General features: G+C 49.2%; 74 protein-coding genes, 1 tRNA gene and 2 riboswitches. Of the genes, 49 read left to right on the forward strand and 26 right to left on the reverse strand.

What is annotated here, in order from left to right; genetic code table 11:
- Positions 1–258 precede the first annotated feature (258 nt).
- The 5 genes from AC14M5_RS17090 (at position 259) to AC14M5_RS17110 (ending at position 5,208) form a co-directional block, all read left to right on the forward strand.
- Complete coding sequence (locus AC14M5_RS17090; protein ID WP_484030905.1) at positions 259–711, forward strand: SRPBCC family protein; 453 nt, start codon at positions 259–261, stop codon at positions 709–711.
- Positions 712–984: 273 nt separating this feature from the next.
- A complete protein-coding gene (locus AC14M5_RS17095) occupies positions 985–2,001 on the forward strand; it encodes a prenyltransferase/squalene oxidase repeat-containing protein (RefSeq protein ID WP_484030906.1) in 1,017 nt (338 codons plus the stop codon).
- 129 nt (positions 2,002–2,130) lie between these two features.
- On the forward strand, positions 2,131–2,760 hold the full coding sequence (locus AC14M5_RS17100) for a hypothetical protein (RefSeq protein WP_484030907.1): 630 nt from the start codon (positions 2,131–2,133) through the stop codon (positions 2,758–2,760).
- A gap of 16 nt (positions 2,761–2,776) precedes the next feature.
- Entirely contained in the window at positions 2,777–3,916 is a 1,140-nt protein-coding gene (locus AC14M5_RS17105) for a glycosyltransferase family 4 protein (RefSeq protein ID WP_484030908.1), read from the forward strand.
- A gap of 380 nt (positions 3,917–4,296) precedes the next feature.
- A complete protein-coding gene (locus tag AC14M5_RS17110; RefSeq protein ID WP_484030909.1) occupies positions 4,297–5,208 on the forward strand; it encodes a DUF6414 family protein in 912 nt (303 codons plus the stop codon).
- A gap of 196 nt (positions 5,209–5,404) precedes the next feature.
- Here the strand turns inward: AC14M5_RS17110 and AC14M5_RS17115 are convergent, their stop codons facing one another.
- The 4 genes from AC14M5_RS17115 to AC14M5_RS17130 form a co-directional block, all read right to left on the reverse strand.
- Entirely contained in the window at positions 5,405–6,217 is an 813-nt protein-coding gene (locus tag AC14M5_RS17115) for a class I SAM-dependent methyltransferase (protein WP_484030910.1), read from the reverse strand.
- A 482-nt stretch (positions 6,218–6,699) separates the two neighbouring features.
- Positions 6,700–8,139: an aminotransferase-like domain-containing protein gene (locus AC14M5_RS17120; protein WP_484030911.1), complete on the reverse strand. Its 1,440-nt coding sequence runs from the start codon at positions 8,137–8,139 to the stop codon at positions 6,700–6,702.
- Between the two features lie 19 nt (positions 8,140–8,158).
- Positions 8,159–8,776, reverse strand: coding sequence for a hypothetical protein (locus tag AC14M5_RS17125; protein WP_484030912.1), 618 nt, complete (start codon positions 8,774–8,776; stop codon positions 8,159–8,161).
- Between the two features lie 124 nt (positions 8,777–8,900).
- A complete protein-coding gene (locus AC14M5_RS17130) occupies positions 8,901–9,437 on the reverse strand; it encodes a carboxypeptidase-like regulatory domain-containing protein (RefSeq protein ID WP_484030913.1) in 537 nt (178 codons plus the stop codon).
- 228 nt (positions 9,438–9,665) lie between these two features.
- Here AC14M5_RS17130 and AC14M5_RS17135 point away from each other — a divergent pair, with 228 nt between their 5' ends.
- The 12 genes from AC14M5_RS17135 (at position 9,666) to AC14M5_RS17190 (ending at position 25,232) form a co-directional block, all read left to right on the forward strand.
- Positions 9,666–10,913 (forward strand): class I SAM-dependent rRNA methyltransferase, encoded by a 1,248-nt coding sequence (locus AC14M5_RS17135; protein WP_484030914.1) that lies wholly within the window; start codon positions 9,666–9,668, stop codon positions 10,911–10,913.
- A 113-nt stretch (positions 10,914–11,026) separates the two neighbouring features.
- Positions 11,027–12,148 (forward strand): tRNA guanosine(34) transglycosylase Tgt, encoded by a 1,122-nt coding sequence (tgt, locus tag AC14M5_RS17140; protein WP_484030915.1) that lies wholly within the window; start codon positions 11,027–11,029, stop codon positions 12,146–12,148.
- Between the two features lie 76 nt (positions 12,149–12,224).
- A complete protein-coding gene (gene uppP / locus AC14M5_RS17145) occupies positions 12,225–13,043 on the forward strand; it encodes an undecaprenyl-diphosphatase UppP (protein ID WP_484030916.1) in 819 nt (272 codons plus the stop codon).
- 16 nt (positions 13,044–13,059) lie between these two features.
- Positions 13,060–14,154 (forward strand): M20 family metallopeptidase, encoded by a 1,095-nt coding sequence (locus AC14M5_RS17150; RefSeq protein WP_484030917.1) that lies wholly within the window; start codon positions 13,060–13,062, stop codon positions 14,152–14,154.
- A gap of 2 nt (positions 14,155–14,156) precedes the next feature.
- Entirely contained in the window at positions 14,157–14,888 is a 732-nt protein-coding gene (locus tag AC14M5_RS17155; RefSeq protein WP_484030918.1) for a type 2 periplasmic-binding domain-containing protein, read from the forward strand.
- A 124-nt stretch (positions 14,889–15,012) separates the two neighbouring features.
- The gene (locus AC14M5_RS17160) at positions 15,013–15,759 is read left to right on the forward strand and encodes an ABC transporter ATP-binding protein (RefSeq protein ID WP_484030919.1); all 747 of its coding nucleotides are present in this window, start codon (positions 15,013–15,015) and stop codon (positions 15,757–15,759) included.
- Positions 15,756–16,913 (forward strand): ATP-binding cassette domain-containing protein, encoded by a 1,158-nt coding sequence (locus tag AC14M5_RS17165; protein ID WP_484030920.1) that lies wholly within the window; start codon positions 15,756–15,758, stop codon positions 16,911–16,913. The genes AC14M5_RS17160 and AC14M5_RS17165 overlap by 4 nt, the downstream gene beginning before the upstream one ends.
- A gap of 2 nt (positions 16,914–16,915) precedes the next feature.
- Positions 16,916–18,808 (forward strand): ATP-binding protein, encoded by a 1,893-nt coding sequence (locus AC14M5_RS17170; protein WP_484030921.1) that lies wholly within the window; start codon positions 16,916–16,918, stop codon positions 18,806–18,808.
- Positions 18,809–18,868: 60 nt separating this feature from the next.
- Positions 18,869–19,252 (forward strand): response regulator, encoded by a 384-nt coding sequence (locus tag AC14M5_RS17175; protein WP_484030922.1) that lies wholly within the window; start codon positions 18,869–18,871, stop codon positions 19,250–19,252.
- Positions 19,253–19,377: 125 nt separating this feature from the next.
- Complete coding sequence (locus AC14M5_RS17180) at positions 19,378–21,447, forward strand: GAF domain-containing protein (protein ID WP_484030923.1); 2,070 nt, start codon at positions 19,378–19,380, stop codon at positions 21,445–21,447.
- Positions 21,448–21,563: 116 nt separating this feature from the next.
- The gene (locus AC14M5_RS17185) at positions 21,564–23,993 is read left to right on the forward strand and encodes an FtsX-like permease family protein (RefSeq protein WP_484030924.1); all 2,430 of its coding nucleotides are present in this window, start codon (positions 21,564–21,566) and stop codon (positions 23,991–23,993) included.
- 114 nt (positions 23,994–24,107) lie between these two features.
- Positions 24,108–25,232: an HlyD family secretion protein gene (locus AC14M5_RS17190; protein WP_484030925.1), complete on the forward strand. Its 1,125-nt coding sequence runs from the start codon at positions 24,108–24,110 to the stop codon at positions 25,230–25,232.
- A gap of 34 nt (positions 25,233–25,266) precedes the next feature.
- A riboswitch (cyclic di-GMP riboswitch) is annotated at positions 25,267–25,355 on the forward strand.
- Positions 25,356–25,434: 79 nt separating this feature from the next.
- A riboswitch (cyclic di-GMP riboswitch) is annotated at positions 25,435–25,529 on the forward strand.
- 106 nt (positions 25,530–25,635) lie between these two features.
- On the opposite strand, the gene AC14M5_RS17195 is transcribed toward AC14M5_RS17190, so the two are convergent.
- Complete coding sequence (locus AC14M5_RS17195; RefSeq protein WP_484030926.1) at positions 25,636–26,214, reverse strand: hypothetical protein; 579 nt, start codon at positions 26,212–26,214, stop codon at positions 25,636–25,638.
- A gap of 95 nt (positions 26,215–26,309) precedes the next feature.
- Here AC14M5_RS17195 and ruvB point away from each other — a divergent pair, with 95 nt between their 5' ends.
- The 13 genes from ruvB (at position 26,310) to ndk (ending at position 39,497) form a co-directional block, all read left to right on the forward strand.
- Positions 26,310–27,332: a Holliday junction branch migration DNA helicase RuvB gene (gene ruvB, locus AC14M5_RS17200; protein WP_484030927.1), complete on the forward strand. Its 1,023-nt coding sequence runs from the start codon at positions 26,310–26,312 to the stop codon at positions 27,330–27,332.
- 131 nt (positions 27,333–27,463) lie between these two features.
- Positions 27,464–27,691: a DUF2905 domain-containing protein gene (locus AC14M5_RS17205; RefSeq protein WP_484030928.1), complete on the forward strand. Its 228-nt coding sequence runs from the start codon at positions 27,464–27,466 to the stop codon at positions 27,689–27,691.
- A gap of 1 nt (position 27,692) precedes the next feature.
- Positions 27,693–28,415: a hypothetical protein gene (locus AC14M5_RS17210; RefSeq protein WP_484030929.1), complete on the forward strand. Its 723-nt coding sequence runs from the start codon at positions 27,693–27,695 to the stop codon at positions 28,413–28,415.
- Between the two features lie 24 nt (positions 28,416–28,439).
- On the forward strand, positions 28,440–29,339 hold the full coding sequence (locus AC14M5_RS17215; protein ID WP_484030930.1) for a DKNYY domain-containing protein: 900 nt from the start codon (positions 28,440–28,442) through the stop codon (positions 29,337–29,339).
- A complete protein-coding gene (queA, locus tag AC14M5_RS17220; RefSeq protein WP_484030931.1) occupies positions 29,336–30,445 on the forward strand; it encodes a tRNA preQ1(34) S-adenosylmethionine ribosyltransferase-isomerase QueA in 1,110 nt (369 codons plus the stop codon). The genes AC14M5_RS17215 and queA overlap by 4 nt, the downstream gene beginning before the upstream one ends.
- A 137-nt stretch (positions 30,446–30,582) precedes the next feature.
- Positions 30,583–31,248: a uracil-DNA glycosylase gene (locus tag AC14M5_RS17225; RefSeq protein ID WP_484030932.1), complete on the forward strand. Its 666-nt coding sequence runs from the start codon at positions 30,583–30,585 to the stop codon at positions 31,246–31,248.
- A 3-nt stretch (positions 31,249–31,251) separates the two neighbouring features.
- Entirely contained in the window at positions 31,252–31,995 is a 744-nt protein-coding gene (locus tag AC14M5_RS17230) for an alpha/beta hydrolase (RefSeq protein WP_484030933.1), read from the forward strand.
- Positions 31,996–32,024: 29 nt separating this feature from the next.
- Complete coding sequence (locus AC14M5_RS17235) at positions 32,025–32,990, forward strand: alpha/beta fold hydrolase (protein WP_484030934.1); 966 nt, start codon at positions 32,025–32,027, stop codon at positions 32,988–32,990.
- The gene (locus AC14M5_RS17240) at positions 32,991–33,473 is read left to right on the forward strand and encodes a peroxiredoxin family protein (RefSeq protein WP_484030935.1); all 483 of its coding nucleotides are present in this window, start codon (positions 32,991–32,993) and stop codon (positions 33,471–33,473) included.
- Between the two features lies 1 nt (position 33,474).
- On the forward strand, positions 33,475–34,509 hold the full coding sequence (locus AC14M5_RS17245) for a CysS/YqeB C-terminal domain-containing protein (RefSeq protein WP_484030936.1): 1,035 nt from the start codon (positions 33,475–33,477) through the stop codon (positions 34,507–34,509).
- An 85-nt stretch (positions 34,510–34,594) separates the two neighbouring features.
- Positions 34,595–35,890, forward strand: coding sequence for a thymidine phosphorylase (locus AC14M5_RS17250; protein ID WP_484030937.1), 1,296 nt, complete (start codon positions 34,595–34,597; stop codon positions 35,888–35,890).
- Positions 35,891–35,953: 63 nt separating this feature from the next.
- Positions 35,954–38,890: a tetratricopeptide repeat protein gene (locus tag AC14M5_RS17255; protein WP_484030938.1), complete on the forward strand. Its 2,937-nt coding sequence runs from the start codon at positions 35,954–35,956 to the stop codon at positions 38,888–38,890.
- Positions 38,891–39,044: 154 nt separating this feature from the next.
- Positions 39,045–39,497: a nucleoside-diphosphate kinase gene (gene ndk, locus AC14M5_RS17260; protein WP_484030939.1), complete on the forward strand. Its 453-nt coding sequence runs from the start codon at positions 39,045–39,047 to the stop codon at positions 39,495–39,497.
- A gap of 53 nt (positions 39,498–39,550) precedes the next feature.
- Here ndk and rsfS read toward each other — a convergent pair whose 3' ends face one another.
- Genes rsfS through AC14M5_RS17275 form a run of 3 tightly spaced genes read right to left on the reverse strand, consistent with a single transcriptional unit; the run spans position 39,551 to position 40,881 of the window.
- Entirely contained in the window at positions 39,551–39,895 is a 345-nt protein-coding gene (rsfS, locus tag AC14M5_RS17265; protein WP_484030977.1) for a ribosome silencing factor, read from the reverse strand.
- Between the two features lie 14 nt (positions 39,896–39,909).
- Positions 39,910–40,494: an RNA 2',3'-cyclic phosphodiesterase gene (gene thpR, locus AC14M5_RS17270; protein WP_484030940.1), complete on the reverse strand. Its 585-nt coding sequence runs from the start codon at positions 40,492–40,494 to the stop codon at positions 39,910–39,912.
- 15 nt (positions 40,495–40,509) lie between these two features.
- Positions 40,510–40,881, reverse strand: a complete 372-nt coding sequence (locus tag AC14M5_RS17275; protein WP_484030941.1) for a response regulator transcription factor — start codon at positions 40,879–40,881, stop codon at positions 40,510–40,512.
- Positions 40,882–41,213: 332 nt separating this feature from the next.
- Here AC14M5_RS17275 and AC14M5_RS17280 point away from each other — a divergent pair, with 332 nt between their 5' ends.
- Entirely contained in the window at positions 41,214–41,720 is a 507-nt protein-coding gene (locus AC14M5_RS17280) for a DUF1684 domain-containing protein (protein WP_484030942.1), read from the forward strand.
- 175 nt (positions 41,721–41,895) lie between these two features.
- Here AC14M5_RS17280 and AC14M5_RS17285 read toward each other — a convergent pair whose 3' ends face one another.
- The 12 genes from AC14M5_RS17285 to AC14M5_RS17340 form a co-directional block, all read right to left on the reverse strand.
- A complete protein-coding gene (locus tag AC14M5_RS17285) occupies positions 41,896–42,195 on the reverse strand; it encodes a hypothetical protein (protein WP_484030943.1) in 300 nt (99 codons plus the stop codon).
- Between the two features lie 34 nt (positions 42,196–42,229).
- Entirely contained in the window at positions 42,230–42,895 is a 666-nt protein-coding gene (locus AC14M5_RS17290) for an RNA polymerase sigma factor (protein ID WP_484030944.1), read from the reverse strand.
- A gap of 121 nt (positions 42,896–43,016) precedes the next feature.
- A tRNA-Val gene (locus AC14M5_RS17295) sits at positions 43,017–43,090 on the reverse strand.
- 49 nt (positions 43,091–43,139) lie between these two features.
- A complete protein-coding gene (locus tag AC14M5_RS17300; RefSeq protein ID WP_484030945.1) occupies positions 43,140–44,354 on the reverse strand; it encodes a peptidoglycan DD-metalloendopeptidase family protein in 1,215 nt (404 codons plus the stop codon).
- A gap of 62 nt (positions 44,355–44,416) precedes the next feature.
- Positions 44,417–45,676: an MFS transporter gene (locus AC14M5_RS17305; RefSeq protein WP_484030946.1), complete on the reverse strand. Its 1,260-nt coding sequence runs from the start codon at positions 45,674–45,676 to the stop codon at positions 44,417–44,419.
- Positions 45,677–45,679: 3 nt separating this feature from the next.
- Positions 45,680–46,351 carry an SOS response-associated peptidase gene (locus tag AC14M5_RS17310; RefSeq protein WP_484030947.1) on the reverse strand — a complete coding sequence of 224 codons (672 nt, stop codon included), beginning with the start codon at positions 46,349–46,351 and terminating at the stop codon, positions 45,680–45,682.
- A gap of 279 nt (positions 46,352–46,630) precedes the next feature.
- Positions 46,631–48,676: a sensor histidine kinase gene (locus tag AC14M5_RS17315; RefSeq protein ID WP_484030948.1), complete on the reverse strand. Its 2,046-nt coding sequence runs from the start codon at positions 48,674–48,676 to the stop codon at positions 46,631–46,633.
- Between the two features lie 7 nt (positions 48,677–48,683).
- Positions 48,684–50,579 (reverse strand): selenocysteine-specific translation elongation factor, encoded by a 1,896-nt coding sequence (gene selB / locus AC14M5_RS17320; protein ID WP_484030949.1) that lies wholly within the window; start codon positions 50,577–50,579, stop codon positions 48,684–48,686.
- A 105-nt stretch (positions 50,580–50,684) separates the two neighbouring features.
- Positions 50,685–51,872 carry a hypothetical protein gene (locus AC14M5_RS17325; RefSeq protein WP_484030950.1) on the reverse strand — a complete coding sequence of 396 codons (1,188 nt, stop codon included), beginning with the start codon at positions 51,870–51,872 and terminating at the stop codon, positions 50,685–50,687.
- Between the two features lie 60 nt (positions 51,873–51,932).
- Complete coding sequence (locus tag AC14M5_RS17330) at positions 51,933–53,330, reverse strand: proton-conducting transporter transmembrane domain-containing protein (RefSeq protein ID WP_484030951.1); 1,398 nt, start codon at positions 53,328–53,330, stop codon at positions 51,933–51,935.
- A complete protein-coding gene (locus AC14M5_RS17335) occupies positions 53,327–53,938 on the reverse strand; it encodes a hypothetical protein (RefSeq protein WP_484030952.1) in 612 nt (203 codons plus the stop codon). The genes AC14M5_RS17330 and AC14M5_RS17335 overlap by 4 nt, the downstream gene beginning before the upstream one ends.
- The gene (locus AC14M5_RS17340; protein WP_484030953.1) at positions 53,938–55,488 is read right to left on the reverse strand and encodes a hypothetical protein; all 1,551 of its coding nucleotides are present in this window, start codon (positions 55,486–55,488) and stop codon (positions 53,938–53,940) included. Before AC14M5_RS17340 ends, AC14M5_RS17335 begins: the two co-directional genes overlap by 1 nt.
- 12 nt (positions 55,489–55,500) lie before the next feature.
- Between AC14M5_RS17340 and AC14M5_RS17345 the strand changes: the two genes are divergently transcribed.
- The 15 genes from AC14M5_RS17345 (at position 55,501) to AC14M5_RS17415 (ending at position 72,480) form a co-directional block, all read left to right on the forward strand.
- Positions 55,501–56,853 carry a DUF3048 domain-containing protein gene (locus AC14M5_RS17345; protein ID WP_484030954.1) on the forward strand — a complete coding sequence of 451 codons (1,353 nt, stop codon included), beginning with the start codon at positions 55,501–55,503 and terminating at the stop codon, positions 56,851–56,853.
- 97 nt (positions 56,854–56,950) lie between these two features.
- Positions 56,951–57,472 (forward strand): zinc ribbon domain-containing protein, encoded by a 522-nt coding sequence (locus AC14M5_RS17350; protein WP_484030955.1) that lies wholly within the window; start codon positions 56,951–56,953, stop codon positions 57,470–57,472.
- 8 nt (positions 57,473–57,480) lie between these two features.
- Positions 57,481–58,584 (forward strand): o-succinylbenzoate synthase, encoded by a 1,104-nt coding sequence (gene menC / locus AC14M5_RS17355; RefSeq protein WP_484030956.1) that lies wholly within the window; start codon positions 57,481–57,483, stop codon positions 58,582–58,584.
- A 102-nt stretch (positions 58,585–58,686) separates the two neighbouring features.
- Positions 58,687–60,348, forward strand: a complete 1,662-nt coding sequence (locus AC14M5_RS17360; RefSeq protein WP_484030957.1) for a CapA family protein — start codon at positions 58,687–58,689, stop codon at positions 60,346–60,348.
- A 162-nt stretch (positions 60,349–60,510) separates the two neighbouring features.
- On the forward strand, positions 60,511–61,044 hold the full coding sequence (locus AC14M5_RS17365) for a hypothetical protein (protein ID WP_484030958.1): 534 nt from the start codon (positions 60,511–60,513) through the stop codon (positions 61,042–61,044).
- A 232-nt stretch (positions 61,045–61,276) separates the two neighbouring features.
- A complete protein-coding gene (locus AC14M5_RS17370) occupies positions 61,277–61,660 on the forward strand; it encodes a RidA family protein (protein ID WP_484030959.1) in 384 nt (127 codons plus the stop codon).
- A gap of 3 nt (positions 61,661–61,663) precedes the next feature.
- A complete protein-coding gene (locus tag AC14M5_RS17375; RefSeq protein ID WP_484030960.1) occupies positions 61,664–62,341 on the forward strand; it encodes a response regulator transcription factor in 678 nt (225 codons plus the stop codon).
- 105 nt (positions 62,342–62,446) lie between these two features.
- Positions 62,447–63,841, forward strand: a complete 1,395-nt coding sequence (locus AC14M5_RS17380; RefSeq protein WP_484030961.1) for a sensor histidine kinase — start codon at positions 62,447–62,449, stop codon at positions 63,839–63,841.
- A 60-nt stretch (positions 63,842–63,901) separates the two neighbouring features.
- On the forward strand, positions 63,902–64,906 hold the full coding sequence (locus tag AC14M5_RS17385) for a glycosyltransferase family 2 protein (protein WP_484030962.1): 1,005 nt from the start codon (positions 63,902–63,904) through the stop codon (positions 64,904–64,906).
- Entirely contained in the window at positions 64,899–66,341 is a 1,443-nt protein-coding gene (locus tag AC14M5_RS17390; protein ID WP_484030963.1) for a sugar transferase, read from the forward strand. The genes AC14M5_RS17385 and AC14M5_RS17390 overlap by 8 nt, the downstream gene beginning before the upstream one ends.
- Positions 66,341–67,264 carry an NAD-dependent epimerase/dehydratase family protein gene (locus tag AC14M5_RS17395; protein ID WP_484030964.1) on the forward strand — a complete coding sequence of 308 codons (924 nt, stop codon included), beginning with the start codon at positions 66,341–66,343 and terminating at the stop codon, positions 67,262–67,264. The genes AC14M5_RS17390 and AC14M5_RS17395 overlap by 1 nt, the downstream gene beginning before the upstream one ends.
- 78 nt (positions 67,265–67,342) lie before the next feature.
- Complete coding sequence (locus tag AC14M5_RS17400) at positions 67,343–69,223, forward strand: polysaccharide biosynthesis protein (protein WP_484030965.1); 1,881 nt, start codon at positions 67,343–67,345, stop codon at positions 69,221–69,223.
- A gap of 30 nt (positions 69,224–69,253) precedes the next feature.
- Entirely contained in the window at positions 69,254–70,243 is a 990-nt protein-coding gene (locus AC14M5_RS17405; RefSeq protein ID WP_484030966.1) for a lipid II:glycine glycyltransferase FemX, read from the forward strand.
- Positions 70,243–71,412, forward strand: coding sequence for a lipid II:glycine glycyltransferase FemX (locus AC14M5_RS17410; RefSeq protein WP_484030967.1), 1,170 nt, complete (start codon positions 70,243–70,245; stop codon positions 71,410–71,412). Before AC14M5_RS17405 ends, AC14M5_RS17410 begins: the two co-directional genes overlap by 1 nt.
- A gap of 87 nt (positions 71,413–71,499) precedes the next feature.
- Entirely contained in the window at positions 71,500–72,480 is a 981-nt protein-coding gene (locus tag AC14M5_RS17415; protein ID WP_484030968.1) for a D-cysteine desulfhydrase family protein, read from the forward strand.
- A 75-nt stretch (positions 72,481–72,555) separates the two neighbouring features.
- Here AC14M5_RS17415 and AC14M5_RS17420 read toward each other — a convergent pair whose 3' ends face one another.
- The 4 genes from AC14M5_RS17420 to AC14M5_RS17435 all read right to left on the reverse strand — a co-directional run bounded on the left by AC14M5_RS17420 (position 72,556) and on the right by AC14M5_RS17435 (position 77,072).
- Complete coding sequence (locus AC14M5_RS17420; protein WP_484030969.1) at positions 72,556–73,455, reverse strand: MOSC domain-containing protein; 900 nt, start codon at positions 73,453–73,455, stop codon at positions 72,556–72,558.
- Positions 73,456–73,626: 171 nt separating this feature from the next.
- Positions 73,627–74,439 carry a serine hydrolase gene (locus tag AC14M5_RS17425; RefSeq protein ID WP_484030970.1) on the reverse strand — a complete coding sequence of 271 codons (813 nt, stop codon included), beginning with the start codon at positions 74,437–74,439 and terminating at the stop codon, positions 73,627–73,629.
- A gap of 276 nt (positions 74,440–74,715) precedes the next feature.
- Positions 74,716–74,931 carry a dodecin family protein gene (locus tag AC14M5_RS17430; protein WP_484030971.1) on the reverse strand — a complete coding sequence of 72 codons (216 nt, stop codon included), beginning with the start codon at positions 74,929–74,931 and terminating at the stop codon, positions 74,716–74,718.
- 56 nt (positions 74,932–74,987) lie between these two features.
- The gene (locus AC14M5_RS17435; protein WP_484030972.1) at positions 74,988–77,072 is read right to left on the reverse strand and encodes an acetate--CoA ligase family protein; all 2,085 of its coding nucleotides are present in this window, start codon (positions 77,070–77,072) and stop codon (positions 74,988–74,990) included.
- A 186-nt stretch (positions 77,073–77,258) separates the two neighbouring features.
- On the opposite strand from AC14M5_RS17435, the gene AC14M5_RS17440 reads away from it, so the two are divergent.
- Entirely contained in the window at positions 77,259–78,137 is an 879-nt protein-coding gene (locus tag AC14M5_RS17440) for a hypothetical protein (RefSeq protein ID WP_484030973.1), read from the forward strand.
- 319 nt (positions 78,138–78,456) lie between these two features.
- Complete coding sequence (locus tag AC14M5_RS17445; protein ID WP_484030974.1) at positions 78,457–80,394, forward strand: gluzincin family metallopeptidase; 1,938 nt, start codon at positions 78,457–78,459, stop codon at positions 80,392–80,394.
- Between the two features lie 64 nt (positions 80,395–80,458).
- On the opposite strand, the gene AC14M5_RS17450 is transcribed toward AC14M5_RS17445, so the two are convergent.
- Positions 80,459–80,719: a hypothetical protein gene (locus tag AC14M5_RS17450; protein ID WP_484030975.1), complete on the reverse strand. Its 261-nt coding sequence runs from the start codon at positions 80,717–80,719 to the stop codon at positions 80,459–80,461.
- 275 nt (positions 80,720–80,994) lie between these two features.
- Positions 80,995–81,717, reverse strand: a complete 723-nt coding sequence (locus AC14M5_RS17455; protein ID WP_484030976.1) for a tetratricopeptide repeat protein — start codon at positions 81,715–81,717, stop codon at positions 80,995–80,997.
- An 81-nt stretch (positions 81,718–81,798) separates the two neighbouring features.
- Between AC14M5_RS17455 and AC14M5_RS17460 the strand changes: the two genes are divergently transcribed.
- The coding region (locus tag AC14M5_RS17460) for a helix-turn-helix domain-containing protein (protein ID WP_484030978.1) at positions 81,799–81,929 on the forward strand (131 nt) is incomplete at its 3' end.

Raw genomic sequence — 81,929 nt, forward strand, 5'->3', positions numbered from 1 at the left:
GAGGCCAAGCGCTTGAAGCTGCCGAGCGCTGCTGGAGGAAACGGTACATTTGTGCGCTGAGCCGTTGACCGGCGTTGCACCGAGCAAGGCTCCTTGCGCCCGGTCAGGAGTCGCTCCCAGCTTAAGCGCCATCCGTTGAGCGCTTCACCAAGTTCGAAAAAAGCGGTTTTCTCGTCTTGACAAAATAGAAAATATGTTCTATAATCAATCATCTTTCAGTTCGATGTTCTTACAGAAAGGAATGGTAAGGAGACTATTATGCAAAAACTACATTTTTCAATGCTGATCAATGCGCCAAAAGATAAAGTCTGGCATGCGATGCTAGATGATCAGCCCTATCGAGAGTGGACGAAGGCATTTAATGAAGGGTCGTATTACAAAGGGAGCTGGGAGAAAGGGTCCAAAATACTTTTTCTTGGCCCTGACCCAAACACGGGTGAGGAAGGCGGCATGGTCAGTCGGATCGCTGAAAACAAACCGTATGAGTTTATTTCCATAGAACATCTGGGTATCGTGCAAAACGGGGTTGAGGATACCACGAGCGAAGCGGCCAGAAAGTGGGCGCCGGCCTTTGAAAATTACACGTTTAATGACAAGGACGGAGCCACCGAAGTGCTCGTGGATATGGACGTAGAAGATGAGCATGTCCAAATGTTCAACGAAATGTGGCCGAAAGGTTTGCGAAAACTCAAGGAACTGGCCGAGAAATAGAAAGCATTTGTCGCCAAAGAAAAGTTTGAAATTGTCCTTTCCGCTCCGGTTCAAGGCGAGGCGGGCGGAAGGGGGGGTATGGATATTCGTGTCGAATGTGTAACCCCTGATGGTCTCTCTGGCAAGAAAAGAGTTTGGTTTCGTGGTATTTTTCATTTGACTGGCATTCTTGGGGAGAGTCCATTTGTGAGTAAATTGCGAAAGGCAGAAAGCGCCCAACACAGCGTTAGGCCACCTACAGCGTCTTTTATTTGTAGTAAGGAGAACCAGCAGATGACAACCAATCCACTCAAACGACAAGTCCCCAAGCCTAAGAAATCGGTTATAGAGTGGCTGCTAGATTCTGATCCTTCGATTCGCTGGCAGGTGATGCAGGACTTGATCGGTGCGCCTGCGGACGAGGTCGCGGCCGAGCGTGCGAAGGTCGCCACCGAGGGCTGGGGCGCGCAACTGCTCGCGCTACAGGGAACCGACGGGTCGTGGGCTGACACGGCGTGGAACCACGGGTGGGACTCCACCATGCACGTTCTGTCGTTGCTTCGAGAATTTGGTCTCGATCCTGCAAGCAACGAGGCACGTCATGCGGTGGGCATGGTCCGCGACCACGTGAGGTGGCAGGGATGGGATTGGGACGGCACATGGCGGGGAAAAGATTTTGTTGGCAATCCATTCTTCGCGGGCGAAGTTGAGCCGTGCATCAACGGTCAGGTGGGGGCGAGCGGAGCCTACTTCGGCCAGGACATTCAGCGGATCATCGACCGGTTGCTGGCCGAGCAGCTGCTTGATGGCGGCTGGAATTGCGAAGCTGAGAACGGCTCCACGCGGTCATCGTTCAACACCACGATCTGCGTGTTGGAAGCCCTGCTTGAATATGAACGAGCCAGTGGGAGCAACACAGTGACAGAGGCGCGGCTCCGCGGACAGGAGTACCTGCTCGAGCGCCGCCTCTTCCGCCGCTTGTCCACCGGCGAAGTGATCGAGCATGATCGCAAAGGCGAATCTGCATTTACGCGCTTCGCCTTCCCAACCTGGTGGCACTACGATGTGCTGAGGGGACTTGAGTACCTGCGCCGCGCCGATGTCACCCCCGATGAACGTGTAGCTGAGGCGATCGATCTCGTCGAGTCCAAGCGTGACGACGACGGTAGGTGGCCGCTCGAGACCAAATACCCCGGCAAGATGCCGGTCGAGATGGACGAGGGCGAGGGCCAACCCAGCCGCTGGAATACGCTGCGCGCCTTAAGGGTGTTGGATTGGTATTCAACTCTTAAGAAAAAGAGCAGAGATTAGATCCTTCGGCGACATGGGCATGCAATTGCGAAGGTTCGCGCCATCGAACCAAAGAGACACGACTTGCAATGACCAGTCTCATTTATGAATAGCTTGGTATGATAGAATGCCATCAGGAGTTCTTTGGCTATGAGATCGCTCTGCAATCCAATAGAACTTAATATTTACATAATAGTCTCTTCCCTTGTTGTATGGGTAGGCGTGTTCAATACCGGAAACGCAGTCCTATATCTGCAAGGCGACGTATGCTACGATCCGCAAACACAGCAGCCAATCCCATGCCCGCCTTCAAATGATGAGGATGAGCAGGAAGATGAGAATAAAGAAAAGAATTGTAAAAAGAACAATACTTGTAATGAGAACCAGGTCATACCCACATTTACGGCAACCGTTACCCTTACGCTAACACCCTCGCCTACTTTTACTTCTACATCTACTTCTACTCCCACCCTTACGCTTACCCCTGAGATCATCAATACAAATACATACACACCTGTGCCAGTGAGTCAGTCGCAGGATCCTTCAGGCGTCAATCCTATTATGATAACGATTTTTGGCCTAGGCGTCCTGGGTTTGTTGGGGATATTAATTGGCTTATGGCGTGCGTTTAGGATGCCACTCGAAATACCCGAAGGTGGGCAGATCGGTCAAATGGGCGGAGATTCCGGATATACCACCTTCGAAACTATTGGGGAGATACCAGATGTTGGAGAAGTAACCGGCGGAGCCGGATTATATAAGAGCGAAGAATTGGAATAATCTTCGGTCTTTATACATGTTGTGGAATTGGAGTCGCGAGAAGCTGGCTGTCCGTTGGGAGGGACCTTTCGAGGGCAGTTTCTCGTTTTCTGTCATCAACCGTGAGTTATGTCGTGTGCTGGCACGCCATCCTTCCATTGACCTATCTGTAATCCCATCACCTCTTTCAGAATATAGCGGCAGGCAGGACGTTCTGCGAGAACGCGAATTCCGAAATGTCGCCAGCGGCATCGATCGGCAGTTTGGCCGCCCAATAGATGCTCACATCCGGCATCTGGTGCGAGATAAATTCCGAAAGCCGGATGAAGGCAGATGGATCGTTATCCAACCCTGGGATTATGCCTCCCTGCCCGCCGCCTGGATGGATTGGCTGAAGCGTGTGGATGAAATTTGGGTCCCCAGCAGTTTGATGCGCGAAGGATATTTGGAATGCAGCATTTCACCTGAGCGCGTCCATGTGATCCCCAATGGTGTGAATACCCGCCTTTTTCATCCCTGGGCACGGCGGTTAAACATAAAAACCGATAAAAGATTCAAATTTCTTTTTGTAGGTGGAGGTTTATGGCGTAAGGGTTTTGATATTTTAATAAAAGCGTATGGTCACGCATTTACATCCAAAGATGATGTATGTCTGGTTGTGAAATGCACTCCAGAGTTTTGGCGAAGCGAGGCCATCAAAGCCGTAAAAGAGAATTTACCACGGCACAATATACCTGAAGTTCAATTCATCATCCAATCGCTCGACCCATCGTATCTGGCGGCGCTGTATGCCTCTTGTGATTGTCTGATCCATCCATACCGAGCGGAGGGATTTGCTCTCCCAGTGGCGGAGGCGATGGCGTGTGGCCTGCCGGTGATCGTCACCGAACAGGGAGCAACGCGCGATTTTTGTACGGAGGAAAACTCAAGCTTGATCGGAGCGGAATGGAAATCCATGCAGGTGAAGCATGTCGAGGGAAAGGACACGTTGGACTATCCGCGTTATCTTGAGCCGCACCTTGAATCAGTCATCGAAAAAATGCGCTGGGTATATTCACACCCCGCGGAGGCATTACGTAAAGCCAAACTTGGACGCACTACCATTCGATCATCGTTTACATGGGATCATGCCGCAGATAAAGTGGTTGCCCGTTTACGCGATCTTTGTCAACGGTGATACGGATCACCGCCTGCGCTTCCGCGTTAGCAGGTAAGAAAACCGTTAAGCTGTTGGCTGATGGGCTGAGATCAGGTCAGAGTGGAGGGGAGAGCATGAAGCAGTCGCACGAACGTGGATATTTGTTTGACCTTCTGTCGTATAATTCGTAATAATTCAAGGAGGACTATATGAAACTATTAAGTGACCCAACATCCAGCAAACTACAACGGGATACGACCACGGAGTTGGCGGTGGTTTAGGATAAGTTGACGTTACCGAAAACAATGATGTTATAAAAGGCTGTGATTCGTAATGCTGCGCAAATACTGTTATACAGCATGTTGCTGTATGACACATAGCTGGGCGCTTGGAAAATAAATGATAAGAGGTTAGGAAAAATGCAACTAATTCACCCAATATATCTTGACGTACCAATGCTTGTGTCATTCGCAGCCGCAATTCAAGGTGGAATATCCCTTGAGTCAGAAGTGACACACGAAAAGGAAGCAAACAAGTCTGGCTCAGCAGACGCAACTGGAAAGTTTGGATTAAGTAATTTGTTTAGCAACTTATTTGAAGTTGCGGCAGAGGCAAACATATCTGGTGCTGCATCTGGAAGAAACCAAGAAACGCGTCATGAACTTAAGTCGCATACAGAAGCTTCTATTGCAATTCTCCTTTATGATGAGTTTCGCAAGAACAAGGGATACTTGATGCAGCCTAAGAATACTGTTGAATTAACAAAGGTTACTCCAGGTGCATTAGTTGAAGTAGCGGGTATTCTAGAGAAGAATGCCGTAGATTCTGTTATTGATTATATTGACGCGATCAACATTCTATCTGGACTTGCAGACCCGACACAACCAACGCTGTCAACAGGAGCGCAGCACTCATCAGGCAAACAGCTTAGCAAAAGGATGCAGCCGACTCAACAGAATACACTTGTAAAAATCCGAGAGATTTTGGATAAAGATCGTAAACGAACACCTATATCGAATGTAATTCTTCGATGTTCAGAACCCGCTAATGTTAACGTTGTAATTACATTGCGTACCGCTAACCTTCGTGATTTGACACTTACAGAACTACATAAAAATAATGTACGAGTAATTGGAAAAGTCACTCGTATAGTAGAAGAAGGGCAAGCCATGAGCGCCTTCGAGAATTATGGATTGGCATTGCTTAAACCTGATATGCTTGAAGGTATCTTTGCTCAAATGACAAATTCGGAAGATGTTGTTGCGGAATTTAGTGAAGTAGAAGTTAAGGGCCCTGCCGTACAGATCCTTCCTCTTATGATTTTTGTTTAGTCTCACAAACTGCATACCGCGCCTATCATTGCGTGCAGTGTTAAGTATGAACTACATAACCAAAAATGTACGCCAATATGACTAAAACCTAAGCCCGCTAGGTTAACGGCTCAGTTCCTATAGCAAGAACTGGGCCGCATATCAATAAGACCTCGGAGATTTTCAAATCTCCGAGGTCTTATTGATCATAACCTGTTCAGTGTATCCCCTTCACCGCCCAAACTCTGGCCACCAATGGAATTGAACCATCTGAGGCAAAAGGCAAGCCTGCTCTTATTCGTTCTCTGAGCGCGGTTCGACCTTCCTCACTTAGCGACATCAGATAACTTGGAGCAGGTCCCTGCCCGCCGAGGAAGGGTGACCAGTAATCGTCGAAGTCTCGAAAGTGGGTTGAAATTTCAATGGGACTCACTTCCACATTGTGAAGTCCCGCTCCCTCGAAAAGCCGTTTGAGGGCTTCAGGATTACAAATTGAAAAGCGGCGGCCCTCGTCAAGTTCCATTGCTTTTGGATCGAGCGCCACGGCCGCATCGAAAAAATGTCGTATCATCTGCATCCCCTCGGCATAATCCCAGACATATGCGGCTGCCACGCCATCCTGTTTTGCCACGCGGGCAAATTCTGAAACTGCGAGTTCAGCCTTGGGGACAAAGTTAAGCATGAGGCCCGATACCACCGCATCAAAACTACCTGAGTTGAATGTTAAAGCTTGAGCGTCACCGACTTCAAATTCCGCCCGTTTATCTTTTATATGTGATTGGGCAAAGGTTATAAAACCTTCCGAGCTATCCACTCCCCTCACTTTGGCTGGCTCTGCCGTTAGAAGGATGGTTTCGCTGAGGGCCCCCGTTCCACAGCCAACATCCAGCCATTGGCTTCCCGCTGGAATTGCCAGCCACTCTAAAAACTTGGGAGCCACCAGGCGGCTCCAACGGCCAACGTACGGTTCATACTTATCGCCAACGACAAAATTGTCTTTTGGTTTTGCAGAACTGGAATCTTCGGTCATGTTGTACTCCTAAAGTAAATGCTTCTTTAAAGTTGTAGGCTAATACCAATAAGAATATTATCTGCCGAATAATTATAAATGCTTTAATTAATCCGAGTTGCTACTTGAAATAGAAGAAACGTGTCACCCTCCCGAAGGACACACCGTACTTGCGTTCGGTGCAAGTGTCGGGACGATGTGAAGGAGCGTGTTTTCCGCGACTGAAGGGTCTCCGTTCATGGTGTCAGAGATGCTCACCGCACTGGCGTACGGCGCAAGTGTCGGGGGAAAGAACGCCCCTCAGCATGACACAACGAGAGACCCGCACGGGGATAAACCCCCGTGCTATGAATACGAAGCCGACTCAAGTCGGCTAGTCCGCTTGAGCGGACTTTGTAGGAATAGCCCGACGATTTACCGTCGGGCGGGCTTCAAGTTAAGGATGAGGCGTGTAATTAAAGACCTCGGAGGTCTGCTTCGCGAAAACCTCCGAGGTCTTTTGTCTATCTGCTATTCAACAGATGCCCAATTTCCATCACCGCCCGCGTCAGCACATCTTCAGGATAATGTGAGAACGCAAGTCGGAAGGCATTTTGGGGGCAGGGGCCCGGATAAAAAATATTCGCGGGGGCAATGGTGATGCCTTTCTTCAGCGCGCGATAAAACAAATCTATCGCTGAAATATTTTCGGGCAGCCAGATCCAAACGAAAAATCCGCCGCTGGGATATGTCCAATGCAGATCGGCGGGAAAGTAATCTTGCATGGCTTTTAGCAAAGCATCACGACGCGAACGATAAATGGGGATGATGCGTTCGAGATGGCGTTCATATTCGCCCGTGGAAAGGAAATCAGCCAGCGCGCGTTGATTGAGCGTTTCACCCGGGCCGCTGGAGATGGCTTTGAGGCGCTCGATGTGATCGCGCAAACGTCCATTGCACAATACAAATCCGATGCGCAAACCTGGCATCAGCGAATGTGAAAAGGTGCCGATGTAAATCACGTCAGTGTCGAGCGCGCGCAGGGGTGTATGAGGCAGGCCATCATACGTGAGATCGCGATAGGTCGCATCTTCCACAACTGGCAGGTCATGCTGATTCAATATCTTTAAAAATTGATGACGGGCTGGCATACTCCAACAAGTGCCCAGCGGATTTTGATGATCGGCTGTGACGAATACAAAACGCGGGCGTTTCTCGGGGTCTTGCAACTGCGCTTCCAGTGAATGCCAATCTGGTCCGCTCTCCAATAGATCAAATCCCCGCACCTTCAAACCGAGATAAGAAAAGTTCGTCCAATTGCCAAAGTACTGTGGCAATTCGGTCAGGATGCTGTCGCCGGGTGCAGCCAGAGCGCGGCTTACCAACGATACACCTTCCAAGGCTCCTGCCGTGATCACGATATCTTCAGGGTCGGCTTGAATGCCTTGTTTGATCAAGTCCGCGCAGATGGCCTGCCGCAGTGGATAATATCCCTGCGGATGTTCGTAATTCGCGGTCTTTTTTCCATCCCGCCTCAACACGCGCTGACGGCTGCGGTCAAAGTCCTCAACTGGCATGAGTTCATCCGACGGCGGTCCGTAACCAAGCGAGATCACGCCCTCAGCCCAATGCATGCGGCGGATCTCTCCGATCAATTCATCCGTTTGAATGATGCCCTGCTTTGGCAATTTTTGAATGGCCACTGTATTTTCGCTTAGCCCTTTTTCAATATAACTGCCGCTGCCCGGTCTGGATGCGAGCACGCCGCGCGCCTTGAGTTCCTGATAGGCATTGATGATCGTGGAGCGGTGCACTTTGTTCTGGTCTGCAAGCGCGCGCGAAGGAGGCAGTTTTTGATCGGGCTTCAATTGTCCGCTGCGGGCGGCTTCGGTGATGTAATCCGCAACCTGCAAATAGAGCGGCTTGGTTGCATTAATATCCAGTGGGATGAGCAGAGTTTTCACACCACGATTCTATCATTTGTTAAGGAGTCAATTTGACCCACGGAACTGTTACCGGCAAGCCGCGTTTGTCATTGTCTGGCAGCAGTGCTTTGCGGTCCGCTATATAAACCGTGTAGTGTTCACCCGGCAGCACATCCAGCGCGATGAGCGGACTGCCAACACATTCTGTTGGGACTCTGCATTCGGTAAAGCCATAATGATATTCAGTGGGGGCATTGCTCAGGCGGGCATAAAAGACATAGGTGCCCGGCGCCTGAATCGCCATATCCAGCGGCGGAGAGGTGGGCAGAAGCGGAGCGGTGTGCATCCCGGCTGACATGAAGAGCGTAAAGGTCTGCCCTGTGTAAACTTCCTGGGCATAAAGGTTGGCCGAGAAACCAGCACCTCCGCTGCCCATATTCAATGCCACATTGACAATGGCTGGAAGCCCGATGACTGTTGGCGTGGGAACCTGAGTTAAAAAGGGAACAAGGGTGGCAGTTAGGAAATAATTTGGGTCCGCAGTGGGAGGCGGCTTGGTTATACTGACCGAGCTTGAAGTCGGCAAGATGGGAGCAGCCTCAGTATTCACATCCGCTACACAAGCGAATAGCCCAAGGACACCTGCGCATACAACTATTAAAAATATCTTCTTCATGGTAATTCCTTTCTTCATCGCCTTCGTTTTATGTACACGGACTGCACGGAAAACCCATTAAAGAGACGTTCTTGTCCGTGAAATCCGCGTAATCCGTGTACAACAGATCTTTAGGACTTACTCTCTACGGACATTTCAGTACAAAATCCAGAACAACAACATCCCCAAGGTTAACCGTCACATCCACGCTTGAAAAAAGAACGTCGTACCATACTGTAACCTTGGACCATGTGGCATAGTGTATCCATTTCAAATCCGTACCATACACATATTCAGGAGCATCACACTTCCTTTCGCTTATCTGCAAATTTAAGTAAATCCCGAATCCATAATCCGCTGGTTCGATATTGGAAAACTTAAAATGGCCGTTTTCATCGGTCCTGGTTGTGTATCTTGGCAAGTCTCCCGTATGTCCATTAATTTCCAGGTTTACGCCGGGGATCGGATAAGTATCGGAGGTGGATGAAATCAACCAGGTAACATCGCCCTCAATACTTCCCATCGCGGGGTCGGGGGTTACTGTCAGCGTGGGCGTACCACCATAAATCGGCGTGCTTGTTGACGGCACTAGTGTAAAAGTTTGCGTGGGAGCCACAGTCCCAGGCGTGGCACAAGAAGCCAGTAAAAGAGCAGCAAGTGTGAATAAATTTATGTGTTTCATTACGAGTCCATATACGAAAGTATTATCCTAGCATTTAAATCGTTTTCATTATTATAGTAACCATATAGGCTTCAAGGAAGCACCAATTATGCATGAGTTAACCTACCACTTGCGATGGATAGCGATCCAAAAGATTGCCACAGAAATTTTTAAGCAGTTTTCTCCGTGCTCTCCGTGGCTCTGTGGCAAAGGGCTTTTTTTCACCCCTACTGTATAATCCTTCACACAATGGACTTCAACAACTCCCTCTCTCAACTTCCCAGCCCTTCCGCAAAACGAATTGCGTTGCATGTCAGCGCACCCGCAGAACGTGCCTTGCGTCAGGGACATCCCTGGGTATTCGATCAATCCATCACCGAGCAAAGTCATGAGGGTGTGCCCGGCGACCTGGCCGTCATCTTCGATAACAAGCGTCGTTTCCTCGCCATTGGCTTGTATGATCCAACATCCGCCATCCGCGTGCGCGTTCTGCAAAGTCGTCAGCCCGCCACGATCAACGCGGATTGGTTTCAAAACAAACTTAACACTGCGTTTCAAATACGCACATCCTTGGAACAAACAGATACCAATGGCTATCGTCTTGTCCACGGCGAGAATGATGGCTTTCCCGGTTTGGTGCTTGACCGTTACGCCGATATCCTCGTTCTCAAACTTTACACCCCGGCTTGGATTCCCCATCTCAAAGAATTTTGTGATGCGCTGGCGCAGGTCAGCCCTGCGACTCATTTGATTTTGCGACTCAACCGCATCCTTCAAAAGCAGACCGATTTCCTGCATGGCCTCAGTGATGGGATGACGCTATCGCTTCAGACTCCCCCGGGCCTGATCCTATTTAAAGAAAACGGTCTCGCCTTTGAGTCTGACCCCATTCACGGACAAAAGACAGGCTTCTTCCTTGACCAGCGTGATAACCGAGCAAGGGTCGAAAAATTATCCAAGGATAAATCTGTGTTAAATGTATTCGCCTACACTGGCGGATTCTCTGTCTATGCAGCGCGTGGTGGTGCAAAAGAGATCGTCAGTGTGGATATCAGTCCACATGCCATCGACGGCGCGATTCGCAACATGGCACATAATCAACATTTTCCTATAGTGGCCGCAGCATCCCATGAAACGATAGCTGAAGATGCTTTCGATGTCCTCGCCCGCATGGAGTCACAAAAACGTCTCTTTGACATGGTCATCATCGACCCACCGATGTTCGCTCAAAATGAAAAGCAGATCGCATCAGCACTGGCAGCCTATCGCAAGTTGACTCGCCTGGGGTTAGCTGTCCTGCGAAAAGGCGGCACGCTTGTGCAAGCCTCCTGCTCCAGCCGCGTGAATGCCGAATCGTTTTTCGAATCCATTCACCAGTCTGCAAGAGAAGCGGGGCGCAGGTTGATAGAGATTGAACGGACCGGTCATCCGATCGATCATCCTATTGGCTTTGAAGAAGGCGCTTATCTCAAGTGCCTGTTTGCTACAGCTTTATAAAATCAATTAACCGCGAAGAGCGCGAAGTTCGCTAAGAAAACCTTTAAATCTTTTCTTTGCGTTCTTTGCGTGCTTAGCGGTAAAACGATTCTCGAATATCGTATAATCATCCCATGTTCTCATTCAAAACTACAGCCAAAAACAACCGTGCCCGCACGGGAATTTTCTCCACGCCACATGGCGACCTCATCACACCAGTCTTCGCGCCAGTGGGGACGCAAGCCACGGTCAAGACCCTTACGCCTGAACATCTAAAAGATATCAACGCCTCACTCGTGTTGAGCAATACCTATCATTTATATTTGCGCCCCGGCGATGAACTCGTGCGCGACATGGGCGGCCTGCACAAGTTCATGCAGTGGCGGCGTCCCATGCTGACGGACTCAGGGGGCTTTCAAGTTTTTTCTCTGGCGAAAACCCGCAAAATTGACGATGATGGCGTGACCTTCAAGAGTCATATCGACGGTTCAACGCATCGCTTCACGCCTGAAAGTTCCATTGCCATTCAGGAGAATCTCGGCGCGGATATCATCATGGCCTTTGACGAATGCTCCGACCCGAATGATCTGGCTTATTCCAAGATCGCCATGGAGCGGACTCATCGCTGGGCCGAACGTTCTGCCCAGGCCAAGACTCGCACTGACCAGGCTTTATTTGGCATTGTGCAAGGGGGGATCAATGCCGATTTGCGAGCTGAGTCAGCGAAATTTATTTCTTCTCTCGATACTCCTGGCATTGCCATAGGTGGGTTGTCGGTAGGTGAGACTAAGCAGGAAATGCACGATACACTGGATGTAGTCACGCCTCTGCTCTCCGAAAACAAACCGCGCTATCTGATGGGCGTTGGCACTCCCGAGGACTTGATCAACGGGGTCTTGCGTGGCATTGACATCTTCGATTGTGTCCTACCGACTCGTTTGGCTCGCCATCACTCTGCCTTTGCTCCTGAGGGACGCCTGAACATGATGAACGCAACCTTCGCCAGGGACGAACGTCCACTAGATGAAACTTGTGATTGTTATACCTGTAAGACTTTCACACGCGCATATATTCGCCATTTGATTATTGCCAAAGAACTGCTGGCTGGGACGTTGTTGTCGATTCATAATCTGCGCGCTTTGATAAGACTGATGGAACAAATCCGACTTTATATTGCTGACGGTTCGTTTGAATCGCGTGTGCCTGAGTTATTGAAACAATGGGATAACAACGCAAAACGTAATGGATCAACGTAGGGGCACAGCGAAACCATTCGGGATTTTGACCATCAATCGTCCCGCTGTGCCCCTACCACAATCTTAGAAGGAACATATGACCCTCGTCCATGCCTTTCTCCTCGGTCTCATTCAGGGACTGACTGAATTCATTCCTGTTTCATCTACCGCACATTTACTTATCGCAAGTAACCTACTTGGGCTTCCCTCTGATGCAAAAACATTTTCATTTAACGTTATTGTTCAACTAGGGACAGTCGCTGCCCTGCTCGCCTTCTTTTGGAAGGACATTTGGCAGATTACGCAGGCATTTTTCCTTGGCATAAAACATAGAATGCCATTCGAGAGCCTAAATGCAAAGCTTGGCTGGCTGGTGATTGTGGCAACTATTCCTGCGTTGATCGCAGGATTTATCCTGAAGGATGTAGTCCAGACCATGTTTGAAGATCCGCTAATATTGGCAGGGGTTCGCTTGCTCGTCACAGCTGGTTTGTTAACTGCGGTGGAATATTTTGATAAGAAAAGCCGAAAGCTCGAATCTGCTACATGGGTGGATGCGCTGTCTGTGGGATTATTCCAAGTGCTGGCGATCTTCCCCGGTGCATCGCGTTCAGGTTCCACGATAGCTGGCGGCATGATTCGCGGCTTTGACCGTCCCTCGGCGGCCCGTTTCGCCTTCCTGATGTCCGCGCCGATCTTGCTTGCGGCGGGCGCATACGAATCCGTTAAAGTCATCATCCTGCCGAACACAACAGAGTTCATGCCTTACTTGATTACAGGGTTTGTTACCGCCGCAATGGTGGGCTGGGTGACCATCAAGTGGTTATTATCTTATTTAGGAAAACATTCGTTATATGTGTTTGCATTATATTGCGCCGTCGTTGGCGCTTTTCTATTGATCTCCCAATTGTTGTAATGGATGATGAAGAATCATGAATATGAAATCCCTGCTCAAAAAACTTATAGAAACTGAATCTCCCTCGCATGATAAAGCTGCCGTGGACCGGGTTGGCGCTATTGTTGCAGAAGAAGCCCGCAGGCTTGGTGCTCAGGTTGAAATTATTCCAAACCAGCAAACTGGCGATCATGTTTTGACCCGCTTCTCCTCAACGCAATCTTCCAAACCGATTCTTTTGCTTTGCCACATGGACACAGTCTTCCCGCTTGGGACACTTCCCAAAATGCCATATCGTGAAGCCGATGGAAAGATCTTCGGTCCCGGTACTTTGGACATGAAAGCAGGTATTGTCATCTGTCTTGCAGCATTGGAGGAGGCACAAAAAACCGGGGCGTTTCAACGCCCCGTTACATTGCTGTGTACATCCGATGAAGAGATCGGCAGTCATACATCGCGTGAATTGATCGAGCGGCTGGCAAAGGAATCTGAGGTGGTGTTTGTATTTGAATCTGCCTTGGTGGATGGCTCGCTAAAAGTATGGCGCAAGGGTGGGGGCAGCTTTCAAGTCAAGGTGAAAGGACGTGCCGCACATGCAGGTGGCGATCACGAAAAAGGACGCAATGCCATCGAAGAAATCGCACATCAGGTTATTGCCATTCAAAAGATGACCGATTATGAAAGACAGACCACGCTCAATGTCGGTGTGATTCACGGTGGCACAGTTTCAAATGTTGTTCCTGAAGAGGCTGAGATCAAAGTGGATGTGCGCGTGATGCAGCCCGGCGAATGGGAACGCATTGAATCTGAGATGAATAAGCTGAAACCTGTGCTGGATGGAACTTCGCTTCATATTTCGGGTAACCTGAATCGTCCACCCATGCCTTTCGACGAAACGATGAAAGCGACCTTCGAAAAAGCTAGGTTCATTGCGGCTGGCATAGGCATGGAACTAAAATCAGGCGGCACTGGCGGTGCATCTGACGCAAACTTCATTGCTCCATTGGGCATTCCCGTGCTAGATGGAATGGGCGCCATCGGTGAAGGCTATCACTCAGATCGCGAATTCATCTTTGCAGACAGCCTCGAAGAAAGAAAAAATCTCCTCGTGGCGCTGTTGAAGAATTGGTAGATATGAAATTAATTTTCGTCATTGCGAGGGCGGTGCATTTCCGCCCGAAGCAATCTCCTACACAACCAGGAGATTGCTTCGTCACGAAGAACAAGAGCGTTCCTCGCAATGACATTATCCTCTTTCTCCTCTCCTCTTTCCTCCTCTTCTCCTGTACTCCAACAACACCAACAGCCTCCCAAACAGAAGCCGTCACTGTATACGCCACCACCGCCGCCGAGCCATGGATGAGCGAATTGTTTGCTTGTGCAAATGATCGAGCTGTCGTGTTGAGGGTCGACGCGGAATCGCCTGATATTTATTTGCTTGTGGGCGAGCCAGAGATGCTCGCTTCACCTGCCTATCAGATCGATGAAGAGGAAATATTGATCGTCACACATCGTGAAAGCCCTGTGCAGAATTTATCTTTACAGCAGGCGCAAGATTTATTTGCCGGGCAGGGAGATGCCTCGGTGCAGGTTTGGGTATATGCGTCAGAGGCGGATGTGCAAATTTTGTTTGACCAGCTTGTGATGAACGGAAGAAGCGTCACTTCGTTTGCAAGGGTGGCTGTCAACCCGCAGGAAATGTCAGATGTGGTGAATTCAGAATCCAATGCTGTCGGAATCCTGCCGAGGCATTGGGTGGCGGGTAATGTCCGCGATGTGTATTCTGCGGGAGTGGTTCCAGTATTGGCGATTACAAAAGAAGAGCCACAAGGGGTGGTTAGCGAATTGATTGGTTGTCTGCAATAAGACTGAAAACCGTTTGCAGGCCCACTTTTTGCAACGAATTACACAATGGCGGTAAAATCAGTTCATGTCATTGCGAGACGGTGTTCGTGCGTCGAAGTACGCTCGCAATGACAAGTGATAAAACATGCCCACACCTCTCATCGAATTACTTAACGTATCAAAAACCTATTCCACTGCGGCGGGGGATTTCACAGCGTTAAAGAATATCAATCTCAAGGTTAACGCGGGCGAATTTGTTGGAATTGTTGGAAAGTCTGGGGCGGGCAAATCCACTTTGCTGAACATGATCAATGGTGTAGATCAACTCACCGAAGGCGAAGTGGTCGTGCGCGAGGGCGGTGAAAATATTTCTGTGCATGAGATGAGCGAAGATCAACGCGCGCTCTGGCGTGGCAGGAACATGGGCGTGGTGTATCAGTCGTTTCAACTTTTGCCCATGCTCACACTGGTTGAAAATATCACTCTCCCAATGGATCTTTCAGATAATTTCAAGCCGCGCGAATCCAAGGACCGCGCCATGCAGTTGCTGCAACTGGTTGAGTTGGAGGAGCACGCCAATAAACTGCCTGCCTTCATTTCGGGCGGGCAGCAGCAACGCGTTGCCATTGCGCGTGCACTTGCTAATGATCCGTCCATCCTGGTTGCGGATGAGCCGACGGGCAGCCTTGATTCCATCACAGCCGATCATATCTTCGAAGTCTTTGAACATCTCGTTACCTCTCAAGGCAAAACCATCATCATGGTTACGCATGATTCCAGTCTGACGGGTCGTTTCTCGCGCAGTATAAATATCATCGATGGGGAGTTGGCGAACGAAGATGATTCTGTTGAATCAAAATTTAATAAGACCATTCGGAGGCGCAGGAAATGAACCCTTCTTCTACGCTCAGGGCGAACCTGTCAACTGATCCCCTCCGAAATACATCATCCGAATCTGACGCTATGATCCAACTACATGGCGTCGTCAAACGTTTCTCCAACGCAGCGGGCGAGTTCACCGTCCTCAAGGGTGTGGATCTGAAGATCAAACGCGGCGAGTTCGTTTCCATTGTTGGCAAATCTGGCAGCGGAAAATCCACTTTGTTGAATATGGTCACAGGCATTGACCACCCCAGCGACGGACAGGTGGTGGTGAACGGCAAGGATATTTATACGAACTTCACCGAAAGCCAGCGCTCTAAATGGCGCGGCATGAATTTAGGCATCGTCTTCCAATTTTTCCAATTACTGCCCATGCTTACTCTGCTCGAAAATGTGATGCTCCCCATGGATTACGTCGATATGTACGATTTCGATAAGCGCCCCGAACGAGCCATGGATCTGCTGGAACTGGTGGGCCTGGAGAAATTTGCGAATAAATTGCCTGTCCTTGTATCCACGGGTCAACAGCAGCTCGCAGCGATCGCGCGTGCCATGGCTTGTGACCCTCCCTTGCTGGTGGCTGATGAACCGACGGGCAACCTCGATACGCGTTCCGCCGATACGATCATTGGGCTCTTTGAACATTTTGTTTCACAAGGGAAAACCATCGTCATGGTGACGCACGACCCATCCCTGACTGCGCGCACGGATCGCAATATCATCATCTCCGACGGTGAGTTGATAGATGAAACCATCGCAAAGTCCCTGCCTCAATTAAGACACCGCCACATGCTTGAGTTCACCAAACTGGTGGAAGAGCGCCTTTATCAGCCGCATGAGACCATCATCCCTCGCGATCAACATGTGGATTATTTCTTCATGATCCGCAAAGGTGAGGTGGAAGTGATCTTGCAGGAGAGGAAGAAGGATTATATAGCTTCACGTTTGGGCGAGACTGAGTTCTTTGGCGAGATGGAATTATTGCGCGGGGGCAAGTCTATTGCAAATGTGCGGGCAGCCAGCAAGCCCGTGGAAGTGCTGGCTCTGCCGCGTGCCGACTTTATTCGCGTGATGAACGAATCCCCTATTACTGCTGAAGCTGTGGGGAAGATCGTACAAAGGCGGCTTGTTGCCCATAAGATCGTTGATTATAGAAGCAGATGAAGATGCCCGCATCCGATCCACGTACCATTCCGCAAGTGCTTTATATTGAAACCAGTGACGAGTCCCGGGCGCTCGTTCGCCGCTTGCTTTCAGATAAGTATGTGGTGTTGGAGGCGGCTGATCCATTGAATGGGTTACAGCTCGCAGAAGAAACCAATCCCAACCTGATCCTGCTGGATCATAACCTTCAGCATATGACGGGTAGTGAAGCAGCCACTCGTTTAAAGAAGATGCTGCCCAATACACCCATTGTTATTATCTCGGCAGATACATCCCCCGGCGCGCGGGAACGTGCACTTGCAGCAGGCGCAGTGGGGTTTATTTCAAAGCCGATTGATGGTAGTTTTGCGAAGCTGGTGGATGAATATCTGCATGGCAGGGTTGAGAAACTGGAGCATGCAGAAAAACATTTGCAGGCCTATCAACAGGAATTGGTGGAACGCCTTGAAGATAATATCCGCCAGTTGAGCAGTGCGCTGGAGAAAAACAAACATTTACTTCAGCAGAACGAGCGCATGTTCTCCATGCTTGAACGCAGACATAAATTATTGGAGACTGCCGCACGTGTTGGGCAAATGGTCACCTCGATATTGGATATGGATGAGCTGTTGAAGCATACGGTCAATATCATTTGTAGTGAATTCAACTTTTATTATTCGGGAATTTTCCTCGTTTCCGATGATGGGAAATGGGCTGTCTTGCGCGCAGGTTATGCCGCCGCAGGACGCAAGATGATGGCGGATAATTATCGCCTGCCTGTGGATGACAAATCCATGATCGGCCTTTCAATTTCGACTCAAAAGGCCCAGATCGCATTGGATGCAGAAGGGGAGGAATCGCGCTTCAAGAATCCGTTTTTGCCTGCCACCCGTTCTGAGATGGCACTGCCTCTGGTAGTGGACTCTGTGGCACTTGGAGCGTTAACCGTGCAAAGCGATCAGTTGAATGCCTTTTCAGAAGACGATATCAATTCACTGCAAGCCATGGCCGAACAAGTTGCCATTGCCATCAATAACGCGCAACTGATGAATAAACTCGAAGATGCGAATGCTGAGATTCTGCGCACGAAAACATTTGAAGCCATAGCTACCGCCACTGGCGAAGCCATTCACTGGGTGGGTAATAAAGCTGCGCCGATCCCGGGCAGTATCCAACGTGTGCGGGATGATCTGCAATACCTGCTGGCTCTGGTAGCGCAGGTCGATGCATCAGATTTGAAAAATGATTCTTTGCGAGCAGCAGTTCAAACGGTCAAAGAAGAGGCGCAGGCGCTGGAAATTGATCTAAACAAAATCCTGGTTGAGATGTCTGCCATGAAGCCGAATCGATTGCAGGCTTTGGTCAGCGTTGAGTCGTTGATGGAAGACTTGGATATTGCTGAGAATAGCGCTGTTACGATTTTGAATATCAAAGAAGGATTGATCGGCCCTGCGCGTCAACGTAACGACGAGGTTGTTTCTTTGAGCGAAATGATCACGAACACAGTTGAGAATATGGGCCTGCCCGACGACGTAGTGGAAATGAACTGGGCCGATGATATGCCCGCCGCTCATGTGGATGCAAGACAAGTGGAACAAGTTTTCAATAATTTAATTAAGAACGCGTGGGAGGCATTGTCCTCCACTTCTGCGCCGAAAATTTCCATTCACGGACGCCGCGATGATGACCCGAAATTTGTTTTGGTCACTGTAAAAGATAATGGGCCTGGGATTCCAAAAGAGATTCAAGAGAAGATCTGGGTTTCGTTTTTCACCACCAAAGGTGGAAGCGGCGGCACAGGGTTGGGGCTTTCATCCGTGATGCAAATTGTGAATCAACACGGTGGAAGAATTACATTGGAAAGCAAAGAAGGCGAGGGCACAACCTTTTTTGTGCGCCTGCCTGTGGAAAAGTAATTACTAGACCTGACAGGTTTCTTAAAACCTGTCAGGTCTACATAAAACCTTGGAGGATGAATGACAACAGTTCTTTTAGTGGATGATGAGAAGTTGATTCAACGCAGTCTTGAGAAAACATTATTGCGGGCAGGCTTCGATGTGTTAACAGCCTCAGATTGTAAAACTGGAAGTGAGGTCTTCGCACAGAATGCGAGTGAAGTCAATATTGCTGTGCTGGATCTGAACATGCCTGGTTTTGACGGCACACCAAAATCTGGCGCAGGGTTTGATTTATTGGATGACTTAAAAAGGCAGAAAGCAGGCTTGCCCATCATCATCCTCACGGCTTATGATGAAGTGAACAAGGCCAAAGATTCAGTCTCGCATGGCGCAAACGCATTTTTTGTGAAAGGCCGGGAGCAAGGGCTGGTGGAGTTGATTCAGAAGATATTGAGTAAGTAACATACTCCGATGGTCGGGTCGAGTAAGGCGAGTGATTTTCGAGCCTGTACCGAGACCATCCCTTTAATAGTGATATGTGGCCTCGACCACCATAACAAATTGAAGATTATATAAAGGAAATTATTATGACAAACGATATTCACCGACATGCAACTTTATTGAAAGCCGCGGCACGTGCTGCAAAGAACATCACCACCATTCTCGACCCGTACGAATTATTTCAACGCACCGTGGATATCATCTGCGATGAATTCGGGTTTTATTATGCAGGCGTGTTCCTGCTCGATGATAAAAAACAATACGCGGTTTTAAGAGCGGGCCGCGGTGAAGCGGGCAGGGCCATGATAACCGAGGGACATAAACTTGCAGTGGGCGGGAACTCGATGATTGGCGCGTCTATTGCAAATCGGCAGGGACGTATCGCTCTGGATGTTGGGCATGAGGCGGTTTTCTTTGAGAATCCACACCTGCCAAAGACACGCTCCGAAATGGCGCTTCCATTAATTGTAGGGGATGATGTCATCGGCGCGTTGACGGTTCAATCCACTGAAGAAGCGGCTTTCCATGATGAAGATATCGCCGCTCTGCAGACCATGGCCGACCAGCTTGCGATTGCAATTCAAAATTCCAATTTGCATCGCCAGGCTGAACGCCGCTCGCGTTTGTTGAAGGCTGCAAATCGCGTGGGCAAAGAGGTCACTTCCATTCTTGACCTTGAAAAACTTCTCCCGCAAACTGTGAACATCATTTGCGAAGCCTACGGTTTGTATTATGCAGGCGTCTTCCTGCTGGATGAAACAGGTGAATATGCCGTTCTGCGTGCGGGTTATGGCAAGGCAGGTAAAGCCATGGTGGCGGATGGTCACAAGCTCAAAGTTGGCACAGACTCTATGATCGGTGCATGTATTGCAATGGGAGAAGCGCGCATCGCCCTTGACGTCGGCGAGGAACGTGTGCATTTCAAGAATCCGCATTTGCCGCATACTCGTTCCGAAATGGCGTTGCCTCTCATTTATGGCGGCCAGGCATTGGGCGCGGTTACCATTCAAAGCTCCGAAGAACGTGCCTTCAGCGAAGATGACATCACCACTTTGCTGACCATGGCGGAGCATCTGGCCGTTGCGATCAATAACGCGCATCTGATTGATGAACTTAAGGAAGCGCACAACGAAATTTTGCGTAACAAGGTTTTTGAAGCGCTCACCACCGCTTCCACCGAAGCCATTCATTGGATTGGCAACAAAACGCTCCCTATCTCGCTGACAGTTTCCCGTCTTCGCGAAGAGATCGCCGATGGAAAAGTGGACATCGAATCTCTGAAGGAAGACCTTGACATGATCTCCGAAAGCGCCGCGCAGATCATTCAGGTGAAAGAACAGTTGATCGGTGCAATACGTGAGATGAAGCCGCGTCCCGTTCTCTTTGCGGATGTATTGCAGACCGCTGCCCATCAGCGCGGTATTTCAGAAAAAATGCTCAAGGTCAAAATTGATCCTCTCGCGGCCTATGTCATTGCTGATAGCACCCAGCTCACTCGCGCACTCGGAAATGTTTTGCAGAACGCTGTAGAGGCGGGAGCCAAGTCTGTAAAGGTCAGTGTGCATCCTACCGAAGAGCGCGGCATTCTCGAAATTGACATTGATGATAATGGCGCTGGTATGAGCGAAGAAATTATGCAAAAAGCATGGTCGCCATTCTTTACAACGCGCGGTGTTGCGCATCATGGGCTTGGCCTGCCCGCCGCCATGCATGTCGTTTCGCAATCACAGGGACGCATCGCCCTTGTCAGCGGGCCAGGCAAGGGTACAACTGTCGCCATGTTCATGCCGCAGGGGCGCGCATCCATTGACCTGGTCCAGACAGGAAGCGTGAAGGAAATCCTGTTGATCGACGATAACGATGATTGGTCAAAACTCTTTACAGAATTGCTCAAGGGCACGAAAGTCAAATTGACTCAATCCACCGACTTGAAGAAGTTGCCACCTACTGACTTGATCCTTGTGGATGAAAACATCGCCTCTCTTTCCATGATGGATATCCTGTCTGCGCTTTCAGAGGCAGGTCTCACAGCGAAGACCGTGATCCTCACATCTGCGATCAACCCCGAGCGTGTGACACAATTCCTGCGCGGCGGCGTGAAGGACGTAACTGTGAAGCCGTATTCTGCGAATGAAGTCAGTGAGTTGTTGAAGTAGGAGTTTAAGACCTGACAGGTTTCAACAGAACTTCGATCATTTGTGACCTCCGTTCATTCACAAGTTATGATTGGCGGCGGCGCGAATGAAACCTGTCAGGTCTCTGAAAGTAATTTATGAGACCTCGATGGCGTAAAGTATTTCACGATCTAATAGATAACAAGGCACGCACCCTGTTGGTGGTTTTTTCCATTGCTGTGGGTGTATTTTCCATTGGAGTGATCTCGGGCGCGTATCAGATCATTTCCAATGACATGAGTGTTTCGTATGCGGCCAATAAGCCTGCCAATGTTGAACTTCGTACCGTAAACTTCGATGATGATGTTCTCGCCTCCATTCAAAACCAACACGGCGTGCTGGATGCTGAGGGCCGCCGTGTATTCAATACTCGCGTACGCGTGGCTGGAACAGAGAAGTGGACAACGTTCGACATGGTGGCTTTTGAAGATTTTGAAGCCAACACTGTTAACTTGCTTACTCCACTTCAAGGGGAAGCCGTCCCCGATAAACGTGAAGTGGTACTTGAACGTGATGCGCTAAACCGCCTCAATGTACAAGTGGGTGATGTGCTGGAATTCCAATTGCAGGATGGTTCCACCAAAACAATGCCCGTTGTTGGCGTGGTGCAGGATATTGCCATGGGCGCTGGCGATTTTCTGGCATCTCCGTATGCCTATATCGATATGAATACCTTACAGTATCTTCGTCAGCCTGAGCTGTATAACCGCGCTTATATCACTGTGGAAGCTGGCGGCGATGATATCTTCCATATCCGCGAGGTTGGCGCAGAGTTAAAGGATAAGCTCGAAAAGAACGATACACGGGTGATCCGCACACGCTTCGCTGAAACGCATGAGCATCCACTGGCGAGCACGGTCAACGCGATTCTTGGCATTCTGATGGCGCTGGGAATCCTGATCGTATTTCTCTCCAGTTCGTTAATTGCGAATACCTTGAGTGCTTTGTTAAACCAGCACTTGCGTCATATCGGTGTCATCAAACTGGTGGGCGGACGCAGGCGCCAGGTCTTCCAGATGTACCTTGTATTGATCATGTCCTTTGCGGCGCTGGCCTTGCTGATCGCCGTGCCATTAGGCGGACAGGGTGCATATGGGCTTGCCCTCTTCATTTCCAGTGAGTTGAATTTCAACATCCTTGGTTATCGCATTGTGCCGATGGCTTTGTTGATCCAGATCGCAGTCGGCTTGCTGGTCCCTCTCGTTGCGGGGTTATCGCCTGTCATTGGCGGGTCGCGTATCACGGTCTTGCGCGCTCTCAGCGGGGACTTGACCGGGGATGAGAGTCAGCCTCAGGCTGGTCAGACGCGCGTCTCATGGTTCGACTGGATGATGATCAAGCTTACGAGAATCCTGGCTTCACGCGGAATCCATTTCCCGCGTCCGTTTATTATTTCCTTGAGAAACACATTCCGCCGCCGAGGGCGATTGATCCTGACCCTGTTTACATTGACAATGGGTGGCGCGATTTTTATCGCGGTCTTCAACGTCCGCACCACTTTGCACGAGTATATCGGCTCGATCGGAAAATATTTTGTTGCCGATATATCTCTTGATTTTGACGAGCCGTATCGCTTACGTGAGATCGAGCAAATGGTCATGCAGGTGGATGGCGTTGTGGGCATGGAAGGCTGGCAATTCGTAAGCGGCGAATTGCTGGATGCAAACGATGAGGTGCTGGAGAACATCAATATCTTTGGTCCGCCTTCGGATAGTGTGCTGATCGAACCGTTGCTTGTGAAAGGACGCTGGATCCGTGCCGATGATGTGCGAAAGTTGGCATTGAGTGAGGCGGCCTATCAATATTTTCCGAATATCAAGCCTGGAGATCATGTTAAGTTAAAGATAGAGGGGCGCAATGAATATTGGGAAGTGGTGGGTATTTTCAAATTTGTAGACCGCGAAGGTGTGCTGGCATATGCTCCTTACGAATATATTTCGCAAATGAACAACCTGGCGAACCGCTCCTATTCCTATCGTTTAGTCACTGAAAGCCACGAAAGATCTTATCAGAATGTGAAAGCGGAGGAGTTGGATAAATTCTTCCGCGAACGTGGTTTCAAGGTGCGTGTGGCACAGGCAGGGCGTGCTTCGCTGGATACGGCAGTGGAGAGTCTGGATACGCTGGTGGTGTTCCTGCTCATCATGGCGATCTTAACCGCGATTGTGGGCGCGATGGGGTTGACTGGCACAATGGGTATGAACGTGCTGGAACGGACCCGCGAAATTGGCATCACTCGTGCCATCGGTGCAGATGACCGCGCCGTAATGCGGACCGTGATCAGCGAGGGATTTGTGATCGGCGCGATCTCATTCGTGCTGGCGATCATATTATCCATTCCATTTACTTATTTACTTTCAACCATCGTAAGTTTGGCGGTGTTTGAGACTCCTATTGATGTTATTTTCACTTTTACGGGATATGCCATCTGGTTTGGCCTGGTGTTGGTGCTCTCGGTGGTCGCATCCATCTTGCCTGCACGTAACGCAGCCCGGCTGACCATCCGTGAAGTATTGGCATATGAATAAATTAAAAATATGGTGGTTGAGTAGTCTTGAGTGACAGCGAAAGCATATCGAGACCATCGGTTAAAAGTAATTTATAAGACATGAATTGTCATTCGAAAATTAAAGAAGGATTCCATGAAAAAGATTATCTTGAAACTGATTACCTTGACCGCAATCCTCGCGCTGTTTCTTGCAGCGTGTGGAAATGCGCCGCAGGCAACCCCTGTGCCCGAGGAAGTTGTCGCATCAAATGAAGTGGTTGCAGAGGGGCGGCTTGAACCTATTCGTGCAACAAACCTGTCCTTTCAGGTGCGCGGGGTGGTGGAGGAAGTGTTGGTGAAAGCGGGCGACACTGTCAGCGAGGGAGATGTGCTCGCGCGCCTCGCAAATGCGGGCGGGGCTGAGGCGCAGGTTGTCATCGCTCAAAATGCCTATGATCTTCTACTCCGCAATGAAGGCGGTGACCGTGCCAAACTTTGGCAGGTTTATATGGATGCACAAATTGCGCGTGCAACTGCCGAGGAAGAGTGGGAAGACTTGAATGTGGACGATATCGATAACCGCATTGAAGATGCCGAGGCTGAAGTGGAGGACCTGAAAGCGGATCTTGAAGATGCGCAGGACGAATTCGATAAATATAAGGACCTTGATGAAGATAATTCCAAGCGCAAAATTGCAGAGGATGACCTGGAGCAGGCACAGGACGATCTGAATCAGGCGATCCGTGATCTTGAAGCTGATGTTCGTGAACGCGACACGATCCGTGCTGCCTACGATACCGCTCTTGCCGCAGAAGCCGAAGCAAAACATCAATATGAAATAAGCCTGGACGGACCAAACGCCGACCAGCTCACAGTAGCCAAAGCCAATCTGGATGCGGCGAAAGATGCGCTTGCAAACTATGTCCTCACTGCGCCTTTCAATGGTACCGTTGCTGATGTGAGTGTAAAAGTGGGCGAACAAGTTAGCGCAGAAACCCGCGCGGTGAGCATTGCAGATTTCAGCATATGGCTGGTGGAAACGACCGATATCACCGAACTTGAGGTTGTGAAATTAAGTGAGGGCCAGCAGGTGAGTTTAATCCCGGATGCCCTGCCAGACCTTGAACTCAAAGGCAAGGTCATTGAGATAAGCAACGCCTTTACTCAGCAAGGTGGCGACATCCTTTATACTGTTCGCATTCGTGTAGACGAGGCGGATTCGCGTCTACGCTGGGGTATGACGGTTGAAGCCGTATTTTTAGAACAATTGAGTGATTGAAATTGACGATAAAAAATGTAATAATAGATATAGCTCCGATAAAGAGCAAAACCGGGGAAACCCCGGCGGCGCAAAGCCCTGAACCTAAAGCTGAACTGAGCCAGGGTTGTCAGGGTTACCGAAAAAAGCAAAACCGTCAAAAGACGGCGGCGCAAAGTCAGAGCGTCTAAAATCAGCCAACTGTGCTGATCAGGACCGACCGACTGCCGAAAGGCAAAATCAGGGAAACCTGATGACGCAAAGTCATGGGTCTAAAATCCGTTTATTTTTTGGGATCAAGACTGCCAGACTGCCGAAGAGCAAACCCATTTGCAGGGATGACTTATTTTTTAGGTCATCCCTGCTTTGATTTAAAACCGCATTTCTCTCTAACTGAAAGTTGGGAGGCGGTTTGTTGATTTCTTCACTGTTGTACAGTCAGTTCACAGATTTCTGCTTCCTGCAACCCGGCAGATGTTGTCCCATCGCTATCCGTAAAACCCCGCGAAAATATCCTGATAAGTCTGATTTCATGGATGCCCGGTGTCAATATGCCAATAGACAACCTCCAGAATAGGGAGGTTGAAGACTTAAGTGTTCGTTGCGCATTGCCGATATTCTGTGCTTTGCCATCCACCTCAATAATGAAACTAGATATGGAGATGATTTCATCCCTTTTCTTCTCGTCATCTGTACTCCATCCCCACACGAGAACGACGGGAGTCTTGGAATTGACTATCCCAGTATTTGGATCGTTCTGGCAGGCCAAAATACTAACCTCCTGCTGGTTACCTCCGTTCACGTAGCTTGGTAACACAAAAAGGATTGCAAAGCCCAAAAGAATAAGGACCAATCCACTTCCCCAGGACTTTACCCCTTCAGCGGTGGTATATTTTTCAATTTTCAAAATCCCAAACCCTGAAAGTGTTAGATAAACCCCAAGAGTGATGAGCAGAACTCCAAAATATGTCAATGGAGAATCGAAACTTGGAGTACCAAACATATTATCCTCCTTGCCTGAATACGTGGTTGAAATAAGAATACAACAAAACCATCCTTGTTACAAGTGTGATACCTGCTTACGGTATAATCGAAAATATGGCCGATAAAAAACGTCCCCTTGACCCCGAAGCGAGACCCGATGATCGCGTGGACAATGCCCTTCGTCCGCAAAAATTAAATGACCTCATTGGGCAGGATCAGGTAAAAGAGAATCTGTCCATATTGATCGACGCGGCAAGGCATCGCACTGAGGCATTGGATCACGTTTTGTTTTACGGCCCGCCGGGCTTGGGAAAAACGACCCTTGCTCATGTACTTGGCAATGAAATGGGTGTTAACGTGAAAGTAACAGCAGGCCCTGCTATTGAACGCGCAGGTGACCTGGCTGCCATTCTCACCAATTTGCGCGCAGGGGATGTGATTTTTATTGATGAAATTCATCGTCTTGGCAGGGCAGTAGAAGAGGTTTTATACCCCGCCATGGAAGACTTTGCATTAGACATTGTGATCGGCAAGGGCCCTTCAGCCCGCTCGATCCGATTGAAATTGCCTCATTTCACGGTGGTGGGTGCAACGACGAGGTTGGCTTTAGTCACAGCTCCATTACGTGCGCGGTTTGGTGCGGTCTATCGCTTGGATTATTACGAGCTTGAAGCCATGCAGAAGATCGTGCGGCGTGCCGCGGGCATGTTGAAGGTCAGTGCTGATGAAACAGGTATTGATGAGGTGGCCCGCCGTGCGCGTGGGACTCCGCGTATTGCTTTACGCCTCTTACGCCGTGTGCGGGATTATGCTCAAGTCCGCGCGGATGGGCTGATCAACCAAAAGGTTGCGAAAGAAGCGTTGGATCTTTTGCAGGTCGATCCGCTTGGTTTGGATGATGTTGATCGCCGTGTCCTTAAAACCATCATCGAAAAATACAGTGGCGGCCCCGTTGGCTTGAATACTATCGCCGCTTCCATCAGTGAAGAGCAGGATACGATCATGGATGTGGTCGAGCCGTATCTCTTGCAACTTGGCTTTCTCGATAGAACTCCGCAGGGACGCATCGCTACCAAGTCTGCTTATGAGCATTTAGGGTATGCATATACGGAGGAAGGCCAGCCGAGGTTACTTTAGCGTCATTGCGAGGATGCGTTCTTTGCCGACGAAGCAATCTCTCATTGAATTGGAGATTGCTCACCGCACTGGCGCGCGGTGCAAGTGTCGGGCGAACGAGCATCGCCCTCGCAAAGACGGGATAATGAACTATGGAAACTTTTGCTCGTTACATAATGATCGGCGGAATTGTCATTTTCCTCGTAGGTGGAGGAATTTATCTTGCATCGAAATTTGGAATCCCACTTGGACGCCTGCCTGGAGATATTCGCATTGAAGGAGAGAATGGTTCGTTTTATTTACCACTCACAACTTCTATTTTGATTTCTGTCATTTTGACGATTGTCTTGAATCTAATCGCGAGGTTTTGGAATAAGTAGGATGGCTGAAGATAGAAATGTCGTTTGTAAACTTTGTTTAAAGCAATCCATCTTAAGAAACTCGCATATCTTGCCCGAATTCTTATATCATGATGTTTACGATAAGTTACATCGCACGATGCTTATTTCATCAAGCGACAAAGAAAAACTAATACAGAGGGGGATACGAGAATATTTACTTTGCCAAGAATGCGAAACCAGATTGAGTCAATATGAAGGATATGCAAGAAATGTAATTAAAAGCATAAACAGTTTTCAAAGGGACTCTGGCGGGAAATTTTTATTTTCAAATAATGTAAATTACAGGTTATTTAAGCTTTTTCAACTTTCCGTACTTTGGCGTAGTAGTGTATCTACGAGTCAAATGTTTGCAAATGTAAACTTGAGAAAACATGAAGAAATTATTCGTAATATGTTGTATGAAGAAAACCCGGGTAAAACAGAAGATTATGGTTGTTTTATCGTTATCATTCCAGATGCTAAAAAAATTGATAGAATAATCATGCCTCCTATGCCAGTAAGGCAATTTGGACATAATGGTTTCAGGTTTATGCTTGGGAATTTGTTCTGGTACTTTATCGTTTCAAGTCATGCCGTTCCAACATCTGTTAAGAACCTATTGCTTCAAGAAACTGGCATTCTTACGATATGGACAGCCCCTTGGAGCGAGCAAGCAGTTTATGCTAATATTCAGAAACTATTTCGAACACGAAGAGGAAGATAGCCATTACGAAATATTTGGTATCTTATGAAAACAAATCGCACGCTCATCATCTCTATAATCACCTTTCTCTGTCTCATCTGCCTTGTTATCAGCGGGATTGGATATTTTTATTTAGTCAACCAACCGCCCAGCCGATTAAGTGACAGCGGATATTACATTCGTATCACCAAAGTTTATTATTACCCCGGCTTCGGGCTTTCTGAGCCATTTGAAATTGAAGGCGCACATATCAGCACGTTTGAAATTCTTGATGAAACTGGACAATATGCAAAAGATAAAAATCATGTTTATTTAGATGGAGTTCCAATCCCCGAAGCAGACCCTGTAACGTTTGAATTGTTAGAAGACCCATATTCACGTGACGCAAATCATGTTTACTTGCAAGATAGAATTTTCAGTAACGACCCTGATCACTTTGAATTTTTACAAGGTTATCTGATGCGCGATAATGAGCATATTTACTGGAGTGACAAAATTATTTCAGATGACCCGTCTAATTTCACTATCATTGACGATTCAGGTTCTACTACATACTGGAAAGACTCAAAAAATATATTTTTCAATGGTAGTCCAATTGATGCCGCAAATATGGACTCATTTGAGGTCATTGACGATTCATATTCGCATGACGATACATACGTCTTTTATCGTACTGAAATCATTTCTCAAGCCGATATCGCCGCATTTGAAGTTCTTGAATCCCCTTACGCAAAAGATAATGTCTCTGTTTTTTGGATGGAACAAATTCTCCCTAATGCAGACCCGCAAACATTTCGCATCCTAAATGTAAAATTTCAATGTTCTGCTGATTCGCAAACTGCCTTTTATCAAGACCAGCCTGTTCCAAATTTTGATCCTAACTCGATCCCCACTGATTCCCAGGTCACCAATTGTGATGCCGCTGGAATGTATTTTTCTCCATGAAAACAGCGGACTTTGATTATGAATTGCCTGAATCTTCCATCGCGCAAACGCCCGTCGAGCCGCGTGATTCTTCGCGCTTGCTTGTCTTGCACCGTGAAATGGGTGAATTGGAACATAAAATTTTCCGCGATATAAAAGATTATCTCAAAGCAGGCGATTTGCTTGTATTAAATCAAACGCGAGTCATTCCTGCGCGCATCTTTGCGAATAAAGAGACAGGTGGGAAAGTTGAACTACTCCTTCTACGACGCCGCGATGAATTGACTTGGGAAGCTTTGGTAGGTGGTAAAGGCTTAAGCGTAGGCAAGAAGATAATAGTGGACTCCGACGACTCCAGTCGTCGGAGTGAAATGCCGAAGGTAGGTCCCACAGGGATGCTTCGCGAAAACTTTGGGCTCCATGCTGAGATCATAGAAATACTTGAAGGTTCTGAACGCCTAATTAGATTCTCTGAGCCCATTGAGCCGTATTTGCCTAAAGTGGGGCATGTCCCATTGCCGCCGTATATTCATGAAAAATTGAACGACCCGGACCGCTATCAAACCGTCTTCGCAAAGGAAATGGGTTCCGCCGCCGCACCCACAGCAGGGTTACACTTCACACCGCAATTGCTGGAGGAGATCAAAGCCAGGGGCGTCAAGATTGCTTATGTCACACTGCATGTTGGCTTGGATACGTTTGCACCCGTAAACGAGGAAAATCCTGAAGAACATAAAATTCACACTGAATGGTGTGAACTCTCGCAGGCAACCGCAAATGCAATTAACGAAACGAAGAGCAATGGTGGACGAGTTATCGCGGTTGGCACGACATCAGTCAGGACGCTTGAATCAGCCGCTTTTCACGCATCACGCATCACGGTACAGAACACTGATGATTGGACGTCCGTCACTGCCTTTACTGGCCCCACCTCTATCTTCATCCTGCCTGGTTATCAATTCAAAGTTGTAGATGCGATGATCACGAATTTTCATTTGCCCAAGTCTACGCTGATTATGCTGGTCAGTGCGTTTGCAGGGCGCGAAAAAACCCTCGAAGTATACAAACTTGCCATTCAGGAAGGCTATCGCTTTTACTCTTTTGGGGATGCAATGTTAATAGTTTGAAGCTTGGAAAGTTCGAATGTTTATACCGCACTCGGTCACAAATTGCGCTTTTGTTAGAAAGTGGAAAGCGCAATTTGTGACCGTGGGTATTATAGAAGTTAAAACCTGCAAACCTGTAAACATGCTAACATAGACGTATGCAACCTCAACTTGATGAACTAAACGACGAAATTATTCAATGCCGTAAATGTCCACGCCTTGTCGAATGGCGGGAGGAAGTTGCTCGGGTTAAACGCAAGGCTTATAAAGATCATGAATATTGGGGCAGACCTGTCCCTGGGTTTGGTGATCCTCAAGCGCGCATTCTTGTGGTGGGCCTTGCTCCGGGCGCGCATGGTTCCAACCGCACAGGCCGTCAATTCACGGGTGACGCCTCGGGGAATTTTTTGTTCCCAGCGTTGCAGAGGGCTGGGTTTGCGAATCAGGCTTGGGCGGAGTCGCGAAGCGACGGTCTCGTTCTAAAGGACATGTATATCACCGCATCAGGTCGTTGTGCTCCACCGGATAATAAACCCACTCCAGAAGAATTAACTAGTTGTCAACCGTTTTTGGAAAGGGAAATTCAGCTCATTCGGCCTAAAGTGATCGTGTGTTTGGGTAAGATTGCCTTTGACCGAATCCTCAAAATATTCGCGGTGCGCAACCTGAAATTTTCTCACGGCGCCTCTTATCGGCTGGTAAATGGTGCCTGGGTATTATGTTCATATCACCCAAGCCAGCAAAATACATCAACGGGGAAATTAAATGCAAAGATGTTCGATGCGATCTGGCTGCAAGCAAAACAGCTCGCAGAGAAAGATTGATCATTGACGAAAATAAATTGGAGAAAACTGTCCGCAGCCATTGCTGTCTTTTCGGTTATTGCCGCGGCGACTTTTGTGATCTGGGCGAGTGATGCATTCCCTGCCACCGAAGTTGCATTGCAAGCCATGCGATCAGATTCGCGAGCGCATGTGAACGCTGAAAATGGCTGGATCATTTTCACTCCTGCGGCGGATTTACACCCTGAAACGGGAATGGTTTTTTACCCGGGCACCTTCGTGGATTATCGTGCATATGCGCCAGTGTTGAAACTGATCGCAGAGCAGGGATACTTTGTTGCGCTTGTGACCGTGCCCTTGAGTTTGGCTTTCTTTGATGTTGATGCCGCCGATCGTGTGCAGGCGCAATATCCTGAAGTTAGGAATTGGGCCGTAGGCGGACATTCGCTTGGGGGTATGGTGGCTGCAAGTTATGCGGCCAATCATGTTGAAATAAAAGGCGTTATATTTTGGGCATCGTATCCTGCAAATGACGCATTGGGATCGATGAATACAAAAGTGATCTCCATTTATGGAACAGATGATAGGATCGCAACAGGCGATAAAATAGAGGAATCACGGGCGATGCTTCCAGTTGATGCGCAGTTCATCCCCATCGAAGGCGGAAACCATTCCCAGTTCGGTTCATACCGACTTCAACCTGGCGATAGCGACGCGGGCATTTCTCCTGAAGAGCAGTGGGCACAGATCGCGCAGGCAACGGTTGAGTTTTTGAAGGAGTTGAAATAATTCAGGCGATAGCCACTTCATAATAAATCATGAAACATTGGAAGAAGATAGTTTCTGCATCCTTGATTTTTGTGTGCCTCACTACGGCGCTCGGCCCATTTTTCATCCCCGTGGCAGAGTTGGATGGGTTGGTTGATGAGCAGGAATTTGTGGAAGCCGATAGCAAATTCATTGAAGTGAATAACGTCAATGTGCATTATAAGGAAGCGGGAACTGGTGAAACGGTTTTCATCCTCTTGCATGGGTTTGTCGGCAGTACTTTTTCGTGGCGCGAAGTGATGAATGATTTTGCCCAGCGTGGCCGCGTCATTGCCTATGACCGCCCTGCCTTTGGGTTGACTGAACGCCCCATGCCCGAAGATTGGGCCGAGAATCCATATGGCATGAAAGCCAATATCGAACTCCTGCGTGAATTGATGGATGTGATGGGAATTGAGAAAGCAGTTCTGGTCGGCAATTCTGCGGGTGGCGGAGTTGCTGTGGCGTTTGCGTTGGAATATCCTAAAAGGGTTGAGTCGCTCATTTTGGTTGACCCAGGTGTGGGCGGAGGGCGAGGCCCACAATTCCCTGAGTGGGCCTCGCCGCTGATGTGGACTCCGCAAATGCGTCATATTGGCCCATTGATGATGCGCGATTATCAGGAGGCGCTTCCCAACACGATCCAACGTGAATGGCATGATCAAACCAAACTTACTGATGAGATCAGGCAGGAATATTTAAAGTTGTTGAAAATAAAAAATTGGGATCGTGCCTTTTATGAATTAACATTTGCGCCTGCATACCCTGAACTTCGTCCGTTATTGCCTCAATTGAATGTGCCGGTCTTCATCGTTGCGGGGCAGGAAGATCGTTTGATCCGCGCTTTTTATTTCGAAGCGATTGCAGAAGAAATTCCTGGAGCGCAACTCACTTTGATCCCGCAATGCGGGCATGTCCCTCAAGAGGAATGTCCCACTCAATTTATGGAAGCCGTAATGAATTATTTGGAAAATTAATTGACAACATATTTAATCACCCCCGGCGAACTCGCGCCAGATTTCGAGCTTGAAGATACAAATGGAAATCGTGTGCGCCTCTCAAGTTTTCGTGGAGGCAAACCCATTGTGCTTTCGTTCCTGCGTGGCTTCATGTGACCGTACTGCCGCGCGCAGTTGGCACGCATGGGCAATCACTATGAAGAATTCACCTCACGCGGTGCAGAGATACTGGCCGTTGGTCCCAATGACGTGGAAACTTTTAAAAAATATTGGAAGAAAGAACATATCCCATTTATCGGCCTGCCCGACCCCGATCATAAGGTTGCAAAGGAATATCGTCAGGAAGTGAATCTTTTCAAGTTTGGGCGCATGCCTCTCAACTGCATCGTGGATATTGAAGGCCGCATCCGATATGTACATTACGGTTCCTCCATGGCTGATATCCCTGATAATGAAACATTTTTAAACGTAATAGAAAAACTTAACGCGTCATCCAGTTAACATGACTTTTGGACACATCGCCTTTCTTGGCTCCGGTGAGACGTCTCTCGCGGGCGGACGCATCTTCGAGACACTTGCCCGCCTCATCCCTGACCCGTTGCGGGTTGCCATACTGGAAACGCCAGCTGGCTTTGAGTTAAATGCATCACTTGTTGCTGGGCGTGTGGGAGAGTTTCTCAAGACCCGTTTACAAAACTACAAACCGACGATTGATCTAATCCCTGCTCGTAGAAGGGACACAGAGTTCAGCCCCGATAACCTTGAAATCCTAAAACCGTTGTTGCAAGCCAACATGATCTTTATGGGTCCAGGCAGCCCCAGCTATGTGGTTCGTCAATTGCAAGGCTCACTCGCGTGGGACATCGTTCGCGCGCGGCATCGACTTGGTGCGACTTTGGTCTTCGCCTCCGCCGCAACCATATCCGTTGGTGAATGGGTTTTGCCTGTTTATGAAATTTACAAGGTGGGTGAGGATGTACATGTAAAAGATGGCTTGAAATTCTTCTCCGACTTTGGAATGCATGTTTCCATCATTCCGCATTGGAACAATGCCGAAGGCGGCGTTGATCTGGATACCAGCCGCTGTTTCATGGGCATCGAGCGTTTTGAGCAATGGCGAAAACTCACACCTAAACAAAACATCATCGTGGGTTTGGATGAGCACTCAGGCATCATTATGGATTGTGAAAAAGGTATCTGCGATGTGCATGGAGTCAGTTCGGTCTCTGTCTTAAAGAGTGACAGCGCAGAAATATACCCATCTGGTGCAAGTTTTTCATTAAGTGAGCTTGGAACCTGCACTTTTCCTGAGCCTATTGAAAGAGGAATCAAGCCTGAAGTATGGGAACTGGTTCTCAATGCAACCAAATCCAATGAAGAAGCACCACCGTCTGAAGTATTGGCCCTGCTGGAACAGCGCAAACAAGTCCGCGCGGATAAAAACTTTGCCGAGTCAGACCGTTTGAGAGATGAGATTGCCGCGCTCGGCTGGACCGTGAATGATACAAAAGAGGGTCAGCAATTAGCGAAATCGTAAGCGCGCAGCGCCGCTGCGCGCCCCTACATGTTTTGTCTGACAAAATGCGATAAAATATCCGCGCAAGATTTCTCAAGGAGAACTTATGCGCGCGGTAGACATCATCATCAAAAAACGCGATAAACAGCCATTAACCTCACAGGAAATCGATTTCTTTGTGCAGGGATTTACCAATGGGGATATTCCAGATTATCAAGCCTCAGCTTTTGCAATGGCAATCATGCTGAACGGTATGACATCCTTTGAAACTGCCGATCTCACCCTCGCCATGGCGCGTTCCGGGCAAGTGCTCGATCTTTCCAAAGTTGTGGATATTGCCGTCGATAAACATTCCTCCGGTGGCGTGGGCGATAAAACCAGCATCGCGGTCATGCCGATGGTGGCTGCTTGCGGTTTGCCCGTTGGAAAAATGTCTGGTCGCGGACTTGGCTTCAGCGGCGGTACACTCGATAAATTGGAATCCATCCCAGGCTATCGCGTGGATCTGACTACCGATGAATTCATAAAGCAATTAAAAGAAAAAGGTATTGTGCTCACAGGCCAATCCTTGGACCTCGCACCGGCAGACGGCAAAATGTATGCACTGCGCGATGTAACCGGGACTGTGCCTTCAACTCCTCTCATTGCTTCATCCATCATGTGTAAGAAGATCGCGGCTGGCGCGCAGGCAATCGTGTTGGATGTGAAGACTGGCCTCGGTGCATTTATGCAAACATTGGGTGAAGCCCGCGAACTCGCAAGTTTAATGGTGGATATCGGTCACCTGGCGGGGCGTAAAACTGTTGCCTTGCTCTCGGATATGAATCAACCTTTGGGTGCGGCGGTTGGAAATGCCCTTGAAGTCATTGAAGCAATTGCCACTCTGCGCGGCGGCGGCCCAGCCGATTTCCGCGAGCATTGTTTGCATGTAGCCGCGCATGTGCTGCTTTTGGGTCGGCGCGCGAAAGACCTTAGTGAAGGCCGCGCTATGGCAGAGCAGTCCATTGTAGATGGCAGTGCGCTGGAGAAATTACGCGTGCTGGTGCAGGCCCAGGGTGGCGACGTTTCGTATGTGGATGATGTCTCAAAATTTGAGCATGCAAACCACGTCGAGTTGGTACCGGCTCCTCGAAACGGATTCATCTCCCAGGTCCATGCAAGGATCGTAGGCGAAGCGTCAGTGGTGCTGGGGGCTGGGCGGGCGAAAAAAGGCGACCCCGTGGATCATGCGGTTGGCATCGTCATCCGCAAAAAAGTGGGGGACAGAATCGAAGAAGGCGAGCCCTTATTTGAGATCCATGCAAATGATGAAGCAAAATTGGCTGAGGCGCGCGAGACGGTGCTTTCCGCGCATCAGTTTAGTGATGAATCTGTGCCGCCGTTACCTCTGTTTTACGAGTAAAATATGTATAGTCTTGCGAATTTTTTAAGAATCAGGCATACTTAATACAACAGGAAACCGGTAATGGCAAAAGTCTCGCTGAGAATTTACAATCGTGAAATAGAACGCCTCATTGAACAGGGACATACTGATGAGGCTGTTGCGCATTGTCGCCACATCCTGAAAACTTTTCCAAAACATCTTGAAACCTATCGATTATTAGGTAAGTCTTTCCTTGAGTCGAAGCGTTATAACGAAGCGGTTGATGTATTTGGCCGCATTCTCATGGCTGTGCCTGATGATTTTGTGGCCCACGTCGGCTTGAGCATCATCCGCGATGAAGAGAACAAACTGGATGATGCCATCTGGCATATGGAGCGTGCGTTTGAAGCTCAACCATCCAATGCCGCCATTCAGGGGGAACTGCAAAGATTATATGGCCGTCGCGATGGGATGGAGCCGCCGAAGATCCGCATGACGCGCGGCGCGCTCGCGCACATGTACGTGCAGGGCGAGTTATATCCACAGGCCATTGCAGAAATTCGCGCGGTGCTTGCGCAAGACCCGCAGCGCTCCGATATGCAGGTTTTGCTGGCACTCTCTTATTTTAAGGGCGGGCAAAAATCGGATGCTTCCGATATTTGCAATCAGCTATTAAAACGTTATCCCTATTGCTTTGATGCGAATCGCATCATGGTCGATTTAATACCCGCAACTGCCGCCGCTGCTGAAAGTACGCAAGTCTATCGAATGCGCGTCGGCGAGTTGGATCCATATGCAATATTTGCAAAGGGTTCGCCCTTTTTGATCAATGAAGTTCCCGATGCAGCGGTGAATTTGGAAAGACTCGAATATTCTCCTGATGAAACTGCGGAAGGGCAGGAGTGGGGCTCGGCGCTTGGCATTGGATACGATGCATCTGCCGCGCCTGCGCTTGGTGCATCCTCTTTTGATGACCAGCCAGATTGGTTAAAGGCCGGCGGATTTACAGACGAGACGCCTCAAGCCGCGCCCGAACCTGAATCTGCTTCCGAGTCAAAAGACGAAATCCCAGACTTTCTCCGTGCCGCAGGCTGGGGAGAATCCAATGAGCCTGAAAAACCCTCATCCATTTTTGATGAAGAACCCGCAGAAGATTTGGTTCCTGCCGATCTGCCGGATTGGCTTAAGGGACAAGCCCCGGCCTCTGACGATTTAGCCCGTATCACTGAACCTCACACTGGCGATGTAGAACCCATGGAAACTCCCGATTGGTTAAGCGGGCTGGGTGGCATACAACAACCTGTTGAATCGTTCGAAGACTCGAAGGCTCAATCTGCAAGTGATGTCCCCGATTGGCTAAGCGGACTCGGCGGTACACAAGCGTCTGATGAACAGGCTCAACCAGCGGATGTCCCTGATTGGCTGCGTGCGGTTGAACCCAAAAGTGAACCTGCTCCATCCGTTGAATCTCTCGGTGCATCAGCCCAGGAACAGGATGATGCAGTAGCCTGGCTTGAATCCCTGGCTGCCAAGCATGGGGCCAAACCCGAAGAACTTGTTACCGACCCGAATAGGCGCAGTGAAAAACCACCGGAATGGGTGGCGCAGGCGCAAAACATTGGCCAACAAACTCCTGCCGCACAACCAAACGTTCAAGACCTTGGTGCATCGGCCCAGGAACAGGATGATGCAGTGGCTTGGCTTGAATCTCTTGCCGCCAAGCATGGTGCCAAACCCGAAGAACTTGTCACTGACCCCAACAAACGCAGTGACATTCCGCCCGAATGGGTACAGCAGGCTCAATCCATCGGCGAATCTCAACCTGCTCCTTCCGAGGAACCTGCCAAGTCAACCTGGGTTGAAGGGGCCCAAAACATCGGCGAACAATTCTTTGCTGAATTTGAAAATGCTTCCACCGCTGTGCCAGCCACCGATGAGACCGGTATGTGGCTTCGTGATCTTGATAAGAAGGAAAAACAGGAAGAACAAGCAGAAGAGCAGAACCTCCAACGCGGCGATATTCCCGAATGGTTAAGTGACACCCAACAACCGGCCCGTACCGGTGAGCAGTTTGAATTTTCTGAACAAACACCTGCTTCACAAGACTCCGACTTGCCCAATTGGTTAAGCGGACTCGATGAAGAAACCCCTGCCAAGGAAACATCTTTCAAGGATCAAAGCCTGACCAACCAGGATCTTTCCAACTGGCTTAGCGGCCTGGATGATGAGCCCGGCCTCGATTTTGATCCTGAAATTATTCGTGCATCTGCCAGGCCGCCCTTCCCAAGCCAGCCTGAAAAACCGATTGAAACACAACCTGCCAAATCCGATCTGCCGGACTGGCTCAGTAATATGGACGCTGAACCGGAAGCCGAAGATGATTCGTGGAAGAAACCCGTCGCCTCAACCCCGACCGAGGAACCTCCGCCATCACAAGAGACTCCTGTCAACCTGACAGCTGACCTCCCCGAATGGCTGCAAGGCGTGGATGAAGCTGCTGGCGAAGGTGAACCAGAGAGTGATGCCACAGAGCCGTGGTCACATCGCGAACGTTGGGAAGCGGAAGAAACAACACAACAACCCAGGCCCACCTCGCCATCAGATTGGCATCCTTTGGAAGAAAAATCTGTGGAAGCGCCAAAACCAAAACCGACTTCACCGCAGACGCGTCTACAGCCGATCGTGCAGTATCCCCCATCTCCGCAACCCAGTGAAACGGCTGGTGCTCCTTCCGCAAAGAAGAGACCTGCCGCATCAACCCGCCAGCCTAAAGTTGAAGCACCAAGCAATGTCGTCGCATTGACACAAGCCAAGGGTGAGTTGGATCGAGGCGATATTCCCACAGCATTAGCTCATTATGGGAAGCTCATCAAAAAAGGCAAGCATCTTGAAGAAACCATACGTGACTTGACGGATTCGATCTATCGTTATCCCGTGGAAGTTGGCATCTGGCAGACTCTGGGGGATGCCTATATGCGTGCAAACCGTTTGAAAGAAGCGCTCGAGGCTTATAACAAAGCCGAAGAGTTAATTCGGTAGTGTAAAACATCGTCATTGCGAGGGCGATGTTTTTTCGCCTAAAGTAATCTCCGCCTGAGTTGGGGGATTGCTTCATCGGGAAAAGCGTCTCCTCGCAACACTTGCGCCGCACGCCAGTGTAGGTGTGACGAAAAATTTAATTTTGGAGGAATTTGTGGAAAGAACGCTCGTACTCGTAAAACCTGATGGTGTGCAGCGCGGTTTGATCGGTGAAGTGATTGCCCGCTTTGAACGCCGCGGACTTCGCCTGGTGGCCGCGAAATTTATTCAGGTCAGCCAGAGTTTGGCTGAAACACATTATGCCGAACACAAAGGCAAACCTTTTTATGACGGCTTGATTTCTTACATCACGTCTGCACCTGTAATGGCGATGGTGTGGGAAGGTCCCAACGCCGTTGCCGCTGTACGCCAGACCGTTGGCTCGACCAAACCCGTTGAATCCGCTCCTGGCACCATTCGCCACGACTTTGCGCTTGAAGTAGGACGCAACCTCATCCATGCTTCGGATAAGCCCGAAACCGGTGAACGCGAAGTTGCATTGTGGTTTAAGAAGGATGAGCTTGTGGATTGGAAGCGCGCTGTGGATGCTTGGGTGTTTGAGAAGTAAGTTGTTAGTGAATAGTGAAAAAATACCGCGGCTTGATGTCCGCGGTATTTTTATTATTGCAATCTCAATAATACTTTTCCATCTTCCCAAAGTTCTTCAAGTTGATAAAAATCACGCTGGTCTGGAGAGAAAAGGTGGACGACGACATCGCCATAATCTACGATCACCCATCCATCGCGGGAAAAACCCTGTTGTTTGCCTTTTTTCTTATGCCTGGCGCGGATGTCTTCAATGGTGGCTTTTGCGAGCGCATCGATCATGCGGTCACTGGTGCCGGTACAGATAATAAAGTAATCGGTAAATGAAACTATATCTTTTAAGTCTATTAGGACGATGTCTTCTCCCTTTTTATCTTCAAGAGAGTTTACAATTTCGCGTGCGAGTTCTAGTGCGTTCAGATGTCACCTCGTAATTAGTTTTTATTCAATGGCGCAGAAAATAATTTAGTGTAAATCGAGCCGCTGGCTTGCAACTCGCTTCGATAAAGGTGGATGGAGTCTATTCGGGAGGAGCCGATATTCCCAATTTGAATGCTATCCAATGTGTTGCGGATTTTTTGCAGGTCTGCTGTGTCGATGTTCTGGCGGACACGCCCGATGGTGAGATGTGGCGAGAAGGGGTGCTCTTCCTTTTCATAGCCCAGGCGGGATGTGCCTGCTTCGATGTTTCTTTGCAGGGAGTTCAGGTCAGCCGGGGCATGGATGCCTGCCCATAGGATGCGTGGCCGCTTCGAGTTTGGGAAGGAGCCGATCCCGCCAATTTGCAAATCGAACGCTGGATGCGAATCCGCTGTACGGGTAAGCAATTGCTTGATGAAATCCAAATGCGAGGCTGCAATATTTCCGATGAATTTTAAGGTCAAATGCATATTCTGTGTGGGAACCCAGCGGATGAGATCATCCCCCAAAGTTTGGCGCAGGCGGATAGTTTGTCTTTCAATTGCGGTTTGAAGCGAGCTTGGCAGTTCGATGGCGATGAAGACGCGCAGAAGATTCATGCGTTAAATTTATCTTTACATTACCTGTTCCACGGCTTGTTTTAGATCGAGAAAACCCACAGGCTTGGTGAGGTAAACAGACGCACCTGCTTCGAGGCCGACCCTGATATCGCCAGGCATGCTTTTGGCGGAAACCACGATGACAGGGATGGGCGCGAGTGCGGGTTCACGGCGCATGAAACGGATGACTTCGAGCCCGGAGATATCTGGCATCATGATATCGAGAATAATCAGATCTGGCTTTTCCTGTGCGATGATCGGAATGGCGGGTGCGCTGGAGAACATCTTTATGACGCGGAATCCGTTAACGCGCATCATTTCTGCAAACATTTCAGCGGCATCCGGTTCATCTTCGATGATCATTACTGTTTTTTGTACATCTGTCATGGGTTTATCCTTGTAGCTACCGCTTGTTGCATGATTCACCAAACTTTCTAAGAGAGTGTCTGAAAAGTAGGGACACAGCGTGACGAACTATCGTCAAAATCATAAAGGTACTCGCTGTGTCCCTACAGTCTATCAGGGTACTAGAGTGTTTTCAGAGGCTTTCTAAAAGTACTTACGGGTAAATGCCGTAATCTTGGTTCAGCTTTTTATGCGGCACTCAGTAAAAATAGCATAAAGCAGATGAATTGGCAAGGGGCTGTATTTTCGCCATGCTTTCGTAAGAATCCATGCTGCATGATAGTCTATTGTGCATATTGCTGATTGGAGAAACAATGACAGAGTTGGATACATTTCGCATGGAGAAGGATGAGTTCTTTGGGAGTCATCCTCAAAGCCCGCTTACTCATGAACAAAAGAAGGATTTCAAGGGATTGCAGTATTTCCCTGAAAATAATCCCCTGCGCCTTGAAGTGAAAGTGGACGAGTTCCCAAAAAAGGAAAGATTTGAAATGCAAACTTCAACGGGGGATGTGCAAACCTATGAAAAGTTTGGAAAGTTTAAATTCGATGTGGATGGAGTCGAAGCTGAATTGACGATCTACCAAAGCGGGCACGGATATTTCCTCCCGTTTGTAGATTCTTTAGCTGGAAAAGAAACATACCCTGCAGGGCGCTACCTGGAACCGGAACCTTTGCCGAACGGTAAATTTCTCGTGGATTTCAATTTGGCCTACAATCCCTATTGCGCATACAATGAGAAATGGTCATGCCCTATTACGCCTGCCGAGAATCGTTTGAAGGTGGCGATCCGTGCAGGTGAGAAGTTGTACCATTCGTGATTAATAAAAAAATGACTCACGCACAAGTCATTGACTTGTGCGTGAGTTTGTTTTTAAGAGCAAAGCAGAACGCAGTCTCTGTTCATGGTGTCGGAGATGCTCACCGCACTGGCGTACGGCGCAAGTGTCGGGGCATAGAGCGCCGCTCAGCATGACACACCGGGATTATAGTTATTCATGTTTCCAGTCCGTCTTTTGTATTTTCGAGAACCGCCAGCAGGGCTTCGTATTCCTCGCAGCAGTCTGGGCACATATCCAGGTGTTCGCGGATAAGCGGCGTGATCTTGTCTGCATCTTTTGTCTGGAGCACGTTTTCGACGAATTCGTCCAGGCGGGCGTACATTTCAGTGCATGATAGTTCATCTTCTCGTGCCTTTTCAAGCACGCTTAAAAACTTGAGGACGACCTGGTCCTCAAGTTTTTGGTGGGGTGATAAAGAAGTTTGAATGCGTTGAATTAGATCTTTTATTTTCATTCTATTGGTTGAGACGATTAACGAAATATCAATCTTACTTTTGCTCGAAGGCGGTTAGCAGATCTTGCGGAGTGAGATCCTCGAGGGCGAGTCGCCTCTTCAGCCGCAGGCGGGCATCGTGCAAAAGTTTGTAAAGCGCGTTGCGGTTGGTCTTCATCCGTTTGGCGGCTTCTTCCATGGGAACATCCTGTAAGCCGAGCAAGACGAGGGCTTCGCGTTGTTTTGGGGTAAGCTCCTCCTCCAGAATGCGGCGGACACGCACAAGCATGTCTGCGCGCTCGGCTGAGGTTTCGGGAGAGGCCTGAGGGTCAGCCAGCAGGCCGGGGGGAGGTGGAGCGTCTTCGTTCTCTGTCAGTTCATCGAGGGATGCATCCCTCCAGCGTTTTCTGCGCAGTTCGGTTAATGCGATGCGGATGGCGATCTTGTGTACCCAGGTGGTGAAGAGACTGCGGCCTTCAAACGTATCCAGTTGATCGAGCACGCGCAGGAGGGTTTCCTGCGTCACTTCTTCTACAAGAGGTTGAAAGAGCGGGTCGTCTGATGAAAGCCAGCGCGAGAGTGCGTATGGCAAACCTTTTTGGATGATATCGCGCAGGTCATTTAATGCTTCTGTATGGTTGTTTCCTGAATCTCGCAGGTCAGCCAGCCAGGTTTCATTGGTACGTCCGCTCCGCTTTGCTTCGGGATTGTATGTTGTCATGATGGCTGATTATAAAAGAGAATCCAACGGGAAATTGAATTCTTACGAAAATATGAGACTTTCTGATGGCCTGGCCTCTTGGATATGAGGAACAAAAAAACTGCCTTTCGGCAGTTTTCTGTGGTCTCAACTGGGCTCGAACCAGTGACCTTTCGGATGTGAACCGAATGTTCTAACCAACTGAACTATGAGACCTTGAGAGCGACCGAGATTATAGTATAGGCTTTCGGCTTTGGCAAGTAATTTATGGCGGAGGCAGATAGCTCCAGGGGTTTACCTTCGCACCGGCCATTAATTCAAAATGCAGGTGTGCGCCGGAAGAGCGCCCCGTGGAACCGATTGCGCCGATGAGTTCTCCCTGACCCACGCTTTGCCCACAGCCCACGTTGATTCCGCTTAAATGTGCGTACAGCGATTGGAATCCGTTGCCATGGTCGACCATGATCATGCTGCCGTAGCCGTAATCATTCCAACCTGCGTAAACAATCACGCCTGCGTCTGCTGCATACACAGCTTCGCCTGTATTGCCTGCCAGGTCAATTCCATGGTGATTAGCCTCTGGAGAATAATCGAAGCCTGATATGTAGTGTTTATTAGAGGGGTAGACGTAAGAGCCGTATCCCACAGCGCCGCCACTGACCGGGTCACATGCACCCGCTCCCAGCACGCGCGCCGATGCGGGGTTTTCACGCGTCACACCCAGCGGCGCACTCCAGCTTACGAATTCCCTTTTCCCGCCTGGAATGATCAACCATGTGCCGACTTTGATGTTCGCATTGTTATAGTCGCCGACTGTGTTTGGATCAATATGATTTCCTGGAAATTCGATGATGTCTGCGGCTGTCACACCATAAAATTCAGCCCAGCTTCCAAAGCTGAGCCCGCCCAGCCATTCCCAATACACACCATCCACAGGCAGGATGTTTAACTCCTGGCCGGGCCGTAGCGAGTGAGGGTCATCCAGCAAGACATTGTAATTGCCCCATAAAATAGTTTGTGGTTCAAGCCCAAATTTTTCAGCAATACCAAAAACAGTGTCGCCTTCCTGCACCGTGTAAATGGTTAAATCCTGTCTCGGGCGCGAAGGGACATTCGTATGGATTTGCGCGGAGCGTGAGATTCCATCAATGACTGGGATGTCCATTGCGGGGACTGACCCAATATCTACAACAGCGGTCGCGGCGGGACCTGAAGCCTGCTCCGCGTTTCCTGCTAATGGATTCTGCGTCTGACGGTTAAAGACCTGCACAAGCACGATCACAATCACAATCGCAATGATCGAAAATAAATTTGTTCCGATCCGCAAAAGGGACTCGCCGAGTCCCATTCCTACGAGGATATCCATCCAACGAGAGAGGAAACTGCGCTGTCTTATGGGTGTGTTTGTATGTTTTTCCTGCTCTTTATTTTTTCCAACCTCAGCAGGGTTGGGAGCGTCTTCTTTGAAATCATTTTGCATGGGTTGCATCATAACATGGGCAAAAAATCAGCGTCAAGAGGAGCTGAAACACTTATCATATCTTAAGCAGATCTTTGCCCGGCGCGCAGGAAAATCAGGCGCACAAGCGCAATCCCAAGCAGGCAAATCACACCCCCGATGATTGTTGCAGTTTGGACACTCCAGGTCTGTGCCATCCAGCCGATCATGATGCTTCCAAATGGTGCCACTCCTTGCAGGGCCCAGAAATAGATGCTGAATACCCGTCCGCGCAAGCCGTTTGGGACGCTCATCTGGATCGTGATGTTCATGCTGATCAATTGCGCAACTGTTCCCCAGCCAATGAATGCCAGCAATATCAATGCGATGTTGAGGTTGGCGGATATGCCCAGGATAATAACTGGAAAGATAAACAATATTTGTCCCCACAAAAGCATTTTGTTTTTGCTTGTAGAACTAAGATAAGCCATCATGATGGCGGCGATCACTGCGCCTACTCCCTGCGCGGTATATAAACTGCTGGTACGCGCAGCGATCATCACCTCTGTATCGAATGCGGACTTTAATACATCACGCGCCAGAGCAGGGATTTGTTGCAGCAAAGGGATACCGAAAAACCCCAGCAAGGCAGACATGAGAATGGCAGATAACACAACCGCATTATTACGGATGTAGATAAGCCCTTCTTTGAATTCACTCCTCATACCCAGTTGTTGAATCGCTTCCTTCTCGACCTTGAAACTGGTGCGCGCAAAGAACAGACCGATGATCACGAATATAAAACTGATCCCATTCGCCAGAAAGACACTCCCCTCGCTGCCTGTTGATGCGATCAACCATGCTGCCCCCAGCGGACCCAATACCCGCCCCAGGTTGAATGCGGTGGTCTGTAAGGCAATCGCGCTGGGTAATGCCTCCCGCCCTGCCAGCTCGATCAACATAGCCTGGCGCGCAGTCACTTCCACTGCAACAGCGGAACCGTAGAAGAAAGCCAAAAGGATAATGTGCCAAATTTGGATTTGACCAGTAAAAGTGAGGTATGCCAGACCGAACCCCTGTATCGACATAATGGCCTGAAACAGGATCACGGTTTTACGTTTGTCCCAGCGCTCCACCAGCACACCGGCAGGCAATGCGAATAATAATGTGGGCAGGGTGTTTGCGAATCCGATCAGACCCAAATCCAAAGGGCGGCCTGAGATACGATAGGCAAGATAAGGCAGGGCAGTGGCTTGCATCCACGTGCCAATGACGGAGATGAATTGACCGATCAGGAATAGGACATAATCACGCGAGGACAGCGCGGGGAAGTGATCGGTCAACCAGTTTTTGAGTGGGCGCATTATTTACATTGCCGGCATGACCAATTCGGGGCGGTCATTATCAGGTTTGTTCACCATTGTTGAAACAGGGTGGGCCGACATTTTGTCAGCTGGAAATGGCTTGATGAGCGGGAGCAGGTTTTCGGGAGTCTGAGGCGTGGGGTCCAGCCATTTGTCGTAATCCTTTTGATTCAGAATCAAAGGCATACGGTTGTGCAAAGTTGACATCAAGTCATTTGGTTCAGTGGTGATGATAGTGCATGTGCGCAGCAGATCGCCATCGGGTGAATGCCATTCATCCCACAAACCTGCGAAGGCGAAGGGCTGGCGGTCTTTCATATAAATGTAGTAGGGAGTCTTTGTTTTTTCACCCCGTTGTGCTTTCCATTCGTAGAACCCATCGGCAGGGATGAGACAGCGTTTGTATTTGAAACTTCCGCGAAAGGATGGCTTCTCTGCAATCGTTTCGCCACGCGCGTTGATAAGGCGGTTCGCTATGGTTGGGTCTTTAGACCAGGATGGGATCAGCCCCCATGAAAAGAAATCTGCTGCGTTCTTTGCGTCATTTGGAATGGCGAGGATCGGCTGTGAGGGCGCGATATTGTATCGCGGCGAAAATTTAGCCGGGAAGGTGAAGTTTTCAAAGACTTCCTTTAATTCGGCAGGGTCAACTGTGAGTGTAAATCGTCCGCACATGGGTTTCTCCTTTTTGTATCATACTGATAATTTGTAGCTCACGAAAACGTAGCAATGACTTTGGTAAGACTACTGCAAAATGTCAATTTCTTAACGCGAAGGCGCAAATTCGCCAAGATTTTAAAAAGACATCTCACTCTTTCATGATTTAGGAAAAAATTTTTTCTTTGCGTCCTAGCGTCTTTGCGTTAATGTTTCATATTTTTGCAGCAACGTCTTTGGTAGTTCGGCCAAAAAGCGACTGAAGTCGCTACTACATTACCTTTTCGTTAGAGACCTCTATGATAACTTGAAATAAAATGTAGCGCCTTTGTCTGGCCTTGATTCCACCCAGATTTTTCCGCCATGCACTTCGATGATGCGTTTCACGATGGTCAGGCCCACACCAGAGCCGTGCGAGGTTGAATCCAGTTTATTGAACAGCCCAAAGATTCGATCAGCATATTGCGGGTCTATGCCGACCCCATTATCCTGCACAAAGAAGGTTGGATTATTCTGTGCGTCCATGATCGTCCCGATGCGGATGTGGGGATTGGGTTGGTCACCCATGAATTTTATGGCGTTGTCGACCAGGTTTTGCACAACTTCAACCAGACGAATATAGTCACCATGAATTTTATGGCCGTCATCTATGAATTCGATGGTTACGTGGCTGGCTTGGACCTGCCCTTCCACCAACGCCAGCGCATCTTTTACGATGTCGCTAAACTTTGCTTCAACAGGTTCATTGATCAACCTGCCGATGCGCGATAACTCCAAAAGATCCTTGAGCAGCGCCTGCATTTTATCCACAGCCTGTTGGATGCGCTCAAGATCGGTCTTGAATTTCTCGAAGTCACCTCTGCGCGCGTCTCTTTCAAGATAACTAAGAAAACCTGTGATGGTCACCAGTGGAGACTTAAGGTCATGGGATACGGTGTAGGTGAACCTTTCAAGCTCGGCATTTTTCGCTTCCAGTTCAGCGATCAATATTTCGCGATCACTTTCTATTTTTTTGCGTTCGCTAATTTCACGGGCAATGCCGGTGGTTCCGATGATTTCTCCCTGTGCATTGCGGATGGGAGTTTTTATGGTCTCAACCCAATATTCCCTGCCTGTGCTGTCTCGTTGGAATTCTTCAATCTGCCTGCGTGCGCCGCTTTGTATCACCTCCAGATCATCCTTGCGATAATTATCGGCAAATTTTTTCTCCCAGATATCGTAGTCTGTTTTGCCAATAATATCTTCGGCTTTCAGCCCGCTTGTTTTTAAATACTGTTCATTTATCGCGATATATCGACTATCCAGATCCTTTAGCCAGGCCATATCAGGGATGTTATTCAGGATGGCGGTTTGCCGAAAAGATGTTTCTTTTAGCAGCTCTTCGCCTTGCTTTTGACCGGTTACATCCTGTACTGCTCCAATAATGCTTGTGAGGCGATCTTCCTTTTCACTCCAAACTGGATGCGCAAAAATACGTTCCCAGCGAATTTCCCCACTCTTTGTAAACGTTCGGATTTCGGAGTTGGTCACATCCTGATTTTTGAGAAGCCTTCTCATATCCTCGGCGTCTTTTTCAAGATCATCAGGATGGACATGCCCGAGCCACCCGCCTGTTGCAATATATTCTTCAAAGGTATATCCTGTCATTTTCTCGAAGGCACCAGCCACCCAAAGCAAACTTCCATTCCCTTGTTTATCCACCCCAGTTTCAAAGGTGTAATCGGAACTTACTCTGGAAATTAACTTGTATTTTTCCTCGCTTAGCCGTACCCGTTCCAGGGCTTTCTTCACAGTTCGTGACGAGAGATGTTGCAATAACGCCCCTATGGGAAAGATGACGAAACTAACTATCCAGGTTGTCAGCGGTGTATTGATAAGCATTGTCTTTATGATTCCCTGGGTTTCTGCGTACACCATCAATAACCCGGCCAGCAGGGATGCAATTGTCACGCCCAAAGCCATGCGTCCGCCAAGCAGAAGCCCGGCGATAATGATCACAAGCGGATAACCCAACAGATACGGTTCGCTGCGCACCCCCGACTCGGTAACCGCGGATATTGTGAAGAAAAGCCAGAAGGCAACCACCTGTATGATCGATGCAATGCGGACGTATCCGCTCTTTAATAAGAACAGCAGAAAGAAATTGATTGTTTCACCAAACACTGTTTGTATCAACGCGCGGGTCGAATTCTCAGGCGTGAAAGTTAGAACATAGATCACATAGGGCACAGGGACAAAGATCAACCCCCACAAGATCACATGTAATAAATATGCCTGGTGGCTCTTCTCATCATTTTCAAATGCAGGAGGCGTAAATAGCTTCTTCAGAAATGCAACAGACATGGTGTGCTCACTTTCTTAACTTCCTTGCATCACCTTCCCGCATGGTTATTCCTATGGCATCCAAATGTTCCAGCAGAGCCTGTATATATTTCCTGGTTGTATCCAGCATATCACGCACCTCGGCCAGGGTGATCTGCCCTTTGCCTTGAATCGCCGTTCTAATCTTTTCTACCATTTCGTCATAATCTTTTTTACGAAAGATGACATCTTGTGAAACCGCCACCAATTCCCCCATTTCGATTAACGCATTGACGACTTCCTCGCCGACCTCGGCCTGACATTCCTTGACGCTGGGCGTGGCATAAGGAGCCTTCTCAAACTTCCGCATCAATTCCTGGATCTGAGCCTGCTGGCTGGCCTCAAACCTGATCTCATGCCCGGTGCGGGATACTGCTCCCCTCGCATCCATTAGTATGTTTGATTCCACGAGCTTCTTAATGGTCGCATTGAAGATCCGCGGCGTGAGCTTGAGCTTGCTTTTTAATTCCTCGCGTGGAATCCCGCGCCTTAATGGAAATTGTTTGTGAAAGGTGTTCAAAATATTTTCAACGCGCCCGCGCAGTTCATTCCAATGGGGGAGCGCGATGGCAAGCGAATCGCTTTTTGAATCAGGTTTGCCATCCTCTAATTGGATAATTTGATTGCTATCTATTAATTCTTTTAGTGCCACATTTGCAGTGGCTGCATCCAATCGCGATTTGGCGACGATCTCTTTTAGCGTCGCGGCGTTAAGTGATAGTGCTGCTTCCAGTAATACATCGGCAGGCGAACCTTGAGCAAGGGATTCCAAAGATTTCAGCACAGCCTCATCAAAGCGTTTATGCCTGCCTTTGGGTTGATGGTCTATCACCACGCCGCCGCCGAGAGTTTCGCTGGGTGATGGGCGTCGCAGAATGTAACGATCTCCGCGCACAGCCACGAGTGGGTCACGCAGTTCAAGTTGGATCCAACCTTCTTCACCTGCGTTAAGTTCCTCTGTGCCGAGCAAACGCAAAGTTGCTATTGTCTCGCTGGCGCCGACGAAGAATTTAACTTCGTCGCCATGTTTGATGGACGAAGCGGCATCTTTGAGTAAACGAAATCGCGCATCAAGTCTGCGCGTGGCCTGATATTGATTTGGGCGCGTCACCACATCGCCGCGGCGAATCGACTCCGTATCCACACCTGAAATGTTTACTGCTGTTCGTGAGCCAGGCTCGGCTTTTTCTTCTTTCTTCTTGTGCGTTTGAAGGCCTCGAATTCTTCCTTTCAATTCGCCTGGCAAAATTTCCACTTCATCCCCAATAGAAAGATGACCATCACTAAGAGTACCCGTTACGACAGTGCCGAATCCGCTCATGCTGAAGACGCGGTCAATTGGCAGGCGCGGACGACCAAGATCAAGACGGATGGGCTTTTGTTGAAGAAGGGCCTGGAGACTGGAGACTAGCGTGTCAAGCCCTGTTTTGTTTTTGGCAGAGACTCTGAGGATGGGTGCGTCTTTAAGGACAGTATCGCTAACAGCGGAGCGAATGTCTGTTTCCAATAGATCAAGCCACCCTGAGTCGGAAGCGAGGTCTGTTTTTGTCATAACGATCAACCCAGCGGGAATCTGCAATAAATCCAGAATTGCGAGGTGTTCTTTTGTCTGCGGCATCACGCCTTCATCGGCGGCGATGACGAGCAATGCGGCGTCGATTCCGCTGATGCCTGAAAGCATGTTCTCAATAAAATCGCGATGACCGGGCACATCCACAATGCCGACCTCTTCACCGTTGGGAAGGGAGAGCCAGCCGAAACCGAGTTCGATGGTCATTTCGCGGGCTTGTTCTTCTTTGAGGCGATCCGGGTGTGTGCCTGTGAGTGCTTCGATTAATGTGGACTTGCCGTGATCTACGTGACCTGCGGTTCCGATAACTCTCATATCTCTATTTAACCACAAATGCAAGTAATCAAGGACATGGGTAAATAAAAAGTGGAGATCAACATGATCTCCACTTTTTACTAATTACTGATTACTCATCACTCGTCACTTTTTCGTTTTCTTCCCATGCCCCATGATGCGTTGATAAGATGTCATCCACTCATGGATCACGTTCATCATTTCCTGTAATTGTTTTTCGGTTGTGTCAGATGTTTGATGCATTTGGTCTTGCAAAACCTGGGCGGCCTCGTTCAATACAACGATGCGTTCTTCAGTCTTTTGTACATCCTTTCGAATATCACGATAGGATTCTTCAGAGGAAAGGCTGTACCCGGTCCAGCGTTTTTGGTCATCTGCCTTGAAGCTGACCCATTCCTGGCGCAAGCGGTCTTCAGCCAGGCGCTGCATTTCCGTCACTTCGTTGATGCGGCGTTCAAGTTTTGTATTGAGTTCAAGATAGGTTTCCTGCGCCTTTTTGGCGCCGCGCAGGGCTTCATCCAGTTTTTGGACATGAGCATCGAGGCTTTCGGCTTCCTGTTGGAAGGCATCGTATTTCTCCCTCCACTCCTTCCAGGCTCGGTCGCGGTCAATTTGTGCGATGGCTTGTTGCTCGAGGAATGAAGTTTGTGCCTGCTTGCGTTCCAATTCGGAGGCGAGCAATTCTGTAAATCGATTCTCTACATTGCGAATACTATCGGCCTGTATGGTTGACTTTTCGCGATTCTCATCTATCCGTTTGCGCAGGGATGTCACTTCACCTTGAATATCCGCAACTCGCTTCAAGTCGTTCTTGCGTGTCTCTTCGGATGCTTTATATGCGCGCTGAGTATCCTCGTTGGAACGAAGCACATCATCGACCCGCGATTTAAGATCGCTCATATTGTTCAATGCGCGCTGCATTTCGTTGGCCTGATCCTTGAGTTGTTTTTTTATTTCAGTCAGGCTGGCAGTAGTTTTTAACTGAGTGATGGATTTATTCATCTCGTTGAATTCCGCCTGTACTCGTTTGGCAGAGTCGCGCTCGGCACGCGTACGTGTTTTTTCATTCTCTTCTATCAACTTGACCATGTCGGTGCGCTGTTTGGTCATCATGGCTTCGAACTGCTCCACGCGTTTGGCGGCGGGGGTAATATCTGTTACCTGTTTGCTCAGCGTTTTGATCTGCTTCGATACGGCATTGACCGAAGTTTCAAATGAAGTCAAACGTTCGCTCAATGTGGAGATCGAATCTTTATTGTCTCGCTGTTGTTTTTCCAGCCAATCAAGGCGCTTGACGATTTGTTCGAATTCCATATTGCTCTCCAATAATTGTTGGGAAATGATGTGAAATTATAGCACGCCAGAATGGCGAGGTTACGGGCTAAGATGTTCGAACAGAGATGGCAGGTTGGTAAGAAATGGTTGCAGTGCCTGAGGAAACATCCCCAGGATGAAGAGCCCGATCACGCCCAGCCCAAGCATGATCATCTGCGTCCAGGATTCGGCCACGCTCCAAATTTTATCTTCCTCCGCCATGACAAAAACAGCCAGGGTGCGGATGGCCGCGATCAACAGCCCAAGCATTCCTAAAAATACCCAAAACGAGGTAATAAGAGATTGTCCCGCCAGTTCCTGCCAGATTGCCAGGCGTGGGGGAAAACCTGCCAATAGAGGAAAGCCTGTCATTGAAAGTTGTGCGAGAAGGAGAGCACCCACTGCCACGGGGTAACTGCGAGCCAACCCCTGTACTTCACCGAACCGTAATGAATACGCTTCACGTTTGATGATGGAAAGTGCCAATGCCCAAACAGTCAATTCAATGCCGCGTGGAACCAACGTGAGAAAGGTGATGGTTACGATATCCGAAGATCTTAATCCCATCACGAGGATTAATAACCCGGTTTCTGCAATGGCAGAATAACCCAATATGCGTCCCAGGTGACGTTGCAGGGCTGCGAAAATGCCGCCGCTTGCCACCATAAAAACACCTGCAAATTGTATGGCAGTTGAGAGCTGAGGGGATGTGCGCAGCCAGGCGTAACGATCCAAGAAGCCCAACGCAAATATGACTGTGAAAGTGGGCAAGGTCCAAAGCAGGAATCCTGTTACGTAAGGCGATGCCTCTTCCATTAACATGGGAATCCAGTTATAGAGTGGGAATACAGCCAACAGAAAGGCGAATCCTAGACCAAGCATTGTGCCTGCTTGTGTTGTGGTATTTAAATCGCCGGGGCTAGCTTCTACGCCGGCCAACATCCACCCTGAGAAAAGAATGAAAGGCATGGCAAGCGTTTGATAGATGAGAAAACGAACCACGCCGCGCCCGGGCTTTTGATAAAGAGGCACGAGCAATGGAATAACCAGCATGGCCGCCATTTCGAGCAGGAGTGCAGCAAACAGAAATGGCTCCACCGCGATGGATGCGGTTAATAATGCAATGATCATTAATCCCAGGGAGGCAAAGCGACTGGCTGTCCCTGAGGCTTCGGTGCCAAAAAACCATAAGGTTGCCAACCCATAAATGATGGCGAGCAGAGGGCCATCTGCAGTGGTGAGTTCAAAACTGCGCCCAAAGAACAAAATGGAAGGCGAAATTTTTAGTGAAGTTGAACCAAGCAGGAGAGCAGTATCAATGGGGAAGATCAGAGCGATCAATGCCAATATTCCCGCTGTGGTTCCATCGACAAGAGCCGAGAAGCGTTCGCGTAAAAAGAATATGGTGAAGACCCCCACACCAAACGGAATCGCTATCCATAATATCGGGGCACTCATAATTCTTCCTCTGTTTCAAGTGGAGATGACCCAGCAAGCAAGAGGTACGAGCCAACGATTCCAAGACCGAGATTTATGATGGCAAGAAACCCCGCCACCAGGATCGAACTTTCCACAGCCGCGTAAATAATTTCAAACCCCGCCAACATGGTAAGAAGACCCAACGTCACTCGCAGCAGGTCAGAGGTTACGCCCAGGTTTACAACGCCTGCGCCTATTAAAAGTATGCTTCCTGCTATCACTGGTAAACCCAACCCTGGGATGGCCGCTTCAATACGCAGAGTAGAGCCGGTTGCGATCAGGGCAACAATACCCATCAGGATCGCCCGGAACCACTGTCCACGCGGCCAGAAGTTGTCTTCCTCATCATTTTCCATATCCGTCAAACCGAGACGAGTCATGCCTAAAGCAGCAACCACCATCCACCCTGCGATCAATTTTGCAGAACCCATTGCAAAAGGCAGGTGACGGCTTACGAGCCAGAATACTGCAATGTATTGAACAGCCAGCGCACCAAGACTCACGCGCCAGTCTTTGTGGATAAGTATGGTAGTGGATGTTGCCAGGATCAAAACTACGCTGACCCACGAAATAATGTCTATGATCATTATGGCGTCCCCTGTGTTAGTAATGAAACGAATAAGACCAGGAAGAGTAAGGTCCACATGATGCCGCCTTCACCTTCGAGCGTAACGGTAATGGCGTGACTGATGCTTCCAAGTGCGCGGTAGAGAGACCAAAACCCCTGATAAACAGTACTCAACCGTGAGGTCGTGGATGTGACCCAATGGGCGCGGATCGGGTTGAGGACACGAAAACGTGGTGTCGCCCAAACCAGCCCAAGGGTCAGAACTGAAGCGATGATGGCTTGCAGCCATGCGCCGATTCGAAGTGCACCATCCCAGCCAATCAACCCTAATAAGAATTGAAATGCGATGAGCAGGATAATTCCAGATGGATAGACTGCGCGCGTCCAGCCTGGCTGTGATTCAAGTGAGTCGCGCCCGGCAGGGCGGAGGGCGTGGCGGATAAATCCTGCGGTGACCAGGGCTTGAGCGATAATAACGAATGGAATGAAGAGTCCCAATCTGCCAACCCATGCACTGGCTGTCAGTGAAAATGGTAAAGAGGAAAGACTCCATGCGCCAAGCAGCATGATGCGGTTCAACCAAACGTTTTGTACAGAAGCAAGAAAGAGCGCCCCGCCCACAAGGATCAACGCACATCCCCAGGCCACTGCGCCCAATGGATTACCACTGAGCGAGGCAATGACCGAAAGTGAAGCGAGGCTGATGATCCAATAGGGACGGCCATTTAATTCATCAGGCGCACGTAACCACATCCAGCCGCCATAGATCGCAGCGATGGTTGCAAGGACCAGAAGGACCGTGGATGCAAAGGACTGCGTCTCTGCGGCAGGAATGCGCCCCAACAGTACGAGGCTGGATGCCGCAGAAATTAAACGTAGCGCCGTTCCAAAACCGCGCCTTAGTGTGGATTCAGCTGAATATGGCAAATGCAATGGGAGCACGCCAAGCCTTAAGCCAGCCGCGGCCACAAGGTATAAACCCGAACTGATTGACATGGATTGGAAATCAAATGCGCTCCCCTCTGCAATACTGACAATGCTGGCCCATAACAATAAGCCAATTCCCAATGCGCGCGTTGAAAAAGAGATAACAACTTTTTCATTATTCTCAGGCCCATTGACAGAACCCAGTTGAGTCAATAACTCAGTCATATCCAGTGCCGCCCATACTAACAAAAGAGTTAAAGGGCTGTCTGCTGTAACAGCCAGAATGCCAAGTCCGCCCAGGGCAAGTATTCCGATCCAACTAAAGGAATTAATGAAGACGGGCTTTGTAACCGCAGTCAATAACATGGACAATGTCAAAGCAGCGATGCCAAGCGCAAGCGGCCATGAAATTCCATCCGCTCGAAACAGGATCGGTGATCTGAACAATGTGTCTGGTTGCCAGGCGGGTAGTATCAGGTCGAATGGCATTTGCGCCAGCCAGGCGAATACACTCGCCAGCGCCAGCATTGCACCCCCAACTGCCACCAGCCATGTATAACGTGCATCGGGTTGTACGGTGCGCAAAACCATCAATGTCAGCGCTGTGACAAAAAGTAAAAGGCAGGAAATCAAAATCAACATGGGAGAATACAATTGTATCAGTTTTATTGCCGCGATACTTTGTCCTTCGGCTTTTGGTACAATCGCCGTATGCCATTTCAACAATACAGATCAATCGGACTAAAATTTACATTCTGGACTTTGATCGTTATCCTGATCGCCTCCTGCGCTCCGTCGTCTCCCGCTTCACCTCCCGCCCCGACACCTGCCTCCGTTTCCGTAAACATTTATCCTACGCTGACGCCATTTCAGCCCCTCTCTGAAAACTCCCCTGACCCTTACTTTGCCATCACAACTCCGCAACCTGTATCAACATATACACCGTACCCTACAAAATATGTCTATGTTGAGGATTCATCTGCCTCGGTGGAGCTTTCCTCATCAACTGAGTTAACTGCGCTTAATATCAATAACCCATTGACCGGGTTACCCGTAAGTGATCCGTCCTTGTTACAGCGCAGGCCGCTTGCAATAAAAATCGGCAATTCACCGGATTACGTCCGCCCGCAATCCGGGTTGACGTTGGCAGACATTGTTTTCGAATATTACATCGAATGGGGTGATACACGTTTTATTGCGATCTTTTACAGCAATGATTCGCCTCGTGTTGGCCCCGTTCGTTCTGGCAGATTTTTAGATGAGCATATTGCCCGCATGTATCATGCCTTCCTTATGTTCAAAGGCGCCGACCCGCGTGAGCTTGACCATTTTCTGAGCACCGACATTAGCGAACTGCTTATCAGCGTGGGCATCGGTTCCTGCCCGCCTTATTTTATTGGCCCGTATAAACGTGACTCGTACAATAACGTATTTTTTAATTCTACAAAATGGGCTGCCTGCGCGAATAAAAAGGGTTTGGATAATTCGCCGCAAACAATAAGCGGTGGCTTTTTTACAACCGATGCGCCTGAGAGCCAATTACAGGCCACGCGGATATATTCGTCTTACTCAGTCTATAGTTATAACTATTGGGAGTATGATCCCGCTACGAATAACTACTTCCGTTATCAGGAAGCGAATGACATGATTCAAGGAAAGTCCGAAGCATATGCCCCGCTTTCAGATGCGCAGACCGGGCTTCCAGTCACTGCCACGAACGTGGTGGTATTGTTTGTGCCGCATATTTTTGCAAATACATACAACGCCCATGACGAAGTCTATCAAATCGATTTGATAGACTTTGGAAATGCCATTGTGTTTCGCGACGGTGTAGCGATACCAGCTTATTGGAACCGTACTGAAAGAGACCAACCAATCGTGCTCACCTATTTGGACGGGACGCCAATCTACATGCGCCCGGGTCGGACTTTTTATCAGGTAATGGGTACAACCTCCACCTACACTCAAGATGGAGAGAACTGGCGTTTCGTGTTCCAAACTCCTTAAGGCGTGAGATAATGGAATAGAGAACATCGCAAAACAATTTCAGTAATTCATACAACAAGCGGTAAAATAATCGCATCCCGGTTAGACCGGAGTTCCTATGATCTTTGACCCCGTATTTCTCAGCAGCTTAACCCTTGTACTGACCGCCTTTGGTGGCGCGTTTCTAGCCGCCTTGTGGATCAGCCTTGTAGTGTGGACGTATCGTGACATTCGCGCACGCGCGAGAGACCCATTGGTGCAAATGCTGGCAGCCTTACTTGTGGCGGTTTTGAATTTGCCCGGTGTGTTGGTTTATCTCATCCTGCGCCCCCCGCGGACTTTGGAAGAGGAATATCAACGCACATTGGAAGAGGAAGCCCTGCTGCAAGCGTTGGAAGACCTCCCGCTTTGCCCAGGCTGTGAACGGCGCGTAAAAGAAGACTGGCAGATCTGCCCCAATTGCCATACCAAGTTGAAGAAGACATGCCATAACTGCTCGAAGTTCATGGAATTATCCTGGAACCTCTGCCCATATTGCGGAACCCCCGCTCCCGGAATGAGGTTGGAAACCACAAGCATGGACGATGCTTTGCGCGGCATGAAAATGACTGAAGATCAGGGCGATGTAAAGGTTGAATAACTTCTAACATGAAAATAGAATCGATCACACTGCACCATATATCAATGCCATTGATCGCGCCATTTGAAACATCCTTCGGGCGTGAAACGGATCGGCAATGCGTCATTATTGAGATACATTCCGAGGGATTAGTCGGCTATGGCGAATGCGTTGCCACTCGTGACCCTGGTTACAACTACGAAACCACCGGCACATCCATGCACATTCTCAAGGATTTTATTGTGCCATTAATTCTTGGTAAAGATGTAAAGGATGCAGCAGATTTTCAAGAACGCGTCTCTGGCATTCGCGGGCATCACCTTGCCAAGGCCGGTGTTGAAATGGCGATTTGGGATCTGCTTGGCAAACGCGCAGGTAAATCTCTGCGTGAACTCTTTGGCGGCCTGCGCGAAAAGGTTGAGGTGGGTGTTTCAATTGGCATTCAAGAGTCTCCGCAAAAAATGGTTGAAACTGTAAAAGATTTTGTTAAACAAGGTTATGCGCGGGCAAAACTCAAGATCAAACCTGGCAAGGATGTTGAGGTTGCAACTGCTGTTCGCAAGGAATTCCCGAACCTGCGCTTGCAAGTGGACGCGAACTCCGCCTACTCAATGGACGATGCGCCGAAACTCAAGCCTTTGGATAAACTAAATCTGCTATTGATCGAACAGCCTTTGTTTGAAGATGATATTTGGGATCATCATAAATTTCAGGCACAATTTGAAACGCCAGTCTGCTTGGACGAAAGTATCATCACGCCGCGCCATGCGCGTTATGCGATTGAAATGAAGGCCTGTAAGATCATCAACATCAAAGCTGGCAGGCTGGGCGGGTTGAGTCAGGGTGTGATGGTGCATAACCTCTGCCAGCAAAATAATATGCCCGTGTGGTGCGGTGGCATGTTGGAGACCGGTATTGGCCGCGCTTCAAACCTCGCTCTCTCTTCATTGCCAAACTTTATATTGCCCGGAGATGTCTCAGCCTCAGACCGTTATTATGCGCGCGATATCACCAATGAACGTTTCGTATTGAGTTCCGATTCAACCATTGATGTTCCAAGCGGCGCAGGCTTGGGCGTAACCATTGATGAAGATGCATTGAAATCATTTTCGCTAGCTCGAATAACTTTGTAGTATTCTCTGGTGCCATCAGCTCGCTGATTGGACTTGATTTCCACAGCACGAGGCGTGCAACTTGCTTCGTGCTTTTATTTTGAAATGACATTGAATTCACACATGAAAAAAATCTTTATATTACTAATTTATATTTCCATTCTCGCCGCCTGCGTCCCTGCAACGGATACGCCGATTGTCGCTACAACTTTGCCAACCGTAAGCCCAACTTTCGTACAGGTATCTTTGCCCGCAGCTTTGTGGATCAGCCCGGTTGTTCCGAATGATTTGAAGCTCATCGTGCAATCATGGGGTATTCCGCTGATTGACGACCCCACACTTGCCACACAAAAACTGGACATATCAGATTCAGGTGCATTATGGATTTATGCCCTCGTTGCGCCTTTTCCCACCGTCACAGATGATGTTGCTTACGAGGATTTAATGTCCACCTGGAAAGGCGCTCCTGCTGGACCGTTAGCCGGGCGCGGTTTACTAATGGCAGAATCCACTCTGGAGGCGTTCACTGCTCTTTGGGGTGAACCAGCTAGCGGCGTGATAAGAAGCCTTCCATCTGAAGAATTGTTGAATGTTGCATGGGATGAAATGTCCCCTTGGGCGATCATCCCATTTGAAGAGATCCAGCCAAAATGGAAGGTGCTAAGCGTAGATGGTCAATCTCCCATCCATAAGGATTTTGATGTAGGGTTGTATTTGCTAAAAATAAATTTTGGCTTATCAAACCCTGGCTCTTTTGCATTGCCTGAGTCAAACCGCGATCCATCAAAATTGACAACCGTTGTTTTAACAGGCGTGACCGCCTTGGTGCGTGCCACTGCTTTCACGATGGAATCGAAAGGCGTAACCCGCCCCGGCGAGTTGATCTATGATTGGCTGCACAACGCGGATGTGACGCACATTAGCAACGAGGTTCCCTTTGACAAAGACTGCCCGTATCCAACGCCTGGTTATAAGAATTTTATTTTATGCAGTGACCCGAAATATTTTGAATTACTGCAATATGTGGGGACGGATATTGTTGAATTGACGGGCGATCACTTTGCGGATCGCGGCACACAAGCCATGTTGGATACGTTGGAAATGTACAAGCAAAATAATCTGCCATACTACGGCGGCGGTGCAAATGCGGATGAAGCGCGTCTGCCCGTATTGATGGAAGTGAACGGGAATAAGATTGCATTCATAGGATGCAATGGGAAGAAGTCCTATACTTTTGTAAAGGCAACAGCAACTTCCCCGGGCGCGGCGGATTGTGATTTTGATTTTTTCACAAAGCAAGTCAATGCATTGAAGGCGCAAGGTTATATGGTGATCTTCACTTTCCAGCACGAAGAGTGCTATCACTATGGGCCGTGTTATGCACATGATGAGGATTTCCGCATTGTGGCTGATGTAGGTGCTGTGGTGGTGAGCGGCAGTCAGGCGCATTATCCGCATTTGATGGAGTTTCGCGGCGACTCTTTCATCCATTATGGCCTGGGTAATCTTTTCTTTGACCAGATGACCTACACGCTGCCAGATGGAAGTGTGATCGATGAAACACGCCGTGAGTTTATAGACCGCCATGTCTTTTATGATGGCCGCTACCTCGGCATGGAATTGTTGACTGCCATGCTTGAGGATTTCTCACGTCCACGCCCGATGAATGAGCGTGAACGCACTGCATTCCTCTCGGAATATTTCTCTTACAGTGGATGGGTTCCACTTTTGCCAACCCCCATTCCTCAACCGACGGTCACACTTACACCGATTGTGTTGCCGTAATTACCCTTATCTCCAGCCCTTCCCCCGAAAAGGGAAGGGAGTCCCTTCTCTCTTTGGGAGAGGGTTAGGGTGATGGGGAATTTACAATCTTTTTACATCCTCGCCACACGTACTTAACTTGCATCCTCTAAAATCTCATCGTAACCTAAAAGGAGGCTTACGATGAAGAATATGTTTAAAAATTTGGTATTGGCGGTTTTAACGGCCGCCCTCGTTTTTGCTGCATTTCCTGTCACGAGCGCTTTTGCAGCAGGCGATCCTCCGCCCCCTGCAACCGGTGAGCTGACAACGGAGCGATTGGAAAAAATATGGGCGCGCCAGTTGCAGGCTTATGAACGCCTGGGCAGGGCGTTTGAAGATACCGATGCTCATATTGCCAAATTTCAAGCACTAATTGACAAAGCTGCGGCAAATGACAAGGATGTCTCTACTTTGCAGGCTGCACTGGATGCTTACGAATCCGCGTTGAAAGCCGCGAAGCCGACTTACAACAGCATCAATGGCATTGTCAACCCGCACCAGGGATTTGATGAGAACGGCAAAGTAACAGATGCTGAAAAGGCAAAATCTACAGTGGGTGAAATGCGTACGAAAATGCAGGAGATCAGAACTACGATGGGCGGCACGTTCAAGGCATTGCGTGAGGCTATGAAAGCATTTCGTGAAGCAAATAAACCTGCTGATGCGCAGAAATAACACCATAAATAATTTTTATACATAAGCTAGATAGGCGCGGACTGCCTGCGCCTATCTATTCATATGACTGCCTCAACATTTTATCATGACAGATCAAATTGGAAATTTCGCAAGGGGACTGAAAAGGATTTCTGTATTATTTTATGCAACAAGCGGTAAAATAGACTTCATCCATTTTGAAACGCTGTCATATTAATGATCTGCAAATTTACATTATTCGAATGAGGTAATCATGCAAAAGAAAGTTATCCAAACAGATAAAGCTCCAAAGGCCATTGGGCCATATTCCCAGGCGATTCGCACCGAATCAATGGTCTACACTGCGGGGCAGGTTGGCCTTGACCCCGCCACGGGAGAGCTGGTTGCCGGCGGCGTTGAAGAGCAAACCCGGCAAGTATTCAGCAATCTCCGAGCGGTGTTGGAAGCGGCAGGTTCCAGCCTTGAGCATATTGTGAAGACAACCGTATTCCTTCAAGACATGAATGATTTTCAAAAAATGAATTCGATCTATGCCGAATACTTGGGTGAAAATCCGCCTGCGCGCAGTACGATAGCTGTAGTAGCCTTACCCAAAGGTGGGCTGGTGGAAATTGAAGCCGTTGCATTAATTGCCTAAACCATGTCTTCTGAAATGATCCTACTGGTTGACGATGAGCCTTCCATTATTCAACTCTCGCGCATGTATTTCGAGCGGGAAGGCTTTCGTGTGCAGGAAATTTCAGACGGCGAATCCGCGCTGGATGCGGTTGCGAAACAACATCCAGCATTGATCGTGTTGGATGTGATGCTCCCTAAACTGGATGGATTTGAAGTTTGCCGAAAGTTGCGTGCAAGCGGAGATCATACTCCAATCATCATGTTGACCGCACGAGATGAGGATATTGATAAGATCCTCGGCCTCGAACTCGGCGCAGATGATTACCTCACCAAGCCATTTAATCCGCGTGAGTTGATCGCGCGCGTGAAAGCAATTTTGCGCAGGGGAGAAAACAAAAAACAGGATGGGAAAACCGTACATCATGGCGACTTGACCATTGACCCCGCTACTCGCGAAGTCCGCCTCGCTTCGCGGACCCTTAGCCTGCGTGCCCAGGAATTTGACCTTTTACTCACCCTGGCAGAACAACCCGGCCGCGTGTTCACCCGTGAGCAATTGCTCCAGCTCGCATGGGGGTTTGATTACTACGGCCAGACCCGTACAGTGGATGTGCACATTGCCCATCTCCGCAAAAAATTGGATGGCTCAACCGTGAAGATCGAAACTGTCACAGGGGTGGGATATAAATTGGTAACCTAATGTCGTTGCGAGGGTGTTCTTGTTCTTCGCCCGAAGCAATCTCCTGCTTAAACTGAGATTGCTTCGTCGGGCTGAGGCCCTCCTCGCAATGACATAATCATCCTCATGTTCAAATCCCTCCGCTCCCGTCTCTGGTTAAGTTATGCCCTCATCATCGTCACAGCATTAAGTGTTGTGGCGATGATTCTGTTTGTGTATCTGATCCGTAATCCCATTTCGTATCGTCAAACTCTGGAACGATTGAAGGCAGTGCAAACTGTTGTGATAGAGCGGGAGAATGTGCCGCAATTCCAATCTATTTCTATTTCAGCCGAGAAGGCTTCGCGTACTTTCAACGTGCGCGTTTTATTGTTCTCACAGGATAAACAACTTATTCTGGATACTTATGCTGATAAAGAAGTTACTCTCCCGTTTCCCGAGCGAAAAATTTTGAAACGAAATGCGGCGCCTCTCCTACGCGATGCAAATAATGTGACCTGGCTCTATTCACTAGAGCAGCTTTCAGATGGTACTTTCTTGATGGTGGCGGCTCCACGTCCGCGCATTTCCATCTTGAATGTATTTAGCGATGAATTGCTGCCTCTCATCTTACAAGGCGGATTGGTTGCATTGTTTCTTTCGTTGATAGTTGCCTTCTTTTTCGCACGCTGGATCGCAGACCCCTTGCAAAAAGTAGTGCTTGCGGCACGTACGTTACCGTCAGATAAGATCAAGCCAGTTGAAACGAGCGGCCCGCACGAGGTCCAGGAGTTGACGCGGGCTTTCAATGCCATGATCGCGCGTATGCAGGCGAGTCAAAAGTCACAGCGCGAGTTTGTGGCGAATGTATCCCATGAATTAAAAACGCCGCTCACCTCCATTCAAGGATTCGCGCAGGCAATTTTGGATGGCACAGCCAATACGAACGAGTCGCGCCAGCAAGCCGCACAGGTGATCTATAACGAGTCAGGGCGTATGCATCGCATGGTGCTGGATTTGCTTGACCTTGCGCGGCTAGATGCGGGCACAGCGGATATTACAATAGGCTCCGTGAATATGTCTGCATTGTTGAATGCTGTTGCAGAAAAATTTTCACCGCAATTGCAAAGAGCGGGCGTGAATATTGAAGTGAATGTCCCATCGAATTTGCCAACTATTACTGCGGATGGTGATCGTATAGCGCAGGTCTTTACAAACCTGGTAGACAATGCGCTCAAGTTCACTCCGCGTGGAGGGTTGATCTCTGTAAAGGCTTCGGTTGAAAACAACGATATGCTCATCTCGGTCACTGACACGGGTGCAGGGATTCCAGAAAATGCACAGGCGCACATCTTTGGGCGGTTTTATCAGGCCGATCCTTCCCGTAGAGGTGGTGAGCAGCACGGTGCCGGGTTGGGGCTGGCTATTGCACATGAAATTGTGCAGGCTCATGGTGGTAGAATTAGCGTCCGCAGTAAGTTGGGGGAGGGAACATCGTTCGATGTGTTCCTACCGCTCATGAAAACGAAACTCTCGAAGTAAAATAACGCATTGCGTAATACATATTACGCAATGCGTTATTTGCCGAAAACTTGAACAACCATGCCACCCTTTGTATCGATCATCGTTCCTTGCTATAACGAGGAACCTACCATTCGCCATTTGCTTGATTCCATCCTTGCGCAGACATATCCGCGTGAGCAGATGGAATTGATCATCTCTGACGGCATGTCCACGGATCGTACACGAGATGTGATATCTGAATTTCAAAAGGAACATGCAGACCTCGTGATCCGCGCGGTTGAGAATTCGGTGAGGACAATTCCCTCGGGACTGAATCAGGCCATTCGTGAGTCCAGGGGCGAGCTCATTATCCGCCTGGATGCTCATTCCATTCCCATCCCAGAATACGTGGAGCGTTGCGTGTCTGCTCATCAATCTGGTAAAGGGGATAACGTGGGCGGCGTATGGGAGATCCGTGCGGGGGCCGAAACATGGGTGGCTAATTCCATTTCATTTGCGGCAGCGCATCCATTGGGAGTTGGGGATGCGATGTATCGACTTAATGCAAGAGCGGGCGCAGTGGATACTGTGCCCTTTGGCTCCTTCCGCCGTACGTTGATCGATAAGATCGGCGGTTTTGATGAAACCCTGCTTGCCAATGAAGATTATGAATTCAACACTCGTGTGCGCGAGTCGGGTGGAACTGTCTGGCTTGACCCGACCATCCGTTGTGTTTATTTCTCGCGAAGCACATTTGTAAAACTTGCGATTCAATACTGGCGTTATGGTTTTTGGAAATTAAAAATGCTCAAGCGATATCCATATACTTTGCGCTGGCGGCAGGCTTTGCCGCCTGTCTTTGTGTTCGGTCTGATCGCCTTGATTGTGTTATCCTTATGGGTTGATGGTGTGCGATATTTGCTTGCAGCGCAATTATTCATTTATTTTATTTCGTTAAGTCTGGCTGGTTTGAAACTGGCAATTGAAAAAAGGAAAGGCTTTCTTCTTTGGGGGTTGCCGCTTGCAATCGCGACCATGCATTTTGCATGGGGTGCGGGGTTCTTGTGGAGCGGTATCGTAAATTTGTTCAACAAAAATGGCTGATATTTACCATCCCTCCCTGCGTCTAAGACCAAGTGAGCAGCGTTCCATATTAATTGTGGGTGACTTAGTAGCATCTGTCACTGCCATGGGCGCGGCGATTTATTTTTGGTATCAATATTCCCTGTATCGACTGATAGAAAGTGGGTTAACGCCAGCCAGGGCTGAGCGCCTTATAACAATAGAAGTTCCATTTTGGTTTTACCTGCTCCCGTTGGTCTGGCTTTTGTTAATGGTGGAATCATATGATGTGCACTCCGCAGCAAATTGGAGGAAGACTCTGCGCGGAATTGCGGCTGCCCCGATTGTTGGTTTGTTGGCGTATTCGCTGCTCTTCACGATCAATCTGGACCCGAACTCGCTCCCGCGTATTGCAGTCGGTGCATTCCTCGTTATCGCTTCGATCTTAACTTTGGGCTGGCGCGCCATCTATATACGTATCTACACCTCATCCGGGTTAATGCGCCGCGTACTGATCGTGGGTGCGGGCAAGGCTGGCCACTCACTGGCTGATATTTATCGTATGCTCAACCCTCCGCCTTTTCTTCTACTAGGATTTATAGATGACGATTTAAGAAAGAAGGGCAAATCTTATTACGGGTTTGCAGTACTTGGCACGAGTGAGCAGCTTTTGGATATTGTAGAAGATTACCGTGTTTCAGATATTGTTGTGGCGATTAACGGTGAGATCAAAGGCGAAACTTTCCAAACCATCCTGGATACGCAGGAGCGTGGTGTGGAAGTATCCCGCATGCCCATCTTGTACGAGGAGTTGACACAACGCGTGCCGATTGAACATCTCGAATCGGATTGGGTGATCCGCTCCTTTGTAGATCAGGTTCGCGTCAGTGGGATGTATGAGTTTTCAAAAAGGCTTATGGACATTTTGGGCGCTTTCCTGGGAACCTTTATCTTAGCTATTATTCTTCCGTTTATATCGCTCGCAATCCTTTTGGAAAGTGGGTTCCCAATCTTTTATTATCAGCCTAGGCTGGGCAAGGGAGCAAAGATTTTTAGAATTTATAAGTTCCGCACCATGAAGCAAGACGCAGAGATGGATGGCGAAATAAAAATGGCTGCAGAGAATGATCCGCGCGTGACGCGCGTCGGCAATTTTTTGCGCCGTACCCGTCTGGATGAGACGCCCCAGTTTCTGAGTGTCTTGCAGGGCGAGATGAGTATGGTTGGCCCACGCGCTGAACGGCCTGAGTTGGTGGCGGAATATCAAAAGAAAATCCCATTTTATCGCGCGCGCTTGCTCGTGAAACCCGGTCTCACCGGATGGGCACAGATCAATTATGGATATGTTGCCACTGTGAAAGAAACCGTTGTAAAACTTGAATACGATCTTTATTACATTAAACACCGCACCCTTGGCATGGATTTTAATATTATCCTGCGTACGATTGGTACAGTCTTAAGAAGAACAGGTAGATAATGAAATATTTAGTAACAGGCGGCGCAGGATTCATCGGTTCTCATATCACTCGTACTCTTTTGGAAAAGGGAAATCAAGTCCGCATTTTGGATAACTTTTCTTCAGGCAAGCGCGAAAATTTGAAAGGTTTGGACGTTGACCTTATCGAAGGTGACCTGCGCGATGCCTCCAAAGTCGCGGAAGCCGTAAAAGACATGGACATCATCTTCCACGAGGCAGCTTTCGTCTCTGTCGCTGAATCAATGGAAAGACCGCAGGAATGCCTGGATGTAAACATTACAGGTACATCTATTCTCTTTGACACGGCGCGCAAGGCGGGCGTCAAACGCGTGGTGATTGCTTCCAGCGCAGCAGTGTATGGTGACTCGGAAACCTATCCGCTTTCGGAGGATTCGCCTTTACGCCAGTTATCGCCATACGCCACTTCCAAACGCGTGGATGAAATGTACGCTGAATTATTCACCCAGCAATTCGGGTTGGAAGTAGCGGCGCTGCGTTACTTCAATGTTTACGGTCCGCGTCAGCGACCTGACTCCATGTACGCCGCCGCCGTGCCGATCTTCATCCGCCGCATGTTGGATAACAAACCGATTACCGTCTATGGTGATGGCGGCCAGACCCGTGACCTCATCAATGTCCGCGATGTGGTGCAGGCGAATTTGCTTGCATCCGAACATCCCGCCGCGCCTGGCAAAATCTTCAACGTCTGCACAGGCGTCGAGACTCGTCTACTTGACCTGCTTGACATCCTTTACGAATTCTTCCCCAACGCTCCCAAACATGTCCACGCCGAACCGCGCGCTGGTGACATCTATCGCTCCATCGGCACGCCGAAGAAGATCATGGAAACCCTCGGCTTCAAGCCACAAGTTTCGCTGGCGGATGGTCTTTTTGAAGCTGTGGAGTCAATGCGAAAAGCGTAATACGAGATACGTAATTCGTAAATTTACACGTCACGCATCACGTATTACTTCATCCTTCATCCCTTACCCTTTCCTCCCATGTCCACTCGACTTCACCTCCGTAACCGCTTCGTCCTAATTGGCGATATCGCCCTCATCATCGTTTCGGTGCTGGGCAGTTTCGCGTTGCGGTTGGATGTCAGCGAATTGCCTTTCTATTTCCCTGCAGCATTGATGATGTGTGCGGTGGCCTTGCTTGTAAAAATCCCCACTTATTATTATTTCGGCTTGTATCGCCGCTTGTGGTTGTATGCCAGCATAAGCGAACTTCGCCTGATCACTGTGGCAGTAACCACCGCAACTGTGCTGACCTCGGGTGTCATGCTTCTGCTCATCAATTTCAAGCTGCTTCAACCTGGCATGCCCCGTTCCGCGCTAGGCATTGACTGGCTGCTCTCGCTCGTCCTTATTGGCGGTTCGCGTTTCGCCTTGCGCATTCTCGCGGAGCAGAATACTGTTGCGCGAGAAGGAAAGACCAAGCGTGTGCTTATTATCGGCGCAGGTGATGAAGGCGCACTGGTCGTGCGTGAATTACAGAAATCATCCCAACTAAACCTTGTTCCCGTTGGATTCCTCGATGATGATCCCGCTAAACAGAAGCACCAAATTTACGGTGTTTCTGTCATTGGCAGGGTAAACAAAATTGCAGATATTCTCGATAGTCAGCGTGTGGACGAAGTCATCATCGCCATTCCATCCGCGCCAGGTAGCATCATTCGCCTCGTCAATGACGCCTGCCGCCAAAAAGGGATTGCCTCCCGCACCATGCCTGGCATGTATGAACTGATCGGCGGCAAGGTCAGCGTCAATCGTCTGCGTGAAGTGGACATCACCGATCTGCTGCGCCGCGAACCCGTCACCATTGATGACCACCTCGTTGGTTCAATTCTCGGCGGCAAGCGTATTCTAGTTACAGGTGCGGGCGGTTCCATTGGGCGTGAGATCTGCCGTCAGATTGCACGCTGGGCTCCTGCCGAACTGGTTTTGCTCGGTCATGGCGAGAACAGCATCTTTGAATCGCTGCTCGAACTCAACGAAGATTTTCCGTCCCTTTCCATTCATCCCGTCATTGCCGATGTTCGCGATGCAAGCCGCATCGAAGAGATGTTCAAACTGCATCAGCCGCAGGTGGTCTTTCATGCCGCGGCGCACAAGCATGTCCCGTTGATGGAAGCGAATGTCGAAGAGGCGATCACGAACAATGTCCTTGGCACGAGAAATGTTGTAGGAACAGCGAACAGGTACGGGGTGGAAAGACTCGTTCTCATTTCCACAGATAAAGCCGTTCGCCCCGTCAGCATCATGGGCGCAACCAAACGTCTCGCTGAGATGATCGTCCTCGATACTGCGCAGCGCACGAAGCGTGCGTATTCCGTTGTCCGTTTTGGAAATGTGCTTGGCAGCCGCGGCAGTGTGGTTCCGAAATTCAAAAATCAAATTGCGCGCGGCGGACCTGTTACCATCACGCACCCCGAAATGCATCGCTATTTCATGACCATCCCCGAGGCAGTTCATCTTGTTTTGCAAGCTGCATCGATGGGGCAGGGCGGCGAGGTGTTCATGCTCAACATGGGCCAGCAGGTTCGCATCCTCGATCTTGCCGAAGACCTGATCAAGCTTTCTGGTCTGGAGCCGCATCGCGATATTGAAATTACATTCACAGGCATTCGCCCTGGTGAAAAGTTGCGCGAGGATCTTTGGGAGGAAGGGATGCAGTTCGAGCCCACTCAGCACTCTGAAATTTTTCGCGCCGTCGAAGAGGAAAAAGTTGATGGTGATTCGCTTGCGCGCGCCATCGAGGAGCTTGCTCAATCCGCGCTTCACTCCGAGACCGATAACCTGATTCGCCAGCTCAATGATTTTCTCCCCTCAGGCTCCATCCGCTCCACCCCGCCGCCTGATATGACCTCAGTGGTTTAACGTTGAACATTCAACGTTAAACGTTTTCTTATGACTATAGTTTCCCTCATCGAATGGAATATTTTTTTAGAGAATCATCCCAACGCACATTTATTGCAGATGGGCGAATGGGGCGAATTAAAAAATAACTTTGGATGGAAACCCGTACGCCTCGTTCTTAACAACGAAGTTGGTGCGCAGATTCTCTTCCGCCGCCTACCTTTTGGTTTGACTCTCGGCTACATGCCGAAACCAGTTTTTAGCTTTGAGCAATCAGCAGTTAGCGATCAGTTTTGGAAAGAGGTTGATTCTGTTTGCAAAAAGAATCACGCGGTCTTCCTGAAAGTTGAACCTGATGCCTGGCTTAATGAATTCAACTTTCAACTTTCAACTTTCAAACTTTCCACTCATAACATCCAGCCTCCACGCACCATCATCATTGATATTAAAGATAGCGAAGAGCAAATCCTGGCGCGTATGAAACCAAAATGCCGCTATAACATTCGCCTTGCTGAGAAAAAGGGCGTGACTGTTCGCGCATGGGACGATATCTCCGCTTTCCACGAAATGCTGACCGTCACAGGCGGGCGCGATAAATTCGGCGTACATTCAAAAGAATATTATCAACGTGCTTATGAGCTCTTCCATCCGAAAGGAACATGCGAATTGCTTGTTGCTGAATTCGAAGGCAAACCCCTCGCTTCGCTGATGGTCTTTGCGAATGGCAAACGTGCATGGTATGTCTACGGCGCATCGAACGATCAGGAACGCAACCGAATGCCAACGTACCTCTTGCAGTGGGAAGCCATCCGCTGGGCAAAAGCGCGCGGTTGTGACGAGTACGACCTGTGGGGCGTCCCTGACGAGAATGAAGAAACCCTCGAATCCCAATTCGAATCCCGCCACGATGGACTGTGGGGAGTCTACCGTTTCAAGCGCGGCTTCGGCGGTGAAGTGAAACGCGCCGCACAAGCAGTGGACAAAGTGTACAGTCCGCTGTTGTATTGGGCATATCTGAAGTTAATAGGAAATAGAGAATAGTGACCAGCCAGAATTGGAATCAGATCATTTCTTCACTTCCCAATCCGCATTTTCTCCAAACCTACGAATGGGGACAGGTGAAGGCGAAGTATGGCTGGATTCCGTATTACGCTGTTTGGACAGATGACGGAAAGTTCATCGTCTCTCAAACTACTGATCACTTATCACTGATTACCGATCACTGTCTCGCCGCAGCATTAATTCTTAAACGCCAAATCCTCTCACAAGGTTTCGCCGCCCGCTTATCCATCCTCTATGCTCCCAAAGGCCCTTTGATGGACTGGAACAACGAACCCCTGCGGACTCGCGTGCTGAATGACTTGCAATCCTTCGCGAGAAAACAGGGTGCGATCTTCTTGAAACTTGACCCCGATGTCGTGCTCGGACGCGGAGTCCCTCACAGCGAGGAAGATGTTACAGAAAACAGTGGGCAGGCAGTGATGTCCGATCTGAAGCGCAGAGGCTGGGTATATTCGTCAGATCAGATCCAGTTCAGGAATTCCATCCTCGTGGATTTGACTGCTTCTGAAGATGAAATCCTCATGCGCATGAAACCGAAGACGCGCTACAACGTTCGCCTCGCATCGAAAAAAGGTGTGACGGTGCGCATTGGCACAGCGGATGACTTGCCTGCGCTTTACAGAATGTACGCAGAAACATCCGTGCGCGACGGCTTCGTGATTCGAAATGAAGACTACTACATGACAATCTGGAAGTTGTTCATGTCTAACATTGAAACGTTCAAACTTTCCAACCTTCCAACCTGTATCCCATTGATAGCGGAAGTTGACGGTGAACCCGTCGCTGCAATTTTCCTGTTCATGTTCGCGGGCCGTGGATATTATATTTACGGCATGTCGCGCAATGCGCACCGTGAAAAGATGCCAACTTATCTTTTACAGTGGGAAGCGATGAAGCACGCAAAGTTAAATGGATGCACGGCCTACGATCTGTGGGGCGCGCCAGAAGTCTTTGATGAGAGTGATTCAATGTGGGGTGTATACCGCTTCAAGGAAGGCTTGGGCGGTGAAGTGGTGCGGACGCTTGGTGCGTATGATTTTGCACCGAACAAACTCTGGTACGCGTTGTATTCTGACATCATGCCGCGCCTGTTGGATGTGATGCGCTTGCGCGGAAAGCAAAGAACGAAGCAGGGGTTGAGTGCGTGAAGCGTGATGCGTAACTCGTAATTGCATTGCCTTTGGACGGTTCTTACGAATCACGGATTACGGATTGCAAGAACAAGGAGCCTTTTGATGAAAACTATTGCAAGACTAAACTTTGCCCATCTTCCCACACCCATCGAAGAATTACCAAATCTTTCTAAAGCCCTTGGTGGACCGCGCCTTCTTGTTAAGCGCGACGACCAGACAGGGCTGGCTTTCGGCGGGAATAAAACCCGCAAACTGGAATTTCTCATTGCCGAGGCGAAAGAGCAGGGCGCGGACTTGTTAATCTCAGGCGGCGCGATGCAGTCTAATCACTGCCGTCAGACTGCCGCCGCCGCCGCTCGTTATGGTTTTGACTGTACCCTGGTATTGACGGGTGAGAAACCCAAACAACCATCTGCAAATTTTCTGCTAGACCAACTCTTCGGTGCGGAAATTATCACCGTCGAAGACCGTGCCTTTCGTGACCAAACTTTACAAGATACATTTGATAAAGCCGTAGCCGCCGGGAAGAAGCCTTATCTTGTGCCGTATGGTGGGTCAAGCGCCACGGGTGCGATCGCATATGCATTTGCGATTGAAGAATTGATGAAGCAACTTGCAGACTTCGGAAGTCTTGACTGGATCGTCTTCGGCACATCCTCAGGCGGCACACATGCGGGACTCGTTTTGGGCCAGCGGGTGTTTGGTTTCAAAGGCAAGATTCTTGGCATCAGCATTGATGAGCCTGAAGAAGAATTGAAATCCCACGTTTCCGAATTGGCCTCACAAGCCAGCGAAAAACTTGGCGAAAGAATCAACTTCACCCGCAACGATGTGCTTGCAACCGAAGATTATTGTCAGGCGGGCTATGGAGTCTTTGGGGAAGGGGAGCGCGAGGCGATCCATTTGTTTGCCAGCAACGAAGGCCTATTGCTCGATCCCGTCTACACTGGCCGCGCCGCCGCTGGGATGATCGACTTGATTCGCAAGGGATTTTTCAAAAGGGAAGAAACGGTGCTGTTCTGGCATACAGGCGGTCAGCCCGCCTTGTTTGCAGATAAGTATTCGGGGGATGTAATTAGGTAAACAGGTAAGTACGTAAACAGGTAACCATCATATATCTACATGTTTACCTGTTTACCTGTCTACTTGCCTTCGTTTTTATTCCAAAATCTCCACACTCATCCCAACCTCAAGCCTGCCTTCATTCAACGGAATGACATTCATTCCAAAGATCACGCCTGACTTACGCCTGCGAAAGGTCGCCAGAGTCTTAAGCGGCTCTTTGCTTTTCTCCAGAGTCTGTTTATCAATCGTCGTTACCAGGCAGCGTGCGCACGGTTTGACGAGCGCCATTTCAACCTCGCCAATCTTGATGCGCTTCCATGAGTCTTCTGCGAAGGGCTCACAGTTCTTGACAACCAGGTTCGGGCGGAATCGATTCATCGGGAGAGGGGTATCCAACCTCGAGTTTAAGTCTTGAAGCGAGGCTTCAGAGATGATCAGGATCGGGTAGCCGTCTGCAAATCCAGTGTGGTCATCGGCGTTGATGGCATAATCTTGATTCAACTTGCGTTGAAATCCATCGGCGATGTGAACGAGGCGGGCTGATATACCAAGCCAGTCTGATAACCATTGCGCGGATTCTTCGCCCTGATCCACGGCTTGCACGCCTATGCTCTTCCAAATGCTGACAGGGAACGTAGCGCCTGACTTCTGAATTCCAAATTGAATCGAATCAAAATTGGGCGCGGAAAGCGTAACCAAATCATTTTCCATTTCCTTCGCGCTCCCGAAAGTGCGTCGGGACGGTGTGAGCGGAGCGAGGGCATGTTCTTCGCCCGAACGCAGTGTTGCGCTGAGCCTGTCGAAGTGTCGAAGCGTGGGGGTGATAAGCGCAAGTTTAGGATATTCACGCTGCGTGAGGAATTTCCCTTCAGGCGTAACCACCATCATACGGCGGTCATTCTCAAGACCCATACGTTCAACGTTGGAAGTTTGCACATCGAATCCGCGGCAGGCTTTGATGGGGTAGTAGGTGAGGGTGGAAACAGTAATCATGAAAATCCTTTGTAGCACGATGGATGATATGGGCTGTGGTCTATCGTCAACAGTCTTCTATGAGAGTGTCTGAAAACTCAATTTTAGATACGGATTTGTAGGGACACAGCGAAACGATTGATGATCAAAATTATGAATCGACTCGCTGTGTCCCTACTTTTCTGACACTTACTAAACAATTTCTTCGTAAATAATTTTTGAAATTTGCGCCATGCAGGCATGTGCTTTGTCTTCTTCAACTTCAGGGAAGCCGTGTGTTAGAAGCGTAATAGCATACGGCTTGCGGTTGGGCGGAAGGACAATGCCAGTGTCATGAAAGAATGAACCCGTCCAGCCTGTTTTGTGTGCTACCTTCGCCGATGTGGGCAGAAGTGCGGGAATACTTTCGTTAAACTCCTGTCCGAGCATAATCTGGATCATTTCATCAGAGGCTTCTTTTGATATAACCTTTCCTTCCGCGATGAGTCTCATCATTTGTGTGAGTCCGTGTGCACTGCATGTGTTGTTGATATTTAATCGATATGCCTTGTTATCCTCGATCTCACGGATGATGTTGATATCTTTGATTCCCAGTTCTTTTATGAAAGCATCCACGCGTTGAGTGCTGACCTTGTCCATCAAAATGTTGGTAGCGAGATTGCTGGAGCGCACGATCATTAAGCGATTTAATTCGCGGATGGTTTCCTGCTCGCCGACGCGCGAATAGAATGTTAGTTCAGAATCATCAGCGGGGTCAAGCAGGAATTCACTGCCATCCACAATGCTTGTGAACGAGTTGTAAATTTCCAACTTCTCATCCAATGAAAGTAACCCCGCCTGCGCCTGGCGGAACACCTCCATCATCACAGGCACTTTCATGGTGCTGGCAGGGTGCATCATCTCATCCGCATTGACGAGAATCTCTTGCTGCGTTTGCAGGTCGTACACTGCAATGCCAATGGACTTGTCTTTGAACTGGGAGATAAACGATTCGAGTTGAGTCATACGCGCAATTGTAACAAACCCCTGTGGCTATATCTTAAAAATGTCATCCTGAACGGAGCGACACTTGCGCCACGCGCCAGTGCGGTGAGGATCTCAGCTTCCACAGCAAGAGACTCTCACCGCACTGCAACAAACGCAGTGCGGCGCAGTGTCGGTCGCAAAGTGCGCTCCCTCAGAGCAACACAATACTTTTGAAATGACTTGTAGTCAATTCATTCTTCAGTAGGATGATTTGTTTATATTATTGCTATCCCTCTGTCCATCACAGCGGAGAGTTTATCCGCTGCCTTCGTATTTGAAAGATACTTTCAACTTGGTGCGATACATCGTCACTTTGCCGTCTTCCAAAACCATGTCCATTTCGACGACTTCAGCAACACGCAACTCCCGCAAGGATTGCGATGCGCGTTCGACAGCCGCAGCTGCGGCCTTTTCCCAGGATTCAGGACTGCTGCCAATCAACTCGATTACTTTATAAACGCTTTCTGCCATTGTTCTCTCCTTTTATAGCGCTGGTTTATTATTGCTAAATCACTATACAATATTTTTCACGGCAATACAATATTCTTAATTCTTACATCCAAAGCAAAAGCGCCTTTGCTTAACACGCGCAATGGATTGATCTCGATCTCTTCGATATTTTCATTGTCCATTGCGAGGTGCGATAATTTGATCAAGGCATCGATGACAGACTCCTCGTCAACGGGTGGGATGTTGCGAAAGCCTTTTAACTTTTTCCCAGCCCACGTTTTACGCATCATAGACTCCGCCTCGGCCTGATTCAGCGGTGCTAGGGCAAATGCCACATCCCTGAGTCCTTCCACCTCAACGCCGCCTGAGCCGAACATCATCAACGGCCCAAATTGTAGATCGCGCACCATGCCAACGATGACTTCCTGTCCCTCAGAGATTTGACGTTGCAGATGCACACCCTCGATCCGTACTCTTGGAATTAAAGCTTTGACTCGTTTCATCGTCTGCGCGTAGCCACTTTTGAGAGATGCGGTGTCTTTAATGTTAAGCATGACACCACCCACATCTGATTTATGCAGAATATCAGGTGATGCGATCTTCATCACAACAGGGAAGCCGAGTTCGTTGGCAATAGCGATAGCTTCATTTTCATCGTGCGCAAGTTTGATGGGAGTAGTTGGAATCCCATACTCGATGAGAAGTTCGTCAAGGGTATCTGGACTCAAAAGTCTCCTGACTTTTGAGTATTTATTTTCCAACTGCAAGGCCTCCAGACTTTGCAGTCCGATTGCGCGTTTTGCCAATACCGCCAGCGCCGATGCTGCACGTTCAGGAAATGGATAAGTTGGAATGCTTGCACGCTGAAACGCTTTTCTGGCTTCTTCAACTAAGGTTGACCCCATCAACGCAATTACAACAGGCTTTCTGGAATCGGACAGCTTGCTGCTTGACTCCAAAGTTTCAACAATTTTTTCAGCGACCTCTTCTGCCTTGAACATGGGCGGCGGAGGGAGAATCACCATTACACCATCCACATTTTCATCCTGTAATAAAAGTTTCAAACAAGTAGCGTAGGCTTCGGGAGATGCGGAGGCGAGCATATCTACGGGATTATAGATACTTGCCGAAGCTGGCAGGTAGGTAGCCAAAGCTTTCAGCGTGGACTCTGTCAATTGAGACAGAAGCAGACCATTCGTTTCGAGAGAATCGGCGGCGATGACGCCCGGTCCGCCTGCATTGGTTAATATCGCCATGCGTTTCCCGCGCGGAAGTGGACAATTCTCCAAAGCTCGCGCCCAATCAAACATTTGCTCGGCGGTGTCGGCGCGAAGAATGCCAGCCTTCTCAAAAGCCGCATCGAACGCCGCTTCGGAGCCAGCCAGTGCACCTGTATGGGATGCCGCAGCTTTTTGCCCTGATTCAAAGCGACCGACTTTCAACGCAATGACAGGTTTGCGTTTGGTTACTTCACTGGCAGTTTGAACAAATTTTTTTCCATCTGAAACGCTTTCCATGTAAAGCACGATGACGCTGGTATGCTCATCCTTTGCAACCTCGGGCAGCACATCCGTCTCGTTGACATCCGCCTGGTTGCCAAGGCTGACGATCTGCGAAAAACCGAAGCCCTGCCCGCGCGCCCAATCAATGATAGCCGCCGCAAATGCGCCCGAATGTGAAATGAAACCAATGCCGCCCTGCGTTGGCATGGGCGGCTGGAGAAAGGTTGTGTCAAGCGGGAGATGTGTCTCGAGTGTGCCAATGCAATTAGGCCCAAGCAAGCGAACGCCGTGCTTGCGTGCAATATCCACACATTGTTTTTCAAGCGCTGCGCCCTCCACGCCTACTTCACGAAAGCCCGCAGAGACGATGATGGCGGCTTTGATGCCGCGCTTTGCACAATCTTCAATTGTCTGTGGCGTGGCCTGGGTTGGGACGATGAGAATCGCAAGGTCAACGGGATCGGGCACGTCACTCAAGTTTGTATATAACGGACGCCCGAATAACTCGCCGCCTTTTTGACTCAGGAAATGGATTGCGCCTTGATATCCGCTTTGAATGAGGTTGCGCGCCACGCCGTAGCCAAGTTTTTCGGGGGATGTTGACGCGCCTATGACGACGACGCCTTTAGGTTGAAAGAAGGGGGTGAGGGATGAGTCCATAGAAAGATTAAACCACAAACGGGTATGGATATAAATTGTCGAAAGTCACGAATACTAGTACCAAAGACCTACAACCTTTTTGGCTCTTTTCCTTCCACTAACTTAATGGATATTTAATCCACTTTCTGAAATGATATACTGTGATTACCTTCAGGAAGACCATCATTAGTATAGAGGAGAATTACGATGTCTAAGAAAATTCTGGTTACTTTGTCTCTTGTTTTGTTGCTGGCTCTTGGCGCTTGCTCGGGCAGCGCAGGCCTTTCTGGCTCCGCTGGAATGGCACCTGCTGATGCCGCAGCATTTGCACAGGCCGCGGCCAATGTTTCCGCCTCCGCTTCGGCAGCGTTGAGCGCAGCAGCTTCAGCCAATTCTGCGGCAGATGCGGCAGCTGCTGCTTCAGCAAAGACTGATGCGGCTGCTTCTGCTGCCGCTTCTGCCACGGCTTCCGCTGCTGCTTCTGCCGCAGCTTCCGCCGCAGTTGAAGCCAGTGCCTCGGCTCAAGCTCTTGCCGCCTTATCTGCAAATGCATCTGCCAATTCTGAGGCTGCCGCGCAGGCTATGTTCTATGCCGATGCTGCGGCTGAAGCGTCTGCGGCTGCCTCTGCCGCGGCTGAAGCGGCTGCATCGGCTGATGCCTCAGCAAATTATCAAGCAGCGGCTAGTGCGACTGCCGAAGCTGCTGCTCATGCTTCTGCGTCTGCGGCTGCCTCTGCCGCGGCTGAAGCCTACAGCTATGCGGCTGCTTCTGCCAATGCGGATGCCCTAGCCCCTGCCGCTGCGGCAGCCGAGGCCTCCGCGGCTGCGTCTGCAGCTGCCTCCGCTGCGGCTGAAGCTAATGCGGCTGGAAATGTTTCTGCTGCCGCCTCTGCTTCAGCGGAAGCTGCGGCTCATGCCCAGGCGGCGGCTGATGCAGCTGCCCAAGCCTCTGCTGCGGCTGAAGCCCTCGTCGTTACGACAGAGCCTGCTCAGGACAATACCACCCTCATTATCGTAGTTCTTCTGCTCGTTGTTGCAGCCGCAGCCGCATGGATGTTCATGCGACGCCCCCAATCCAAAGCGTAATAAACTTTATCTGATCCAAGATCCCCGCCTTGTATAAGGCGGGGTGTTTATGTTTTTATCGCTTGTCTCATAAATAACCTAAGTTGCTACCATACTCTCGTTGTGTCATGCTGAGGGCGCTCTTCGCCCGAAGCATCTCTGAGATCACGAACGCAGACCCTTCAGTCGCGGAAAAACACGCTCCCTCAGGGTGACACGTTTCTTCTATTTCGAGTTAGCAACTTAGGTTAAATTAGTAAACTTTTCGATTGAAATTACAAGTAAATACTATACCCATGATTTAGTAAACTATGTGACACCATATAAGAAGGGAGTATTCATGCCGCGCAAATTCCTCCTACCCTTATTTTTGTTTGCCTTTGTTCTGCTTGCAGGCTGTACATTTGGCGGACAGGTTACAACAGCATCTGAGCCTGACTTTGAGACGATATCCACTGACCCAGTTACACAGGCTGATATCGAGATGTACGCCTCGTTGACCGAAATCGATACTGTCCCTGCAGACCGCATCAATTTGGCAGAGACTATCCAGGGGCTTGACCCAACTACTTTACCCACGCCACCCAGCCAGCCACTGGCAACTTATGAAGTTGGAGATACCCGCGAATTTTGGACTCATGATAGCAATGCCCAGCAGTTCACGCGCATCACAGCCGAACTCATGGCAATATCCAAACATGCTTATTTCTGGCAGGATGTGAAATCCCAAGCTATCAACGCGACTGGTGAGATTGCAACAGATGAAGATTGGGCGGTGGCGGGTGAGAGTTTCGATACATCCTATGAACGCGTAAGGGCTGTGTTTGGATTTGAAGAGTCGCCAGGGCTGGATGGAGACCTGCGGCTATTTGTCATTCATTCGGATACGGTCGGGAAGGTGGGCGGATATTTTGGTCAGGCCGACCAGCTACCGGCGGAGGCGGAAGCGCATTCCAATCAAGGTCAATATTTCTTCATCTCGAATATATGGTCATCGGGCATTGCCAGCGATTACTATAAGGAAGTCCTGGCGCATGAGTTCCAGCATATGATCCATAAGAGAGTGGACCCGAACGAGGAAGGCTGGATGAATGAGGGGTTGAGCATGTTGGCCCAGCAGGTGGCGGGGATGCGCGGCTATAACTCGGTGGCTGATTATTTATTGAAGCCCGACCAATCTTTGTGGTATTGGAGCAGCAAGCCGCAGGATTATGGGCAGTCGTATCTTTATCTTGATTATCTTTACGAGCAGGTGGGGGAGGAGTTCATCAAGGATCTGGTAGCCAACCCCGTGAACGGACTTGCGAGCGTTGACCAGACTCTGGCGGAACATAATTCACCACGAAGCACGGACGAACTTTATGCAGATGCCATGACTGCCGCGTTCTTCAACGACCCTGCGCTGGATGATGGCCAATTCGCTTATCAATTTCCGATCCTGCCTGAGATGACACCCCGCTATGAGTTCACTTCATTGCCTGCTGTTTATCAGGGAAGTGTGGAGCAATACGGCGGCGTGAACATTATGACCTTTAGTGGAAAGGGCCAGGCCACGCTCACTTTCACAGGCGATCAGAGAATAAAACTTATCCCCACCGAGGCGCATAGCGGAGAAAACTTCTGGTGGTCGAATCGATATGACTCGACCTTTGGCACATTGACCCGCGAAGTCGATCTTTCATCTGTATCGAAGGCAACGCTGAAATATTGGGCATGGTACGACATCGAAGAAGATTGGGATTATGCCTACTTGCTAGTCTCAACGGATAACGGGGAGCATTGGATGATACTGCCTGCCACTTCCAGCCGCGAGACAGACCCGAATGACCAAAACCTGGGGAATGGATTCTCAGGCATCAGCGGCGGTGGCAAGGATGCGGTATGGATCGAGGAGACAGCAGATCTGAGCAAATTTGCGGGAGAAAAAATTCTGCTGAGGTTTGCGATGCAGAACGATCTTGTGGTGAATAATTTCGGTTTTGCGATAGATGATATTTCGATCCCTGAGATCAATTGGAGCGATGATGCGGAAGGAAGCGCATCAGGCTGGAGCTCGGGCGGATTCGTGTTGACCCAGAATCACGTGCCCCAGATCTGGCATCTCCGCGCGGTGGAGGAACATGATGATGGCTCGATCACTGTACACGATATTTCCATTGCAGATGGAACAGGGAAATTAGATCTTAATTTCAATGAAATGAAACGCTTGGTGGTCTTTGTCATCGGGCAGACTCGATATACATCCATCCCTGCTTTTTATAAGGTTGATGTCAAATAACGAATTCGTTTATGTTGTTAGGGGCGCAGCACTGTTGCGCCCCTACGTGATTGTTGGTGATTAATTACAGCCCCAGCCTCGACCTCATCTCATCCACAGCGATCTTGGATTCTGACAGCCCTGTGTTATTCTTTTCGCGATAGAGCTTGACGGCTTCTATCATATTGTTTGACCTCAATGCCGCCACCACTTGCGGATCGTCGCTTGCGCGCAGGTCTTCCACATAAGTGATTCCCAGATGCTTATAAACCTGCTCGATCTGCACCTCCAGCCTGTTGATGCGCTGCCTAAGCCCATAGATTTCCTGTTGCTCCTGAGATGTCATGCTGTACCTCCGTCGAAAGATTTTATGGGATTATATTCGCGGGATTGGATGCGTGTATCGTGCTGAGGTACTGGTGGAAAGACTCCGAGTATCGACCCCCCTCTGTCCTTCGGACATCTACCACTCGCTACGCTTCGGGTACGATGTCCCCCAATTGAAGATCACAATTGGGGGAGAAAGAACTCAAGTTGCCAAGAAATTAAAATTTTCATAAAAATAGCAAATTCCCCTTCCCCCAAATCCGTTTTTGATTTGGGGGAAGGCCGGGATGGGGGTCAAGACCCCTCCACCGCCTTCCTCACGTCTTTCAAAATCTCCCCACCTTCACATTTCACCAACTCATCGAACAACCTCAGCACGGACTTGATCACTCCTGCATGTGGCGCAATCTTTCGAGCCTTCTTGAAGGTTTCAATGGCGTCGTTCACCGTAGGGGCGCCCCGCCTTGATTCATCGGGTGTCTCGGTCTGCCTAGACGGGTCGCCTCTACCATCAATCTTCAATCGTAAATCGCAAATCAACAATCCACAAATCGAAAGCCCCTTCGCATCCAGCGCGGAGTAATAATCGGGCGTCTTGGCAAGGATTTCATCCGCCTGCGCAATAGACTTGGCAAAAGCCTCCTGCGCAGTTTCCCTTTCCCCTTGCCGCAAGACGATGATACCGTGCACGGCGCTTGCATTGTGGTTATTTTCTGGCACATTATATTGAAGTGCGGCTTCGATGGTGGCGCGGGCATTGACCAAATCATTTTGGAAAAGATAAGCCTGTGCTAACCCCCAACGTGCGAAGTTTTGTGTTTGCGAATATGAAATTTCATCCGCAATATTAATGGCTTGCTGATAACTTTCTTGGGCTTTCTGATATTCACCAATACTTAACCAAGTTCGACTTTTATTTTCAAGATTGATTGATTCGCTTCGGCGGTCACCAATCTCACGAACAATGACTAATGCCTGTTGTGAACTGCAATGACATCCGTTACAAAAAAACTGCAATGTGATCCGTTACAGTTCTAACGCCAAAAACTGCAATGACATATGTTACACCTTCTGGTGGAAGAGCTAGGAGGTGGAACGATGAAGACCGAGATTACGCTTCGCAAACGAGCCGTTGCCCTGCATCTGCAAGGCTGGAAGAAGAGTGAGATCGCCCGGAAACTCGAGCGATCCCGCCCCTGGGTCGATCGGTGGATCGATCGGTATTGTCC

It is taken from the genome of Candidatus Villigracilis sp. (assembly GCF_057083605.1).

Bases quoted from the DNA above. Each gene is read 5' to 3' on its own strand.
- AC14M5_RS17090 (WP_484030905.1), top strand. From the start codon at position 259: ATGCAAAAACTACATTTTTCAATGCTGATCAATGCGCCAAAAGATAAA.
- AC14M5_RS17095 (WP_484030906.1), top strand. From the start codon at position 985: ATGACAACCAATCCACTCAAACGACAAGTCCCCAAGCCTAAGAAATCG.
- AC14M5_RS17100 (WP_484030907.1), top strand. From the start codon at position 2,131: ATGAGATCGCTCTGCAATCCAATAGAACTTAATATTTACATAATAGTC.
- AC14M5_RS17105 (WP_484030908.1), top strand. From the start codon at position 2,777: ATGTTGTGGAATTGGAGTCGCGAGAAGCTGGCTGTCCGTTGGGAGGGA.
- AC14M5_RS17110 (WP_484030909.1), top strand. From the start codon at position 4,297: ATGCAACTAATTCACCCAATATATCTTGACGTACCAATGCTTGTGTCA.
- AC14M5_RS17115 (WP_484030910.1), bottom strand. From the start codon at position 6,217: ATGACCGAAGATTCCAGTTCTGCAAAACCAAAAGACAATTTTGTCGTT.
- AC14M5_RS17125 (WP_484030912.1), bottom strand. From the start codon at position 8,776: ATGAAGAAGATATTTTTAATAGTTGTATGCGCAGGTGTCCTTGGGCTA.
- AC14M5_RS17130 (WP_484030913.1), bottom strand. From the start codon at position 9,437: ATGAAACACATAAATTTATTCACACTTGCTGCTCTTTTACTGGCTTCT.
- AC14M5_RS17135 (WP_484030914.1), top strand. From the start codon at position 9,666: ATGGACTTCAACAACTCCCTCTCTCAACTTCCCAGCCCTTCCGCAAAA.
- tgt (WP_484030915.1), top strand. From the start codon at position 11,027: ATGTTCTCATTCAAAACTACAGCCAAAAACAACCGTGCCCGCACGGGA.
- uppP (WP_484030916.1), top strand. From the start codon at position 12,225: ATGACCCTCGTCCATGCCTTTCTCCTCGGTCTCATTCAGGGACTGACT.
- AC14M5_RS17150 (WP_484030917.1), top strand. From the start codon at position 13,060: ATGAATATGAAATCCCTGCTCAAAAAACTTATAGAAACTGAATCTCCC.
- AC14M5_RS17155 (WP_484030918.1), top strand. From the start codon at position 14,157: ATGAAATTAATTTTCGTCATTGCGAGGGCGGTGCATTTCCGCCCGAAG.
- AC14M5_RS17160 (WP_484030919.1), top strand. From the start codon at position 15,013: ATGCCCACACCTCTCATCGAATTACTTAACGTATCAAAAACCTATTCC.
- AC14M5_RS17165 (WP_484030920.1), top strand. From the start codon at position 15,756: ATGAACCCTTCTTCTACGCTCAGGGCGAACCTGTCAACTGATCCCCTC.
- AC14M5_RS17170 (WP_484030921.1), top strand. From the start codon at position 16,916: ATGCCCGCATCCGATCCACGTACCATTCCGCAAGTGCTTTATATTGAA.
- AC14M5_RS17175 (WP_484030922.1), top strand. From the start codon at position 18,869: ATGACAACAGTTCTTTTAGTGGATGATGAGAAGTTGATTCAACGCAGT.
- AC14M5_RS17180 (WP_484030923.1), top strand. From the start codon at position 19,378: ATGACAAACGATATTCACCGACATGCAACTTTATTGAAAGCCGCGGCA.
- AC14M5_RS17185 (WP_484030924.1), top strand. From the start codon at position 21,564: ATGAGACCTCGATGGCGTAAAGTATTTCACGATCTAATAGATAACAAG.
- AC14M5_RS17190 (WP_484030925.1), top strand. From the start codon at position 24,108: ATGAAAAAGATTATCTTGAAACTGATTACCTTGACCGCAATCCTCGCG.
- AC14M5_RS17195 (WP_484030926.1), bottom strand. From the start codon at position 26,214: ATGTTTGGTACTCCAAGTTTCGATTCTCCATTGACATATTTTGGAGTT.
- ruvB (WP_484030927.1), top strand. From the start codon at position 26,310: ATGGCCGATAAAAAACGTCCCCTTGACCCCGAAGCGAGACCCGATGAT.
- AC14M5_RS17205 (WP_484030928.1), top strand. From the start codon at position 27,464: ATGGAAACTTTTGCTCGTTACATAATGATCGGCGGAATTGTCATTTTC.
- AC14M5_RS17210 (WP_484030929.1), top strand. From the start codon at position 27,693: ATGGCTGAAGATAGAAATGTCGTTTGTAAACTTTGTTTAAAGCAATCC.
- AC14M5_RS17215 (WP_484030930.1), top strand. From the start codon at position 28,440: ATGAAAACAAATCGCACGCTCATCATCTCTATAATCACCTTTCTCTGT.
- queA (WP_484030931.1), top strand. From the start codon at position 29,336: ATGAAAACAGCGGACTTTGATTATGAATTGCCTGAATCTTCCATCGCG.
- AC14M5_RS17225 (WP_484030932.1), top strand. From the start codon at position 30,583: ATGCAACCTCAACTTGATGAACTAAACGACGAAATTATTCAATGCCGT.
- AC14M5_RS17235 (WP_484030934.1), top strand. From the start codon at position 32,025: ATGAAACATTGGAAGAAGATAGTTTCTGCATCCTTGATTTTTGTGTGC.
- AC14M5_RS17245 (WP_484030936.1), top strand. From the start codon at position 33,475: ATGACTTTTGGACACATCGCCTTTCTTGGCTCCGGTGAGACGTCTCTC.
- AC14M5_RS17250 (WP_484030937.1), top strand. From the start codon at position 34,595: ATGCGCGCGGTAGACATCATCATCAAAAAACGCGATAAACAGCCATTA.
- AC14M5_RS17255 (WP_484030938.1), top strand. From the start codon at position 35,954: ATGGCAAAAGTCTCGCTGAGAATTTACAATCGTGAAATAGAACGCCTC.
- thpR (WP_484030940.1), bottom strand. From the start codon at position 40,494: ATGAATCTTCTGCGCGTCTTCATCGCCATCGAACTGCCAAGCTCGCTT.
- AC14M5_RS17275 (WP_484030941.1), bottom strand. From the start codon at position 40,881: ATGACAGATGTACAAAAAACAGTAATGATCATCGAAGATGAACCGGAT.
- AC14M5_RS17280 (WP_484030942.1), top strand. From the start codon at position 41,214: ATGACAGAGTTGGATACATTTCGCATGGAGAAGGATGAGTTCTTTGGG.
- AC14M5_RS17285 (WP_484030943.1), bottom strand. From the start codon at position 42,195: ATGAAAATAAAAGATCTAATTCAACGCATTCAAACTTCTTTATCACCC.
- AC14M5_RS17290 (WP_484030944.1), bottom strand. From the start codon at position 42,895: ATGACAACATACAATCCCGAAGCAAAGCGGAGCGGACGTACCAATGAA.
- AC14M5_RS17300 (WP_484030945.1), bottom strand. From the start codon at position 44,354: ATGCAAAATGATTTCAAAGAAGACGCTCCCAACCCTGCTGAGGTTGGA.
- AC14M5_RS17305 (WP_484030946.1), bottom strand. From the start codon at position 45,676: ATGCGCCCACTCAAAAACTGGTTGACCGATCACTTCCCCGCGCTGTCC.
- AC14M5_RS17310 (WP_484030947.1), bottom strand. From the start codon at position 46,351: ATGTGCGGACGATTTACACTCACAGTTGACCCTGCCGAATTAAAGGAA.
- AC14M5_RS17315 (WP_484030948.1), bottom strand. From the start codon at position 48,676: ATGTCTGTTGCATTTCTGAAGAAGCTATTTACGCCTCCTGCATTTGAA.
- selB (WP_484030949.1), bottom strand. From the start codon at position 50,579: ATGAGAGTTATCGGAACCGCAGGTCACGTAGATCACGGCAAGTCCACA.
- AC14M5_RS17325 (WP_484030950.1), bottom strand. From the start codon at position 51,872: ATGGAATTCGAACAAATCGTCAAGCGCCTTGATTGGCTGGAAAAACAA.
- AC14M5_RS17330 (WP_484030951.1), bottom strand. From the start codon at position 53,330: ATGAGTGCCCCGATATTATGGATAGCGATTCCGTTTGGTGTGGGGGTC.
- AC14M5_RS17335 (WP_484030952.1), bottom strand. From the start codon at position 53,938: ATGATCATAGACATTATTTCGTGGGTCAGCGTAGTTTTGATCCTGGCA.
- AC14M5_RS17340 (WP_484030953.1), bottom strand. From the start codon at position 55,488: ATGTTGATTTTGATTTCCTGCCTTTTACTTTTTGTCACAGCGCTGACA.
- AC14M5_RS17350 (WP_484030955.1), top strand. From the start codon at position 56,951: ATGATCTTTGACCCCGTATTTCTCAGCAGCTTAACCCTTGTACTGACC.
- menC (WP_484030956.1), top strand. From the start codon at position 57,481: ATGAAAATAGAATCGATCACACTGCACCATATATCAATGCCATTGATC.
- AC14M5_RS17360 (WP_484030957.1), top strand. From the start codon at position 58,687: ATGAAAAAAATCTTTATATTACTAATTTATATTTCCATTCTCGCCGCC.
- AC14M5_RS17365 (WP_484030958.1), top strand. From the start codon at position 60,511: ATGAAGAATATGTTTAAAAATTTGGTATTGGCGGTTTTAACGGCCGCC.
- AC14M5_RS17370 (WP_484030959.1), top strand. From the start codon at position 61,277: ATGCAAAAGAAAGTTATCCAAACAGATAAAGCTCCAAAGGCCATTGGG.
- AC14M5_RS17375 (WP_484030960.1), top strand. From the start codon at position 61,664: ATGTCTTCTGAAATGATCCTACTGGTTGACGATGAGCCTTCCATTATT.
- AC14M5_RS17380 (WP_484030961.1), top strand. From the start codon at position 62,447: ATGTTCAAATCCCTCCGCTCCCGTCTCTGGTTAAGTTATGCCCTCATC.
- AC14M5_RS17385 (WP_484030962.1), top strand. From the start codon at position 63,902: ATGCCACCCTTTGTATCGATCATCGTTCCTTGCTATAACGAGGAACCT.
- AC14M5_RS17390 (WP_484030963.1), top strand. From the start codon at position 64,899: ATGGCTGATATTTACCATCCCTCCCTGCGTCTAAGACCAAGTGAGCAG.
- AC14M5_RS17395 (WP_484030964.1), top strand. From the start codon at position 66,341: ATGAAATATTTAGTAACAGGCGGCGCAGGATTCATCGGTTCTCATATC.
- AC14M5_RS17400 (WP_484030965.1), top strand. From the start codon at position 67,343: ATGTCCACTCGACTTCACCTCCGTAACCGCTTCGTCCTAATTGGCGAT.
- AC14M5_RS17405 (WP_484030966.1), top strand. From the start codon at position 69,254: ATGACTATAGTTTCCCTCATCGAATGGAATATTTTTTTAGAGAATCAT.
- AC14M5_RS17415 (WP_484030968.1), top strand. From the start codon at position 71,500: ATGAAAACTATTGCAAGACTAAACTTTGCCCATCTTCCCACACCCATC.
- AC14M5_RS17420 (WP_484030969.1), bottom strand. From the start codon at position 73,455: ATGATTACTGTTTCCACCCTCACCTACTACCCCATCAAAGCCTGCCGC.
- AC14M5_RS17425 (WP_484030970.1), bottom strand. From the start codon at position 74,439: ATGACTCAACTCGAATCGTTTATCTCCCAGTTCAAAGACAAGTCCATT.
- AC14M5_RS17430 (WP_484030971.1), bottom strand. From the start codon at position 74,931: ATGGCAGAAAGCGTTTATAAAGTAATCGAGTTGATTGGCAGCAGTCCT.
- AC14M5_RS17435 (WP_484030972.1), bottom strand. From the start codon at position 77,072: ATGGACTCATCCCTCACCCCCTTCTTTCAACCTAAAGGCGTCGTCGTC.
- AC14M5_RS17440 (WP_484030973.1), top strand. From the start codon at position 77,259: ATGTCTAAGAAAATTCTGGTTACTTTGTCTCTTGTTTTGTTGCTGGCT.
- AC14M5_RS17445 (WP_484030974.1), top strand. From the start codon at position 78,457: ATGCCGCGCAAATTCCTCCTACCCTTATTTTTGTTTGCCTTTGTTCTG.
- AC14M5_RS17450 (WP_484030975.1), bottom strand. From the start codon at position 80,719: ATGACATCTCAGGAGCAACAGGAAATCTATGGGCTTAGGCAGCGCATC.